103 protein-coding genes (2 of these 103 running past the window's edge) are annotated in these 115,343 nt (G+C 71.0%); 63 read left to right on the top strand and 40 right to left on the bottom strand.

All coding sequences use genetic code 11. The annotated features are described in order from the left end of the window. The 4 genes in view from secY to ACH35V_RS20680 are tightly spaced (at most 46 nt apart) and all read left to right on the top strand, a layout consistent with a single transcriptional unit that may run on beyond the window. Positions 1-903 carry the 3' portion of a preprotein translocase subunit SecY gene (gene secY, locus ACH35V_RS20695; protein WP_395974460.1) on the top strand. The gene continues 396 nt to the left of window position 1, outside the view, so the window shows 903 of its 1,299 coding nt (coding positions 397-1,299); its start codon lies beyond the left edge, outside the window; it ends in the stop codon at positions 901-903. Continuing rightward, on the top strand, positions 904-1,554 hold the full coding sequence (locus ACH35V_RS20690) for an adenylate kinase (protein ID WP_131963144.1): 651 nt from the start codon (positions 904-906) through the stop codon (positions 1,552-1,554). It begins immediately after the preceding gene. A 46-nt stretch (positions 1,555-1,600) separates the two neighbouring features. Then, the gene (map, locus tag ACH35V_RS20685; RefSeq protein ID WP_395974458.1) at positions 1,601-2,437 is read left to right on the top strand and encodes a type I methionyl aminopeptidase; all 837 of its coding nucleotides are present in this window, start codon (positions 1,601-1,603) and stop codon (positions 2,435-2,437) included. Between the two features lie 14 nt (positions 2,438-2,451). After that, on the top strand, positions 2,452-2,901 hold the full coding sequence (locus ACH35V_RS20680; protein ID WP_395974456.1) for a DUF1707 domain-containing protein: 450 nt from the start codon (positions 2,452-2,454) through the stop codon (positions 2,899-2,901). A gap of 33 nt (positions 2,902-2,934) precedes the next feature. Here the strand turns inward: ACH35V_RS20680 and ACH35V_RS20675 are convergent, their stop codons facing one another. Beyond that, a complete protein-coding gene (locus ACH35V_RS20675; RefSeq protein ID WP_395974455.1) occupies positions 2,935-3,750 on the bottom strand; it encodes a phosphodiesterase in 816 nt (271 codons plus the stop codon). 219 nt (positions 3,751-3,969) lie between these two features. Next, positions 3,970-4,527 (bottom strand): hypothetical protein, encoded by a 558-nt coding sequence (locus tag ACH35V_RS20670; RefSeq protein WP_395974453.1) that lies wholly within the window; start codon positions 4,525-4,527, stop codon positions 3,970-3,972. A gap of 266 nt (positions 4,528-4,793) precedes the next feature. On the opposite strand from ACH35V_RS20670, the gene infA reads away from it, so the two are divergent. From infA to truA, 8 genes are all read left to right on the top strand, one after another. After that, positions 4,794-5,015, top strand: a complete 222-nt coding sequence (infA, locus tag ACH35V_RS20665) for a translation initiation factor IF-1 (protein WP_018657567.1) — start codon at positions 4,794-4,796, stop codon at positions 5,013-5,015. A 66-nt stretch (positions 5,016-5,081) separates the two neighbouring features. Continuing rightward, entirely contained in the window at positions 5,082-5,195 is a 114-nt protein-coding gene (gene rpmJ, locus ACH35V_RS20660) for a 50S ribosomal protein L36 (RefSeq protein ID WP_131963138.1), read from the top strand. A gap of 199 nt (positions 5,196-5,394) precedes the next feature. Then, positions 5,395-5,775, top strand: a complete 381-nt coding sequence (rpsM, locus tag ACH35V_RS20655) for a 30S ribosomal protein S13 (RefSeq protein ID WP_395974451.1) — start codon at positions 5,395-5,397, stop codon at positions 5,773-5,775. Between the two features lie 48 nt (positions 5,776-5,823). Then, a complete protein-coding gene (gene rpsK, locus ACH35V_RS20650) occupies positions 5,824-6,225 on the top strand; it encodes a 30S ribosomal protein S11 (protein ID WP_021596710.1) in 402 nt (133 codons plus the stop codon). A 20-nt stretch (positions 6,226-6,245) separates the two neighbouring features. Next, a complete protein-coding gene (rpsD, locus tag ACH35V_RS20645) occupies positions 6,246-6,872 on the top strand; it encodes a 30S ribosomal protein S4 (protein ID WP_395974449.1) in 627 nt (208 codons plus the stop codon). 112 nt (positions 6,873-6,984) lie between these two features. Next, entirely contained in the window at positions 6,985-7,998 is a 1,014-nt protein-coding gene (locus tag ACH35V_RS20640; protein WP_131963133.1) for a DNA-directed RNA polymerase subunit alpha, read from the top strand. A gap of 95 nt (positions 7,999-8,093) precedes the next feature. After that, positions 8,094-8,633 carry a 50S ribosomal protein L17 gene (gene rplQ / locus ACH35V_RS20635; RefSeq protein WP_395974447.1) on the top strand — a complete coding sequence of 180 codons (540 nt, stop codon included), beginning with the start codon at positions 8,094-8,096 and terminating at the stop codon, positions 8,631-8,633. Between the two features lie 273 nt (positions 8,634-8,906). Then, entirely contained in the window at positions 8,907-9,836 is a 930-nt protein-coding gene (truA, locus tag ACH35V_RS20630) for a tRNA pseudouridine(38-40) synthase TruA (RefSeq protein ID WP_395974445.1), read from the top strand. Positions 9,837-9,858: 22 nt separating this feature from the next. On the opposite strand, the gene ACH35V_RS20625 is transcribed toward truA, so the two are convergent. The 3 genes from ACH35V_RS20625 to ACH35V_RS20615 form a co-directional block, all read right to left on the bottom strand. Continuing rightward, the gene (locus ACH35V_RS20625) at positions 9,859-11,580 is read right to left on the bottom strand and encodes a hypothetical protein (RefSeq protein ID WP_395974443.1); all 1,722 of its coding nucleotides are present in this window, start codon (positions 11,578-11,580) and stop codon (positions 9,859-9,861) included. A gap of 24 nt (positions 11,581-11,604) precedes the next feature. Then, positions 11,605-12,759, bottom strand: coding sequence for a hypothetical protein (locus tag ACH35V_RS20620; RefSeq protein ID WP_395974441.1), 1,155 nt, complete (start codon positions 12,757-12,759; stop codon positions 11,605-11,607). A 119-nt stretch (positions 12,760-12,878) separates the two neighbouring features. Then, on the bottom strand, positions 12,879-13,622 hold the full coding sequence (locus ACH35V_RS20615) for a CAP domain-containing protein (RefSeq protein WP_395974439.1): 744 nt from the start codon (positions 13,620-13,622) through the stop codon (positions 12,879-12,881). 797 nt (positions 13,623-14,419) lie between these two features. On the opposite strand from ACH35V_RS20615, the gene rplM reads away from it, so the two are divergent. The 3 genes from rplM (at position 14,420) to glmM (ending at position 17,014) form a co-directional block, all read left to right on the top strand. Then, positions 14,420-14,872: a 50S ribosomal protein L13 gene (gene rplM / locus ACH35V_RS20610; RefSeq protein WP_131963127.1), complete on the top strand. Its 453-nt coding sequence runs from the start codon at positions 14,420-14,422 to the stop codon at positions 14,870-14,872. Positions 14,873-14,972: 100 nt separating this feature from the next. Continuing rightward, entirely contained in the window at positions 14,973-15,476 is a 504-nt protein-coding gene (gene rpsI, locus ACH35V_RS20605; RefSeq protein WP_395974437.1) for a 30S ribosomal protein S9, read from the top strand. Positions 15,477-15,670: 194 nt separating this feature from the next. Continuing rightward, positions 15,671-17,014 carry a phosphoglucosamine mutase gene (gene glmM / locus ACH35V_RS20600; protein WP_395974435.1) on the top strand — a complete coding sequence of 448 codons (1,344 nt, stop codon included), beginning with the start codon at positions 15,671-15,673 and terminating at the stop codon, positions 17,012-17,014. Here the strand turns inward: glmM and ACH35V_RS20595 are convergent. Further along, positions 17,011-17,679, bottom strand: a complete 669-nt coding sequence (locus ACH35V_RS20595) for an HNH endonuclease family protein (protein ID WP_395974433.1) — start codon at positions 17,677-17,679, stop codon at positions 17,011-17,013. The two genes, glmM and ACH35V_RS20595, sit on opposite strands and share 4 nt — an antisense overlap. Positions 17,680-17,783: 104 nt before the next feature. On the opposite strand from ACH35V_RS20595, the gene ACH35V_RS20590 reads away from it, so the two are divergent. The 5 genes from ACH35V_RS20590 to ACH35V_RS20570 all read left to right on the top strand — a co-directional run bounded on the left by ACH35V_RS20590 (position 17,784) and on the right by ACH35V_RS20570 (position 22,285). Then, a complete protein-coding gene (locus ACH35V_RS20590; RefSeq protein ID WP_395974431.1) occupies positions 17,784-18,740 on the top strand; it encodes a DUF389 domain-containing protein in 957 nt (318 codons plus the stop codon). Between the two features lie 86 nt (positions 18,741-18,826). After that, positions 18,827-19,789, top strand: coding sequence for an ABC transporter ATP-binding protein (locus tag ACH35V_RS20585; RefSeq protein WP_395974429.1), 963 nt, complete (start codon positions 18,827-18,829; stop codon positions 19,787-19,789). Further along, a complete protein-coding gene (locus tag ACH35V_RS20580; RefSeq protein ID WP_395974427.1) occupies positions 19,786-20,664 on the top strand; it encodes an ABC transporter permease in 879 nt (292 codons plus the stop codon). The genes ACH35V_RS20585 and ACH35V_RS20580 overlap by 4 nt, the downstream gene beginning before the upstream one ends. Beyond that, the gene (locus ACH35V_RS20575) at positions 20,661-21,572 is read left to right on the top strand and encodes an ABC transporter ATP-binding protein (protein WP_395974425.1); all 912 of its coding nucleotides are present in this window, start codon (positions 20,661-20,663) and stop codon (positions 21,570-21,572) included. Before ACH35V_RS20580 ends, ACH35V_RS20575 begins: the two co-directional genes overlap by 4 nt. Further along, positions 21,569-22,285, top strand: a complete 717-nt coding sequence (locus ACH35V_RS20570) for an ABC transporter permease (protein ID WP_395974424.1) — start codon at positions 21,569-21,571, stop codon at positions 22,283-22,285. Before ACH35V_RS20575 ends, ACH35V_RS20570 begins: the two co-directional genes overlap by 4 nt. Before the next feature lie 17 nt (positions 22,286-22,302). Here ACH35V_RS20570 and ACH35V_RS20565 read toward each other — a convergent pair whose 3' ends face one another. Next, positions 22,303-22,557, bottom strand: coding sequence for a hypothetical protein (locus ACH35V_RS20565; protein WP_395974423.1), 255 nt, complete (start codon positions 22,555-22,557; stop codon positions 22,303-22,305). A gap of 151 nt (positions 22,558-22,708) precedes the next feature. Between ACH35V_RS20565 and ACH35V_RS20560 the strand changes: the two genes are divergently transcribed. Next, entirely contained in the window at positions 22,709-24,085 is a 1,377-nt protein-coding gene (locus tag ACH35V_RS20560; RefSeq protein WP_395974422.1) for an alkaline phosphatase PhoX, read from the top strand. 238 nt (positions 24,086-24,323) lie between these two features. On the opposite strand, the gene coaA is transcribed toward ACH35V_RS20560, so the two are convergent. Further along, complete coding sequence (coaA, locus tag ACH35V_RS20555; protein WP_395974421.1) at positions 24,324-25,265, bottom strand: type I pantothenate kinase; 942 nt, start codon at positions 25,263-25,265, stop codon at positions 24,324-24,326. A gap of 121 nt (positions 25,266-25,386) precedes the next feature. Between coaA and glmS the strand changes: the two genes are divergently transcribed. The 3 genes from glmS to ACH35V_RS20540 all read left to right on the top strand — a co-directional run bounded on the left by glmS (position 25,387) and on the right by ACH35V_RS20540 (position 29,440). Next, a complete protein-coding gene (glmS, locus tag ACH35V_RS20550; protein WP_395974420.1) occupies positions 25,387-27,273 on the top strand; it encodes a glutamine--fructose-6-phosphate transaminase (isomerizing) in 1,887 nt (628 codons plus the stop codon). Positions 27,274-27,372: 99 nt separating this feature from the next. Continuing rightward, entirely contained in the window at positions 27,373-28,410 is a 1,038-nt protein-coding gene (locus ACH35V_RS20545; protein ID WP_395974418.1) for an ABC transporter ATP-binding protein, read from the top strand. Between the two features lie 7 nt (positions 28,411-28,417). Beyond that, positions 28,418-29,440, top strand: coding sequence for an ABC transporter permease (locus tag ACH35V_RS20540; RefSeq protein WP_395974417.1), 1,023 nt, complete (start codon positions 28,418-28,420; stop codon positions 29,438-29,440). A gap of 115 nt (positions 29,441-29,555) precedes the next feature. Here ACH35V_RS20540 and ACH35V_RS20535 read toward each other — a convergent pair whose 3' ends face one another. The 3 genes from ACH35V_RS20535 to ACH35V_RS20525 all read right to left on the bottom strand — a co-directional run bounded on the left by ACH35V_RS20535 (position 29,556) and on the right by ACH35V_RS20525 (position 31,131). Beyond that, positions 29,556-29,762 carry a DUF397 domain-containing protein gene (locus ACH35V_RS20535; protein WP_395974415.1) on the bottom strand — a complete coding sequence of 69 codons (207 nt, stop codon included), beginning with the start codon at positions 29,760-29,762 and terminating at the stop codon, positions 29,556-29,558. 247 nt (positions 29,763-30,009) lie between these two features. Then, positions 30,010-30,231, bottom strand: coding sequence for a DUF397 domain-containing protein (locus ACH35V_RS20530; protein ID WP_395974413.1), 222 nt, complete (start codon positions 30,229-30,231; stop codon positions 30,010-30,012). Positions 30,232-30,270: 39 nt separating this feature from the next. Further along, on the bottom strand, positions 30,271-31,131 hold the full coding sequence (locus tag ACH35V_RS20525) for a helix-turn-helix domain-containing protein (protein WP_395974411.1): 861 nt from the start codon (positions 31,129-31,131) through the stop codon (positions 30,271-30,273). A gap of 241 nt (positions 31,132-31,372) precedes the next feature. Between ACH35V_RS20525 and ACH35V_RS20520 the strand changes: the two genes are divergently transcribed. From ACH35V_RS20520 to tsaD, 8 genes are all read left to right on the top strand, one after another. Further along, positions 31,373-32,863, top strand: coding sequence for an NAD(P)H-hydrate dehydratase (locus tag ACH35V_RS20520; RefSeq protein WP_395974409.1), 1,491 nt, complete (start codon positions 31,373-31,375; stop codon positions 32,861-32,863). 129 nt (positions 32,864-32,992) lie between these two features. Further along, entirely contained in the window at positions 32,993-34,117 is a 1,125-nt protein-coding gene (alr, locus tag ACH35V_RS20515; protein ID WP_395974407.1) for an alanine racemase, read from the top strand. A 9-nt stretch (positions 34,118-34,126) separates the two neighbouring features. After that, positions 34,127-35,200 (top strand): alpha/beta fold hydrolase, encoded by a 1,074-nt coding sequence (locus tag ACH35V_RS20510; protein WP_395974406.1) that lies wholly within the window; start codon positions 34,127-34,129, stop codon positions 35,198-35,200. A gap of 5 nt (positions 35,201-35,205) precedes the next feature. Then, the gene (tsaE, locus tag ACH35V_RS20505) at positions 35,206-35,667 is read left to right on the top strand and encodes a tRNA (adenosine(37)-N6)-threonylcarbamoyltransferase complex ATPase subunit type 1 TsaE (protein ID WP_395974749.1); all 462 of its coding nucleotides are present in this window, start codon (positions 35,206-35,208) and stop codon (positions 35,665-35,667) included. A gap of 127 nt (positions 35,668-35,794) precedes the next feature. Then, positions 35,795-36,754: a hypothetical protein gene (locus ACH35V_RS20500; RefSeq protein WP_395974405.1), complete on the top strand. Its 960-nt coding sequence runs from the start codon at positions 35,795-35,797 to the stop codon at positions 36,752-36,754. A 66-nt stretch (positions 36,755-36,820) separates the two neighbouring features. After that, positions 36,821-37,501 carry a tRNA (adenosine(37)-N6)-threonylcarbamoyltransferase complex dimerization subunit type 1 TsaB gene (gene tsaB / locus ACH35V_RS20495; RefSeq protein ID WP_395974404.1) on the top strand — a complete coding sequence of 227 codons (681 nt, stop codon included), beginning with the start codon at positions 36,821-36,823 and terminating at the stop codon, positions 37,499-37,501. Next, positions 37,498-38,007 (top strand): ribosomal protein S18-alanine N-acetyltransferase, encoded by a 510-nt coding sequence (gene rimI / locus ACH35V_RS20490; protein WP_395974403.1) that lies wholly within the window; start codon positions 37,498-37,500, stop codon positions 38,005-38,007. The genes tsaB and rimI overlap by 4 nt, the downstream gene beginning before the upstream one ends. Next, positions 38,004-39,038, top strand: coding sequence for a tRNA (adenosine(37)-N6)-threonylcarbamoyltransferase complex transferase subunit TsaD (tsaD, locus tag ACH35V_RS20485; RefSeq protein WP_395974402.1), 1,035 nt, complete (start codon positions 38,004-38,006; stop codon positions 39,036-39,038). Before rimI ends, tsaD begins: the two co-directional genes overlap by 4 nt. Positions 39,039-39,054: 16 nt before the next feature. Here tsaD and ACH35V_RS20480 read toward each other — a convergent pair whose 3' ends face one another. The 3 genes from ACH35V_RS20480 to ACH35V_RS20470 form a co-directional block, all read right to left on the bottom strand. After that, the gene (locus ACH35V_RS20480; RefSeq protein WP_395974401.1) at positions 39,055-39,993 is read right to left on the bottom strand and encodes a phosphotransferase family protein; all 939 of its coding nucleotides are present in this window, start codon (positions 39,991-39,993) and stop codon (positions 39,055-39,057) included. A gap of 237 nt (positions 39,994-40,230) precedes the next feature. Continuing rightward, positions 40,231-41,880 (bottom strand): hypothetical protein, encoded by a 1,650-nt coding sequence (locus ACH35V_RS20475; RefSeq protein ID WP_395974399.1) that lies wholly within the window; start codon positions 41,878-41,880, stop codon positions 40,231-40,233. Positions 41,881-42,579: 699 nt separating this feature from the next. Continuing rightward, positions 42,580-43,830 (bottom strand): SAM-dependent methyltransferase, encoded by a 1,251-nt coding sequence (locus tag ACH35V_RS20470; RefSeq protein ID WP_395974397.1) that lies wholly within the window; start codon positions 43,828-43,830, stop codon positions 42,580-42,582. Between the two features lie 318 nt (positions 43,831-44,148). Between ACH35V_RS20470 and groES the strand changes: the two genes are divergently transcribed. The 4 genes from groES to ACH35V_RS20450 all read left to right on the top strand — a co-directional run bounded on the left by groES (position 44,149) and on the right by ACH35V_RS20450 (position 48,104). Next, on the top strand, positions 44,149-44,460 hold the full coding sequence (gene groES / locus ACH35V_RS20465; RefSeq protein WP_205717442.1) for a co-chaperone GroES: 312 nt from the start codon (positions 44,149-44,151) through the stop codon (positions 44,458-44,460). An 85-nt stretch (positions 44,461-44,545) separates the two neighbouring features. Then, on the top strand, positions 44,546-46,171 hold the full coding sequence (gene groL / locus ACH35V_RS20460; RefSeq protein WP_395974395.1) for a chaperonin GroEL: 1,626 nt from the start codon (positions 44,546-44,548) through the stop codon (positions 46,169-46,171). A gap of 344 nt (positions 46,172-46,515) precedes the next feature. Next, positions 46,516-47,127, top strand: coding sequence for a sigma-70 family RNA polymerase sigma factor (locus tag ACH35V_RS20455; RefSeq protein WP_131971063.1), 612 nt, complete (start codon positions 46,516-46,518; stop codon positions 47,125-47,127). Further along, a complete protein-coding gene (locus tag ACH35V_RS20450; protein WP_395974393.1) occupies positions 47,124-48,104 on the top strand; it encodes a hypothetical protein in 981 nt (326 codons plus the stop codon). The genes ACH35V_RS20455 and ACH35V_RS20450 overlap by 4 nt, the downstream gene beginning before the upstream one ends. Before the next feature lie 23 nt (positions 48,105-48,127). Here the strand turns inward: ACH35V_RS20450 and ACH35V_RS20445 are convergent, their stop codons facing one another. After that, on the bottom strand, positions 48,128-48,517 hold the full coding sequence (locus tag ACH35V_RS20445; RefSeq protein WP_138649375.1) for a DUF5319 domain-containing protein: 390 nt from the start codon (positions 48,515-48,517) through the stop codon (positions 48,128-48,130). A 241-nt stretch (positions 48,518-48,758) separates the two neighbouring features. Between ACH35V_RS20445 and guaB the strand changes: the two genes are divergently transcribed. From guaB to ACH35V_RS20425, 4 genes are all read left to right on the top strand, one after another. Next, entirely contained in the window at positions 48,759-50,252 is a 1,494-nt protein-coding gene (gene guaB / locus ACH35V_RS20440) for an IMP dehydrogenase (RefSeq protein ID WP_395974748.1), read from the top strand. 660 nt (positions 50,253-50,912) lie between these two features. Next, a complete protein-coding gene (locus ACH35V_RS20435; protein WP_395974746.1) occupies positions 50,913-52,028 on the top strand; it encodes a GuaB3 family IMP dehydrogenase-related protein in 1,116 nt (371 codons plus the stop codon). A 546-nt stretch (positions 52,029-52,574) separates the two neighbouring features. Then, the gene (locus tag ACH35V_RS20430) at positions 52,575-54,308 is read left to right on the top strand and encodes a glycerol-3-phosphate dehydrogenase/oxidase (RefSeq protein WP_395974391.1); all 1,734 of its coding nucleotides are present in this window, start codon (positions 52,575-52,577) and stop codon (positions 54,306-54,308) included. 112 nt (positions 54,309-54,420) lie between these two features. Then, complete coding sequence (locus tag ACH35V_RS20425; RefSeq protein ID WP_395974389.1) at positions 54,421-54,987, top strand: dihydrofolate reductase family protein; 567 nt, start codon at positions 54,421-54,423, stop codon at positions 54,985-54,987. Positions 54,988-55,536: 549 nt separating this feature from the next. Here the strand turns inward: ACH35V_RS20425 and ACH35V_RS20420 are convergent. Next, positions 55,537-56,187, bottom strand: coding sequence for a TetR/AcrR family transcriptional regulator (locus ACH35V_RS20420; protein WP_395974388.1), 651 nt, complete (start codon positions 56,185-56,187; stop codon positions 55,537-55,539). Between the two features lie 256 nt (positions 56,188-56,443). On the opposite strand from ACH35V_RS20420, the gene ACH35V_RS20415 reads away from it, so the two are divergent. Both ACH35V_RS20415 and ACH35V_RS20410 read left to right on the top strand, forming a co-directional pair. Then, positions 56,444-58,024: a succinic semialdehyde dehydrogenase gene (locus ACH35V_RS20415; protein WP_395974386.1), complete on the top strand. Its 1,581-nt coding sequence runs from the start codon at positions 56,444-56,446 to the stop codon at positions 58,022-58,024. A 9-nt stretch (positions 58,025-58,033) separates the two neighbouring features. Next, the gene (locus ACH35V_RS20410) at positions 58,034-59,785 is read left to right on the top strand and encodes a GMC oxidoreductase (RefSeq protein ID WP_395974384.1); all 1,752 of its coding nucleotides are present in this window, start codon (positions 58,034-58,036) and stop codon (positions 59,783-59,785) included. A 243-nt stretch (positions 59,786-60,028) separates the two neighbouring features. On the opposite strand, the gene ACH35V_RS20405 is transcribed toward ACH35V_RS20410, so the two are convergent. After that, entirely contained in the window at positions 60,029-60,691 is a 663-nt protein-coding gene (locus tag ACH35V_RS20405; RefSeq protein WP_395974745.1) for a zinc metalloprotease, read from the bottom strand. Positions 60,692-61,125: 434 nt separating this feature from the next. Between ACH35V_RS20405 and ACH35V_RS20400 the strand changes: the two genes are divergently transcribed. Continuing rightward, positions 61,126-61,809 carry a DNA alkylation repair protein gene (locus ACH35V_RS20400; protein WP_395974382.1) on the top strand — a complete coding sequence of 228 codons (684 nt, stop codon included), beginning with the start codon at positions 61,126-61,128 and terminating at the stop codon, positions 61,807-61,809. Positions 61,810-61,919: 110 nt separating this feature from the next. Here the strand turns inward: ACH35V_RS20400 and ACH35V_RS20395 are convergent, their stop codons facing one another. Beyond that, positions 61,920-62,936 carry a zinc metalloprotease gene (locus ACH35V_RS20395; RefSeq protein ID WP_395974380.1) on the bottom strand — a complete coding sequence of 339 codons (1,017 nt, stop codon included), beginning with the start codon at positions 62,934-62,936 and terminating at the stop codon, positions 61,920-61,922. Between the two features lie 266 nt (positions 62,937-63,202). On the opposite strand from ACH35V_RS20395, the gene guaA reads away from it, so the two are divergent. Then, a complete protein-coding gene (gene guaA / locus ACH35V_RS20390) occupies positions 63,203-64,828 on the top strand; it encodes a glutamine-hydrolyzing GMP synthase (protein ID WP_395974379.1) in 1,626 nt (541 codons plus the stop codon). Between the two features lie 57 nt (positions 64,829-64,885). On the opposite strand, the gene ACH35V_RS20385 is transcribed toward guaA, so the two are convergent. Continuing rightward, positions 64,886-65,524: a TetR/AcrR family transcriptional regulator gene (locus ACH35V_RS20385; RefSeq protein WP_395974377.1), complete on the bottom strand. Its 639-nt coding sequence runs from the start codon at positions 65,522-65,524 to the stop codon at positions 64,886-64,888. A gap of 73 nt (positions 65,525-65,597) precedes the next feature. Here ACH35V_RS20385 and ACH35V_RS20380 point away from each other — a divergent pair, with 73 nt between their 5' ends. The 4 genes from ACH35V_RS20380 (at position 65,598) to ACH35V_RS20365 (ending at position 75,724) form a co-directional block, all read left to right on the top strand. Further along, on the top strand, positions 65,598-67,088 hold the full coding sequence (locus ACH35V_RS20380) for a carotenoid oxygenase family protein (protein ID WP_395974375.1): 1,491 nt from the start codon (positions 65,598-65,600) through the stop codon (positions 67,086-67,088). A 177-nt stretch (positions 67,089-67,265) separates the two neighbouring features. Next, on the top strand, positions 67,266-70,769 hold the full coding sequence (locus ACH35V_RS20375; protein ID WP_395974373.1) for a CDP-glycerol glycerophosphotransferase family protein: 3,504 nt from the start codon (positions 67,266-67,268) through the stop codon (positions 70,767-70,769). A gap of 33 nt (positions 70,770-70,802) precedes the next feature. Then, complete coding sequence (locus ACH35V_RS20370; protein WP_395974371.1) at positions 70,803-74,393, top strand: CDP-glycerol glycerophosphotransferase family protein; 3,591 nt, start codon at positions 70,803-70,805, stop codon at positions 74,391-74,393. A gap of 116 nt (positions 74,394-74,509) precedes the next feature. Further along, positions 74,510-75,724, top strand: coding sequence for a serpin family protein (locus ACH35V_RS20365; RefSeq protein ID WP_395974369.1), 1,215 nt, complete (start codon positions 74,510-74,512; stop codon positions 75,722-75,724). Positions 75,725-75,730: 6 nt separating this feature from the next. Here ACH35V_RS20365 and ACH35V_RS20360 read toward each other — a convergent pair whose 3' ends face one another. From ACH35V_RS20360 to ACH35V_RS20320, 9 genes are all read right to left on the bottom strand, one after another. Next, a complete protein-coding gene (locus tag ACH35V_RS20360) occupies positions 75,731-76,432 on the bottom strand; it encodes a class I SAM-dependent methyltransferase (RefSeq protein WP_395974367.1) in 702 nt (233 codons plus the stop codon). Positions 76,433-76,542: 110 nt separating this feature from the next. Next, on the bottom strand, positions 76,543-77,358 hold the full coding sequence (locus ACH35V_RS20355; RefSeq protein ID WP_395974365.1) for an SRPBCC family protein: 816 nt from the start codon (positions 77,356-77,358) through the stop codon (positions 76,543-76,545). A 114-nt stretch (positions 77,359-77,472) separates the two neighbouring features. Then, positions 77,473-78,327 (bottom strand): FAD binding domain-containing protein, encoded by an 855-nt coding sequence (locus ACH35V_RS20350; RefSeq protein WP_395974364.1) that lies wholly within the window; start codon positions 78,325-78,327, stop codon positions 77,473-77,475. Beyond that, entirely contained in the window at positions 78,324-80,759 is a 2,436-nt protein-coding gene (locus ACH35V_RS20345) for a xanthine dehydrogenase family protein molybdopterin-binding subunit (protein ID WP_395974362.1), read from the bottom strand. The genes ACH35V_RS20350 and ACH35V_RS20345 overlap by 4 nt, the downstream gene beginning before the upstream one ends. Continuing rightward, the gene (locus ACH35V_RS20340) at positions 80,756-81,247 is read right to left on the bottom strand and encodes a (2Fe-2S)-binding protein (protein WP_395974360.1); all 492 of its coding nucleotides are present in this window, start codon (positions 81,245-81,247) and stop codon (positions 80,756-80,758) included. Before ACH35V_RS20340 ends, ACH35V_RS20345 begins: the two co-directional genes overlap by 4 nt. Before the next feature lie 195 nt (positions 81,248-81,442). Further along, on the bottom strand, positions 81,443-82,150 hold the full coding sequence (locus ACH35V_RS20335) for a peptidoglycan-binding protein (protein ID WP_395974359.1): 708 nt from the start codon (positions 82,148-82,150) through the stop codon (positions 81,443-81,445). After that, positions 82,147-82,305: a hypothetical protein gene (locus tag ACH35V_RS20330; protein ID WP_395974357.1), complete on the bottom strand. Its 159-nt coding sequence runs from the start codon at positions 82,303-82,305 to the stop codon at positions 82,147-82,149. Before ACH35V_RS20330 ends, ACH35V_RS20335 begins: the two co-directional genes overlap by 4 nt. Before the next feature lie 337 nt (positions 82,306-82,642). Beyond that, on the bottom strand, positions 82,643-82,981 hold the full coding sequence (locus ACH35V_RS20325) for a hypothetical protein (RefSeq protein ID WP_395974356.1): 339 nt from the start codon (positions 82,979-82,981) through the stop codon (positions 82,643-82,645). Positions 82,982-83,007: 26 nt separating this feature from the next. Then, the gene (locus ACH35V_RS20320; protein ID WP_395974354.1) at positions 83,008-84,585 is read right to left on the bottom strand and encodes an alkaline phosphatase D family protein; all 1,578 of its coding nucleotides are present in this window, start codon (positions 84,583-84,585) and stop codon (positions 83,008-83,010) included. A gap of 266 nt (positions 84,586-84,851) precedes the next feature. Here ACH35V_RS20320 and ACH35V_RS20315 point away from each other — a divergent pair, with 266 nt between their 5' ends. Further along, on the top strand, positions 84,852-85,343 hold the full coding sequence (locus ACH35V_RS20315) for a cysteine dioxygenase (RefSeq protein ID WP_395974352.1): 492 nt from the start codon (positions 84,852-84,854) through the stop codon (positions 85,341-85,343). A gap of 30 nt (positions 85,344-85,373) precedes the next feature. Here the strand turns inward: ACH35V_RS20315 and ACH35V_RS20310 are convergent, their stop codons facing one another. From ACH35V_RS20310 to ACH35V_RS20300, 3 genes are all read right to left on the bottom strand, one after another. After that, positions 85,374-86,075: a TetR/AcrR family transcriptional regulator gene (locus ACH35V_RS20310; RefSeq protein ID WP_395974350.1), complete on the bottom strand. Its 702-nt coding sequence runs from the start codon at positions 86,073-86,075 to the stop codon at positions 85,374-85,376. A gap of 106 nt (positions 86,076-86,181) precedes the next feature. Then, positions 86,182-86,418 carry a hypothetical protein gene (locus tag ACH35V_RS20305; protein ID WP_395974348.1) on the bottom strand — a complete coding sequence of 79 codons (237 nt, stop codon included), beginning with the start codon at positions 86,416-86,418 and terminating at the stop codon, positions 86,182-86,184. After that, complete coding sequence (locus ACH35V_RS20300; protein WP_395974347.1) at positions 86,411-87,727, bottom strand: PspC domain-containing protein; 1,317 nt, start codon at positions 87,725-87,727, stop codon at positions 86,411-86,413. Before ACH35V_RS20300 ends, ACH35V_RS20305 begins: the two co-directional genes overlap by 8 nt. A gap of 236 nt (positions 87,728-87,963) precedes the next feature. Between ACH35V_RS20300 and ACH35V_RS20295 the strand changes: the two genes are divergently transcribed. From ACH35V_RS20295 to ACH35V_RS20285, 3 genes are all read left to right on the top strand, one after another. Further along, positions 87,964-89,154 (top strand): PspC domain-containing protein, encoded by a 1,191-nt coding sequence (locus ACH35V_RS20295; RefSeq protein ID WP_395974744.1) that lies wholly within the window; start codon positions 87,964-87,966, stop codon positions 89,152-89,154. A gap of 46 nt (positions 89,155-89,200) precedes the next feature. After that, on the top strand, positions 89,201-89,842 hold the full coding sequence (locus ACH35V_RS20290) for a LuxR C-terminal-related transcriptional regulator (RefSeq protein ID WP_395974345.1): 642 nt from the start codon (positions 89,201-89,203) through the stop codon (positions 89,840-89,842). Between the two features lie 332 nt (positions 89,843-90,174). After that, complete coding sequence (locus ACH35V_RS20285) at positions 90,175-90,876, top strand: DUF4190 domain-containing protein (protein WP_395974343.1); 702 nt, start codon at positions 90,175-90,177, stop codon at positions 90,874-90,876. Positions 90,877-90,964: 88 nt separating this feature from the next. Here ACH35V_RS20285 and ACH35V_RS20280 read toward each other — a convergent pair whose 3' ends face one another. The 4 genes from ACH35V_RS20280 to ACH35V_RS20265 form a co-directional block, all read right to left on the bottom strand. Next, a complete protein-coding gene (locus tag ACH35V_RS20280) occupies positions 90,965-91,882 on the bottom strand; it encodes a serine hydrolase (RefSeq protein WP_395974342.1) in 918 nt (305 codons plus the stop codon). An 88-nt stretch (positions 91,883-91,970) separates the two neighbouring features. Further along, positions 91,971-92,516 (bottom strand): SRPBCC family protein, encoded by a 546-nt coding sequence (locus ACH35V_RS20275; protein ID WP_395974340.1) that lies wholly within the window; start codon positions 92,514-92,516, stop codon positions 91,971-91,973. 105 nt (positions 92,517-92,621) lie between these two features. Then, positions 92,622-93,305, bottom strand: coding sequence for a PIG-L deacetylase family protein (locus tag ACH35V_RS20270; RefSeq protein ID WP_395974742.1), 684 nt, complete (start codon positions 93,303-93,305; stop codon positions 92,622-92,624). 108 nt (positions 93,306-93,413) lie between these two features. Continuing rightward, complete coding sequence (locus ACH35V_RS20265) at positions 93,414-94,418, bottom strand: nucleoside hydrolase (protein WP_395974338.1); 1,005 nt, start codon at positions 94,416-94,418, stop codon at positions 93,414-93,416. Positions 94,419-94,492: 74 nt separating this feature from the next. Between ACH35V_RS20265 and dhaK the strand changes: the two genes are divergently transcribed. From dhaK to dhaM, 3 genes are read left to right on the top strand one after another with little or no spacing between them, the layout of a single operon-like run. Next, the gene (gene dhaK / locus ACH35V_RS20260; RefSeq protein WP_395974337.1) at positions 94,493-95,488 is read left to right on the top strand and encodes a dihydroxyacetone kinase subunit DhaK; all 996 of its coding nucleotides are present in this window, start codon (positions 94,493-94,495) and stop codon (positions 95,486-95,488) included. Continuing rightward, entirely contained in the window at positions 95,485-96,126 is a 642-nt protein-coding gene (dhaL, locus tag ACH35V_RS20255; RefSeq protein WP_395974336.1) for a dihydroxyacetone kinase subunit DhaL, read from the top strand. Before dhaK ends, dhaL begins: the two co-directional genes overlap by 4 nt. Next, entirely contained in the window at positions 96,126-96,512 is a 387-nt protein-coding gene (gene dhaM / locus ACH35V_RS20250; RefSeq protein WP_395974335.1) for a dihydroxyacetone kinase phosphoryl donor subunit DhaM, read from the top strand. The genes dhaL and dhaM overlap by 1 nt, the downstream gene beginning before the upstream one ends. 9 nt (positions 96,513-96,521) lie before the next feature. Here the strand turns inward: dhaM and ACH35V_RS20245 are convergent, their stop codons facing one another. Next, complete coding sequence (locus ACH35V_RS20245) at positions 96,522-96,818, bottom strand: protealysin inhibitor emfourin (protein WP_395974333.1); 297 nt, start codon at positions 96,816-96,818, stop codon at positions 96,522-96,524. Positions 96,819-96,859: 41 nt separating this feature from the next. Beyond that, a complete protein-coding gene (locus tag ACH35V_RS20240) occupies positions 96,860-98,323 on the bottom strand; it encodes a hypothetical protein (RefSeq protein ID WP_395974331.1) in 1,464 nt (487 codons plus the stop codon). Between the two features lie 1,327 nt (positions 98,324-99,650). Between ACH35V_RS20240 and pcrA the strand changes: the two genes are divergently transcribed. Both pcrA and ACH35V_RS20230 read left to right on the top strand, forming a co-directional pair. Further along, complete coding sequence (gene pcrA / locus ACH35V_RS20235) at positions 99,651-101,906, top strand: DNA helicase PcrA (protein WP_395974329.1); 2,256 nt, start codon at positions 99,651-99,653, stop codon at positions 101,904-101,906. Between the two features lie 423 nt (positions 101,907-102,329). Further along, positions 102,330-103,568 (top strand): DUF222 domain-containing protein, encoded by a 1,239-nt coding sequence (locus ACH35V_RS20230; RefSeq protein ID WP_395974327.1) that lies wholly within the window; start codon positions 102,330-102,332, stop codon positions 103,566-103,568. Between the two features lie 1,070 nt (positions 103,569-104,638). Here ACH35V_RS20230 and ACH35V_RS20225 read toward each other — a convergent pair. Beyond that, positions 104,639-105,229 (bottom strand): TetR/AcrR family transcriptional regulator, encoded by a 591-nt coding sequence (locus ACH35V_RS20225; protein ID WP_395974325.1) that lies wholly within the window; start codon positions 105,227-105,229, stop codon positions 104,639-104,641. A 51-nt stretch (positions 105,230-105,280) separates the two neighbouring features. On the opposite strand from ACH35V_RS20225, the gene ACH35V_RS20220 reads away from it, so the two are divergent. After that, positions 105,281-105,844, top strand: a complete 564-nt coding sequence (locus ACH35V_RS20220) for a GNAT family N-acetyltransferase (RefSeq protein WP_395974324.1) — start codon at positions 105,281-105,283, stop codon at positions 105,842-105,844. Positions 105,845-107,091: 1,247 nt separating this feature from the next. Beyond that, positions 107,092-107,859, top strand: coding sequence for a sulfite exporter TauE/SafE family protein (locus tag ACH35V_RS20215; RefSeq protein WP_395974322.1), 768 nt, complete (start codon positions 107,092-107,094; stop codon positions 107,857-107,859). Positions 107,860-107,865: 6 nt separating this feature from the next. Here the strand turns inward: ACH35V_RS20215 and ACH35V_RS20210 are convergent, their stop codons facing one another. After that, positions 107,866-109,602 carry a glycoside hydrolase family 15 protein gene (locus ACH35V_RS20210; RefSeq protein ID WP_395974320.1) on the bottom strand — a complete coding sequence of 579 codons (1,737 nt, stop codon included), beginning with the start codon at positions 109,600-109,602 and terminating at the stop codon, positions 107,866-107,868. 330 nt (positions 109,603-109,932) lie between these two features. Here ACH35V_RS20210 and sucC point away from each other — a divergent pair, with 330 nt between their 5' ends. From sucC to ACH35V_RS20195, 3 genes are all read left to right on the top strand, one after another. Further along, positions 109,933-111,108: an ADP-forming succinate--CoA ligase subunit beta gene (sucC, locus tag ACH35V_RS20205; protein ID WP_395974318.1), complete on the top strand. Its 1,176-nt coding sequence runs from the start codon at positions 109,933-109,935 to the stop codon at positions 111,106-111,108. Positions 111,109-111,111: 3 nt separating this feature from the next. Continuing rightward, on the top strand, positions 111,112-111,999 hold the full coding sequence (gene sucD / locus ACH35V_RS20200; protein ID WP_395974316.1) for a succinate--CoA ligase subunit alpha: 888 nt from the start codon (positions 111,112-111,114) through the stop codon (positions 111,997-111,999). A gap of 162 nt (positions 112,000-112,161) precedes the next feature. Continuing rightward, positions 112,162-114,069 carry a DUF6350 family protein gene (locus ACH35V_RS20195; protein ID WP_395974314.1) on the top strand — a complete coding sequence of 636 codons (1,908 nt, stop codon included), beginning with the start codon at positions 112,162-112,164 and terminating at the stop codon, positions 114,067-114,069. Positions 114,070-114,075: 6 nt separating this feature from the next. Here the strand turns inward: ACH35V_RS20195 and ACH35V_RS20190 are convergent, their stop codons facing one another. Beyond that, positions 114,076-114,732 carry a hypothetical protein gene (locus ACH35V_RS20190; protein WP_395974312.1) on the bottom strand — a complete coding sequence of 219 codons (657 nt, stop codon included), beginning with the start codon at positions 114,730-114,732 and terminating at the stop codon, positions 114,076-114,078. Positions 114,733-114,882: 150 nt separating this feature from the next. Here ACH35V_RS20190 and purN point away from each other — a divergent pair, with 150 nt between their 5' ends. Further along, positions 114,883-115,343: the 5' portion of a phosphoribosylglycinamide formyltransferase gene (gene purN, locus ACH35V_RS20185; protein ID WP_395974310.1), read on the top strand. Its footprint extends 226 nt past the window's final position; only the first 461 of its 687 coding nucleotides appear in the window; its start codon is at positions 114,883-114,885; its stop codon lies beyond the right edge, outside the window.

The raw sequence follows: 115,343 nt of genomic DNA, 5'->3' as shown, positions 1-115,343 counted from the left end.
ATCGTCGCGATGGCGAGCACCGGGCAGCTGTTCCAGGGCATCTCCGGGAGCGGCGACATCCTGTACGAGACCGGCGTCTTCCCGATCATCACGATGGTGATCTGCATGGTCGCGGGCACGTCGGTCATCATGTGGCTGGGCGAGCTGATCACCGACCGCGGCGTCGGCAACGGCATGTCCCTGCTGATCTTCACGCAGGTCGTCGCGGTCTTCCCGGCCCAGTTCTGGAGCATCTACAAGGCCAAGAACGGCTTCGTCTTCGCGGTGGTGCTGCTCGTCGGCCTCGCGATCATGGCGGGCGTGGTGTTCGTGGAGCAGGCCCAGCGGCGCATCCCCGTCCAGTACGCCAAGCGCATGGTCGGCCGCCGCATGTACGGCGGGACGTCCACCTACATCCCGCTGAAGGTGAACCAGGCCGGCATCATCCCGATCATCTTCGCCTCGTCGCTGCTGTACCTGCCGGTCCTCGCGACCCAGCTGTGGCCCGACACGAAGTGGCTGCAGAAGGTCCAGCCCTACCTGCAGCAGGACAACCCCTGGCACATGGCGATCTTCTTCGTCTTCATCATCTTCTTCACCTACTTCTACGTGGCGATCACGTTCAACCCCACTGAAGTAGCCGACAACATGAAGAAGTATGGTGGATTCATCCCAGGTATCCGTCCTGGTCGGCCGACCGCCGAGTACCTCGACTTCGTGCTGACCCGGATCACCACACCCGGTGCGCTTTACCTGGGGCTCGTGTCACTGATCCCGATGGTGGCGTTCGCACTCCTGAACGCGACCTCGGAGTTCCCCTTCGGCGGTGCGAGCATCCTCATCATCGTCGGCGTCGGACTGGATACCGTGAAGCAGATCGAGAGTCAGCTCCAGCAACGCAACTACGAGGGCTTCCTTCGGTAGATGCGTATCGTCCTGGTGGGCCCCCCGGGTGCGGGCAAGGGGACGCAGGCCCAGTTCATCGCATCGCATCTGTCCATCCCGAAGATCTCGACAGGTGACATCTTCCGCGCCAACGTGAGCGGCGGCACCGAGCTCGGCCGGCAGGCCAAGCAGTACATGGACCGCGGCGACCTGGTGCCCGACGAGGTCACGATCGCGATGGTGCGCGACCGGCTCGCCGAGGACGACGCCCGCGACGGGTTCCTGCTGGACGGGTTCCCGCGCAACGTCCCGCAGGCGGAGACGCTGAAGAAGATCCTCGCCGAGTGGGACGCCAGGCTCGACATCGTGCTCGAGCTGGTCGTCGACGAGGACGAGGTCGTCCGGCGGCTTTCGGGCCGCCGGACCTGCGACCGGTGCGGGCGGATCTGGCACGTCGACTTCGACGACAAGCAGGACGACATCTGCGACGACTGCGGCGGCCACCTCTTCCAGCGCGACGACGACAAGGAACAGGTCGTCATGCACCGCCTGGAGGTCTACAAGCACGACACGGCCCCGCTCGTGCAGTTCTACGCCGACGAGAACATCCTCGTCGGCATCGACGCGACGGGCCCGGTCGAAGAGGTCACCAAACGCGCCCTGACAGCGCTGCGCCCTTTGGAGAAGTGACGGGCCCGCGGAAGCGGGCCCGGCCCGCCGGTGTTCAGGGGGAGAGATGTTCAAACGGCGCAGGCTTGAGATCCAGCTGAAGACCGCGGAGCAGATCGAGTTGATGCGCGCGGCCGGGCTCCTGGTCGGCCGCACGCTGGAGCTGCTCCGCGACGCCGTGAAGCCCGGGATCACCACCCTCGACCTGGACGCGCTCGCCGAGCGGCACATCCGCGACAACGGCGGCGTCCCGTCGTTCAAGGGCTACCACGGCTTCACCGGGACGATCTGCGCGTCCGTCAACGAGGAGATCGTGCACGGCATCCCGCGGGCCGGGAAGGTGCTCGCGGACGGCGACGTCGTCTCCATCGACTGCGGCGCGATCGTCGAGGGCTGGCACGGCGACGCGGCGATCACCGTCCCCGTCGGGGAGATCACCGCGGAGCGGCGGCGGCTCCTGGAGGTCACCGAGGCGTCCCTGTGGCACGGTCTCGCGGCCGGGCGGGCCGGGGCCAGGCTGACGGACATGTCGCACGCGATCGAGGCTCACATCCGCTCTCAGGGCGCCTACGGCATCGTCGAGGGCTACGGCGGGCACGGCATCGGCACCGAGATGCACATGGACCCGCTCATCCCGAACCACGGGCCGGCCGGGCACGGGCCCGTCCTGGAGCCAGGGATGTGCTTCGCGGTCGAGCCGATGGTGAACCTCGGCGCCAAGGACACCGTGGAGCTGGACGACGGCTGGACGGTCGTCACCGTCGACGGCCGCGCGTCGGCGCACTTCGAGCACACGTTCGCGGTCACGCCGGACGGCCCGCGCGTCCTGACGGCGCTGGACGAGGGCGAGGAATGGCTCGGCAGGCTCGGCGTCGTCCAGAATGAAACCGAGACCTCGTCCTGACGAGCGGAGGAACCATGGCGCCGAACCCGGACCTAAGGGCCTCGGACGCCGATCGCGACCGGGTGGCCGAGAGCCTGCGGGAGCACTGCGCCGAAGGCCGGATCACCATGGACGAGCTGCAGGAGCGGCTCGACGCGGTGTACGACGCGAAGACCCTCGGGGATCTCCAGGCGGTCACCTCCGACCTGCCGGAGGAGGACCTCTACCAGCTCCCCGTCCCGGCGGCGCAGCCGAAGAGCACCGCCTCGCCCGCCGTGCGCCGGTCGTCGAGTGACCTCGAACTCCAGCGGATACGCGCGATGTGGGGCGCGTGGGCGGTCGTCGGGGGGATCAACCTCGTCATCTGGCTGATCCTGACGGTGCAGGGGTCCGGGGCGGTCTACCCCTGGTGGATCTGGGTGGCGGGCCCGTGGGGCGCGCTCCTGCTCCTCCGCACCGTCCTCGGCCGCCACCGGGACGGCTGACCGCCCCTCACGACGGCCCGCGGCGGCGGGCGGTCACTCCACGTCCATGAGCGGCCGGTAGTTCCCGGTCGGGGCGAAATGCGTGGTCGCCGAGCCGTCCGTCCCGATGAGGTGGATGGCGAACCCGGCGGGCTCCCCGGTGACGGCCGCGCGGCCCTGCGACGTGAGGTCGAGGAACAGCTGCCGGTAGGTGCTCGGGCAGGTGGTGCTGACGGTCCCCGCCAGCGACCCGACCGACGCGCGGTGGACGTGCCCGGAGATCACCCGCACCACCTGCCGGTGCCTGGCGATCACCGACGCGAACCCGGCCGGGTCGACGAACCGCAGGTCGTCGATGAACCGCATCCCGATCGGGAACGGCGGATGGTGCGTGGCGATGACCGTCGGGGTGTCGGGCGCGGCGCCGAGCGTCCCGTCGAGCCACGCGAGCCGCTCCTCGCTCATGTGCCCGTGGGCGTGGCCGTCCACGGTGGTGTCGCAGCAGACGAGCCGCACGCCGGCCACGTTCACGGCGTACTGCACGGGCGCCTGCGGGACGGTCCCCGTGTCGGTCACCTCGTGGTGGTCGTCGAACACCTTCCGCATCTCGTCGCGGTCGTCGTGGTTGCCGCACATCGGGTAGACGGCCATCGGCAGCGGCGACAGCAGCGCGTGGAGCCGGGCGTACTCGGCGTGCCTGCCGCCGTCGGCCAGGTCGCCGGTGATGACGACGGCGTCCGGCCGGGCCGGCAGCGAGAGCAGGCTCGACACCGCCGCCCGCAGCGCGCGCACCGGTCCCGAGCCGTCGTCCACCTCGCCGTCCCGTCCGGCCGCCAGGTGGATATCGCTCAGCTGCGCGATGATCGCCATCGATCGTCTCCCCCTTGCCCAAGCACATCACGGACCTTCGGTTCAGGCGCCACCGGCACGGCACCGGGACGATCTTCGCCCCCGTCGGCCCGGACTGTCGACTCGGGGCGCCACCTGCCGCCCGTCCGGTTCCGGCGCCCGTCACGCAGAGGCATGCCGCCCCGACCCTGGGCAAGGGCATCGCGGGCATTCGTGCTCTCAGGGCCCGGAAACGGCGGCTTACGCGACGTGCGGGATCACCAGGGAGAGGGCGGAGGTGACCTCTTCGGCGGCGGGCGCCACGTCGGGGACGACGTCGCGGAGCGCGAGCCAGCCGTTGATCGCCTGGACGGTCGGCTTCGCCTCGACGAGCTGCGGGTCGTCCAGCCCGTAGTAGGCGGCCACCTTGGACCAGCGCCACAGCCGGTGCCCGGCCGTCGACATCTCCGAGGAGGGGAAGCCGGCCGCGCCGCGGGAGCCGGTGATCGCGTGCCGGACCGAGTCGAGGGACCGTCCGACCCGCTCGGCGATGTCGCGGATCGTCAGCAGCGGGTCGGCCTCGACCTGCATGGCGTGCACGCCGGGCGCGCTGCCCTCGACGTGCTCCACCACCTCCATGATCGCCGCGGCGAGGGTGGCGGCCGGCCAGGAGCAGGACGCGTTGCCCGGACGGTCGGCGTGCTGCGGCTCGCTGATGATCGACACCGTGACGGCGCCGTGGGTGCGGCCGAACAGCGGGTCCAGCTCGTCCTCGTAGAGGGGACGGCTCAGGATCAGCGCGAAGTCATAGCTCGGCATGCTGATCCTCCTCGAACGTATCTCTCCTGAAAGGTACAACGCGCACGCGATGTATGCTTGGGTCGGGAGGAGTCTCCGGACCCGTGTCATGCGCTGATTTCGCATTGGACGGCCGGTTGACGTAGACTCCTTAGTCGGTCCGTCGCCGACCGTCTGATTCCCCTTCCTGACGCCTTCCGCGTCGCGGTGTGGATTGTGGATTGCGGTCGATTCTCCTCCGGGAGCCGGGCCGAGTCCAATGAGCCGATCAGCGAAGCGCGGAGGACATGCCCAAGAAAGAAGGGGCCATCGAGATCGAGGGCACCGTCATCGAGTCCCTCCCGAACGCCATGTTCCGGGTCGAGCTCGACAACGGGCACAAGGTGCTCGCCCACATCAGCGGCAAGATGCGGATGCACTACATCCGGATCCTGCCGGACGACCGCGTCGTTGTGGAGTTGAGCCCCTACGACCTCACGCGCGGTCGGATCGTCTACCGCTACAAGTGAATCCCACTGGGGTTGCCTTCCCCGTGCGTGGCGGCGCGGGGGTGACCCTGATCTCTAGGAGACCCAGTGAAGGTCAAGCCGAGCGTCAAGAAGATCTGCAAGAACTGCCGGATCATCCGGCGGCACGGCCGGGTCATGGTCATCTGCTCTGACCCGCGCCACAAGCAGCGCCAGGGCTGACACAGGCCCGGCGCGGCACAACAGCTAGCGCATCGCAACCTTCACACGGGCAGCCGTACGACCGTCGAAAGATCGGTTCGTGCGGCACCGCCGTGTGAGGACCACCCCCGGATCGTCGGAGGCCGGGGCCGCCACCCGGGCAGGGTGTTCGCGGACGCGATGCGTCCATACCTCCGCGCAACGAAAGGGAACTGCCCACATGGCACGCCTCCTCGGCGTCGACCTCCCGCGCGAAAAGCGCCTGGAGGTCGCTCTCACCTACATCTTCGGCATCGGCCGGACGCGTGCGCTCGAAACCCTCGCGGGCACCGAGATCAGCGGCGACATGCGGGTGCACCAGCTCGGCGACGACGAGATGGTGAAACTCCGCGACTGGATCGAGACGAACTACAAGATCGAGGGCGATCTTCGCCGCGAGGTCCAGGCGGACATTCGCCGCAAGATCGAGATCGGGTGCTACCAGGGCATCCGGCACCGCCGCGGGCTCCCGGTGCACGGTCAGCGCACGCAGACCAACGCGCGCACCCGCAAGGGCAAGAAGAAGACCGTGGCCGGCAAGAAGAAGGCCGGCAAGAAGTAGTCCGGAGTCGGTCCTCCGGATCGATGACCTCAAGAGTAGAGAGAGCAGATGCCTCCTAAAAGCCGTGTCGGCGCGAAGAAGGTGCGCCGCAAGGAAAAGAAGAACGTCGCTCACGGGCACGCCCACATCAAGAGCACGTTCAACAACACGATCGTCTCGATCACCGACCCCAACGGCAACGTGATCTCCTGGGCCTCGTCCGGCCACGTCGGCTTCAAGGGCTCCCGCAAGTCCACGCCGTTCGCCGCGCAGCAGGCCGCCGAGGCCGCCGCCCGGCGCGCGATGGAGCACGGGATGCGCAAGGTCGACGTCTTCGTGAAGGGCCCGGGCTCGGGCCGCGAGACCGCCATCCGGTCGCTGCAGGCGACCGGCCTCGAGGTGGGCTCGATCCAGGACGTCACGCCCGTTCCGCACAACGGCTGCCGCCCGCCGAAGCGTCGCCGGGTCTGAGGCAGGGGAGATCTAGAACAATGGCTCGTTACACCGGTGCGGACTGCAAGCTCTGCCGCCGCGAGAAGATGAAGCTGTTCCTCAAGGGCAGCAAGTGCGAGGGCCCCAAGTGCCCGATCGAGATCCGTCCCTACCCGCCGGGTGAGCACGGACGCGGCCGGCCGAAGGAGACCGAGTACCTGCTGCAGCTTCGCGAGAAGCAGAAGGCGCGGCGCATCTACGGCGTGCTGGAGCGGCAGTTCCACAACTACTACGTCGAGGCGAACCGCCAGCAGGGCAAGACGGGCGAGAACATGCTCGCCCTCCTGGAGCGCCGCCTCGACAACGTGGTCTACCGCGCGGGCTTCGCCAAGTCCCGCGACATGGCCCGCCAGCTCATCCGCCACGGCCACATCAGGGTCAACGGCAGCAAGGTCAACATCCCGTCGGCGCTGGTGACCGAGGCCGACATCGTCGACGTCAAGCCGAAGTCGCTGGAGATGGTCCCGTTCCAGGTCGCCAAGGCCGAGGTCGGCGACCGTCCCGTCCCGGCGTGGCTCGGGGTGGACGGCGAGAAGATGCGCGTCCTCGTGCACTCGATGCCGGTCCGGCAGCAGATCGACGCTCCCATCCAGGAGCAGCTCATCGTCGAGTACTACTCGAAGTAGGAACTCGGCTCCGCCGGGGTTCCGCGGTCTTTTCCGTGGGATCCCGGCGAATCGGGGAACACTCACAGTCGCGGTAGTCAAATAGCGGGCACCGCGGAAAGAAGGCACCACCATGCTCATCGCTCAGCGTCCGACTCTCACCGAAGAGCAGGTCGACGAGTACCGGTCGCGGTTCACCATCGAGCCGCTGGAGCCGGGCTTCGGCTACACGATCGGCAACTCGCTGCGTCGCACCCTGCTCTCCTCGATCCCCGGTGCGGCCGTCACCAGCATCCGCATCGAGGGCGTCCTCCACGAGTTCTCCACCGTCCCGGGGGTGAAGGAGGACGTCACCGACATCATCCTGAACCTCAAGGAGCTCGTCGTCTCGTCCGAGCACGACGAGCCCGTGGTCATGTACCTGCGCAAGCAGGGCCCGGGCGAGGTCACCGCGGCCGACATCGCGCCGCCCGCGGGCGTCGAGGTGCACAACCCCGACCTGCACATCGCCACCCTGAACAACAAGGCCAAGCTGGAGATGGAGCTGACGGTCGAGCGCGGCCGCGGCTACGTCTCCGCCGCGCAGAACAAGCAGCCGGGCCAGGAGATCGGCCGGATCCCGATCGACTCCATCTACTCGCCCGTGCTGAAGGTCACCTACAAGGTCGAGGCGACCCGCGTCGAGCAGCGCACCGACTTCGACCGCCTCATCCTGGACGTGGAGACCAAGCAGGCGATGCTGCCGCGCGACGCGGTCGCGTCCGCCGGCAAGACCCTCGTCGAGCTGTTCGGGCTGGCCCGGGAGCTCAACGTCGAGGCCGAGGGCATCGACATGGGCCCGTCCCCGACGGACGCGGCGCTCGCCGCCGACCTGGCCCTGCCGATCGAGGAGCTGAACCTCACCGTCCGCTCCTACAACTGCCTGAAGCGCGAGGGCATCCACTCGGTGGGCGAGCTCGTCGCCCGCTCCGAGCAGGACCTGCTCGACATAAGGAACTTCGGCGCCAAGTCGATCGAAGAGGTCAAGCAGAAGCTCAACGACATGGGCCTGTCGCTGAAGGACTCCCCGCCCGGGTTCGACCCGAGCGCGGCGGCCGACAGCTACAGCGACGACGACCAGAGCTACGCCGAGACCGAGCAGTACTAGAAACCCGATCCCGGACGGCCGGGGGCGCGTCCCCCGGCCGTCCCGGGACCAGCTGACACCGGTACCTGACACGGCCGGTGCAGGAAGGAAGACCAATGCCCAAGCCCACCAAGGGCGCCCGCTTCGGCGGCAGCCCCGCCCACCAGCGCCTCATCCTGGCGAACCTGGCCACGGCGCTGTTCGAGCACGGCCGCATCACCACGACCGAGGCCAAGGCCCGCCGGGTGCGTCCGCTGGCCGAGAAGCTCATCACCAAGGCCAAGCGAGGCGACCTGCACAACCGCCGCCTGGTGGCCCGGACGATCCGCGACAAGGGCGTCGTGCACGAGCTCTTCACCGAGATCGCGCCGCGCTTCGAGAACCGGCCCGGCGGCTACACCCGGATCACGAAGATCGGCCCTCGCAAGGGCGACAACGCTCCGATGGCCGTGATCGAGCTGGTCCAGGAGCAGATGCCGTCCGTCACGACCTCCAAGGCCGCGTCCACGACCAAGGCCGCGCCCGCGAAGGCGAGCGAGGACGTCGACCTTCCCGCCGAGGACGAGGTGACCCTCAGCAAGGCCGAGGACACCGAGTCCGAGGAGGCGGAGGCCGGCGACACCGGGGCCGACGCCGAAGCGAAGAAGGACGAGTAGCGTCTAGCTAGCTACAGACCGTCGGTCTTGCACCCCCGTGCACGGGGATGATCTGACCCCTTGGCTAATCCATTAATGGTCTAGGCCGACATGATGGTTTGGGTCCGCCGTCCGGTACAGGACGGCGGGCCCTCTTCTTTGCCAGACTTGATCGCATGGTCATGGCAGGCGGGCGAGCATTCGCAGGGGAGCGTGTCAGGGGGGTTCCCGTAGGGCGGGGCGGCTCATCGGGAGAACGGACGGGGAGTGACAGAGAAGGACAGCTCAGCTGACATGACCGCTTTGGTACGACTCCGGCTCGATATCTCCTATGACGGGTCGGACTTCGCGGGCTGGGCGAGGCAGCCGAACCAGCGGACCGTCCAGGGCGTCATCGAGGACGCGCTGGCCCGCATGCTGCGCCTGGACCCGCCGCCCATGCTCACCGTCGCCGGCCGCACGGACGCCGGCGTCCACGCCCGGGGCCAGGTGGCGCACCTGGTGGTGCCCGTCGCCGCGTACTCGGCGATCAACGGGACGATGCCGCGGCGGCTCGCCGGGCTGCTGCCGCCCGACGTGCGGGTGTGGCGCGTGTCCATCGCCCCGGAGGGGTTCGACGCACGGTTCTCCGCCCTGTCCCGCCGTTACGTGTACCGGGTGTGCGACAACCCCGTCGGGGTGGAGCCGCTGCGCCGCCACGACGTGCTCTGGCATCCGCGTCCGCTGAACCTGGCCCGCATGAATGATGCCGCGCGGCGGTTGCTGGGCGAGCAGGACTTTGCCGCCTACTGCCGAAGGCGGGAGGGTGCGACGACCATCCGGGAGCTGCTGCGCTACGAGTGGGCCCGCGACGACCGCGACCCGCATCTGGCGCTCGCGACCGTGGAGGCGGACGCGTTCTGCCATTCGATGGTCCGCGCGCTGGTCGGGGCGCTGCTGATGGTCGGGGACGGGCGGCGCGAGGTGGAGTGGCCCGCCGAGGTGCTCGCGGCGCGCGTCCGTGACTCCGGTGTGAACGTGGCGCCCGCGCACGGGCTGTCGCTTGAGGAGATCCGTTACCCGGAGGACGACAGCATGGCCAAGCGCGCTCAGGAGACGCGCCGCGTCCGGACGCTCAACGCCGCCGCGGCCGCGGAAGCCGCAGCGGCGGAGGCGGCAGCGGCGGAGGCGGCAGCGGCGGCTGGAGAAGGCTCCGACGCCTCGTCCGAACGGGGAACGTCCTAGCGGAGGCGGACGCGGGCCTGGGTCAGCTTCCGGCGCGGGCCACGATCGGGCGGAGGTCGTAGTCCAGGAACTGCTGGGCGGCCTGCCTGATCGTCTGGTCGCCGGGCTCGGCCTTCTTGCCGTTCGCCCACTGGACGTAGGCGTAGGCGACGTACCGTCCGCGGACGGTCACGGCGGCGTATCCGCCCGCACGGTCCAGGCCGGGCGCGTTCTTGCCGCCCATGCCGCGGAACCACTCGTACTTGGCGGGGTTCCCGGCCTTGCTGATCGCGAGCGCGGCCGCGTTCGTCGGCATCACCGCGATGCCGGACGTGACGGCGAGCGAGCTCCCCCGGTCGATGTACGTCGCGCGGACGATCTTGCGGCACCGCTCGCGCTCCAGCGCCGCGAGCATCGCGCCCCTGGCCGCGTACGACGGCTCGCGGTTCAGGGACCAGCGCTCGCGGGTGTAGGTCCGCCCGCCGAGCTTGATGACCTCGGTGGGGAACACGTCGCGGAACGCCAGGTCCTTGGTGTCGCTCTTCTCGTTCGTGATGTCCACGGGCGTGGACGGGACGGCGGTGCCCGGCGGGGTGCCGGCCGGCGTGGACGTCGCGGCGGGAGACTCGACGGCCTGGCCGCCCTTGCCCTCGTCGCCGCTGGAGCCCGTCCCGCCGATGACGAACAGACCGGCGGTGACGGCGAGGACGGCCGCCGCGCCGCCGCCGATCAGCAGCGGCCTGCGCCTGCTTCCGCCGCCTCCGCCGCGATGTGAGGGGCGTCCGGGCGGCGGTGGGGTGTCGATCGGGGCGCCGCCCTCGGCGTGGTAGACCGGCGTGATCACCTGGGCCTGCTCGGCGGTCGCCGCGGCGTCCGGGGCGTTCCCGGTGTTCCCGGCGGCCTCGGTCTGCTGCGGGAACGGTCCGCTGCCGGTGGGCGGCTCGACGCCGGGCGGCAGGATCGCGTCCGGCACGAGAACCGGCGCCAGCGACGCGGACGACGCGTTCTCGGCCTGCTTGGCCTTCTCGAACGCGGGGTCCGCCTCGCGCGGCGCGAGCGGGTCCGTGCCGGTTTCCTGGGCGGGTTGCTGTTCTACGGGAGCGTTCACAACGGTCTCCTCCGGTGCGGCATCGTCCGCCGGACGCGCTGGCGCGTCCGCACGGACGGGCGCGTCCTCTGGACGGACGGGCGGGAAGCCGTCGGGATCGGTGTCGCCGCCGGCGGGCGGACGCTTCACGATCGGCGCGGCGGGCACGGCGCGGCGGGAGTCGACGCTGGGGACGCCGACTCCGGCGACGAGCGTCCCGGGCGGGACGTCGGTGATCTCAGATCCGGCCGGACGTTCCTCGGCGGGCACAGCGCCGAAGACGATCTCCTCGGACGCGGCCTCGGCCTCGGCCTCGCGCTCGGGCTCGTCCGCCGGTGTTTCCATTGCGGCTCGTCCGCCCGCTGTGGCGGGGACGTCTTCGGCGGGCGTGTCCTCGGCCTCGGCGGGCGGGGCCGTGTCGGCGGACTCGGCGGCCCACCAGGGGGCCTCCAGGCCGAACGCGGGCGGCCTGATGGAGCCGCGCGGCGCGTCCTCCGCGCTCGCGTCCTCCGCGATCGAGGCGTCGGAGGGGGCCGCTTCGGCGGAGGGCGCGTCGGCGGGGGGCGGCCCGGCGGCCGGGGGGACCGCGCCGCCGAAGCTGGGCGGCACCGAGTCGGCGGGGACGTCGGACGTCCCCGCCTGCTCGGCGGACTCCCGGGTGTCTCTAGGTCCAGACATAGGCAGAGAGGGTATTCAAACGGGTCACTTTTGGAGGGGTTTGCCTTCGGTTTCTCTGTAGTGCAGGGCGAGGGCCAGGTTGCTGCCCTTCACCATCTGCGTACCGAAGACACGGACGGCCGCATGGTACTTGCTCGCGATCTTCTTGCCGTCCGGCCGCTGCACCCATGTCATGACCAGGTAGTGGCCGCGCGCCTGGGAGGTGCCGAGCGCCTCGCCCTTGCCGTTGGTCTTGGAGACGCCCGTGCCGGGCAGCGCCAGCAGGAAGGCGTCCTTGGCGGCGGCGGCCTTGACGGCCTGCTCGGCCGCGGCCTGGTCCTCGAGGTTGAACACACCGACGGTGCCGATGAGGGAGCCGGTGGAGAGCGCGTACGTGGCCCGGAGCGCCTGCGTGCAGCCGCCCTTCTTGAGGACCTTGTCCAGCTTGACGCCGCCCGCGACCCCGGTGCAGTTCTTCGTCGACGCCGCGGCCGTCCGGACGTAGCGGTACTTGCCCGCCTTGAACTTCCCGTTGCCGAAGACCTCCTTGAGCGTCAGCGGCTTCGGGTCGGTCGTGCGGCTCTGCAGCTTCACCGGCGCCAGGACGGGCTGCGGCGGGCTCGGGGTGCCCTGCGGCTGCTTGGACTCGGCGGCCTTGGGCGACGCCGGTTCGGAGTCGTCCTTCAGCGCCGACGACAGCGCGACGCCGCCGCCGATGAGCAGGAGCCCGGCGACCGCCGCGCCGCCGATGACGAGCGGCAGGCCGCGGCGCCGCTCGGGCGGGGTCGGCCCGCCACGGGAGGGACCGCCGCCGGACGGCCCTGGCGGCATGCCCTCGTAGGCCCCGTAGGACTGGTCCGGCGGGAAGGAGGGGGGCGCGTTCCCGGCGGCGGGCTCGTCGGCCCACGCGGCGGTCTGATCCGCCGCCCCGCCGTACGGCTCGCCGCCGACCTGCTCGTTCCCGTACGGCTCGTTGCTGAAGGACTCGTTGCCGTAGGACTGGTTGCCGAAGGATTCGTTACCGAAAGGCTCGTTGCCGAACGGCATCGCACCTGGCCCCTCCTCGCGCGGTGCGAAGGGGGCTTCGTCGTTGTCGTGGCCGTACGGCGGCGCTTCGGCTCCGGGTCCGTACGGCGCGTGCGGCGGCTGATGATGAGGGGACCAGCCGCCGGGCTTGCCTTGATCGCCCGGATAACCCATGGCTTGGACCTTACCGTTCCTCGTTCAGGGCTCTGGACCTTCGCGACACCCACCATGACATGGGGGCGAACCGGACGCCGGTGATTTCGCGAAGGTCGGGAGCCGCGAGCACATCATGATCATTTCCAGCCGAAGTCCTGTGTCCACAGCGGTCCGCCGGATCCGGAGGCCTTGCCGACGCCGATGGCGCGCAGGTCGCAGTTCAGGATGTTGGCGCGGTGTCCCGGGCTGTCCATCCATCCCTTCATCACGGCCGCGGCGGTCGAGTAGCCCTTCGCGATGTTCTCCGCGCCGGGGCTGGGGTAGCCGGCGTCCTCCATCCGCTTCCACGGGCTGTCGCCGTTGCGCGACGTGTGGTCGAAGTAGCCGTTGGCCGCCATGTCGGCGGAGTGTCTGCGGGCCGCGGTGACGAGCCGCTGGTCGACGTGCAGCGGCCTGCAGCCCGCCTTGGCGCGCTCGGCGTTGGTGAGCGACACCACGGCCGCCTCCGTGCCGGACGACCCCGCCGAGCCTCCGGGCGAGCGGGCGCCCTCGCCCGGCGCCCTGCCGGTCTCGGACGGCGCGCCGGGCTCGGACGGCACGTCCGGCGCGCCGCCGGGCGCGCGCATCGTCTTCAGCGGCGGGGTCGGCACGGCCGCGTTCGGGGCGGGGGCGCCGCCCGTGGGCGCCTTGCCGCCGCCCGCGGTGCCCGTCCCGGGCCCGGACCCGGTCGACGGGTCGCTCTGCGGCCCTGGTTCGACGATGTCGGGGGTTCGCGCCTCGGGCCCGGCCGCGGTGGTCGGCTCCGAGCGCAGTTCCGGCAGCAGCAGCCGGTCGATCCCGACGCCGACGCCGATGGCGAGGGCGGACGCGGTGACGGCCACGATGATGCTGCGCCGCGTCCGCCCGCCTCCCTTGCCTTGAGGTCGGCGACCGCCGCCCTGGGGCGGGCGGCCTTGCGAGTGCCGGCCGCCGCTCTGCGGCTTCCGGCGGTCGTCATGCGGTGTGCGACGGCCGGACGGCGGCCCTGTGCGGGACGCGTCGCGCCGAGGGCCCCTGGCCACGAGTTCGTCACGGTAAGGGGGCGTGCGGTGGCGGGAGGCGTCAGGGGATGCGGCGCCGGGCTGCCCGATGTACCCGGGCTGGCGGCGTCCGGCGGGATCGCCTGGTCTGCGGGGAGTGGACAGCGGGGGCTCCCGGGTGCGGGCCGGCTCATGCCGGCGTGGACCGGTCGCCCGGCACAATATCCCGGTATTCACCCCCTGTTACCAAGATCGCCCAAAAAAGATCAATACAACTACTAGGCGTAACTCGTCCGCCGCTGACCGTTCCGTTCCGGGCCGATCGGACGGGGCCGCGCGACGGCCGCGGAACCGCCGCGAGGCCGCCGGGCGCGGGCCGTTTTGACCCTTGGGTGCGCGGCCGAGTATCCTGCCTGTTTGTTGTGTGCGTCGTGCCCGCCGACGGCGGGCTGGAGACGACGCGACGACGTGTTCGGTGTGCCCCAGGAGTGTTCGCGTCAGGCGACGCGGGCGCCGGTCCGGGCCCCGGCATCCCGGAGCGCCAGGTCGGACGATCCTCTGATCGGCGCGAGCAGGATTTCCGCTGACGGCGCTCGCCCGTGAGGGCGGGCGAGGATCGAAACCGCCTGTAAGTCGACGAGAAACGAAGGCCTACGACCGTGCGCACGTACACCCCTAAGCCCGCTGACGTCCAGCGTCAGTGGTACGTCATCGACGCGACCGATGTCGTGCTTGGCCGTCTCGCCAGTCAGGTCGCGCAGCTGCTCCGGGGTAAGCACAAGCCGATCTTCGCCCCGCATCTCGACACCGGTGACTTCGTCGTCATCGTGAACGCCGAGAAGGTGGCGCTGTCCGGCAACAAGCTGGAGCAGAAGCGCGCCTACCGGCACTCCGGCTACCCGGGCGGCCTCCGCTCGGTGACCTACGCCGACCTGCTGGCCAAGCACCCCGAGCGGGCCGTCGAGAAGGCGATCAAGGGCATGCTGCCCAAGAACTCCCTCGGCCGGAAGATGTTCGGCAAGGTGAAGGTCTACGCCGGGCCGGACCACCCGCACCAGGCGCAGAAGCCGGTCCCGTTCGAGATCACCCAGATCAGCCAGATCAAGAAGTGACGCCCGCGCACGCCGACGCGGCGTGCGCACCCCGAAATAGCGGCCGCCGGGGCACCCGTGAGACGGGCCAGCCGCCCTGGCTAGAACACCGAGGAGAACCGTGGACGAGACCACCGAGCCGGCCGTCGAGGCCGAGTCGTTCGAGGACGCGCCGTCCGAGTACACCACCGAGACCCCCGAGGCCGCGGGCGAGGGCCTGCTCGGCCAGCCCATCGCGACGGGCCCCGCGGCCGGCACCGGCCGCCGCAAGCAGGCCATCGCGCGGGTCCGCATCGTCCCCGGCAGCGGCCAGTGGAAGATCAACGGCCGCACCCTGGACCAGTACTTCCCGAACAAGGTCCACCAGCAGATCGTGAACGAGCCGTTCGTGCTGCTGGGCCTTGAGGGCCAGTTCGACGTGCTCGCGCGCGTGAACGGCGGCGGCACCACCGGGCAGGCCGGCGCGCTGCGCCTCGGCATCTCCCGCGCGCTGCAGTTCGGCAACATCGAGCACCGCCCGGCGCTGAAGAAGGCCGGCTTCCTCACCCGCGACGCGCGGGTGCCGGAGCGCAAGAAGGCCGGTCTCAAGAAGGCCCGCAAGGCCCCGCAGTACAGCAAGCGCTGATCGACGGAACGAGCCGTCGCACCCCGTGGCTTTCCCGCGCCCGGCCCGCATGGCCGGGCGCGACGGGTGCGGCGGCTCGCCCGCGTCCGCACCACTCCGTGCCCGGTGCCCACTAGATTTGACGCGCGGAGCGGGCCGGGCGCGACCCCCAGGCTCCCGTCCGCGCGGTCTTTCGTCATATCGGGAGTTGAACTGTGGCTCGTCTTTTCGGGACTGATGGCGTGCGAGGGCTCGCCAACCGCGACCTGACCGCCCCGCTCGTCATGGACCTGTCCGTCGCGGCGGCGCGGGTGCTGGGCGAGCAGGGCGCGTTCAAGGGGCACCGGCCGCTGGCGGTGGTCGGGCGCGATCCGCGGGCGTCCGGCGAGTTCCTGGAGGCGGCCGTGGTGGCGGGCCTCGCGAGTTCCGGGGTGGACGTGCTGCGCCTCGGCGTCCTGCCGACGCCCGCCGTCGCGCATCTGACGCACCAGCTGGACGCCGACCTCGGCGTGATGCTGTCGGCGTCGCACAACCCGGCCCCCGACAACGGGATCAAGTTCTTCGACCGCAGCGGCCACAAGCTCCCCGACGAGCTCGAGGACCGCATCGAGGCGCGGCTCGGCGAGGTGTGGGACCCGCCGACCGGCGCCGGAGTCGGGCGCGTCCGCGAGGCGCATGGCGCGGTCGAGCAGTACGTCGCGCACCTGCTGTCGACCGTCCCGGTGTCGCTGGACGGCCTGCGCGTCGTGATCGACTGCGCGAACGGCGCGTCCAGCGACGTGGCGCCCGAGGCGCTGCGCCGCGCGGGCGCCGAGGTGATCACGATCGGCACGGCCCCGGACGGGCTGAACATCAACTCGGGCTGCGGTTCCACGCATCTGGAGGCGCTGCAGCAGGCCGTCCGGGAGCACGGCGCGGACGCGGGCATCGCCAACGACGGCGACGCCGACCGGTGCCTCGCCGTGACCGCGTCCGGCGAGATCGTGGACGGCGACCAGATCATGGCGATCCTGGCGCTTGACCTGCGGGAGGCGGGCGCGCTGGCCGCCGACACCGTCGTCGCGACCGTGATGTCGAACCTCGGGTTCAAGCTCGCGATGCGCGAGGCCGGGATCACCGTGGTGGAGACGGCGGTCGGCGACCGGTACGTCCTGGAGGCGATGAAGGAGGGCGGGTTCGGCTTCGGCGGCGAGCAGTCCGGCCACGTGATCATGCTGGACCACGCGACGACCGGCGACGGCGTCCTGACGGGCCTGCACCTGCTCGCCGCGATGATCCGCCGCGGCCGTCCCCTGGACGAGCTGACGAAGGTGATGACGCGGCTGCCGCAGGTGCTCATCAACGTCAGGGACGTCGACAAGAACCAAGCGAAGACGTCACCCGAGCTGGCCGCGGCCGTGTCCGCCGCCGAGGCCGACCTCGGCGAGACGGGACGCGTCCTGATCCGGCCGAGCGGCACCGAGCCGATGGTCCGCGTGATGGTCGAGGCGGCGTCGGAGTCGCAGGCCCAGTCGGTCGCCGAGCATTTGGCGGGCGTCGTGAAGACCGCCCTGGCCTAGCACCTTCCGAGGAAGGTCTGGAGGGCGTCGTGGTCGGCGCGGGTTATGGGGAGTGAGTACTTCTTCGCGACGGCGATGTAGGTGACGCCGTAGGTGCACTGGAACGCCTTCTGGGGCTTCCACTCGCCGGGGCCGGAGTCGCTCTTCTGCTGGTTGGGCACGCCCCACACGGCCAGCAGGTTGCCGTGGTCGTTGGCGAACCGTTCGCGCCGGTCCTCGGTCCAGCGGGACGCGCCCATCCGCCAGGCGAGCGCGAGCGGGTAGACGTGGTCGATCTGCACCTCGGCGGCGTCCCGCTTGGCGAAGGCGATCTCCTTGCCGGTGTAGGGGTCGCGGAGGCGGCCGGACAGGACGACGCACCGGCCCCTCTTCTGGACCGCCGTCAGGTCGCGGGCGAGGACGTCGTTGCGCTGGTCGCAGCCGTTGCGGTCGACGTCCTTCCAGCGGGTGCCGAACCTGTCGCGCTCGTAGCCGCCGCCGTCGCGCTCGGACGCGATCCGCAGCCCGGACAGGTCCCGGCGGGCCCGCGCCTCGTCGCCGCCCGCGCCCTTCGGCGGCGGGGAGCCGGGCTCGGAGAGGCCGACGTCGGCGTCGCAGGCCGCCGTCGCCAGCGGGACGGCGAGCGCGATGCCTGCCAGCGCCGTCCGTCCGGCCGCCCGCGTCATGACCTCACCGTCCTGGTTTTACCTACTTTTACCCATATTGGACGATCAAAGCGTAGGGCCCGGTCCCGGTCACGTCCGCGCGCCGAGTAAGGCAGCATGTGCCTGTGCTTCATCTCAGAGCGATCGTCCCGTCCGACCGGACCGACGCGGTCTGCGAGGCGCTCGCGGACTGCCCCGGAGCCACCAACGTCGTCGTCCTCCCGGGCGCCGCCAGGTCCCCGCGCGGCGACCTGGTGACCAGCGACATCGCCCGCGAGTCCGCCAACGAGATCCTGGACGCGCTGCGCCGCCTCGACGTCGACCGGGACGGGTCCATCTCGCTCGACCAGGTCGACCTGACGCTCTCGGACAAGGCCGACGAGGCGATGGAGCGCGCCCCCGGCCACGGCGACGACGCCGTCATCTGGGAGGAGCTCGACCAGACGGTCAGCGAGGGGACGGCCCTGACCTGGTCGTTCGTCGCGTTCCTCGCGCTCGCCACCCAGCTGGCCGGGATCGCGGCGCTGATCGACTCGCCGATCCTGGTGGTCGGCGCGATGGTGCTCGGGCCGGAGTTCGGCGCCGTCGCGGCGATCTGCTACGGGCTCCTCCGGCTCCAGCCGCGGCGGATCGTGGACGCGGTCCGGGCGCTGACCGTCGGGTTCGCCGTCGCGATCGTCATCACCTACGTGTGCGCGCTGGTCAGCCGGTGGATCGGCGTGATCGAGCTGGACCGGCTGCCCGACCAGCGCCCGGCCACCGCGTTCATCTACAGCCCGGACCGCTGGTCGTTCATCGTCGCGCTGCTCGCCGGGGCCGCCGGGGTGCTGTCGCTCACCGCGGGCAAGTCGTCGGCGCTGGTCGGGGTGTTCATCTCCGTCACCACCGTGCCCGCCGCCGGGAACCTCGCGGTCGCGATGGCGCTGCGGCACGGCAGCGAGATCACCGGGTCGCTGCTGCAGCTCGCCGTCAACTTCGCGGGCATGATCATCGCGGGCACGCTGACGCTGCTCGTCCAGCGGGTGCTGTGGGCGGCCGTCCTGCGCGGGCAGGACAGAAGGGTCGCCCGCAGGCGAACTTAGGTCGATCCGGAATCTGGCCGAAAGGCTGAGGCACATCGCTCTTTAGGCTGACGTGACGCGCCGTGCCAGCCACTAGGTTCGTATTCATGCCGATCATCGCCACCCAGGGCCTGACGATGAGGTTCCCCCGGGTGACCGCCCTGGACGACCTGTCCGTGGCCGTCGAGCCGGGCGTCGTCGGGCTGGTCGGCGCCAACGGCGCCGGCAAGTCGACGCTCATCAAGATCCTGCTCGGGCTGATGCCCCCCTCGTCCGGCACCGCGACCGTGCTCGGCCTCGACATCGCCCGCGAGGGTCTGCGGATCCGCGAGAGCGTCGGGTTCATGCCCGAGTACGAGTGCCTCCCGCCGGACGTGTCCGCGACGGAGTTCGTCGTCCACATGGCCAGAATGTGCGGGCTGCCGCCGACCGCCGCCCGCGAACGCGCCGCCGACACGCTCCGGCACGTCGGCCTGTACGAGGAGCGCTACCGCCCCATCGGCGGCTACTCCACCGGGATGCGCCAGCGGGTGAAGCTCGCGCAGGCCCTCGTCCACGACCCGAAGCTGATCTTCCTGGACGAGCCCACCAACGGCCTCGACCCGGCCGGACGCGACGAGATGCTCGACCTCATCCGCCGGATCGGCGCCGAGTTCGGGATCAGCGTCCTCGTCACGTCCCACCTGCTCGGCGAGCTGGAGCGGGTCTGCGACCACGTGGTCATCATCGACGGCGGGAAGCTGCTGCGCTCCCAGGCCGTCGAGGCGTACACGACCGCGAGCGGCGTCCTCACCGTCGAGGTGGACGAGGGACGCGACCAGCTCGGGCAGCGCCTGCACGACCAGGGCGCCACCGTCCATCCGGAGGGCCGGTTCCTCGTCGTCGACATCGCGGGCGAGACGACCTACGACCTGGTCCGCGACGGCGTCGCCGACCTCGGGCTGCGGCTGATCCGGATGGAGCAGCGCCGCCACCACATCGAAGAGGTCTTCCAGACCGGGCCCGAGCCGCCGGGGCCGCCCGGCGTGCCGCCCGCCGCCGGGACCGTGCCGCAGGAGGTGTCCCGGTGAGCACGAGCACGATCCACGACATCGGGTACCGGCACTACGAGGGGCGCCGCAACGGCCGCTCCTACGTGCTGCGGTCCCTGTACGTCCACAACCTGCGCGCCGCGTTCGGCCTCGGCCGTCCCGTGCGGGCGAAGATCATGCCGTTCGTGCTGGGCGCGCTCATGCTGCTGCCCGCCGCCGGGTCGGTCGCGGCGTTCGCGTTCACCAACGAGGAGGACGCGCTGATCCCGTACTCCGAGTACGCGGATCTGATGCAGGTCATCGTGGCGATCTTCCTGGCCACGCAGGCGCCGGTGCTGGCCTCGCGGGAGGTGCGCTTCCACGTCATCCCGCTGTACTTCTCCCGCCCGGTCGGCCATCTCGACTTCGTCGTGGCCAAGGCCGGGGCGATGGTGACCGCGCTGTTCGCGCTGCTGGCGGTGCCCATCACCGTCCTGTACGTCGGCGGGCTGGTCACCAAGGCGCCCGACTCGGGGGAGCAGCTCCTCGAATACCTCGGCGGGCTCGTCGGCTGCGTCCTGTACGCGCTGGTCCTCGCCGCGATCGGGATGGTGGTCGCGGCCTTCACGCCGCGGCGCGGCTTCGGCGTCGCCGCCGTCATCGCCGCCTACATGATCCCCACCGCCGTCGCGGGCGCCGTCCAGGGCATCGCCGAGGCGGAGACGAACTTCACCCTCCAGGGCTGGATCGGGCTGCTGGCGCCGTTCAACCTGGTCGACATCGTCGAGGTCCGGCTGCTCGGCGCCGACTCCGCGTCGCCCGGCATCGCGCCCGGCATCACCGGCGGCGTGGTCGCGCTGGCGGTGTGCGCCGTCCTCGTCCTCGGCTCGATCGCGGTCCTTTACCGCCGGTTCCGGAAGGCGGGCCTGTCGTGACTGAGTTGGTTCTGGACAAGGTGTCGCGCTGGTACGGCAACGTCGTCGCCGTCAACGGCGTGTCGATGAAGGTCGGGCCGGGCGTCACCGGGCTGCTCGGGCCGAACGGCGCCGGCAAGTCGACGCTCATCCACATGATGGGCGGGTTCCTGCAGGCGTCGTCCGGGTCCGTCACGCTGGACGGGACGCCGCTCTGGCAGAACCCCGGCGTCTACCGCCATCTCGGCCTCGTCCCGGAGCGGGAGTCGGCGTACGACTTCCTCACCGGCGGGCAGTTCATCACCGCGATGGCGAAGCTGCACAAGCTGCCCGACCCGGCCGCCGCCGCGCGCCGCGCCATCGGCCTGGTCGAGATGGACTACGCCGCCGACCGGCAGATCGGCAACTACTCCAAGGGCATGAAGCAGCGCATCAAGATGGCGTCCGCGCTGGTGCACGACCCGCCCGTGCTGCTGCTGGACGAGCCGTTCAACGGCATGGACCCGCGGCAGCGGCTCCAGCTCATGGACCTCATCCGCCGGATGGCCGACGAGGGCCGCACGATCCTGTTCTCCTCGCACATCCTGGAGGAGGTCGAGCGGCTCGCCACCCACATCGAGGTGATCGTCGCGGGGCGGCACGCCGCGTCCGGCGACTTCCGCAAGATCCGGCGGCTGATGACCGACCGGCCGCACATCTTCCTCGTCCGCTCGTCCGACGACCGGCGGCTCGCCGCCGCGCTCATCGCGGACGGCTCGGCCCGCAGCGTCCAGCTCACCGAGAAGGGCCTGCAGATCGAGGCGGTCGACTTCCAGCGCTTCACCTGGCTGCTGCCGCAGGTCTCGCGGGACGCGGACGTGCGGCTGTGGGAGGTCTCCCCGTCGGACGAGTCCCTGGAAAGCGTCTTCTCCTACCTGGTGGCCCGATGAACTCCACGATCGCGATGATCACGTTCCGGTCGATGCTCGGCCGCAAGCGTGCGCTGCTCCTGCTCGGGCTGCCGCTGATCCTGCTCGTGCTGGCGGCGATCCTGCGGGCGACCGGCAACAACGACCTGGACGTGTCCGCGGGCGTCCTGCAGCAGTTCGGCCTCGCGACACTGCTGCCGCTGCTCGCGCTGATCGCCGGCACGGGTGTGATCGGGCCGGAGATCGACGACGGCCAGATCATGTACGTGCTGACGAAGCCGATCCCGCGCGAGGTGATCGTGCTGACCAAGCTGGCCGTCGCGATCGTCCTGGTGACGGTGTTCGCGGTCGTCCCGACGCTGCTCGCCGGGCTGGTGCTGATCGGCACGACCGCGGAGGTGACGCCCGCGTTCACCGTCGGCGTCCTGGTCGGCGGCGTCGCCTACAGCGCGGTGTTCGTCGCGCTCGGCGTCGCGAGCCGCAACGCCGCCACGATCGGCCTGCTGTACGCGCTGGTGTGGGAGTCGCTGCTCGGCAGCTTCGCGCCGGGCGCCAAGTCGGCGTCCATCCAGCAGTGGTCCCTGTCGGTCACGGACGCGCTCACCAGCGCCTCGCCGGTCGAGTCGTCCGTCAACCTGACCGTGGCGATCACGCTGCTGATCGTGGTCACGGCGGTGGCGGCGTTCCTGGCGGCGTTCCGCCTCCGCTCCCTCACGGTCGCCAGCGCCGACTGAGCGCGGAGGCCGGCCGGTCAGCGCGCCTCGTAGGGGCCCGTGACGACGGTGATCACGGGATGGCCGTCCAGTTCCCGGGGGACGCTCCGCTCCACCGGCTCGCTCGTGACGTGGACGCGGATCACGTCCGTTCCGTCCTCCCGGCGGGCGTGGTCGAGCGCCGCGACGCCGTCGATCGCGAGGATCCGCTCCCGGTGCCGCGATATCGCCTCCTCGACGGGGGAGGCGTCCCCGACGGGGGAGTCCGGGGCGGGCGGCGGGTCGAACGGCACCGCCGCCGCCTCGGGAGAGCCCTGCGGGCTCCGGAACCTGCGCGGTTCTCGATCCTTACGTCAGGCCGCGCCGCGGCCCGCGCCACGGCGCGTGACGCGACACGTGTTACAACGGGCTGGAGGGTTCGATCGTCCAGCAGGGAGTGTGCTCATGTCAGTCTCGCGCCGTCGGCTCCTGGCCGGGACGGGCGCGGTGGGGGCGGGGATCGCCTTCAGCGGCGCCGTCGAGCAGCTGTTCGCGGGGGACGCCGGCGCCGTGCCGGTCGGCGGCCGCGACGGGTACGGGCCGCTGGTGCCCGACCCGAAGGGCGTGCTGGACCTGCCGCGCGGCTTCCAGTACACGGTCCTGTCGCGGGAGGGGGAGCCGCTGCGGTCGGGGGAGGGGCCGGTGCCGAGCCATGCCGACGGCATGTCGGCGTTCCCCGGTTCTGGGGGCCGGGCCTGGCTCGTCCGGAACCATGAGAACCGGCCGGACGCCGAGCACCGCGTCCCGCCGGTCAAGGGCGTCACCTACGACCCCGCGGGCCTCGGCGGCTGCACGGCGCTGGAGGTCGACCGCGCCGGACGGGTGCACGCCGAACGCGTCGCCATCGCCGGGACGGCGGTGAACTGCGCGGGCGGCCCCACGCCCTGGAACACCTGGCTGACCTGCGAGGAGACCGAGGACAAGGCGGGCACCGGCGACTACGCCAAGGACCACGGGTTCATCTTCGAGGTCGACCCGCACCGGCCGGACCGGACCGTCCCGGAGCCGCTGGCCGCGATGGGACGGTTCCAGCACGAGGCGGTCGCCGTCGACCCGCGCGACGGCGCCGTGTACGAGACCGAGGACGCGTTCGAGAAGCCGTTCGGCCTGTTCTACCGGTTCCTCCCGAAGAAGCCGAAGGGCGGGGCCGGGAGCCTGCGGGCGGGCGGACGGCTTGAGGCGCTGCGCGTCCCCGACGTCCCCGACCTGTCCGTCGTGCAGAAGCCCGGCACGGTGTTCGACCGCGTCGAGTGGCTTCCGGTGCCCGACCCGCTCGCCAAGGAGACGCCCATCCGGTTCCAGGACTTCGGGCCCGGCGGCGTCACGCACGCGCAGAAGCTGGAGGGCTGCTACTGGGGCGGCGACCGCGTCTACTTCGTGTCGAGCTACGCCCGTAAGAAGGAGGGGTCGGGCGCCGACCATTTCGGGCAGGTGTGGTCGTACGAGCCGTCCCGTGGCCGGCTCACCCTGGTGATCGTGTTCGGCCCGGACACCGACGTGGAGGCGCCGGGCGAGTCGCCGGACAACATCTGCCTCGCCCCGCAGGGCGGCCTGATGGTCTGCGAGGACGGAGGCGGCGCGCAGCACGTCTACGGCGTGACCCGCCAGCGCAAGGTGTATCCGATGGCCCGCAACAGGCAGAACATCGGCACGGACGACAAGCCCGAATGGGGCGAGTTCGCAGGCGTCACGTTCTCCCGCGACCGTCAGACGACCATGTTCGTGAACGTCTACGACCCGGGCACGACCTTCGCGATCACCGGCCCCTGGGACCGCCGCTAGCGTCAGCCGTCAGCCGTCAGCCGTCAGCCGTCAGCCGTCAGCCGGCGCGGTCCCGGCCGAGCCTGCCCGCCGCCACCGACGACGCCAGGACCTCGCAGATCAGCCGGACGCCGAGCAGGCTCGTCACGTCCGACTGGTCCTTCAGGAACGTGTTGATCCCGGAGAAGTGCGGCAGCTCGCCGCGCTGGAAGGTGGACGCCAGTTCCTCGTCCTTGATCGAGTCCGCCGGGGGCTTCGGTCAGATGCGGCGCAGGCGGACGCGCTGGACGGCGTGCTCGCGGTCCTTGTGGAGGACGAGCGTGGCGCGGGCGCGGGTCGGGAGGATGTTGGAGACGAGGTTGATCTCGTTGACGTCCCGCCAGACGCGCTGGGCGAACGCGGCGGTCTCGTCCTCGTCCAGCTCGATCGCGTACTTGTGGAAGTAGGAGCGCGGGTCGGTGAACGCGGTGCGGCGCAGCGCGAACAGCCGGTCGACGTACCACTGCCGGATGTCCTCGACCCGGGCGTCGACGTAGATGGAGAAGTCGAAGAAGTCGGACACGCCGAGCGCGCCGGGCGGCGGGGCCTGCAGCACGTTCAGCCCCTCGACGATCAGGATGTCGGGCCGCCGGACGGTCTGCGCCGCGCCGGGCATGATGTCGTACTCCAAGTGCGAGTACACAGGGATCGACGCCTCGTCCGCGCCCGACTTGATCGACGAGACGAACCGGACGAGGGCGCGCCGGTCGTACGACTCGGGGAAGCCCTTGCGGTCCATGATCCCGCGCTCGGACAGGACGGCGTTCGGGTAGAGGAAGCTGTCGGTGGTGACCAGCTCGACGGTCGGGTGCTCGGGCCACCGGGCGAGCAGCGTGCGCAGCAGCCGGGACGTGGTGGACTTGCCGACCGCGACGCTGCCCGCGACGCCGATGATGAACGGGGTCGGCTGGACCTCGCCGCCGAGGAAGCCGCTGACGGTGTCGCGGAGCCGTCCGTCCGACAGGAAGAACAGGTTCAGTAACCGCGACAGCGGGAGGTACACCTCCTCGACCTCCGCGATGTCGATCGGGTCCTTGAGGCCGCGCAGCGCGTCCAGTTCGCCGGGCGTGAGGGGCAGCGGCGTGTTCTCGCGCAGGCCCCGCCAGGCGTCCCGGGAGAGTTGCACGTAGGGGCTCGGCACGCTGTCCCATCCGGTCGTCATGGCTGAACAGTAACCGGGCGGTCAGCCGGTCACGGCGTTTTCACCGGTCGTCCACGTTAGCGTCATCCGACTACGCCACTTGCGGTAGGCCCTGGTCGGGGCACCGAATAGAGTGGCCGCCATGTGCGGAATCGTGGGGTACGTAGGCGGCCGTCCGGCGCTCGACGTGGTCGTGGAGGGCCTGGCGCGGCTGGAGTACCGCGGCTACGACTCGGCCGGGGTGGCCGTGCTGGCCGACGGGAAGCTGGCGACGGCGAAGCGCGCGGGCAAGCTCGTGAACCTGCGGGGCGCGCTGGCCGAGGAGCCGCCGCCCGCCGGGACGCTCGGGATGGGGCACACGCGGTGGGCGACGCACGGCCCGCCGAACGACCGGAACGCGCACCCGCACGTCGACTGCACCGGCTCCGTCGCGGTGATCCACAACGGGATCATCGAGAACTTCGCCGAGCTGCGGGCGGAGCTGGAGGAGGCCGGGCACGGGCTGGCGTCCGACACCGACACCGAGGCGGTCGCGCACCTGCTGGAGGACGAGCTGAAGGCGGTCGGCGGCCTCAACGGCGCGGGCGGCGGGCTCAACGGCGCGGGCGGCGGGCTCGCGGAGGCGATGCGCCGCGTCTGCCGCCGGCTGGACGGCGCGTTCACGCTGGTCGCGGTGCACACCGGCGACCCTGACCTGGTGGTCGGCGCCCGCCGGAACTCGCCGCTGGTCGTCGGGGTCGGCGACGGCGAGAACTTCCTCGCCAGCGACGTCGCCGCGTTCATCGCGCACACCCGCGACGCGATCGAGCTGGGGCAGGACCAGGTCGTCGAGCTGCGCGCAGGCGGGGTGACGATCACCGACTTCGACGGGCGCCCCGCCGAGGTGCAGGAGTACCACGTCGACTGGGACGTGTCCGCCGCGGAAAAAGGCGGCTACGACTACTTCATGCTCAAGGAGATCGCCGAGCAGCCGCGGGCGGTCGCCGACACCCTGCTCGGCCGGATCGGCGCCGACGGCCGCCTCCGCCTGGACGAGATGCGCATCCCCGACCGCGAGCTCCGCGAGGTCGACAAGATCATCATCGTGGCCTGCGGGACGTCCTACCACGCCGGGCTGATCGCCAAGTACGCGATCGAGCACTGGGCGGGGCTGCCGTGCGAGGTGGAGCTGGCCAGCGAGTTCCGCTACCGCGACCCGATCCTGTCCCCGGCGACGCTGGTCATCGCGATCTCCCAGTCGGGCGAGACGATGGACGCGCTGATGGCCGTCCGGCACGCCCGCGAGCAGAAGGCGAAGCTCCTCGGGATCTGCAACGTCAACGGCTCGACGCTGCCGCGCGAGTGCGACGGCGTCCTGTACACGCACGCGGGGCCGGAGATCGCGGTCGCGTCCACGAAGGCTTTTCTGACGCAGCTCGTCGCCGTCTACCTCATCGCCCTCTACATCGCGCAGGTGCGCGGCACCAAGTGGGGGGACGAGGTGTTCGCGATGGTGCAGCTCCTGGAGCGGATGCCGGAGAAGGTCGCGAAGGTCCTGGAGACGATGGAGCCCGTCCGGGAACTGGCCCGGTCGCTGGCCGGCGAGCGGTGCGTGCTGTTCCTCGGCCGCCACGTCGGCTTCCCGGTCGCGCTGGAGGGCGCGCTCAAGCTCAAGGAACTCGCGTACATGCACGCGGAGGGCTTCGCGGCGGGCGAGCTGAAGCACGGCCCGATCGCGCTGATCGAGGAGGGCCTGCCGGTCGTGGTGATCGTGCCGCCGCGGGCGCGGGACGTCCTGCACGACAAGATCGTGTCGAACATCCAGGAGATCCGGGCCCGCGGTGCCCGGACGCTTGTGATCGCCGAGGAGGGCGACGAGTCGGTCGTCCCGTACGCGGACACGCTGATCGGCGTCCCGGCCGTCCCGACGCTGCTGCAGCCGCTGGTCACGACCGTCCCGCTGCAGGTCTTCGCGTGCGAGCTGGCCACGGCGAAGGGCCACGACGTCGACCAGCCGCGCAACCTCGCCAAGTCCGTCACGGTCGAGTAGGCGCGAACGGCGGGCGAACAGCGCGGATTGCCCGGAACCTTTCGGTGCCGGGTCGCGTCCCACGAAGATCGGGACCGGCCGGTGTCGGGAGGACGACGGGTGGCAGGACACGGCGACATCGGGAACGGCGACCTCGTAGACCGCCGATACCCCGACGAACACGACGACCACGATCACGACGGTCATGGCGAGTTCGGGATCGAGGCGCGCGGCGTGACGCGGAGCTTCGGCTCCGTGCAGGCCCTCGGCGGGCTCGACCTCACCGTCCCGTACGGGCAGGTCACGGCGCTGGTCGGGCCGAACGGCGCGGGCAAGACGACGCTGCTGCTCATCCTCGCGACGCTGCTGGCGCCCGACGCCGGCCTGGTGCGGATCGCGGGGCACGACGTGCGGCAGCGTCCGGCGAAGGCCCGCGACGCGCTCGGCTGGATGCCGGACACGTTCGGCGTGTACGACCAGCTCACCGTGGACGAGTACCTCGCGTTCTTCGCCGACGCCTACGGGCTGCCGAAGGAGGAGCGCCCGCGCCGGGTCCGGGCGCTGCTCAGCCTCGTCCACCTGGAGGACCGGCTCGGGCAGCCCGTCCACGCGCTGTCGCGCGGGCAGAAGCAGCGGCTCGGGCTGGCCCGCGCGCTGGTGCACCGCCCCCGCGTCCTCCTCCTGGACGAGCCCGCGTCCGGCCTCGACCCCCGCTCCCGGATCGAGCTGCGCGACCTGCTGCGGTCGCTGGCGGCGGACGGCGTCGCCGTGCTGGTGTCGAGCCACATCCTCAGCGAGCTGGAGGAGATCGCCGACCGGGTCGTCCTGGTCGACAACGGGCGGACGGCCGGCGACCACGCGATGGCGGACCTCACCGGCGTGGAGGCCCGCGTCCGGTGGCGGATCCGGTCGCTCGCCCCCGACCTGCTGGCCGAGACCCTCGCCCGCGTCCTCGACGGGCGCGTTCACGACGGGCAGGGGGGCCTCGAACCCGCCGCCGGCCTGCCGGGCGGCTCAGAGGTCGGCCCGCTCACCGAGGCCGAGGCCGCCGCGCTGCTGGCCGAGCTGGTCGCCGCGGACGTCCCCGTCACCGGCCTCGCGCCCGCCGGCAGCGCGCTCGAGTCGGCCTACCTCGCGATGACCGAGAACCGGAGGTGACGCGGCCATGACCGCACACGGCATCGGCCTGATGGCCCGGCAGGAGATCAGGACCCGCCTGCGGACGGGCCGCTGGAAGACGCTGCTGGCCGTCTGGTTCGTGATCGTGAACGGGCTCGGGCTGCTGCTGCGGCTGGCGCTGGAGGCCGACGACGCCGAGGATTTCGGCGACGCGGGCGTGCCGATGTTCGGCGGCGTCCTGCTCGGGGTGCTGGTGCTGACGCTGCTGGTCACCCCGGCGCTCGGCGGCCAGTCGATCAACGGCGACCGGGAGCGCGGGACGCTCGCCACCCTCCAGGTCACCCGGCTCACGCCCGGCGACATCGCGGTCGGCAAGCTCGCCGCCGCCTGGGGGACGGGCCTGCTGACGCTGCTGCTCACGCTGCCGTGCGTGCTCTGGCCGGTGGCCGAGGGCGCGGTCGGCATCGGACGCGCCGCGGTCGTCCTGCTGGTCATCGCGCTGCTGATCGGCGCGGTCTGCGCGGTGTCGCAGGCGTGGTCGGCGCTGCTCGCGCGGAGCGTCACCTCCGTCCTGATGTCGTACCTGACGGTGTTCGGGCTGCTGGCGGGCACGATGCTGCTGTACATGATCGGGGTCCCGCTGACGTCCGAGCAGGTGGACCACGGCGATCACGTGCACACCAAGGAGCACACCGAACGGGTCTGGTGGCTGCTCGCCCCGAACCCGGTCGTGGTGCTCGCGGACGCCGCGCCGCGGCTGCCCAAGCGGGAGGTCGTGATCGACGGCAGGGTGTACGAGCGGGCGCCGTCGTCCGACCCGCTCGGCGATCTCAGCCGCGAGGTACGCGACATCCGCGAGGGCGACGACGGCGACGATGTCGTTGCCTACAGTTCCGCCGGAACGCACACGTACGGCGGGCACAACAGATCCGACAAGGACGACGAGAAGTCTGTCTGGCAGTACGGACTCCTCTTTCACCTGGCCCTCGCCGGCGGTTCCGTCACCCTCACCGCGGCCCGTCTGAGAACCCCCCTTCACCGTGTGCCACGCGGCGTTCGCGTGGCGTGAGAATCGGGGACGCGGGGCGTGCGAATCGGGAATGCGCACGCCGTTGTGCGCAATTCTCCGACACTGAGAGAATCTCAGTAAAGTGAAATTTGCAGAGACCCTTTCGGGGGTGCTTTCAGGGACGGTCGAAACGGCCGTCCCGTACGCCCCGGACGAACTCCCGCCATTCAGCGGGGTCGAACGCGAGGCGAGTCTCGGCGTCCTCGGTGTCCCGTACGGATATCGCGCCCGCGTCGAGGCGTGCGACCTCGACACATGTGGTGGTGGCGCATCGGGAGCTCCTTCTCCATCGGGCGGGCGGTGTCCCATGGACCAAACTCATTCCGGCTCCTGCCTCGAAAGGTTGCATTGCCCGCGGCCGCGCTGCCGGTGCCAAGCACAAGGTAACAAGATCACAAAAAACTGCTGATCACACCCGGGTCAGGACGGTGCTCCTGTGGCCGGCGGGCTGAGGAAGGAGCAAAGTTTCCCGTGTGACGGCTACGAGCCGAGTCCCGTGCGGACCCGGCTCGTTCGCTGCGCTGCCCCGCCGCGCCCTCGTGAGGCGCCGGACGGGGCTCATTCACACGTCATCGGCCCAAATCGAATTCGCCCTTCTTGGCTCGTTCGACGAACACCCGCCACTCTCCCTGGGAGAACGACAGGACCGGGCTCTGCGTGCCGTACTTGGCGTCGCGCGCACCAATGAAATCGGACGAACCGACCATTGAGGCGACTTCGACGCATGTGTTGCTCGCCCCGCAGTGGGCGCTTCTCCTCCATTGTGGAGCAGGAGTGGCGAAACGGGACACTCGGTGCCTTTCACAAGGATTGAGCCGCTTTGCGGACCCTCACCATGCATCCCTGGCCTCGATGATTCGCCGCCGCGACTCGGCGGCGTCGAGAGCCTGGTCGGCCAGGCTTTTATAGGCAAGCCTGTACATATAAGTGACAGCCTCATCCGCAAAGTGGCTGATCGTGAGCGATTCGGTGTGCACGATATCAGGGAATACGATGTCGTGCACCGGTGAGAATTGCAGCAGGATAAAGGACTCGGCCAACACCGAGTGTGCCGTGTTCAAAGGCAGTATCCGCACCGTCACGTTCGGAAGCTCGGTCATCCGGAAGAGATGTTCGAGCTGCTCGCGCATGACCTTCTGGTCGCCGATCCGGCGCTGCAGAACCGCCTCGTCGAGAACCGCCGAGAGTTCCAGCGGATGCGCGCGGTTCAGCACCTCCCGGCGCCGCATTCGCACGTCCAGGCGGCGTTCCAGTTCCTGCGGGGGCAGGGTGGCCAGGTCGCTCCAGCCGCCGATCACATTCCGCGCGTAGCTCTCGGTCTGCAGGAGGCCGGGGAACACGGTGCTGCCCCATTCCCGCACGGCCGTGGCCTCGGACTCCAGCGCGATGAAGTCGGCCAGCGAGCTCGGCAGGTCGCGGTATTCCTCCCACCATCCGCGCCGTGCCGCGTCGTTCGCCAGCGCGATCAGGTCGTCGCGGCGCGAGCCCTCGATCTCGTACAGGTCGAGGAGCCGCAGCACATCGCCGATCTTCGCGCCGGTCCGCGCGTTCTCGATGCGCGAGACTTTCGCGGTGGACCAGGTCAGCCGGTCGGCGACGTCGTCCCCGGTGAGTCCCTGCCGCTCGCGGAGCCGGCGGAGTTCCGCGGCCAGCCGCCGCTGCCGGACGGAGGGACCTCGGGAAGTGCTCATTGCTCGGGCCTCTCCAGTCCCTGCGGACTGATCTGGGCGCATTCTGCCGCACCCGCGTGCGGCAATGCGAATACATCGGACCGGATGTGGAAGATTCTACGGCCGATCATTCTTGGCCGCACATGACACCGAAAGTTGCACCGCAAGGTACTAATGCCCTCGCCGCGAGGTTGTGGAAAGCGATCGCGTGGCACCCTGAGGGAATGATCGACGAGTGTGTGATCTACGTGGGGAGCCGCGGATGAGGTACGCGCACGAGGTCGGCAAGGTGCGGGCGGCGGAGGCGGCGCTGATGGCCCGGCTTCCGGACGGCGCCCTGATGCAGCGCGCCGCCGCCGGCCTGGCGTCGGTGTGCGCGCGCGTCCTGCCCGCCGTGTACGGGTCGCGTGTCGTCCTGCTCGTCGGCGGCGGCGACAACGGCGGCGACGCCCTCTACGCGGGCGCGCGGCTCGCCCGGCGCGGCGCCCGCGTCCGGGTCGTTCAGGCGGGTTCCAAGATCCATGAGCAGGGGCTGGCGTCCCTGCGCCTCGCGGGCGGCCGGCTCCTCCAGGACGGCGAGACCGCCGCCGCCATCGCCGGGGCCGACCTGATCATCGACGGGCTGACCGGCATCGGCGGGACGGGCGGCCTCCGCGAACCCCACGCCCGCCACGCCGCGCTCGCCTCCGGGTCCGCGGGCCTCGTCGTGGCCTGCGACGTCCCGAGCGGCGTCGACGCGAGCACCGGCCAGGTCGAAGGGGCCGCGGTCGAGGCCGACGTCACCGTCACCTTCGGGACGCACAAGCCGGGCCTCTTGATCGATCCGGGCGCGTCCTACTGCGGCGTGGTCGAACTGGTCGACATCGGGCTCGGCCCCGACCTGCCCGACCCGGACGTCGTCGCGCCCCGCCCGGCGGACGTCCGGCCGCCCGAGCCCGGCCCCGAGTCCGACAAGTACCGCCGCGGCGTCGTCGGCATCCTCGCGGGCGGCGACGCGTTCACCGGCGCGGCCGTGCTCAGCGCGGGCGGCGCGGTGCACGGCGGCGCCGGGATGGTCCGCTTCGCGTCCGTCGCCCGGCCTGTTGAGCTCGTCCGGCAGCGCTGGCCCGAGGCCGTCACCACGGTGATCGACCCGGGTCCGCACGAGCCGAAGGTCCTCGAACGCGTCGGGCGCGTCCAGGCGTGGGTCGTCGGCCCCGGGCTCGGCACCGGCGACGCCGCCGAGTCGCTGCTGGAGGCCGTCCTCACCACCGACCTGCCCGCGCTCGTGGACGCCGACGGCCTCACCGTCCTGTCCCGCCGCCGCGACCTCCTCGCCCGCGCCGCGCCGACCGTCCTCACGCCCCACGCGGGCGAGCTGGCCCGCCTCGTCGGCGGCGACCGCGACGCCGTCGAGGCCGCCCGGCTCGACCACGTCCGGCGGGCCGCCGCCGAGCTGTCCGCGACCGTCCTGCTCAAGGGGTCCACCACGCTGGTCGCCGAGCAGGACCGTCCCGTCCGCGTGAACCCGACCGGCACCCCGCGCCTCGCCACCGCCGGGACGGGCGACGTCCTGTCCGGCCTCATCGGCGCCCTGCTGGCCGGGGGCCTGCCCGCCATGGACGCGGCCGCCGCCGGCGCCTACCTCCACGGCCTGGCCGCGCGCCTGGCCGCCGCCCCGTCCCCGGGCGCCGAGGCCCCCATCACCGCCTATGACGTGATCCGCTCCCTCCCCGCCGCGTTCCGCGCCGTCCAGGGCGGTGGCCCGGCTTGAACCCGGGGTCGGGCAATGGCGTCTTATTGGACAGGGAGTGCCGTTGGAGCGCTCCCTGACGGGCCGGACTGGCCATGACCTGGGCCGTGATGCCCCGGGCATGGCATTGAGGGCGGCAGACTGATGGGCATGAACGTTCCAGCGGAGGCGCGCGTCGATCTCGGCGCGATCGCCGGCAATGTCGGTCTGCTGCGCGAGCGCGCGGGGGGCGCCGAGGTCATGGCCATGGTCAAGGCCGAGGCGTACGGGCACGGCCTGGCCGAGGCCGCCGGGGCCGCGCTCGCCGGCGGTGCCTCCTGGCTGGGGGTCGCGAAGCTGGGCGAGGCGCTGCGGCTGCGGGACGCGGGCCTCACCGTCCGGACGCTGGTGTGCGTCGGCGTGCCCGGCGAGCCCTACGAGGAGGCCGTCGCCAAGGACGTCGACCTGACCGTCGGCGCCGGGTGGCTGCTGGACGAGGTCGTCCAGGCGGCGGAGCGGGCCGGACGCGCGGCGCGCATCCACCTGAAGGCCGACACGGGCATGTCGCGCGGCGGGGTCCGCGGCCGCGACTGGGAGGAGCTCGTCGACGCGGCCCTGAAGGCGGAGGCGTCCGGACGGGTGCACGTGGTGGGCGTCATGTCCCACTTCGCCTGCGCGGACGAGCCGGGCCACCCGTCCATCGCCGCGCAGGTCGAGGCGTTCACCGAGATGGCGGCGTACGCGGAGAAGGCCGGGGCGCGGTTCGAGGTCCGGCACCTCGCGAACTCGGCGGGCGCGCTGACGGTGCCCGAGGCCAGGTTCGACCTGGTCCGTCCGGGTATCGCGATGTACGGGCTGACGCCCATACCGGCGCTCGGCACGTTCGGGCTGCGTACCGCGATGACGCTCGTGGCGGACGCGGCGCTGGTCAAGCGGGTCCCGGGGGGCAGCGGCGTGTCGTACGGCCACACCTACCGCACCGAGCGGGAGACCACCCTGGCCGTGGTCCCGGTCGGGTACGGGGACGGGATACCCCGGCACGGGTCGAACCTGCTGCAGGTCCTCGCGGGCGGGGCCCGGCGGACGATCGCCGGACGCGTCTGCATGGACCAGTTCGTCATCGACCTCGGCGACGACCCGCTCGCGGCGGGCGACGAGATCGTCCTGTTCGGGCCGGGCGACCGGGGCGAGCCGACGGCGCAGGAGTGGGCGGACGCGCTGGGCACGATCTCGTATGAGATCGTCACCCGCATCGGGTCCCGGGTACCGAGGGCGTACCCGGGAGGGGCGCTGTAGGAGGCGCGCGTGGGCAGCAGCAGGCGCAGGATCGGCATCGCCGGCACCGTCGCGGGTGTCGGCGCTGCGGGGGTGGGGGCGGCCGTCGGCCTGCGGCGGGTCGCGGTCGGCCGGGTGCGGCTGCGCCCCGACCCGGACGCCGACGAGCCGTTCGGCGAGCTGCGCGGCCGGGAGCTGACCGTCGAGGCGAGCGACGGCCTACCGCTGCACGTCGAGGTGGACGGCCCCGACGACGCCGACCTGACCGTCGTGTTCAGCCACGGCTACACCCTCAACCAGGACTCCTGGCACTACCAGCGCCGCGACCTGCAAGGATCCCTCCAAATGGTGTTCTGGGACCAGCGCAGCCACGGCCGTTCCGGACGCGGCGACCCGCTGAACGCCACGATCGAGCAGACGGGCGAGGATCTGTACGCGGTGCTGAGGGCGACCGTCCGGCGCAAGCAGCCCGTCATCCTCGCCGGGCATTCCATGGGCGGGATGTCGATCATGGCGCTGGCGGACCGGCATCCCCAGCTGTTCAAGCGGCAGGTCGTCGGGGTGGCGCTGGTCAACACGTCCTGCGGGGACATGGCGGAGCTGACGCTTGGGCTGCCGCTGGTGCTGGCGAAGGTCGTCCGGCCGCTGGCGCCGCGGACGCTGCGCGGCCTCGGCCGCCAGGCCGAGCTGGTGGAGCGGGCCCGCGGGCTGGGCGCCGACCTGGCGTTCGTCGTGACGCGGAAGATGGCGTTCGCGGACAAGCAGGTGAGCCCGGCCGTCGTCGGCTTCCTGGAGCAGATGATCAGGGCGACGCCGATCGACGTGATCGCGGAGTTCTATCCGGCGCTGATGGCGCACGACAAGATCGCCTGCCTGGACGTCCTCGGACGCGTCCCGACGCTCGTGCTGGCGGGCGGGCAGGACCGGCTGACCCCGGCCGGGCACTCCCGCCGCATCGCGGACGCGCTGCCGGACGCGGAGCTGGTAGAGGTGGAGGAGGCCGGGCACGTGCTGCCGCTGGAGTACCCGGGCGTGGTGACCGGCGGCCTGCGCCGGCTGATCGACCGCGTCCGGCCGGAGTACGAGGAGGAGCGCACCGCGTGAACGCGATCACGATCACGGTGCCCACGGCGGAGGACATGCGCGAGCTGGGCGTCCGCCTCGCGGGCCTGCTGCGTCCCGGCGACCTGCTCGTCATGACGGGCCACCTCGGGGCGGGCAAGACGACACTCACGCAGGGGATCGGCGAGGGCCTGAAGGTCCGCGGCCCGATCACCTCGCCGACGTTCGTCATCGCGCGGGTGCATCCGTCGCTGGCCGGCGGGCCGCCGCTGGTGCACGTGGACGCCTACCGGCTGGGCGGTTTCGCCGAGCTGGACGATCTCGATCTCGACGCCTCGGTCGAGGAATCGGTGACGGTCGTGGAATGGGGAGAAGGGCTCGCGGAGGGCCTTGCCGACGACCGGCTGGAATTGATCGTTTCGCGCGGGGACGGCCCCGGAGAGGAACGCGAAGTAAGGCTCATCGGGGTCGGTCGCCGCTGGTCAGAGCTGGAACTGGCGGCCGGCTGAGGTCCTTCGGGGGACCTTGATGCCTTTACTGTCCGGCTGGGCAACTTTACGGCAACATGTCGTATTCTTTCCCGGAACGAACCACACGTTCGCGACATATCGATTCTCGCAGCGGGAGTGGGATCCGGTGAGTGGGAGCCATCGCGGCGGCAGTGACCGCGGCACGGGAGAAGCGGGCGGGTACCCCCGCCGTCCGGCCCATGACCCGCGCCGTTCCCCGGCGGCGGGCGGCCGGACGTACCGCAGCGAGACCGGCCCGCACCAGACCGGCAGCGACTCATACGGCTCCGACAGCGGGGGGTACCGGACGGACAGCGGGGGATACCGGACGAGCAGCGGCTCGCATCGCTCCGGCAGCGGCGGCTACAACACGGGCAGCCACCGCGTCGTGCGCGAGCGCCGCCGCAACGGCAGGCGCTGGGCGGTCATCCTCGGCGCCCTCGGGGCCGGGATCGGCGTCTGCGTGCTCGCCGTGTTCGCCGTCCTGACGGGTGTCGGGGCGAGCGACGACCCCGGCGACGGGCAGGCCGTCGGCAGCGCCGCCACCGAGAGCGCCCCGATGCCCAAGGGCGAGCGCACCGCCGTCCCCGACTCCTGCACGATCGTCGGCCAGGCCCTCGTCGACAGGCTCGCGCCCAACGCCGCGCGTACCGAGGCCGACAACTACCAGGGCGACGACCAGCAGAACCAGTGCGTGTGGGGCGCCTACGCGGGCGACGCCAAGCGCCAGCTGACCGTCGAGCTCCGCGCGATCCCCGCCGCCGGAGCCCAGACGCCCACGGACGCCGCCCGCGCCAAGTTCACCTCGGAACGGACCGCCGACGAGTCCGGCAAGGGGCTCCTCGCGGGTCAGGAGCTCACCGACAAGGCCCGCCTCACCGATGTCGGTGACGACGGGTACGTCGTCTACAGCGTCGACGACGGGCAGGGCTCGGGCGAGGCGATCGGCAACGTCCGGCTGGGCAACGTCCTCATCACCATCCACTACTCCGGCTCGGACGACGGCGAACCCCTGTCGTCGCAGAGCGCCAGAAACGGTGCCGTCGACGTGGCGAAGGCCGTGATCCAGGGCCTCAACCGGTCCTGACCCACGGTCATCTGACCCGTCGCCTGACAGCCGTCGCGGCGGACGGGACCTGTAGGCTTACAACCCGTGCTGGTCTTGGCTTTCGACACCGCGACCGCCGCGATCACCGTGGCGCTTTACGAGTGGACACCAGGTGAGGGCGCCGTGCGGCGCGGCGCGGCCGACGCGGTCGACCGGCGCAGGCACACGGAACTGCTGACCCCGTCCATCGCGAGCGTCATGGCGGAGGCGGGCGCCGCCCCGGACGATCTCAGCGCCATCGCCGTAGGCGTCGGGCCGGGCCCCTACACGGGACTGCGCGTCGGGCTGGTCACCGCCCGCTCCATGGGCGAAGCGCTCAGCATCCCGGTGCACGGCATCTGCACGCTGGACGTCATCGCCTGGGCCACCGGACTGGACGAGCCGTTCGCCGTCGCCACGGACGCCCGCCGCAAAGAGCTCTACTGGGCGCGCTACCACTCGTTCCGCGCGCGCGCCACCGAGCCTGCCGTGGGCCCGCCCGCCGACGTCCTGGACGGTGCGCCGCACGGCCTCCCCGTCGTCGGCGAAGGAGCCGCCCTGTACCCGGAGATCTTCGGCGAGTCGGGGCACGAGCCGCTGCTGCCCGCCGCCGGCGCGCTCGCGGAACTGGCCGTCGCGCGCCTGGCCGGGCTGAAGGGCCCGGCCCTCCTGCCGCCCGAGCCGCTCTACCTCCGCCGTCCGGACGCGAAGGAACCGGGCCCGCGCAAGAAGGTGACGCGGGCGTGAGCCCGCACGAAACGGGGCGCGTCGTCCTGCGGGCGATGTCCGGCGCGGACGTCCCCACCGTCCACCTGCTGGAGCAGTCGCTGTTCCCCGAGGACGCGTGGAGCGAGGAGATGCTCACCGGCGAGCTCGCCGACCAGCCGCGGACGCGCCACTACGTCGTCGCGGAGGCGCCGGGCGGCGAGATCGTCGGCTACGCGGGCCTCGCCGCGGCCGGCGGCCAGGCCGACGTGCAGACGATCGGCGTCCGCGCCGACCAGCGCAAGTCGGGCGTCGGCGCCGCGCTGCTCGCCGAGCTGCTGGACGAGGCCGCCCGCCGGGGCAGCGAGGCGGTGTTCCTGGAGGTCCGCGCCGACAACGACGCGGCCCGCCGCCTGTACGAGCGGTTCGGCTTCGCGGAGGTCGGCATCCGCAAGCGCTACTACCAGCCCTCCGACGTGGACGCGATCGTCATGTGCCGCAAGCTCCGCGACCGTCCGCCGATGGGCTTCACCAGGGAGAACACGTGATTTCGGACGAGCCGCTGGTGCTCGGCATCGAGACGTCCTGCGACGAGACCGGCGTCGGGATCGTGCGCGGCCACACCCTCCTCGCGGACGCGATCGCCTCCAGCGTCGACGAGCACGCCCGGTTCGGCGGCGTGGTGCCCGAGGTCGCGTCCCGCGCCCACCTGGAGGCGATGGCGCCTACGGTCGAGCGGGCCCTCGCCGACGCGGGCGTGGCGTTCACCGACGTCGACGCGTTCGCCGTGACGGCCGGGCCGGGCCTGCCGGGCGCGCTGATGGTCGGCGTCGCCGCCGCGAAGGCGTACGCGCTGTCGCTCGGCAAGCCGCTGTACGGCGTCAACCACCTGGCCGCGCACGTGTGCGTCGACCAGCTCGAACACGGTCCGCTGCCGAAGCCGTGCGTGGCGCTGCTGGTGTCGGGCGGGCACTCGTCGCTGCTGCTGGTGCCGGACGTGACGGGCGACGTCCGCTCCCTCGGCGCCACGGTGGACGACGCGGCCGGGGAGGCGTTCGACAAGGTCGCCCGCGTCCTCGACCTGGGCTTTCCCGGCGGGCCGGTCATCGACCGGATTGCCCGCGACGGTGACCCGGCCGCGATCGCGTTCCCGCGCGGGAAGTACAAGGACGGCACCTACGACTTCTCGTTCTCCGGCCTGAAGACGGCCGTGGCGCGCTGGGTGGAGGCAAAGGAACGCGCGGGTGAGCCCGTCCCGGTCGCGGACGTGGCCGCGTCCTTCCAGGAAGCAGTCGTGGACGTCCTGACGCAGAAGGCGCTGAAGGTCTGCAAGGACAACGGCGTCCACGACCTGCTGATCGGCGGCGGCGTCGCGGCCAACTCGCGGCTGCGGGCGCTCGCGGCGGAGCGCTGCGAGCGGGCGGGGGTGCGGTTGCGCGTTCCGCGCCCGAAGCTCTGCACCGACAATGGCGCGATGGTCGCCGCGCTGGGTTCCGAACTCCTCGCCGCCGGGGCGTCCCCGTCAGCCCTTGAACTCCCGGCTGATTCGAGCCTCCCGATCGAATCCGTCCTGCTCTGAGGCTCTGGGCCTGGCGTCAGCAGTCGGCCAGGAGCTTGGAGAGGTAATCCTCGTAGAGGGGCACTTGGGCCTCGTCGATGACCCGCGTGTCGTCTTCGGGGAGGAGGTCGAGGAGGCTGCGGACGTCCCAGTAGGGGTCGTGCGGGTAGCCGCCGGAGACCTGGTCGAACGCGGAGAGGAAGCGGTCGGCGATGCCGGGCCCGTACCGGAGGGCTAGGCCGCGGCGCATGTGGGCGATGTCGACGGCGATCGGCCCGGACGAGGCGTCCGACCAGTCGACCACGCCGGTGAGCTTGCCGTAGGACCAGAGCGTGTTGTCGGCGTGGTAGTCGCGGTGGATGAACCGGACGGGCGCCTCCGGCGCCGGCCGGGACGCGATCTCGTAGGCGCGCTCCCACAGGGCGGGGCGGTGCGAGTGCTTGGGCGGGCAGCGCTCGTCCAGCCGGTTGTGCGGGACGTACGGCGGCATCGTGGACGCGCCGTTCAGCGTGTGCACCGACAGCAGCGCGGCCGCCAGCTGGATCAGGTACTCGGGCAGGTCGTCGGGGGACGGGCGCGGCGGGTGGCCGGTGAGGCGGGTGATGAGCAGCGCGGGGACGTCGCAGTAGGCGCCTGCGGGGTCGGCGGCGACGAGCGCCGGGGTGGGGATCTCGGACGCGGCGAGCAGCGCGAGCGCGGCGATCTCGCGTTCGGGGGAGAACTCGGTGCCGTGGGGGCGGCGTGCGGTGACCGGTTCGCTGGACGTCCAGCGGCGCAGGACGAGCCGGTGCGCGCTGCCGGAGCGGCTCTCCACGAGGAGGGCGTGGTTGGCGTGCGCGCTGCCGCCCGCGAGCGGCCGCACCATGCGGACCTCGGCGCCCTTGCCCAGACATTCCTCGACCCAGCGCAGGGTTGCGTGGCCGGGTGGAGCGCCGGTCGGCAGGACGGGAGCCGGTGTGCGAGTCACCTGATCCATGAAAACGGATTCCGAAGGGTATTGGGAGTGATTTTGCGAAGACGGAACGTAACAAGATGCACGTCATCGCGGTGCTATGGCGGAGCACCTCCGGTCTTTGCGGCGGTTTGCCGGACAAACGTCGCGGATTCCGGTGGGTATCCGAATACCCCCGGGAGTGGATCGCTTGGGCCCCAGCAGCAGACCGGGTGGGGCCTGAAGCGGCCCCACCCGTCCTAATAGCGATGTCGGGCGCCGCTAGTCCTTTGACTCGCGGCGGGGACGGAGCAGTGCCTCGGCGAGGGCGAGCATCGTCTCCTCCAGGGTGGACAGCCGCTTCAGCACGTCCTCGTGCACGGCGTTGACCTGCTTGGAGACGTCGTCGTGGACGCCGTCGACCTTCCGGCCGACCTCGTTCTCGACGTGCGCGACCCGCTTGGCGAACTCGGCCTGCGCGGTGTCGGCGCGGCGGAGGGCCTCGTCCTGCATGCCCTCCACGCGCCGCGCGAGCTCCTCGTGGACGCCCCCGACGTGCCGCGTGACGTCCTCCTGCATGTTGCCGACCTGCTTGGCGACGTCCTCGTGGATGGTGCCGACCTGCCGCGTGACGTCGGCGTGGATGTCGCCGATCCGCTTGCCGAAGTCGTCGTGGACGCCGCTGACCTGCCGCGACACCTCGGTGTGGACGGACTCGACCTGCTTGGTGACGTCGGCGTGCACCGACTCGACCCGGCGGGACACGATGTCGACCTGCGTGGTGAACTCCTCCAGCGCCCCGTCGACCCGCTTGGCGACCTCCTCGTGGATGCCCTCGATGCGCTTGCGGACGTCGTCGTGCACGTCCTCGAACCGGCGGGAGAACTCGTCCATGCGCTTGGCGACGTCGCTGTAGGCCGTCTCGGCGATCTGCGACATGGTCGCCCTGACCTCGTCGCGGTCCGGCCGGGCGCGCAGCTCCTCGACCAGCGGGTCGACGGCCTCGGCGAGGTGCTTCTCCAGCGCGTCGAAGCGGTCGGCGTGGTCGGCCGGGGCGCGCTGCACGAGCTCGGCCAGCAGCCGGTGCACCTCGGCGATCTCCAGCGTGGCGGGGAGCCGGGCGATCCGCTCGCCGACGCCGTCGATGCGGCCGTCGATGCCCTCCAGCCTGCCGTCCAGGCCCTCCAGCTTGCCGGACAGCCCTTCGAGGCGGCCGTCGACGCCGTCCAGCCGCCCGTCGAGGCCGTCGAGCCGGCCGCCGACGCCCTCGACCCGGCCGTTGACCGCCTCCAGGCCCTGCTCCATCCGCTCGGCCATCTCGCCGAGCGCCTGGTCGACCCGCGCCGTGACGCCGTTGATCGAATGCTCGAGCCGCTCGGACCGGTGCCCCAGCTCCGCCAGCGACTTGTCGAGCCGGTTGAACCGGACGGACGCGGCCTCCATGCTGCCCTGGAGCTTGTCGAGCCGCTTGGTCATCTCGTCCATGCGCTGCGACGCCTGCTGCGTGGCGTCGGTGATCTGCTGCGCGGAGTCGAGGACGGACTGGATGCGGGCCAGGCCCTCGTCGACGTTCTCGGCGACGACGCCGACGTCGGCCCACAGCGCGGGCAGCTCGGCGACCGGTTTGACCCGCTCGCCGAACGCCTCGAGGTGCTCGGCCAGCCCCTCGATCCACTCCGGGGGCTTGCCCGCCATCTCGTCCATCTGCCCGCGGACGGTGTCGAGCTGCCCGGTAAGCCCGGTCAGCTCCCGCTCGCGGACCTCGCGGAGCAGCCACTCCATACCTTCGAGCCGCTGGCGAATCTCGTCCAGGACCTGACCCTGTGAGCGCTGTTCATAGACGTGGTCCTGCGCCGCACGGGCGAGCAACTCCCGCATCCGATCCGAGACCGGTTGACCCCCCGTCTGCAGGAAGTTGTGATTCGTTTCCACCCGATGCTCCTTCGTGTGCCGGCGCGACGAAATGACGCACGGCAATGAATCTCTGGAGAGGCCACTGTAGTGCGTGCGGGGGGCGCCTATAACGGGGAGCAGAGAACATTGTGAGTTCTGTGTAATGTGCCTGTTACCCGGCTGGGGCGAATAGCGAGAGTTCTCCGGCGGCAAGGCATTTACCCGCTTTGCGGCTATCGTGCCGATTGTGGTGATGAGCGCCGTGGACGGGCGCTGGAGCGGCGGTCTCAGGCCGGTGTTCTGTCCGTACATCTCGTCCGACATCGGCAGTTGGCGGACCGCCGCCGCTCACGGCCGGAGCGACACGTGTCCGTGGAATGTCATGCCGTCCGGCGGGGTCCGGGCCATTTATGAGGCGTATTCGGAAGCGCGGAAGTCCCGGCCGCCGAACCTGACTTGGTGTTTTTCGGTCTCCCCATCCCGGCGCGCCGATTTGCGCTCGGCGTTACCGCCTTGCCGGGCGCCCGCAATCTCTGGTGAACCGATGCCGGAAAGCGAAGATGATTTGCCCGGACGTGGCGCGTCGCCCGGTCTCGCTTGGCGCGGCCGGGCGGCGGGAAGATCTTTGGACTCGATCCCCGCCCCCCGCCGTTCCGGGCGGGTCCCGGGTTCGCGCGGCGTCCCCCGGGTCGCGCGGCGTCCGGGTCGGGCGGGTCCCGGGGGCGCGGGTCGCGCGGGTCAGGAACGGGGGACGGGACGGGTGAGGAGGGCGACCGGATCCCGCCCCACGCGGGTCACCACCAGCGTCAGCTCCCCGGCCTTGCCCCGCGACGTGCGGCGGCCGCCGAAGCCCAGGTCGCGGCGCAGCCGGTCGACGTCGACCGCCGAACCGCGCTTCTTCACGGTGAGCACGCCGATGTCGCGCCGCCGCAGCTCCGCGCGCAGGCGCTTGACGGAGAACGGCAGCACGTCGTCGATCTCGTACGCGGACGCGAACGGCGTCGGACGCAGCTCGTCGGACGTGACGTACGCGATCTGCGGGTCGGCGAGCCCGCCGCCGACCAGCGCCGCGACCTCACCGACCAGATGGGCGCGGATCACGGCGCCGTCAGGCTCGTACAGATAGCGGCCCCATGCGCGGACGTCCGGGACGTCCAGGCCCTGCGGCGTCAGCGTCCACGCACGCGTTTCGGCATCGGAGTGGGTGTCGGACGGAAGCAGAGTGGCTCGCCGACTAACGTCCCCAGCGAGTTCGCCAAGCCACAAGGCCGCTTCCTTAACGTCCCCGCCCACGGAGACCCACTCTGCTTCCGCACCGTCCGGGACGGCCTCGTGCGGAATGCCCGGCGCGACCTTCACGCACGCGCCCGGTGCCCGACTGGCCTTGTCCAGGACGACGTCCAACGGCGGCTCATACGAGCGAGGATCAAAGATGCGGCCTCGTGCCGTGCGACGTCCAGGATCGGCAAAGACGGCATCGAACCCGCCAGGGTCCTCCCCGCCAGGGTCCTCCTCAGCCGCATCACCCACGCGCACAGAGACGAGACCGTCCAGCCCCAGGGAAACCACGTTCGCCCGCGCCACGTCAGCCGTCAGCGGGTCGATTTCCACACCTTCCCCAACGAGACCCACGTGCGCCCGTGCGATGAGGTCGGCGCCTATCCCGCAACCCAGCTCCAGCACACGCGCGCCAGGCAGACGGTCAGCGAACCGTCGCGCGCGATGCGACGCCACACTCGCGCGGGTCGACTGTTCGAGCCCCGCCTGGGTGAAGTACATGCGGCCTGCGTCGTCGCCGAACTTCGCCCGCGCCCGCTCGCGCAACCGCACCTGCGTGAGCGCGGCGGCGACGAGCGCGGGATCGTGCCGTTCGCGGAGCCTGGACGCCGTCGCGAGCAGACCGTCCTCGCTCACGTCCAGCCTCGCCGCCTCGTCCAGCAGCGCCTGACCGGACGGGCCGAGCAGAGCTTGGAACGACGCGCTGTCCATAGAAGGACGTTAGCGATGTCCAAGCAGCGAAGACGGCGGCTCCTGCCCGGGACCCTGTTCGCGCTGCTGGCGGCGCATGAAGTTAGCCTGCGGTGAACGCGGGCAGACGGCTCCGGGGCGTCTCCGTGTCCGTGTTGACTGCTTACCGGGCACGGAATAGTCTCCATGACTGGCACTCTCCGAGGGAGAGTGCCAACAACAGCGACGAAGGTCGGTCTGGCACCCGCGACGACAGGCCGGTCCAGGGTCGCCTCTTCTGTCACATGTGCTGGCCGGCCCACCTGTGGCCGGCCGAGGACCAATCGAAGGGGAGGTCAGATCGTGACGACCGCCACCAAGGTTGTTCTCAAGCCGCTTGAGGACCGTATCGTCGTCCAGCCGCTTGAGGCCGAGACCACCACCGCGTCGGGCCTGGTGATTCCGGACACCGCCAAGGAGAAGCCCCAGGAGGGCACCGTCCTTGCCGTTGGCCCGGGCCGCGTCGACGACAAGGGCGAGCGCGTCCCCGTCGACGTCAAGGTCGGCGAGGTCGTGCTCTACAGCAAGTACGGCGGCACCGAGGTCAAGTACAACAACGAGGACTACCTCGTCCTCTCGGCCCGCGACGTGCTCGCGGTCATCGAGAAGTAATCACCGAGAACGTGATGCACCCGCCCCGGTCGGCGCCGCCTTCGGCGGGCCGGTCGGGGCGGATCGCGTAAAGAGGAGTATCCGCATGGCGAAGATCCTGGAGTTCGAGGAGGACGCTCGCCGGGCTCTTGAGCGCGGCGTCAACGCTCTCGCGGACGCCGTCAAGGTGACGATCGGCCCGCGCGGCCGCAACGTCGTCATCGACAAGAAGTTCGGCGCGCCGACGATCACCAACGACGGCGTCACCATCGCCCGCGAGGTGGAGCTGGAGGACCCCTACGAGAACCTCGGGGCCCAGCTCGCCAAGGAAGTGGCGACCAAGACCAACGACATCGCGGGCGACGGCACCACCACGGCGACCGTCCTCGCGCAGGCGATGGTCCGCGAGGGCACCCGCAACGTGGCGGCCGGCGCGTCGCCGCTCTCGCTCAAGCGCGGCATCGACGCGGCCGCCCAGTACGTGTCCGACCAGCTCCTCAAGTCGGCCCGCGAGGTCGAGGAGAAGAGCGAGATCGCGCACGTCGCGACCATCTCCGCGCAGGACCCGCAGATCGGCGAGCTGATCGCGGAGGCGTTCGAGAAGGTCGGCAAGGACGGCGTCATCACCGTCGAGGAGGCCCACACCATGGGCCTCGAGCTGGAGTTCACCGAGGGCCTCCAGTTCGACAAGGGCTACCTGTCGCCGCACATGGTGACCGACCCCGAGCGCATGGAGGCCGTCCTGGAGGACGCCTACGTGCTCATCGTGGACGGCAAGATCTCCAACGTGCAGGAGTTCCTGCCGCTGGCCGAGAAGGTCGCCCAGACGAAGAAGCCGCTGCTCGTGGTGGCCGAGGACGTCGAGGGCGAGGCGCTGGCCCTGCTCGTCGCCAACAAGATCCGCGGGACGTTCCTGTCCGTCGGGGTGAAGGCGCCGGGCTTCGGCGACCGCCGCAAGGCGATGCTGGGCGACATGGCCACCCTCACCGGCGGCCAGGTCGTCAGCGAGGCCATCGGGCTCAAGCTCGACTCCATCGGCCTGGAGGACCTCGGCCGCGCCCGCCGCATCACCGTCACCAAGGACGCCACCACCATCGTCGACGGTGAGGGCTCCGCGGACGACATCACCGCCCGGATCAACCAGATCAAGGTCGAGATCGAGAACTCCGACTCCGACTGGGACCGGGAGAAGCTGCAGGAGCGCCTCGCCAAGCTGGCCGGGGGCGTCTGCGTGCTGCGCGTCGGCGCCGCCACCGAGGTGGAGCTGAAGGAGAAGAAGCACCGCCTGGAGGACGCCATCTCGGCGACCCGCGCGGCGATCGAGGAGGGCATCGTCGCCGGCGGCGGCGCCGCCCTGGTGCACGTGGCCAAGGAGGGCTTCGACACCCTCGGCCTGTCCGGCGACGAGGCGACCGGCGCCGAGGCCGTCCGCCGCGCGCTGGACGAGCCGCTGCGCTGGATCTCCGAGAACGCCGGCCAGGAGGGCTACGTCGTCGTCTCCAAGGTGCGCGCGCTGCAGCCGGGCCACGGCTACAACGCCGCCACCAACGAGTACGGCGACCTGGTCGCGCAGGGCGTCATCGACCCGGTGAAGGTGACGCGCAGCGCCGTCACCAACGCCGGCTCGATCGCGGGCATGCTGCTCACGACCGAGGCGCTCGTGGTCGACAAGCCGGAGGAGGCCGAGGAGGCCGCCGGCGGTCACGGCCACGGCCACGGGCACGGCCACTGAGCCGGCCCTTCGCCGGACGGATCGTCCGGAGACCAACGGCAGACCCCCGTCCGTCCGGACGGGGGTCTCGCCTTTTGGTGCTCGACATCCTGTCCATTAGTCATTGAGCTGTTTCCACCTGTTTGCCCGACTGTGGGTGGGTAGAAATCGAGAACAGTCCGCTGTTGACCGGCTACTCCACGTAGTAATCCCAGGACTGCTCCAGCACTGTGACCATTCCGTTGTAGAGGACGGTGGAGACACGCCCGGCCGTGCTGGGCATCATGCTTGACGTGACCGAGGGATGCTACGCCGGGACCATGACCGCGAGCGCCGCCGAACCCTCGGGAGGGCTCGCCCCTCCGATGCCCCACGACACCGGCCGTGGGATAAGGGTTCTGCGCGCGGCGAAAGCGGCCGACGGTGACCTCAGAGAGCTGACCAGCCTCGCCGTCCAGGGCGACCCGGGGGCCATCGAGGTCCTCATCGCCGAGGTTCGCCCCATGATCGTCCGGTACTGCCGGGCCCGTCTCGGACGGGTCTCCGGGCAGTACCACATCGCGGACGACGTCGCCCAGGAGGTCTGCATCGCCGTCCTGTCGGCCCTGCCCCGCTACCGGGACATGGGCCGCCCCTTCGCGTCCTTCGTCTTCGGCATCGCCTCGCACAAGATCGCCGACGCGCTGCGCAGCGCCGTCCGCGCGGCCGTGCCGACCGAGGACCTGCCGGACGGCCCGGACGACCGTCCGGGGCCCGAGGAGACGGTGGTGCGCTACATCGAGGCGCAGCGCGCCCGCGACCTGCTCACCCGCCTTCCCGACCACCAGCGCGAGCTGGTGCTGCTGCGGGTGGTGGCGGGCCTGTCCGCCGAGGAGACCGGCAATGTACTGGGCATGTCCGCGGGGGCTGTACGGGTCGCGCAGCACCGGGCTCTGGCCCGGCTTCGGGCGATGGCCAGAGAGGAGTCGATCGCTTGACGGAGCGCGGCCCCTTCACTGGCATGCGGGGCGCCCCGGGTCCGGCCGAGCCTTCGAACTCCGGCGGTTCCCCCGCGCCGGCGAGCCTGCCGCAGGCGGTCGCCGGGACGCCGGCGGACCTCAGTGCGGTACGCCGCACGGACGCGATCATCGACTCCCTGGCGGCCCGGCGCGCTGCCGGCTCCGCCGCCCGCGCCCCGGCCCCCGAGGCTGCACCCCCAACGCCTGACCCCGAAGCCGGCGGCTCGACGCCCGAGACCGCCGCGCCCGAGCCCAAGGCCGTCCCTCCGGCCGGCGCCGAAGCGGCCCGCCCGCGCCAGGCCGACGACCCCGACCCGGCCGTACGCCTGCTGCGCGCGCTGATCACCGACGTGGACGACCAGGCCCCCGGATCCGGTGCCGGCTCCGAACCGGCCCCGCCCGCCCCGTCCGGTCCCGGCTCGGGTTCGCGCCGCCGCGGCCCCCGCACCATCGTGGCCCTCGGCGTGGCCGGTGCCGTCCTCGCCAGCACCGGCGTCGCCGCCGCGGGCGGCGGCGTGACGGACCGCACCGCCGCGTCCCCGCCGCCGAGCTCCGCCGGCGTGACCGACGACCCGGACAAGCCCGCCGACACCGACGCCGGATGGCACGAGGACCGGCCGCGGTCACCCGTCCGTCCCGTCCCGGCGCCTCCCGCGCAGCGGAAACCCGGCGACCAGCGGAACTACGAGCCGATCAAGACGCGTCCACGGCACCTGTTCCCGCCCCAGCGGCACCCCCGCCGCCCGGACCGCCCGGACGCCCCGTCCACGACGGTCTACGCCACACCGCCCGGCGGCCCCGAAGCCCAGCCCCAAACCGGCGACCGCCCCCAGTCAGACGAAGGCACCCGCCGCCACCTGAACGACCTCCGCGACCGCTCGCAAAAACGCGCGAACCAGTATCAATACCCGTACCGCCCCAACAACAACGAGCGCCGCCCCCCACCCCCGAGATAAACACTCGAACGCGACGGCGGACTTCAGTTCTCGTCGCGGCCCTCTTCGCTGTCGATGACGCCGTCGACGTAGCCGCGGGCGTACTCCCAGCTCACGTAGTCGACGGGATCGGGGGCCAGGGCGGGTTCGTGGACGCGGGGAAGGCCCTCGTCGAGCAGGTGGCGCAGGTTGCCGTGCAGGAGTTCCCAGTCGATGTAGTGGAGCTTGCCGCAGTCGCCGCAGTCGACGGTGAGCCCGCGCACGCCGAGCGGTTCCAGCAGGGCCCGAAAGACCTCCAGGTCGGCGAGGTCGGCCAGCACGTCCTCCCGCTCCGTCACACTGAGCGGAGCGGTGTCGTCGCCCGGGTCTCCGAGCGCCGCCGCCGGGTCCTCCGGGTCGCCGGCGAACGGGTCGAGCGGAGCATCGTCGTGCACACACCCACGCTACTGCTACGCGCCCGACGCGGTGCACCCCCCTGTCTTCTCTGTGCGTGAACAATCACGGGGCGTGCGCGCGAGCGGGAATGTACAGGGCCGTCGGGCTTGTTGCGTGATGTCATCAAGGCCACGTGGCCGCCGTCGGCAAAGCCCGTCCGGCCGCGGGTTCACGCCCTACCATGGGTACAGGGTCGCCGTGACCTGGCCCGATACCGCCACCACTTACGGGAAGGTAGTCATGAACCCCGCCGAGCCCGACAAGTTCCTTCCGCAGGGCCTGACCTTCGACGACGTGCTCCTGCTGCCGGGCTACTCCGACCTGCAGCCCGGCGAGGCGGACACCACGACCCGGCTGACCCGCAGGATCTCGCTGCGCATCCCGCTGGTGTCGGCGGCGATGGACACGGTGACCGAGGCCCGCACGGCGGTCGCGATGGCGCGGCAGGGCGGCATCGGCGTCCTGCACCGGAACATGTCGATCGAGGAGCAGGCGGAGCAGGCCGACCGGGTCAAGCGCTCCGAGGCCGGAATGATCACCAACCCGGTGACGTGCCTGCTGGACGCGACGCTCGCCGACGTCGAGGAACTCTGCGCCCGCTATCGGATCTCGGGCGTGCCGGTCACCGACGTAAGGGGTGTCCTGGTCGGCATCGTGACGAACCGGGACATGCGTTTCGAGTCCGACCCGTCCCGTCCGGTGCGCGAGGTCATGACGCCGATGCCGCTGATCACGGCGCCGGTGGACGTGACGCGCGACGAGGCGTTCCGGCTGCTGGCGGGCAACAAGGTGGAGAAGCTCCCGCTCGTGGACGCCGACGGCCGCCTCAAGGGCCTGATCACCACCAAGGACTTCACCAAGAGCGAGCAGTACCCCGACTCCACCAAGGACGCCGACGGACGGCTCCTCGTCGCCGCGGCCGTCGGCGTCGGCGAGGACGCGATCCGCCGCGCGCAGGCCCTCATCGACGCCGGCACCGACGTGATCATCGTGGACACGGCGCACGGCCACTCCAAGGGCGTCGCCGACACGATCGCCACGATCAAGTCGAACGCGGGAGTCGAGGTCGTCGGCGGCAACATCGCCACCTACGCGGGCGCGAAGGTCCTGGTGGACGCGGGCGCGGACGCGGTCAAGGTCGGCGTCGGACCGGGCTCGATCTGCACCACCCGCATCGTCGCGGGCGTCGGCGTCCCGCAGCTCACCGCGATCTCCGAGGCGGCCCGCGCCGCCCGCGAGGCCGGTGTCCCTGTCATCGGCGACGGCGGCCTCCAGTACTCCGGCGACATCGCGAAGGCGATCGTCGCGGGCGCCGACACGGTCATGCTCGGCTCCCTCCTCGCGGGCGTCGAGGAGTCTCCCGGCGAGCTGATCTTCGTCCACGGCAAGCAGTACAAGTCGTACCGCGGCATGGGTTCGCTCGGCGCCATGCGCAACCGGGAGCGCGGCGGCTCCTTCTCCAAGGACCGCTACGCGCAGGCCGACGTCAGCGCCGAGGAGAAGCTGATCCCCGAGGGCGTCGAAGGCCAGGTCCCCTACCGCGGCCCGCTCGCCAACGTCGCGCACCAACTCGTCGGCGGCCTCCACCAGTCGATGTGGTACGCCGGCACCCGCACGATCCCCGAACTGCAGGAACGCGGCCAACTCATGCGCATCAGCCCCGCCGGCCTCCGCGAAAGCCACCCCCACGACATCCAAATGACCGTAGAGGCCCCCAACTACCAGGGCCGCTAACCCCACGACACCCACCACACCCGCCGCGCCGCCACGCCCGCCGCCCGCTGGCCCACTACGCCCGGCTGTCGTTTTACCGCGTCTGCCGCGCCGCTGTGCCTGCCGCGCCCGCTGCGCCGCCATGCCTGCTGCTTCGCCGCCCCCCAGCCGGCCGCGCGCGCCACGTTTGTTGCGTGCGTCGCGCCTGCTGCGCCGCTGCCCCCAGGCGCGCTACTTGCCACGCCCGCGTCCCGGCTGCGATTGCCGCGCCGCGGCGCCCACCACGCCTGACGCTCCAGCGCGCTTGCTGCGGCGCCACGTCTGCCGTGCTTGGTGCGCTCGCCTCGCGGGTGCGCGCGTTACGTTTGTTGCGCGTGTCGCGCCTGGTTGCTCGGCCTGTCGCTCTGCTGCGCCCGCCATGCTTGCCGTGCTTGTCGCCGCTGCTTGTGTCTGTTGCGCTTGCCGGGGCGGGGTGCGCCTGCGCGGGCGCGTTCTGCTGTGCCAGTTGCGTCCTGCTGTGCTACCGGGTGTGCTGCGGGTGCTGTCCGAGGTGGACGCTGACGTAAGCTCATCCGGGGCTTGTTCCCGCGGTCGGCGGGAACGCCGAGCACCGGGGACACCGAGCAGGACGAGGACCGGCCACGGCGCCGGGTGAGGAAGAGGGGCGCAGTGGCTGCTGAGGTGGAGATCGGCCGGGGCAAGAGCGGCCGCCGGGCGTACGCCTTCGACGACATCGGCATCGTGCCGTCCCGCCGGACGCGCGATCCCGAGGAGGTCAGCGTCGCCTGGCAGATCGACGCCTACCGGTTCGAGATGCCGCTGGTCGTCGCGCCGATGGACAGCGTCGTCAGCCCCGCCATCGCGATCGCGGTCGGGAGGTTCGGCGGTCTCGCCGTCCTCGACCTCGAGGGCCTGTGGACGCGCTACGAGAACCCCGAGCCGCTGCTCGCCGAGATCGCCTCGCTGGACGACGTGCGCGCCACCCAGCGGCTCCAGGAGATCTACTCCGAGCCGATCAAGGAGGAGCTGATCGGCCGCCGGATCCAGGAGATCCGCGAGGCCGGCGTGACCGTGGCGGCGCGCCTGTCGCCGCAGCGCACCGCGCAGTTCCACAAGACCGTGATCGACGCGGGCGTCGACCTGTTCGTCATCCGCGGGACGACCGTGTCCGCCGAGCACGTGTCGGGACGCGCCGAGCCGCTGAACCTCAAGCAGTTCATCTACGACCTGGACGTCCCCGTCATCGTCGGCGGCTGCTCCACGTACACGGCGGCGCTGCACCTGATGCGGACGGGCGCGGCCGGGGTCCTCGTCGGGTTCGGCGGCGGCTCCGGGCACACCACGCGGACCGTCCTCGGCGTCGCCGTCCCCATGGCCACGGCCGTCGCGGACGTCGCCGCCGCCCGCCGCGACTACATGGACGAGTCCGGCGGACGCTACGTCCACGTGATCGCCGACGGCGGGATGGTCAACAGCGGCGACATCGCCAAGGCGTTCGCGTGCGGCTCCGACGCCGTGATGGTCGGCTCGCCGTTCGCCCGGGCCACCGAGGCGCCGGGACGCGGCTACCACTGGGGCAGCGAGGCCCACCACGGCGACGTCCCGCGCGGCACCCGCCTCGAACTCGGGACGATCGGGACGATGGAGCAGATCCTGCACGGCCCTTCCCACGTCGCGGACGGCTCGATGAACCTGATCGGAGCCCTGCGCCGCGCGATGGCGACGTCCGGATACACGGAGCTGAAGGAGTTCCAGCGCGTCCAGGTCGTGGTCGCGCCGCGCCGCTCCAACGACTGAGCCCGTCCCCGCGCGCCCTCAGAATCGGCCCCTCTCGCCGAGCGGCGCCCCCGCCGGCAGCCCTTTGCGGCGCAGGGCCTGCGCGGTGGTGCGGTGGTCCTAGGCGGAAGCGTCCCTCGGGAGCAGCGGTCCTCACGAACGGCGGTCTCCTCGGATGGCGGTCCCCTACGAACGGCGGTCCCTACGAACGGCGTCGCTTGGGAGCGGTGTCTCACGGGCGGTGGTCCTCGGGGAGCAGTGCCCCTCGGCAGCGGCGTCCCATGGGTGCGCGTCCCCTGGGATTGGAAACGGCGGCCCTCGGGGAGCGGCGGCCCTCGGGAACGGCGGCCCTGGGGGAGCGGCGGCCCTGGGGGAGCGGCGTCGCTTGGGGACGGGGGTCCTTGGGGACGGGGGTCCTCGGGAGTGGGGGCGTTCGGGGAGTGGTGGGGGCCTGGGAGTGATCGGTTGAGACCGAGGCCACGTGGAATCGGTCGTTCGCGGGGTGGACGCGTCCCTACTCTGGGGTAGGAAACGCTCGGAAACCGAACGGCTGTGGGGGGAATCGCGATGACGGGATCACCTGTGACGGGCCTGGGGAGCTCCAGGCTGGGTCCGGCCGAACGGGCGGCGGCGCTCGATCGCATGGCGCGCGAGGAGTTCGACGTGGTCGTCGTGGGCGGCGGCATCGTCGGGGCGGGCGCGGCGCTCGACGCGGCCACCCGCGGGCTGTCCGTCGCGGTGGTCGAGGCGCGGGATTTCGCGTCTGGGACGTCCTCCCGCTCGTCCAAGCTGATCCACGGCGGGCTCCGGTACCTGGAGCAGTACAACTTCGACCTCGTCCGGGAAGCCCTCACCGAACGCGGGCTCCTCCTCCAGCAGATCGCGCCGCACCTGGTGAGGCCCGTCCCGTTCCTCCTGCCCACGACCCACCGCGTGTGGGAACGCGCGTACTTCGGCGCCGGCGTGGCGCTGTACGACGCGCTCGCGTTCCAGATGGGCAGCACTCGTGGCGTCCCGCACCACAAGCACCTGACCCGGCGCGGTGCGCTGCGGCTGGCCCCGTCCCTGCGCAAGGACTCGTTCGTCGGCGCGATCCAGCTCTGGGACGCCCAGGTGGACGACGCCCGCTTCGTGATGATGGCGCTCCGCACCGCCGCCGAGTACGGCGCGCAGATCGCGTCCCGCACCCAGTGCCTCGGGTTCCTGCGCGAGGGCGAGCGCGTCACGGGCCTGCGCATCCGCGACCTTGAGGGCAACACGACCAGCGAGGTCCGCGCCAAGCAGGTCGTGAACGCCACCGGCGTCTGGACGGACGACATCCAGGAACTCGTCGGCGGCCGCGGACAGATCCATGTCAAAGCCTCAAAGGGCATCCACCTTGTCGTCCCGAAGGACCGCATCCACTCCGCGACCGGCATCCTCCTCCGCACCGAGAAGTCGGTCCTTTTCGTGATCCCGTGGGGGCGGCACTGGATCATCGGCACCACCGACACCGCCTGGGATCTCGACAAGGCCCACCCCGCCGCGTCCAAGGCCGACATCGACTACGTCCTCGACCATGTCAACACCGTCCTAAACACGCCCCTCACCCATGACGACGTCGAAGGCGTCTACGCGGGCCTGCGGCCCCTCCTCACCGGCGAGACCGAGGAGACGTCCAAGCTGTCCCGCGAGCACGTCGTCGCGCACCCCGTGCCGGGGCTGGTCCTCGTCGCGGGCGGCAAGTACACCACCTACCGCGTCATGGCCAAGGACGCGATCGACGCCGTCGCGCACGGCCTCGACGGGAAGATCCCCGAGTCCTGCACCGACCGCGTCCCGCTCGTCGGCGGGGACGGCTTCCAGGCCATGTGGAACGCCCGCCACCGGCTCGCGTCCCGCTCCGGCCTCCACGTCGCGCGCATCGAGCACCTCCTGCACCGCCACGGGACGCTCCTGGACGACCTCCTCGAACTGATCTCCGAGAAGCCCGACCTCGCCAAGCCCCTCGCCGGCGCCGAGGACTACCTCCGCGCCGAGATCGTCTACGCCGCCAGCCATGAGGGCGCCCGCCACCTCAACGACGTCCTCGCCCGCCGCACCCGCATCTCCATCGAGACCTGGGACCGCGGCGTCGGCGTCGCCCAGGAGGCCGCCGACCTCCTCGCCCCCGTCCTCGGCTGGTCCAAGAAGCAACGCGACCGCGAGATCGAGTACTACCGCAAGCGCGTGGAGGCCGAACGCGCCTCCCAGACGCAGGAAGACGACCAGGAAGCCGACGCCCACCGCCGAGGCGCCCCCGACATCGTCCCCACCGCCTAGCCCGGCGACCACAGAAACTCCACCGGGCGTTGGACGGGGCGGCGCGGCACCGATGAATCTCTCCCTTCTCTGGTCTCTGTCACCCTGACGGACCATCGACGAGGAGGACGATGTGCGACGCGTAGTGCTCTACATGATGACCAGCGTGGACGGATTCATCGCCGGGCCGGACGGCGACCTCGACTGGATGATCTCGCCGGACGAGGAGCGGCAGGCCGAGGCGCTGGAGCAACTCGACGCGATCGACACCGCGCTGATCGGCCGCGGCGTGTACGAGGAGATGGTCCGGTACTGGCCGACCGCGTCCGGCGAGTATGCGGACCGTGTCAACGCCATGCCCAAACTCGTCTTCTCTCGCCGGTCATCAGAGCAGCTGAGCTGGAACAACGCCCGCATCGTCCCTGTCGCCGGCGACGCGGATCTGGCCGATCAGGTGATTCGCCTTAAGACCCAGCCCGGCAAGGACATGGTGCTGTTCGGCGGCGCACGCCTGGCGCAGTCCTTCGTGCGCCTCGCCTTGGTGGACGAATACCGGCTCTGCGTCCAGCCCGTCGCCCTCGGCTCGGGCCGCCCCCTGTTCGGCGACCTAAAATCCAGAACGCCCCTGACCTTGATCGCGACGCACCCTTTCCCGTCCGGCGCAGCACTGACCACCTACCGACCGGCCCAATCCAACTGACCCCCCGGGCCCACGGACCCCCGCCGTCCGTCCAACGACTTTCGCCCGGGCCTCGGTGCTGCCGACACTCACTCACTCCGTCCCCATCGCGACATCCCGGCACCCCCACGACCGACCGCCTGTGGTGTGCGACCAGGCTGTGGTGTGCGACCGGGCTGTGGTGCGACCGGGCTGTGGTGTTTGGGTGGGCTGTGGTGCCGGGTGGGGTGTGGTGTTCGGGTGGGCTGTGGTGCCGGGTGGGGTGTGGTGTTCGGGTGGGCTGTGGTGCCGGGCGGGGCGTGGTGTTCGGGTGGGCTGTGGTGCCGGGTGGGGTGTGGTGTTCGGGCTGTGGTGTTCGGGCGGGGCGTTGTGGGGTGCCATGGCCGGTTGTGTCGGCGCGTGGTGGCTTGGTGTGGGGTTGGCGACCGGGGCGAGTGTTTGAGGGTGTCTGGTTGTTGGGCGGTGCTTGTGCGGGGGTGGGTGGGCGTGTGCGGGTGGATGGGCGTGTGCGTGCTAGTTCGGCGGACTTGGGGTGGGTGTTGCGTTGGTGATGGGGGTGCCGTTGGAGGGTCAGGGGTGGGGGCGGCCTTGCATTAGGGCCTTGCCGGTTTTGTAGAGGTCGGTGGGGACTCGGGCGGGGTCGAGGAGGTGTTGGAAGGCGAGGCCGAAGTCGAGGGCCATGGTGAGGGTGGCGCGTTCGTCGGGGGCTATGGCGTCGGTGGGGTCCAGTTGGCTGGCCAGGCGGGCGCGGCGTTCGGCGTACCAGTCGGCGATGCGCCAGCCGGCGGCGTAGTCGCGCATGCCGTAGAGCCAGAATTCGACGAGGAGGAGGGCGAGCTGGCGGGGGCGTTCGTCGGGGGTGTGGCGGGCGGATGAGCGGCCGGCGGGGTCGGTGTCCTCTTCGGCGGCGCGGAGTTCCTCGCAGACGTCGGTGTGGGCGGGGTCGCTGGTGAAGCGCTCCATCAGGGCGAGCAGCAGGTCGGTCTTGCCGGCGAAGTTGGAGTAGACGGCGCCCTTGGTGAGGCCGGCGGCGGCGGCGACGTCGTCGAGCGACGCGCCGTGGATGCCGCGTTCGGCCCACAGGCGTTCGGCGGCGGTGAGCAGCGCGGTGCGGGTCTCGTCGCGGCGGTCCCGGCGTTGCCGGACGCCGTCGGACGGCCGCTGGGGGCGGGGCACCGGCGTGTCGCCCTCGGGTCGATGGCCGCCGTGGGTGTCCCTCATGCGTTGTCCCTCCGTGAGCGGGGGGCGCGCGTCCGAGGCGGCGGGCCGCGCGCCGGGAATCTCCTCCTGTTCTTCGGAATACACCGGTCGGACACGGTCAGTCCCCGAGTTGCGCAACTCAGACTGGCTTGGAACGGTCCGTTCGATGCCGTGTCGGCGGCGGGTGACAAGGAACCGGGAGCTGTGCGGCAAACCGCCCACGTCGTGCGTTACTTGCGGGTAGCCAAGAGCGGGCGAGGCGTCCTACGCTGCGTGCATGGCTTCTCCGACGGTCCGTGCCGAAGGCGCGGCAGAGCGCACGCTGCCCAAGAACCTGATCGATCGGCTGGCATCCCACATCGCCTCGGACGGCGCCGACACCGCGACGATCCCGTGCCCGTTCACCGGCGAGGCCCTCGCGACCGTTCCGCTCTCCAGCGCCGACGACGTCCGCAAGGCGTACGAGCGGGCCCGGGAGGCGCAGGCGGCGTGGGCGCGGTTGCCGGTGAGCGAGAGGGTCAAGCCGTTCCTCAGGCTCGCGGACGTGCTCGTCGACCGGCGCGCGGAGATCCTGGACGTCATCCAGTTGGAGACCGGCAAGGCGCGGCGTCATGCGATGGAGGAGTTCCTCGACGTGACGCTGTGCTCGCTGTACTACGCGCGGCGGGCCGCGCGGCTGCTGAAGCCGCGCCGCAGGCAGGGCATGGTGCCCGGGCTGACCCGCGTGCAGGAGTTGCGGCACCCGAAGGGCGTCGTGGCGCTGATCGCGCCGTGGAACTACCCGTTCGCGCTGGGGGCGAGTGACATCGCGCCGGCGCTGATGGCGGGGAACGCGGTGATCCACAAGCCGGACACCCAGACGTGCCTGTCGAGCCTGTGGGTCCTCGATCTGCTGATCGAGCTTGGGCTGCCCCGTGGCGTGTGGCAGGTCGTCGTGGGCGAGCCGTCCGAGATCGGTGATCCCCTGGTGGAGAACGCCGACTACGTCTCGTTCACCGGGTCGACGCGGGGCGGCAAGGCCATCGCGGAGAAGGTCGCACCGCGGCTGGTCGCGTACTCGCTGGAGCTCGGCGGCAAGAACCCGATGATCGTGATGCCGGACGCCGACGTCGAGCGCACCGCGCGAGGCGCCGTCCGCGCGTGCTTCACCAACGCCGGGCAGCTGTGCATCTCGATCGAGCGGATGTACGTGCACGAGGACGTCTACGACCGGTTCGTTCCCCGGTTCGTCGAGCTGGTCAAGGGCATGAGGCTCGGGACCGGTCTCGACTTCAAGGCCGAGATGGGGTCGCTCACTTACGAGCGGCAGCTGGAAGCGGTGACGAGGCACGTTGACCAGGCCGTTGAGGAGGGGGCCACCGTTCTCGCCGGCGGGAAGGCGCGTCCGGACATCGGGCCGCTGTTCTACGAGCCGACGGTGCTCGCGGACGTCAACGGCGACATGGACCTGTGCGCGAACGAGACGTTCGGACCCGTCGTCGCGCTCTACAAGTACCGGGACGAGGACGAGGTCGTCGCCCGCGCCAACGACACGCCGTACGGGCTGAACGCCTCGGTGTGGACCAGGAACCCGGCGCGGGGCCGGCGTCTCGCCGCCCGTATCCAGGCCGGGACGGTCAACATCAACGACGGGTACGGCGCGGCCTACGCCTCGTACGACTCGCCGATGGGCGGGATGAAGCAGTCGGGTGTGGGACGCCGCCACGGGTCGGAGGGCCTGCTGAAGTTCACCGAGGTGCAGACGGTCGCGAGCCAGCACCTCATGGACCTCGAACCTCCGGGCGGGATCGGCTACGACCGGTTCGCCGACGTCATGGCGACCGGGATCAAGCTCATGAAGAAGCTTCGGATCAAGTAGGGATCGCCCGTGAAGCATGACTTCGACGTGCTCGTCATCGGGTCCGGGTTCGGCGGGAGCGTGTCGGCGCTGCGGCTGACGGAGAAGGGCTACCGGGTCGGCGTGATCGAGGCGGGCCGCCGTTTCGACACGAACCCGTCCGGGGCGCCGGGGTCGCGGTATCCGGAGCTGCCCAAGACGAACTGGCGCATCGGCCGCTACCTGTGGGCGCCGGCGCTCGGGCTCACCGGCATCCAGCGGATGCATCTGATCCGGGGCGCGAAGTCGAGCCGGGTGATGGTGCTGGCGGGCGCGGGCGTCGGGGGCGGGTCGCTGAACTACGCCAACACCCTGTACGTCCCGCCGGAGCCGTTCTTCAAGGACCGGCAGTGGGCGCACATCACCGACTGGCAGGACGAATTGGCGCCCTTCTACGAGCAGGCCAAGCGCATGCTCGGTGTCGTCCAGAACACGACGACGACCGAGGCCGACAAGGTCATGAAGAAGGTCGCCGAGCGGATGGGCAAGGGCGACACCTACGTCCAGACCCCGGTCGGCGTCTACTTCGGGCGCGGCGCCGGGATCGAGAGCGCCGACCCGTACTTCGGCGGGACGGGCCCGCGCCGCCGCGGCTGCCTGGAGTGCGGCGAGTGCATGGTGGGCTGCCGCCACGGCGCGAAGAACATGCTGACGGAGAACTACCTGTACCTGGCGGAGAAGGCCGGGGCGCGGGTGATGCCGCTCAGCCGTGTGACCGGCGTCCGGCCGCTCGCCGGTGGTGGCTACGAGGTCGAGATCGTGCGGACCGGCTCGTTCGGACGCAACCGGAAGACGTTCACTACCGGGCAGGTCGTTTTCGCCGCCGGTACGTATGGGACGCAGAAGCTTCTGCACAAGCTCAAGGCGACCGGCAGCCTCACGCGCCTGTCCGACCGGCTCGGCACGCTGACCCGCACCAACTCGGAGGCGATCCTCGGCGGCGGCCGCGCCAACGGCAGGCCGGGGCCCGACTTCTCCCAGGGCGTCGCGATCACCTCGTCCTTCCACCCGGCACCGGACACGCACATCGAGCCCGTCCGGTACGGGCGGGGCTCCAACCTGCTCGCCGCCCTCCAGACGCTTCTCGTCGACGGCGACCGGCCCGGCGAGAAGCACACGCCCCGGCTGCTGAAGTTCGTCCGCGAGGCGGCGCGCCGCCCCCGCCACCTGATCCAGCTGCTGGACGTGCGGCACTGGTCCGAGCGGACCGTCATCGCCCTGGTCATGCAGACCCGCGACAACTCGATCACGCTGCGCCCCGAGCGGGGCCCGTTCGGCTGGGACGTACGCGCGTCCGCGGGCCATGGCGAGGCCAACCCGACGTGGATCCCGGAGGGGCACGAGGCGACCCGGCTGATCGCCGAGGAGATCGGCGGCATGCCCGGCGGCACGTGGGGCGACCTGTTCGACGTCCCGATGACGGCGCACTTCCTCGGCGGATGCGTGATCGGCGACTCGCCCGAGTCGGGCGTCATCGACCCCTACCACCGCGTCTACGGGCATCCGGGCCTGCACGTCGTGGACGGCTCCGCCGTCTCCGCCAACCTGGGCGTCAACCCGTCCCTCACCATCACGGCCCAGGCCGAACGCGCCATGTCGTTCTGGCCGAACCGCTCCGAGGACGACGCGCGCCCAGCCCTTGGCGACGCCTACCAGCGCCTCAAGCCCGTCGCACCGAAGAACCCCGTCGTCCCGGCCGACGCGCCCGGCGCCCTCCGGCTCCCGATCGTCGACATCACCTGACACGACCGCCCCCGAATCCCGTAGCGAACCTCGTGCCTGAATTCTCGGGCCGGCTCGGGGCGGGCGGAAGTAGAACGCCATTCTGTGGAAAACTCCGGCGGCCCCATCCTTGCCGGGCGCCGCCGGCACTCGTGCGCGCAGAAGCCCGGCGCCGGAGCGGCTCCTGCGCGCCCGGGGGGAGGCGTGCGTCGGGAGGGCTCCGGCGCCGGACTGGGGATGGCTAGGCGCGGTGGACGGTGACGGCTATGTCCGGTAGGCCGTCCACTGTTCCTGCATGCGCTTGTTCTGGCCGGACGTGAACTCCGTCATGCAGGCGTCGTAGCTGTAGTCCATGAAGTTGTGGATCGGGTCGACGCCGGCTGAGGTGCAGGTGTCGCGGCCGGTCGGGCAGCCGGACGCGGGGCTCTGCTCCGCGGGGGTGTCGGCGACCTGGTCGCCCTGGCCAGAGCAGCCGCCCTGGAACGTGTGGTACAGCCCCATCCAGTGACCCACTTCGTGGGTGCCTGTGTCGCCCTCGTTGTAGTTGCCGAGCGAACCGCCGGGCAGGCTCTGGTAGTGGACGACGACACCGTCCATCGCGGGCTGGGACTTGTAGCTGCTCGGGAACGTGGCCCAGCCCAGAAGGCTGTTGCCGAGGTCGGCCGTGTAGAAGTGGAGGTCCTGCGCGTTGCCCGTGCGCAGGGCGGTCTTCATCTGGCGCTCGTTGCCCTCGGGGTCGGAGAACCAGGCCGCGTTCTGCGTCCGCTTGATCTCGGCGAGCGTGAACGTGACGTCGCTCGCCTTGTAGGCGGCGTTGAGGATGTCGAGCTGCTTGTTCAGCGTCGCGTCCGGGATGTTGCCCGCGCTGCCGTACACGACCTGGAAGTGCACGCGGACGGTGAGGGCGGCCTTGGGCTTCTTTCGCATCTTGCTGATGCGGTCGTGGAAGTCCTTTTCCATCGCCGCCACTTGGGCGTTGTTGGGCTGGTTCCGTTCGGTGACATGGGAACCGGCTCGGACACGGGCCTCCGCGGGTTGGTCGGCGCAGTGGGAGGACGGCCCGGCAGGGGGCGTGGGGGCGGCCAGGGCGGCGGTGGGCGTGGACGCGCTGAAGGCGGCGAGCACACCGAAGACAGTGGCGATTCCGGCGCGTTTCATGGAACTCCTCGGGGGGCGGCGCGAGCTGGAGGCGCGCGCGGGGAGCGGAGTTACTGCTGGAACAAGAGTGGATGCGAACAACCCTCTCGTCTTTGGCAAACCTGGACGAATCAGGACGTGTAACGCTGAATACGGCGCTCTAGCGCGCGGCGTAGCGTGTCCGAATGGATGTCGAGGGCGAGGCGTCGCGGATCCTGGCGGAGTTGCGGACGCAGGCCGACCCGGTGCGCGCCGAGAATGAGAAGCGCTACCTGAAGAGCGATTTCGCGCACATCGGCGTGCCCGTGCCGGCGGTGCGCAAGGTGGCGGTGTCGGCGGTTAAGACCAAGCCCACGCGGGACGATTTGGTCGCTCTTGCCAGGGCCCTCTGGGACGTGGCCGATGACGGCCGTCCCGTGCATGAGGCGCGCATGGCGGCGATAGAGATCCTTATGAAGCGGGTCTCGTTGCTGGAACCGCGCGACCTCGGGATGGCAGAACGGCTCGTTCGCGATTCGGCGAGCTGGGTGTACGTGGACCAGATCGCGGAAAAGGTCGTCGGCGGAATGGTCCTCCGGTACCCGGACCTGGCCACGGCACTGGACGCCTGGGTCAGCGATCCCTACATGTGGATACGGCGTACGGCCGTCCTGGCTCTGCTCGCAGGCGTCCGGAAGGGGAACCCGGATCTGGTAAGGCTCGACCGGTTCGGGGACGCCCTGATCGGTGAACGCGAGTTCTTCATCCGCAAAGCACTCGGGTGGGTCTTGCGTGAGCTGTCGAAGAAGGATCCGGAATGGGTGGTGGCGTGGGTCGAACCACGCGTCGCCGTCATGTCGGGAGTCACGCTACGGGAGGCCGTCCGCCGGCTACCGGCCGAGGACGCCGCCCGCATCCTCGGCCGCTAGCGCAGGCCGCCCGGCAGCGCAGGCCGCCCGCTAGCGCAGCCGTCCGGTAGTGCAGGCCGCCCGCTAGCGCAGCCGTCCGGTAGTACAGGGCGCCCGCCACGTTGGGGGTGCTAGGCGCGGTATGCCTTCCACACCTTGTGGATTCGGGCGCCCTGCCCAGCGGTGAAGGACGTCATGCACGTGTCGTAGCTGTAGTCCATGTAGTTGTGCACCGGGTCGGCCCCAGGGGAGAGGCACGTGTCCTTGCCGGACGGGCAGCCGTTCGTGGGATCGCGCTCGGCCGGGGTGTCCGCGACCCGGTCGCCCTGGGCTCCGCAGCCGTCCTGGAACGTGTGGTAGAGCCCGAGCCAGTGGCCGACCTCGTGCGTGGCGCTGAAGCCCTTGTTGAAGTTGTCGATCGGGCCGCCCGGCATGCTGCCGTGGTGAATGGTCACGCCGTCCATCTTCGGCTCGGACTTGTACTTCCACGGGAACGTCGACCAGCCGAGCAGGTCCCCGCCTATGTGGGCGCTGTAGAGATTCAGCGTCGACTTACCGCCCTTGCGCAGCTTCGGCTTGTACGTCCCCTCGTGCCGTTCGGGATCGTTGTACCAGTCGGCGTTGTCCGTACGGCTCACGGCACGGAGCTTGAAGGAGACACGGGTGTTCGCGCCTCCGTTCCGTCCGCCGTAGGAATCGTTCAAGGTGTTGATCTGGCGCTTGACCGCCTCCATGGAGACGTTGCCCTGAGAGCCGTCGTGCAGTACATGGAAGTAGACGGGAATGCTGATCGGTTCAGCGGCGCGCAGGCCGCCGCCGGTCGACTGACCGCCCGTGCCGTCCGCCGGGCCGAGGTCCAGGCCGAGACCGTCCAATATCCGGTTGAGTTGCTGTTCGACGGCGGCGGCCTGTCCGGGCGTCAGGTCGTTGTGTTCCCGGCCGTGCCCTCCCGGCCGCAACCGTGCGCCGGCGTCCGCGCCAGCGTCCACGCAGTCGTCCCGGTGTGCATGGCCCTGATGTGCAGAGCCCAGACGGGCAGCGCCCGCGACCGTGCCTGCGGCACCCGTACCTACGGCGGTCGGTGGCGGACCGGACGGCAGGGCCGGGACGGCGGCGGCGATCAAGGCGGTGATGGCGAGCAGCTTCACGGCACTCCTAGGGCCTAGGGAGGACGCTTGCGGACGGGAACCATGCGAATACAGGGCGTCATCAACAGGTATCAGAGCGAAGTCCTGCCGTGAGTGTGATGAAGGTAAATGGATGCCGACCGTTATCGGCGGATCGCACCATGTGATCGCACCGTGTGATCCCTCCATGTGTCCGCGCCGGGGGCGCGCAGGGGCGCGCGCATCGGCGCTGGCAGCGGGCCCGTAGACTGGAGGGGTCGTTCCGGCCCGTGCGAAAGGCGTTCTTGGTGGCCGCAGACCAATCCTTTGACACCGTTCTCGTCGTCGACTTCGGCGCGCAGTACGCCCAGCTCATCGCGCGGCGCGTCCGCGAGTGCCATGTGTTCAGCGAGATCGTGCCGTCCACCATGCCGGCCGCGGAGATGCTCGCGCGGCGCCCGAAGGCGATCATCCTGTCGGGCGGCCCGGCGTCGGTGTACGAGAAGGGCGCACCGGCCGCGCCGGACGGCCTTTTCGAGCTGTCGCAGCGGCAGGGCGTCCCCATGTTCGGGATCTGCTACGGCCACCAGGTGATGGCGCAGGCGCTCGGCGGGACGGTGGAGAACTCCGACGTCGCCGAGTTCGGCGGTACGACGGTCACCGTCACGTCCCCCGGCATGCTGTTCGCGGGGCTGCCGCACGAGCAGCCGGTGTGGATGTCGCACCGCGACTGCGTCAGCCGCGCCCCGTCCGGCTTCACCGTAACGGCCGGCACGGACGTGACGCCGGTCGCGGGCATGGAGGACCTCGAACGCGGCCTCTTCGGCGTCCAGTTCCACCCGGAGGTGCTGCACACCGCGCACGGCATGGAGCTGCTGCGGCGGTTCCTCTACGAGGGCGCCGGCTGCCGTCCGAACTGGACGATGGTGAACATCGCGGACGAGTCGATCGAGGCGGTGCGGGAGCAGGTCGGACATAAGCGGGCGATCTGCGCACTGTCCGGCGGCGTCGACTCGGCGGTCGCCGCCGCGCTCGTCCAGCGCGCCATCGGCGACCAGCTGACCTGCGTGTTCGTCGACCACGGCCTGCTGCGCAAGGGCGAGCCCGAACAGGTCGAGAAGGACTTCGTCGCCGCCACCGGCGTGAACCTGCACGTCGTGGACGCCCAGGACCGCTTCCTCGCCGCCCTCGACGGCGTCGCCGACCCCGAGGACAAGCGCAAGATCATCGGACGCGAGTTCATCCGCGTCTTCGAGGAGGCGGCCAGGGAGATCGTCAGAGGCGGTTCCGGGGGGGCTGGGGGGTCGTCCCCCCAGAAAGGCGCGGAAGACGCCCCCGAACCGGTCGAATTCCTCATCCAGGGGACTCTTTACCCGGACGTCGTCGAATCGGGCGGCGGCACCGGCGCGGCCAACATCAAGTCGCACCACAACGTCGGCGGCCTCCCCGAAGACCTGCAGTTCAAGCTGGTCGAGCCGCTGCGGACCCTGTTCAAGGACGAGGTCCGCGCGCTCGGCGAGCAGCTCGGCCTGCCGACCGAGATCGTCTGGCGCCAGCCGTTCCCCGGCCCCGGCCTCGGCATCCGCATCGTCGGCGCCGTCACCCGCGACCGCCTCGACATCCTCCGCGACGCCGACGCCATCGCCCGCGAGGAGCTCACCAACGCGGGGCTCGACCGCGACGTCTGGCAGTTCCCCGTCGTCCTGCTGGCGGACGTCCGTTCCGTCGGCGTCCAGGGGGACAGCCGCACTTACGGCCACCCGATCGTGCTGCGTCCCGTGACGAGCGAGGACGCGATGACGGCCGACTGGGCGAAGCTCCCTTACGAGCTGCTGCAGCGGATCTCGACCCGCATCACCAACGAGGTCCGCGAGATCAACCGCGTCACGGTCGACATCACGTCCAAGCCCCCGGGCACCATCGAGTGGGAATGACTCTCTAGATCCCGCCCTGGCGGGAAGTGGACGTCAGGCCCTGTGCCTCCCGCACGGTCAGTGCGGGAGGTTCGCGGCGGCGTGGGTGGCCAGGGCTTCGGTGGCGTCGGCGAACATGTGGGCCAGGGTGGACGCGGTGGTCTGGAGTTCGCCGTCCAGCCAGGCGATGAGGTTCTCGGACCAGCCCGCCACCAGCATGGTGGCGGTGAAGTGCATCTGCGCGTCGGCGTCGGACGGGATGTCGTAGAAGGTCCGGGCGTACTCGATGACGAGGCGGGTGTAGTGGCGGCGTGCCTCGCGCTGGCGGGCGCGCAGGACGGGGCTGGCGGACGCTTCGATCAGAACGGCGCGGGCCTTGCGCGGGTCGGCTCGGTACACGTCCAGGACGGCCGTCGCGGCGGAGCGGACGGCGGCGTGCAGGGAGGCGCCGGGGCCGGCGGCGGAGACTCCCCGGGCGGCGGCGTCCGCGGTCTCGGCGATGATGCGGTCGTGGACGTCGGTGAGCAGGGCGTCCAGGTCGGTGAAGCTTTCGTAGAAGTAGCGCGGGTTGAGCCCGGCGCGCGCGCAGACCGCGCGTAGGGACGTGCCGCGGAGACCTTGGGCCGCCAGGAGGTCCAGGGCGGCGTCGAGGAGCGCGGCACGGCGGTCGGCGCGGCGGCGGTCGGCGGTGACGCCGGCGTAGGGACGGGAAGTCACCCCCCAATCTTGACACGGGTGTTGCCAGAATTTACGTTCTGGATACGGGTGTGGCCAGATGCGGGAGGCGTCCATGTCGCGGAACATCCCTCCGTCCCCGATCGCGGGTTCGTCCCGGATCACCGCTCCGGACATGGGGTGGATCTTCGCGCCGCTGGTGCACGAGCACGAGTACGTCATCGACCAGATCGACGGCGAGCTACCGTCCGGGCTCATCGGGACGCTCTACCGCATCGGGCCCGGCAAATGGGAGGTCGGACGCACGCTGCTGCACCACCTGTTCGACGGCGACGGGATGGTCTCGCAATTCACCTTCGACGGACGGTCCGCGCGGTTCCGGAACCGGTACGTACGGACGTCCCAATTCAGGGACGGCATGGTCTCGGGCCGGCCGCGCCATCCCGGTGTCGGGACGGCGCTTCCGGGCGGGTTCTGGGCCAACTTCGCGCGAGGGGGCGGCCCCGCGAACGTCGCCAACACCGGCGTCGCGCTGCACGCCGACCGGCTCCTGGCCCTGTGGGAGGGCGGCCCGCCGCATCGCCTCGACCCGGACACGCTGGAAACTCTCGGCGTGCACGACTTCGGCGGACGGCTGCGCGGCATGCTCAAGGCGTTCTCCGCCCATCCGAAATGGGACCCGGCGACGGGCGAGATGTTCAATTTCGGCCAGGACTTCACTCCGCTGCCGTCCCTGAATTGCTGGAAGGTGGATCGGCGCGGACGGCTGCGGCGGCTCGCCAAGGTCCGGATGATGAACATGCCGTGGAACCATGACGTGGCGCTCACCAGGGAGCACATGGTGTTCGTCCTCGACCCGTACATGTTCGACCTGCGGACGATGCTCAGCGGCGCGCCCGTTCTCGACGCGATTCGGCATCGTCCGGAGAAAGGGACGCGGTTCGTGCTCGTTCCGCGCAATGGGGGACCGGCGCGCATCGTGGAGCATGACGCGCTCGTCCACGTCCACGTCGCGAACGCCTTCGAGGACGGTGCCGACACCGTTGTCGACTTGGTGCTGTTCGACGATTTCAGCGCGCTCAGGCGTGACCTTTCGGAATTTCGCACGCGTTTCACAGATCTGCCGTCTAGCCGGCTCATGCGGTACCGGATCACCGCGGGCGGACGTGTTATCGAAACGCCGCTGTCCGAGCTGGCCGGGGAGTTTCCGCAGTACGACTGGCGGCGCTCCACCCGTCCGCATCGCTACACCTACCTGGCCGGACGGACGGGCCCGAGCGGCGCGTACGACAGCGTCCTGAAGGTCGACAACGACACCGGCAATACGCAGGTGCAGGAGTTGGGCTCGCACACTTATGTGGGTGAACCCATTTTCGTCCCGCGTACTCCCGATGCGGCCGAGGACGACGGGTGGCTGTTGTCCGTGGTTTATCTCGCCGCCGAGCATCGTTCGCAGCTGACCGTCCTGGACGCCCGCGACCTCGCTCCGATCGCGGCGCTGCACCTGCCGCATCACCTTCCGTTCGGTTTCCACGGCACTTTCACGCGCCGTGTCGCCGACCCCGCCGCCCCGATCCCGCACCCCGGCCGCCTCCCGATCCGCTGAGCGACCCGTCCGCCGTGGCGTCTGCGGCTCGGCGGCGCGCCGGGGTGTTAGGTCATCTGGCGGTAAATGGCGGCCATGCGAGGTCAAGTCTGGGTCAGGGGATGGCCTGGCAATCGCGATGCGCGTTCATGCGGCGACAGAACGTCACCATGCTCGGTGGGGCGAGGAGGAGGCCCCATGTCCCCGAAGCTCAGCGTCGTCGTGCCGTTCCACAACACCGAGGAGTTCATCCAGGAATGCCTGGAGTCGCTGGCCGGGCAGACGCTGCGCGACCTTGAAGTGATCATGGTGGACGATGGGTCCGTCGACAACGGCGCCGTCATCGCGAAGGAGATGTGCGCCAGGGACTCGCGGTTCCGGCTGGTGACGCGCGACAACGAGGGGCCGGGGCCCGCGCGCAACGCGGGGGTGCGGCAGGCGAAGGGCGAGTTTCTGGCGTTCGCCGACGCCGACGACGTCGTCGAGCGGGAGGCGTACGCGCGGCTGGTCGGGTCGCTGGAGCGGTCCGGGTCCGACATGGCGTCCGGGAACGTGCACCGGATGGACGGCGACCGGGACTGGCAGTCGCACCTGCACGACGGGGTGTTCGCGGAGTCGTGTTCGAGGACGCATGTGTCGTCCAAGCCGGGGCTCATGCGCGACCGGACGCCGTGGAACAAGGTGTACCGGCGTGAGTTCTGGGACAAGGCCGGCCTGGAATTCCCCAAGGGCTACTACGAGGATCCGCCTGTCACGGCGCGCGCGCATGCGCTGGCGCGTTCCGTGGACGTTCTGAGTGAGACGGTCTACTTCTGGCGTAAGCGGCCGGGGTCCATCACAGAGGAACGCTACGACTGGGACAACATCACCCAGCGATTGGCGTCCGCGCGTGTACTGCGCGACGGGATGGCCGAGTACGCGCCGCGTCTTCTGAACGCCTACGACGAGCAGGCCCTGGTCGCGATCGAGCTTCGCGTCCTGTTCGAGGCGCTGCCCAGGACGCAGGACGGGCAACAGGCTGAACTCGTCGCCATCGGCGCTGACCTCGCGGAGGGAATCAGCCCGCGCGTTCTGAAACGGCTTCCCGCGATGACGCGCCTGCAACTGCATCTGCTGTGCCGCCGGATGCTGCCTGAGTTGCTGGAAGTGCTGCGTTACGTCCAGCTGAAGAAGGCGGCGGACGCGCCGAGGGTGCGGCGCGGCCTGCGGCACCGGTGGTACGCGGAGTTCCCGTTCTTCGAGGACGAGGAGCGGGGCGTCCCGCTGCACGTGTACGACGTGACCGACGAGCTCAGGCCGGCGGCGTGGATCGACCGGACCGAATGGGTGGACGGGCGCCTGCGCATCGAGGGGCACGCCTATATCCGGCATCTGGACTCGTCCACCGAGGACGGCTCCCGCATCAGGGTGTGGCTGCTGGCGGCGAACAAGCGGGGCCTGATGCGCGTCCCGGTCAGGCGGGTGCGGCGGCCGGACGTGACCGCGCGGTCGCGGCAGTCGGCGGTGTCCTACGACTGGTCCGGGTTCGTCGCGGACATCGACCCGTCGTCGCTGCGGATGTTCGGGCGCTGGCGGGACGTCGACTGGATCCCGTGCGTCGAGATCGTCAACCGGGGGCTGCGGCGGCGGACGACGTTCTCGAACCCGCGGCAGACCGGCCCGCAGTGGCCGGCCGACCGGGAATGCGCCCCCGGCGTCCGCGTGCAGGGCGTCGCGGGCAGGCGCCGGTTCGTGCTGCAGGTGCGGCGCACGGCCGCGGCCGTCGTCGGCTGCCACCTGGACGGCGGGCGGCTGGAAGGCGGCCTCGAAGCCAGTCTGGAGGGCGGGGAGCTGTGGCTGGACGGCTGGAGCCGCGCCCCTCTCGGCGACAAGCCGAGGATCGTCGCCGTGCCGAAGGGCGGACACGCCAAAGTCACCGGCCCCGTCGAACCGCTCGACAACGGCCGTTCCGGCGAAGGCGACCACGGTTTCCGTGCCAAGCTGCCCGTCGCGGGGCTGGTCAGGCATCCCGGCGACTGGGAGGTCACCCTGCTGGGCGGCGTCAAGCCGTACCTGGAAGAGAAATCGGCCGGTACCGCGTTCCCGGTCCCTGGCGGAGAGGTCGAACTCGCCAGGACGCGACGTAGCACGATGCGAATCGTCGTCCGCGAACGGGTTCTGGCCGTGGACGTGGTGTCCTGGTCGGACGACGGTGCCCTGCGCCTGGAAGGGACGTGCACCAACCAGGTCGAACGGCCAGATGCGCTGATTCTCCGGCGGCGACGCTCGTCCGAGGAGCACACGGTCACGTTGCGCTGGGAAGGCGACCGTTTCATCGCCAAATTCTGCCCCGCGCGTATGCAGGTCCTGGGGTTTGCCCGTCCGCTCGTCTCCGGCCGTTGGGATGCCTTCGCGGACGTCGGCGGACGGGAACAGCCGGTCGTCGTCAGACGGCACACCCTTCGCGACCTGCCGGAGCCGTTCGAGGCGGGTCTGCACAGGATCACGTTGCGCACACAGAAGACCGACCAGTTGCAGCTCCAGGTCGAGGTCGCCCTGGACGACGACGAGCGCGGCGCCTACGCGCAGAGCCGGATACGGTCCGGGCACTACCGGCGCCACCTGAATCTGCCCGTCCGCGAACTGGCCTTGTTCGATGCCTACAAAGGACGCCAGTACTCGTGCAACCCACGCGGTATCTACGACGAGCTTCGACGGCGCGAAACCGACCTGGAGTTCGTGTGGGTCACCGAGAACGGCCAGTTCGGTAAGCCGGCGGGTGCACGGACCGTCCTGACCGGCACGCGGGAGTACTACGAGGCGCTCGCCCGCGCGCGCTACGTCATCGGTAACTGGTCCCAGCAGGAATGGTTCACCAAGCGCGACGACCAGACGTATGTGCAGTGCTGGCATGGGACGCCGTTGAAGAAGCTCGGATACGACGTCAAGCAGATGCCGTACAAGCGCACCGAGGGCGTCGACTGGATGGAGTACGACGTTCCCCAGTGGGATCTGCTCATCGCCCAGAACGAGTTCTCCGTTCCGCTGTTCCGGCAGGCTTTCGGCTATGAGGGCGACGTCCTCGTCAGCGGCTATCCGCGCAACGACGTCCTGAACAGCCCGCAGCGGGAGGAGATCGCGTCGGCGGTGCGCAGGCGGCTCGGCATCCCGGACGGGAAGAAGGTCGTCCTGTACGCGCCGACCTGGCGGGACGACTTCCACCTCGCGATCGGCAAGCGGGCGTTCCGCCTGGAGTTCGACATCGAACGGTTCAGGCAGGCATTGGGCCGCGACCATGTCCTGCTACTGCGCACCCACTACCTCGTCACCGACCGGCCCAAGTTGCGGCCCGGTGACTGCGTCATCGACGCGTCCGTGTACCCCGACATCTCCGAGCTGTACCTCATCAGCGACGTGCTCGTCACGGACTACTCGTCGTCCATGTTCGATTTCGCCGTCACGGGCCGGCCGATGGTGTTCTTCACCTACGACCTGGAGCGCTACCGCGACCACGTACGCGGTTTCTACTTCGACTTCGACGCGGAGGCCCCCGGACCGCTGCTGAGCACCTCGCAGGAGGTCGTGGACGCCTTGCGCGAGCCGGCGGCGCTCGACGCCGGGTACCGCAGTTCGCGTGCTGCGTTCGCGGCCCGGTACTGCCCGCACGACGACGGCCACGCCGCCTCCCGCGTGCTCGACCGGGTCCTCCAGCGTCCGGTATAGCCCGCCCATTGAAAACCCATCACGGAGCTGCTCGTGTCACCTCGGATCAGTGTCGTCGTCCCTTTCCGCAACGACGGAGCCCATAACGACGGAGCCCATCTCGCGGAATGCCTGGAGTCGCTCGCCGGGCAGACGTTGCACGACCTTGAGGTGCTCCTACTGGACGAAGGGTCGGGGGACGGCGGCGCGACCGCCATCGCTAAGGGTTTCGCAGACCGGGACGACCGATTCACACTTCTACAGCCGTCAGGCAGCGGATCGGCAATAGACGGCGGATCGGCCATAGCCGCTGCTGTCGAGGACGCCAAGGCTCCGTACCTCGCCTTCGTCGACGGCGACGATGTGCTGCCGCCGTACGCGTACGAACTCATGGTCGGCACCCTGGAGTCGACCGGGTCCGACCTCGTCGGCGGAAACGTGGTGCGTCTGGACGGCACTCAGGTGCACGAGTCCCCGATACACACCGAGCCCTACGCCGAGACGATAAGGACGACGCACGTCACCCATCACGCCGCCCTTCTCCAGGACAGGACGGTGTTCAACAAGGTGTACCGGCGCGCATTCTGGGACGCGCACGGTTTCAAGCTCCCCTCGACACGGGACGCGTTCACCGCCCTGCGAGCCCAGCTCCTGGCCAAGGCCGTGGACGTGCTCGACACGACCGTGTACTTCTGGCGGGTCCGTCCGGTGACGGCGACAAGGCTCCGTCATGACCCGGTGGCCGTCACCGAACAGATGGCCGTACTGGCGAACGTCCGGAAACTCGTGGACGAGCACGCGCCGGACCTTCTGGCCGTCCACGACAGGTACGCCCTAGACCTGGACGTCCGTGCGCTGATCCTCGCCCTGCCCGGGGCCACCTGGCAGGAGCGCGAGCGTCTGGTCGAGCTGGGCGCCGGGTTCGTCACCTCCGCCGAACGTTCCGCCGCCGACGGCCTGCCGTCGATCAGGCGGCTGGAAACGCACCTGCTCGGCGAGCGGATGCTGCCCGAACTCCTGGAGGTGGTCAGCCAGGAAGGGAACGGCCTGCGGGACGTTCCGATCGTGCAGCGGGGCCGCCGGAAGCAGCGCTGGTACGCCCGCTACCCCTTCTACGGCGATGTGGAACGCGCCATACCCGATGACCTGTACGACGTCACCGACGAGCTCCGCCTGCACGCGGACGTGGACCGTGTCGAGTGGGACGCCGACACGCTCATCGTCGAAGGCCACGCCCACTTCGACATCTTCGACGTGTCGTCGGAGACGGACTCCCGCCTCCGCGTCTGGATGCGCGACGTCAGGACCGGCAAGGAGATCCGGCTCCAGGTGGAGCGGATCCGCTGCCCGGAGGCCACCGTCCAGGGCGACCGCACGGTCGTCTCCTACGACTGGTCCGGTTTCTCCGTGCGAGTGGAGCCCGATTACCTCCTGGACGGCGACGAATGGCGTACCGCCACCTACGAATTGTTCGTCGAAGTGTCCACGGCGGGACGCAAGGCAGTCCAGCGGCTGACGGCGGTGGCCCCGGCAGTGCGGTGGACGGCCGCGCGGCACGTGGACGAACACGTGGCCGTCCAACCGGCCGCGGGTGACGACGATGTGTTCGTCGTCCACGTCAAGCGGTCCAAAGCCGTCCTCACGGGGCTCCGCCGTGACGGGGACATGCTCGAACTGACGGGATGGACGCGGCGGGCCCTCGGCGCAGAGGCGGCCTTGGTCGCCGCACGGCGGCACGGCGGTGCGGAGGTCCGAGGTGAGGTGACGCTGCGCCCGTCGTCCGTGCTGCGCATGGCGGCGGGCACCGGTTTCGACTTCAAGGCGAAGCTGCCCATGCAGCGCCTGATCTCTGTCCCAGCCGGCGACGCCCCCGGACACGGTCTCGACACCGGACACGCCTCCGCGCACCTGCTGGACGCCATCGACTGGGACATCCGGCTGACCGGCGAGGGCGGCCCTATGCGGCTCACCGTCGCGAGCAACGTCGACCCCGTCCGGTACGTCCTCCCGACCGATGCCAAGCGCGCGCGGGAGTTCGCGTTGACGCGCACCGCGTTCGGGAATCTGCGCGGTGTCGAGCGGACCGTCCGGCCCGTCGTGACAGAGGCCGAATGGGACGAGAACGGGCTCCTCACCCTGACCGGCGAATTCGCAGACCCGGACGACCGCCCGGATCACCTCGTCCTGCGACGCCGCCGTTCGGGCGACGAGCACCGCATTCCCGTCACGTGGAAGCAGTACCGGTTCACCGCCGCTTTCACTCCCGCGACGATGGCCATGTTCGGGACGGACCTCCCCTTGAGCAGCGGAACCTGGGACCTGCTGGCGCGCACGCGTTCCGGCGAGGTGGCCGTCGTCGCCGAACGTGAGGCGATCCCGAGCCTGCCCAGCTGGCAGAACCAGGGAACGCACGAATTCGAGGTCGGCGTTTACCAGATCGACGCCATTCAGCTTCGCAGCCGTCCGGCCCTGGACGACGACGAACGCAGCGGACACGCCCAAGTGCTCCTCCAGCAGCGCGACTACCCCGTCTACCTGCGCAGCCCACTGGCGGACGTCGTCGTGTTCGACAGCCACGGCAGCACGCAGTACAGCTGCAACCCGCGAGCCATCTACGAGGAACTGGCCCGCCGAAAGTCAAATCTGGAATGCGTGTGGGTTTCCCTGGACGGCCAGTTCGCGGTCGACGGAAAGGCCAGGATCGTCCAGGCGGGAAGCCGTGAGCACTACCGCGTTCTTGCGCGCGCCCGCTACATCGTCACGAACCACGGATTGCCGCCCTGGTACGTCAAGCGCGAGGGCCAGACCTACGTCCAGACATGGCACGGTACGCCGCTGAAGCGGCTGGCCCACGACCTCCGGGACATGCCGTACCAGCGCGTCGAACGGCTCGACTGGATGGAGGGGGAAGTGGCGCGGTGGGATCTGCTGCTGTCCCCGAGCCCGCTCGCCACACAGGTCATGCGCCGCGCGTTCAGGTACGACGGGGACGTCCTGGAGGCCGGATACCCGCGCAACGACATCCTCAGCGCACCCGAGTGGGAGAGCATCGGGAGCCGCATACGCAAGCGCTTGGGAATTCCGGACGGAAAGAAGGCCGTCCTCTACGCGCCCACATGGCGGGACGACCGGCACCACGCCCCCGGCTGGCTCGGTTTCTCCCTGGAACTCGACGTGGAAACCATGCGCCAGGCCCTCGGTGACGACCACGTCCTCTTGCTACGGCCACACCACCTCGTCACCGACCGGAACCGTCCCGCGATGGACGATTCCCTCATCGACGTGTCCCGCTACCCGGACATCGCCGAGCTGTACATGGCCGCCGACGTGCTCGTCACCGACTACTCGTCCGCCATGGTCGACTACGCGATCCTGGGCAGGCCGATCGTTCTCTACGCCTACGACCTGGCCCGCTACCGCGATCATCTGCGCGGCTTCACCTTCGACCTGGAAGCGGAGGCGCCCGGCCCGATCGCGACGACGTCCGCGCAGGTCGCCGAGGCGGTTGCGAAGGCGTCCGACTCCGAAGAGCGCCACGCGGACGCCTACGACCGCTTCTTCGTGAAGTACTGCCCGCACGACGACGGCCAGGCGGCGGCCAGAGCCGTCGACCGCATCTTCGGCGAGGTCGTCGACGACGACTGACCCGGTCGCCGCCGTCGTGGCCCGGTCGCCGGCGCCGCGGCCTGCGGCATGGGACAAACCACCGCTTTCTCACTAAGATCAACACCTCGCCCGCCGATGGCAGAGGGAGAGAGCGCATGAGCGGTGAACTCGTCCCCGCGTCCAACGCACTGACCGCGCGGTGGGCCACGGAAGCGTGCGACGGCTCGACCACGGTCCTGTCCGGCGCCGGGGTGTGGCCGCTGCTGGCGTTCCTGGCCGCCGCGTCGCGCGAGCCGGGCCGGGCGGAACTCCAGCGGGCCATCGGCGTCGACGCCGCGGGCGCCGACCGGCACGCGCGCGTCGCGCTGGGCATGCTCGCCAGCGCGACGGCGGCGACGGGCGCGTTCGGCGTGTGGGCGCGCGCGGAGCTTCCCGTGGAGCCGTGGTGGCACAAGGTCGTCCCCGCCGAGGCGCGCGGCGAGCTGACCGGCGACCCCTCCGACGACCAGGCCGGACTGGACGAGTGGGTCCGGCGGAACACGAGCGGCCGGCTGACGCGGATGCCGGTCCAGGTGCGGCCGGAGACGGCGCTCGTGCTCGCCACCGCGCTGACCGTCGACACGCGCTGGAAGGAGCTGTTCCAGGACGTCCCGCTCAAGCCCGCGGACGGCCCGTGGGCGGGGCGCGCCAAGGAGGCGGCGGGCCTGACGCACACCAGCCCCGACGTCAACCGGCTCACCCTCGCGGAGGAGACCCCGGCGGGCCCGGTCACGCTGCTGACCGTCCACGGCGAGGACGACGTCGACGTGATCCTCTGCATGGGGGAGCCCGGCCGTCACCCCGGCGGCGTGCTCGCCGCGGCGATGGCGGCCACCGACGGGCAGCACCGGCTTCGCCGCGGTGAGACGCTGCTCAAGCGGACCCTCGCCGAAAAGGCGCCCGGCCTTCGGGTGGACACGGCCCTCGCGTTCGAGCCCCATACGACCCTCACCGCGACCACCGCGCGCTTCGACATCACCGCCGAGCACGACCTGCTGGCCCGCGCCGGGGTGTTCGGGCTGTCGGCCGTCTCCGCCGCGGACGGCCGCGGCCACCTGCCCGGCATCAGCCGGACGCCCCTGGCGGTCGGCCAGGCGGCCCAGGACGCCACCGCCACGTTCAGCGCCGAGGGGTTCAGGGCGGCGGCGGTCACGGCGATGAGCGCGGTGCCCTCGGCCGCCCCGATGGCGGAGGCGAAGGTCCTGAACGTCACGTTCGACCGGCCGTTCGGGTTCCTCGCCTGGCACCGGCCGACCGGGCTCGTCCTGCTCGCGGGCTGGGTCGCCGAACCCGAAGACTGGACGCCCCCGGCCCCGGCGACGGGTCCCTGACTGGGATCAGCCGGGACGGCGCGCCCGCACGAACAGCTTGGTCCCCGGCCGCCCGCACACCGGCAGGCGCCGTTCGAGGACGGCCGTCACGCGCAGCGCCTCGTTGACGATCGGGTGCAGCGGGGCCAGATCCTCGCGGCGTGCCGTCCGGTGCCTGAGCCTGCGCAGGAACGGACGCAGCAGCACGCCCCTGCTCCACACCCGCTCCAGCACCAGCCCCGCACCCTCGATCAGCTCCACGAGCGCGCGGCGCGTGTAGCGGCGGACCCGGCCGAGCGCCACGTCCTGCGCCGACCACAGCGCCATGTCGGACGGGACGGACACCAGCGCCGTCCCGCCGGGCCGCAGCACCCGGGTGATCTCCGCCGCCGCGCGCGCGTCGTCCTCGATGTGCTCCAGGACGTCCAGGGCCAGCGCCAGGTCGTACCGGCACGGCGGGAGCGGCAGGTAGCGCGCGTCGCCCTCGTACGCGTCCACGCCGTGCGCGCGGGCCAGCGCCACGGCGGACGGGTTCAGGTCGATCGCGGTGGCGTCCCAGCCGTGCTCGGCCAGCACCCGCGAGGCCGTGCCCGCCGCCGCGCCGATGTCGACGGCCGCCCCCGGCACGCTGAACCGCAGCAACTCCGCGGACAGGATCTCGCGGCGCTCCCGGTACCACCAGTTGTCGTTCTCGATCAGCGCGATCCGCCGGAGCTCGATGGTGTCCACGGGACAAGCCGACGGCATGGACGGTGGCACGTTCCACCGACGTCGCCGTACCACGGCGCATCGTTGACCCGCGCTTGACCCCGCGCCGGACGTCAGCGCTTCTTACGGCCTCAGCGCTTCTTGCGGCGGCGGCGACGCAGCATGAAGCGGACGACCAGCAGCAGCGCGACCAGCCCGCCGATCGCGGGCGCGGCCCGCTTGGCGACGGACGGGCCCGCGACCTCCAGCAGGTCGATCGCGTCGTCCTCCCGCGCCACCCGCAGCGGCCGCTCCGGGCGCGCCGGACGCCGCGGCGCCTCCGCGGGACGCTCCGGCGCGACGTCCGGCAAGGGCGTGACGACCTCGGTGGCCGCCGGCCCCGGCTTGTCGTCGGGCTCGGGCGCGGGTTCAGGCTTCGTCCCGGACGGTGCCCCGGCCTCAACCCCGGCCTCAACCCCGGCCTCAACCCCGGCCTCTGCTCCTGCTTCCGGCGCGGCCTCGCCGGACGTCTCCAGTTCGGCCGCCAGCGCCTTGGCGAACCGGTCGATGATCTTGGAGCCGACCTCGGACAGGATGTTGCGGCCGAACTGCGCGGGCCGTCCCGTCACGTTCAGCTTCGTGTGGACGGTCACGCGCGTCGTGCCGTCCTCCTCATGCAGCTTCGCCTGGACGGTCGCCGACGCCGTCCCCGAGCCGCGGGCCTCCTTGGCGGACGCCTCCAGCGTCACCGTGCGGGACGACTCGTCGGCGGAGACGATCCGGGCGGAGCCGCGGTAGGTGACGGTCATCGCGCCGACCTTCACCTTCATCCGCCCCTTGTACTCGTCGCCCTCGACGGAGTCGAGCGTGGCGCCCGGCATGCAGGTCGCGACGCGCTCCACGTCCAGCAGCACCGACCAGGCCTGATCCACCGGTACGGGGACGGTGAAATCGTGGTCGAGTTCCATGATCGTTGTCCTTATCGTCCGGAGAACTACCCGTGACCCTACGGCGGTCGACTGTTCGGTCGCCAGTCGGGTGCCGGGTACCCGGAACCGGGTACCCGGCGACACGACGAACAATCAAACGGCTGCCGCGGCCAGGGCCCGCGAGGTCAGCACGGCCGCCAGATGCGTCCGGTATTCGGACGACCCGTGCAGGTCACCGGGCGGCTCGGTGCCCTCCGCCGCGTGCTCGGCCGCCGCCCTGAACGAGTCCTCCGACGCCGGACGCCCCCTGACGGCGTTCTCCACCCCGCCGGCCCGCACCGGCGCGGGGCCCATGTTGGTCAGCGCGACACGCGCCTCCGCGACGGCGCCGCCGTCGCGGCGCACCGCGCACGCGACGCCGACGATGGCCCACGCCTGCGCCGTCCGATGGAACTTCTCGTAGTGCACGCCCCAGCCGGGACCCAGCTTCGGCACCCGCACGCCGACGAGCAGTTCGTCCGGCTCCATCGCCGACGTCATCCAGTCGACGAAGAACTCCGCCGCCGGGATCTCCCGCTCGCCCCGCACGGACCGGACGAGGAACACCGCGTCCAGCGCCAGCGCGACGGCGGGGAGGTCGCCCGCCGGGTCGGCGTGCGCGAGCGACCCGCCGAACGTGCCGCGGTGCCGGACGGCCGGGTCGGCGACCGTCTCCGCCGCGTGCGCGATCAGCGGGGCGTGCTCGCGCACCAGCGGGTCGCGGATGACCTGGTGATGCGTGGCCATCGCGCCGATGACCAGCGAGTCGCCCTCGTCGCGGATCTCGCGGAGCGCGCCGATCCGGCCGACGTCGACGAGCGCGTCCGGGATGGCGAGCCGGAGCCGCAGCAGCGGCATCAGGCTCTGCCCGCCGGCGAGGACCTTCGCGTCCTCGCCCGCGTCGGACAGCACCCGGACGGCGTCGTCCACCGAGGCGGGCCGTGCGTAGTCGAAAGCCGCCGGAATCACCGTGCACCTCCTGCCGAGTCCGAGCCGGATGCGGAGCCTAGGCCGCCGCCCGCGCCGGGCTCGGCCGTGTCCGGTTTCGCCTCCGCGCGCAATGCCCGCCAGACGCGTTCCGGCGTGCACGGCATCGGGACGTCGTTCACGCCGTAGGGGCGCAGCGCGTCCACGATCGCGTTGACGACCGCCGGGGTGGACGCGATCGTGCCCGCCTCGCCGACGCCCTTCACGCCCATCGGGTTGGACGTCGCGGGCGTCTCCGTCCGGTCGGTCGTGAACGTCGGCAGGTCGGCGGCCGACGGGACGAGGTAGTCGGCCATCGTGGTCGTGGTCAGGTTGCCGTCCGCGTCGTAGACGGCCTCCTCGTACAGGGCCTGCGCGATGCCCTGCGCTAGCCCGCCGTGCACCTGGCCCTCCACGATGAGCGGATTGACGACCTTTCCTACGTCGTCCACAGCGACGTACTTGCGGAGCTTCACCATCCCGGTTTCGGTGTCGACCTCTGCGGCGCACAGGTGCGTGCCGTGCGGGAAGGAGAAGTTCTCCGGGTCGAACGTGGCGTCGGAGTCCAGCGACGGCTCGATGCCGTCCGGGAGGTCGTGCGCGGCGAACGTGGCCGTCGCGATCTCCTGCAGCGTCCTGCCCTCCTCCTGGACGCCCCGGACGCTGAACCGCCCGCCGCTGAACTCCAGGTCCTGCTCGGCGGCCTCCAGCAGGTGCGCGGCGACCTTCCGGGCCTTCTCGACCACCTTGTCGCAGGCGGAGAACAGCGCGACCCCTCCGACGGCCAGCGAACGCGACCCGTACGTGTCCATTCCCTTGGGCGAGATGGCCGTGTCGCCGTGCAGCACCTTCACGTCCTCGAATGGGACGCCGAGCCTGTCGGCGGCGATCTGCGCCCAGGCCGTCTCGTGGCCCTGCCCATGCGGCGACGAACCGGTGATCACCTCGACCTTGCCGGACGCCAGTACGCGCACAGACGCGTGCTCCCAGCCGCCCGCGCCGTAACTCAACGAACCCAGCACGCGAGACGGCGCGAGCCCGCACATCTCCGTGAACGTCGAAACGCCGATGCCCAGCTGCACCGGATCCCGCCGTTCACGCCGGTCGGCCTGCTCCGCGCGCAGCTTGTCGTACTCGAACAGCTCCAGCGCCTTGTCCGTCGCCGCCTCGTAGTTACCGGAGTCGTAGGTGAGTCCCGCGATCGTCTCGTACGGGAACTCCTCGTGCGCGATCCAGTTGCGGCGCCGTATCTCGATGGGGTCGACACCAAGTTCGGCGGCGAGTTCGTCCATCATGCGCTCGATGGCGTACGTGGCCTCTGGACGGCCCGCTCCCCGGTACGCGTCCGTCGGAGTCTTCGTCGTGAAGACGCCCGTGCAGGTGAACGAGTACGCGTCCATCTTGTAGATGCCGTTGAACATGAACGCGCCCAGAATCGGGATGCCCGGAGTGACGAGCATCAGGTACGCGCCCATGTCGGCCAGGATGTCGGCCTTGAAACCGCGGATCCGTCCGTCGCGCTCTGCGGCGAGCGTCAGCCGCTGTATCTGGTCGCGCCCGTGGTGGACGGTCATGTTGCCTTCGCTGCGCGACTCCGTCCATTTCACCGGACGGCCTAGCCTGCGGGCCATCAGCAGTGCGAGAACCTCCTCGCCGTACACCTGCAGCTTGGAGCCGAACCCGCCGCCGACGTCCGGTGCCACGACCCGGATGTGATGCTCGGCGATCCCGGTGACGGTGGCCAGCATCAGCCGCAGGATGTGCGGGATCTGCGTCGCCGAATACAGCGTGAAGTCGTCCCCGTCCGGGACGCACAGCACCGACCGCGGCTCCATCGCCGACGGGATGAGCCGCTGCTGCACGTACTCGCGTTCGATGACGACAGGGGCGTCCCTCATCGCGGCGTCGAGATCCCCGTTCTCGAACACCCACGTGTAGGACTTGTTCGTCCCCAGGTCCTCATGGACGAGGTCGGACCCCTCCGCAAGGGCCGCGTCCATGTTCAGGACCGCGGGCAGCGGCGCGTAGTCGACGTCGATCTCGTCCAGGGCGTCGAAGGCCGCGTGCTTGTCCCGCGCCACCACACACGCCACCGGCTCACCCGCATACCGCACCTCGCTCACCGCCATAGGCGGATGGTCCGGATGGTTCATGTCGTCGGTCACGACCCACGCGCACGGCAGCGAACCCTGCTCGTCGGCGAAATCCGCCCCGCTCAACGCGGCGACCACTCCGGGACGCCCCTTCGCCTGCGAGGTGTCGACACGGACGATCCGCGCGTGCGCGTACGGGCTGCGCAGGAACGCCACGTGCAGCGTCCCCTGCGGGGTCATGTTGTCCGTCCACTGCGTCCGGCCCCTGATGAGCCGGGCGTCCTCCGACCGCTTCCGCGGGGAGCCGATCTCCGCCCTGGCGCCGCCTTCCTGGATCGTCACGGCGTCACCTCCTGGCCCGCGGGTTCCCGCATCTCCTTCGCGGCGCGCCGGACGGCCTTGACGATGTTCTGGTAGCCGGTGCACCGGCACAGGTTGCCCTCGAGGCCCTCCCGGACCTCCGTCTCCGACGGGTCGGCGTTCTCCCGCAGCAGATCGAGCGACGCCATGATCATGCCGGGGGTGCAGTAGCCGCACTGGAGCGCGTGCTCCTCATGGAAGGCCCGCTGCATCGGATGCGCGGTCCCGTCGATGCCGAGGCCCTCGACGGTCGTCACGTCGGCGCCGTCCGCCTGGACGGCGAGGACGGAGCAGCTCTTCACGCTCATGCCGTCCATCAGGACGGTGCAGGCTCCGCAGTTGCTGGTGTCGCAGCCGACCGGGGTCCCGACCTTCCCCAGCCGTTCGCGCAGATAGTGGACGAGCAAGAGGCGCGGCTCGACGTCGTCTTCGTACGTCGCACCGTCGACCTCGACACGGATACGTGGCATGCGTTCCTCCCAGGGACGCTCGCGGGGTGGACTCGGAGCGAGACGTCCCTGGGCGGTGCGCGTGGATCCGGCCAGGTCATCGGGGCCACCTCCGGAAGGCGACCCTACGAACCTATGCCGGGGTCGAATCCCGTACTAGTCCCCGGCCCTGCCTATTTACCGATCTGTGGCCGACGCATGGCGGCCGGTGAATGTTCAGTGCACGCGGAGCAGGACCGGCCAGGTCTTCGGCCCGACGACGCCGTCGACGTCGACGCCGCCCCACCGCTGGACCGCCTTCACGGCCGCCTCGGTCGCGTCGTCGAACCGGCCCGTCATGGTGATCTCCGGGTGGCTGCGCGCCATCAGCAGCCCCTGCAGGCTCTGCACGTGCTCACCCGAGTCGCCCTTGTTCAGCTCCGGGAGTTTCTTCACGATGTCCTCCGTCCAGTTGCCCCCGCCGTACGCGGGTCGTCCGTAACCGGCGATGACGCTGGAGCTTCTTACGCGGCGCTTGCACGCGTCACCGGTGTTGGCCTCGATGGTCTGCAGGCGTCCGCCGCCGAGGACCTTCTCGACGACGCCGACGTGGTCGATCGCTCCGATGGCGTTGGTGGCGCCCCAGTCGAAGAACACGATGTCGCCGGGCTTGGCCTGGTTGACGCTCGCGGTCGTCCCGCTGTGCCAGCGTCCGGCCTTCTGGAAGTCCTGCGCGTGCCAGACCGTGTAGGCGCGGTCGCCGCCGGGCAGCACGGCGGACGTGTTCCCGCTGTGCCGCGCCCAGTAGGTGACGGCCATGTCGCACCACGACGCGCGCAGGAACTCGTCCCCGTGCCGCTTCGCGTACTCCTTGGTGATCTTGTTCGGGCGGCCCGACATCCCGATCGACCGGCGCGCCTCGGCGATCATCTTCGCGGCGCTCATCCGGCGTCCTCGGCTTCCCCGGCGTCCTCGGCTTCCGCGGCGTCCTCGCCGCGGAAGTACCCGTCGTCGGGCTCGCCGTACAGCTCGCCGAGGACCTGCTCCTCGTCCGCTTCGGTGGGCTGGTGGACGCCCGGATTGACGTCCACTGCGTCCATAAGCCCTGCTTCTGCGCTATCTGTTCTGTTCTGGGGGGTCACGTGCTCCTCCTGGAGCGTTGTCTCCGCCGTCCCGTTCCGTAGGGGACTCCCTACCGACCGTAATGGGCAGAGCCCATACTCCTCTGGGTTTCGCCCCAAAACGCACCCAAGCGCGGCATCTGCCTCCCCAACAGGTAAGACATCCGGAAACCCGGCGGCTTCCCCGGCCCTTGGAGCGTGCGAAACCCGGGCGTTCGGGGGTAGAGGCGCTCTATGTTCTTTTTCTCGTCCCGGCTGGGATGTCTCGGGTCGCTGGCCGTGACCCTCGTCCTCACCTGGGTCGCGTACCTGATCCTCAGCCGCTGAGGGTGGCGCGCTCCTGCCGGCAGGTGTCGCGGATCTCCTCGGTGGCCTTGGCGAACCGGAACGTCTCCTCGTCGGACATCCGGTCCTTGCCGCCCGAGGCGATGACGGTGTCCACCTGCTCGGCGAGGTCGTCGTCCTTCAGGTCCGGGCGGACCTTGCGGAGCGCGTCGAGGACCTGCTCGGCGGACGGGTCCCGCGTCTTCGCGAGCGCGGACGAGATCTTCGCGCAGTCGGCCTTGCGGTCCGCGGCGCCGTCCGAGCAGGCCGTCAGGACGAGGCCGCCCGCCAGGGCGAGGCAGAGGGCCGTCGAGGCGTGGACGCGTTTCACGCCGACGATGGTCCCACGGACGGCTCTCAGCGGCGGGGCGTCAGGGCCTGGCTGTAGAGGGCTTTGCCGTCCAGGTCCCGCAGATGGACGGTCAGCGTCTCGGTGCGCGCGTCGATTTCCACATCGCCGAAGAACTGGTAGCCGTCGGCGGGCGAGGTGTTGGCCTGCGGCGCCGGCTGGGCGAACTTGAGCTGCGCGCCGAACGTCCCTTCGAGCTTGTTGGGGCCGAAGGCGCCGGCGTTGAGCGGGCCGGAGACGAATTCCCAGAAGGGATCGAAGTCGCTGAACCCGGCCTTGGACGGGTCGTAGAAATGGGCCGCCGTGTAATGGACGTCGGCCGTCAGCCACACCATGTTCCGGACGCGGTGCCGCCGCGCATAGGAGAGCAGATCGGCGATTTCCCGTTCGCGGCCCAGCGGCGCGCCGCCGTCGCCCTGCGCGACCCCCTCCTGGGCTGCGGAGCCGTCGGGGACGATCAGCCCGATCGGCAGGTCGGCCGCCATGACCTTCCAGGTCGCTTTCGAGCGGCGGAGCTCGCGCTTCAGCCAGGCCGACTGCTCCGCGCCGAGAAGGGCGTTCTGCTGGGTCGGAGAGTCGTTGGCGTCGTTCCGCGACTTGTAGGTGCGCATGTCGAGGACGAAGACGTCCAACAGCGGCCCGTAGGAGATCTTGCGGTAAATGCGGCCGGTGCGGGACGACCTCATCGGCGTGTACTCGAAAGCGGCGCGGCGGGCACGGGCGGCCAGGACGTCCACGCGCTTCTCGGTGTACTGGGGAAGGTCGAGGATCTCGCCCGGATACCAGTTGTTCACGGTCTCGTGGTCGTCCCACTGGTAGATCATCGGGACGTGGGCGTTGAAGGCCCGGAGGTTGGCGTCCAGCAGGTTGTAGCGGAACTGGCCGCGATATTCGGGAAGCGTCTGCGCGACGGCCGACTTCTCCGGCGTCACGAGGTTGCGCCAGGTCCGGCCGTCCGGCAGCTTCACGGTCTCGGCGAGCGGGCCGTCGGAGTAGACGAGGTCGCCGCTGCACAGGAAGAAGTCGGGATCGACGGCGCCCATCGCCGTGAAGATCCGGAACCCGCCGAGGTCGGGGTTGATGCCCCAGCCCTGGCCCGCGAGGTCGCCCGACCAGACGAAACGGACGTCCCGGCCGCGGTCGTGCGGCGCGGTGCGGAAACGGCCCGTCACCGCCTCGGACGTCACGCCCCGGTCGAGGTCGGCCAGCCGGACGCGGTAGTGCAGCTCCGCGCCGTCCGGGAGGCCGCTCAGGAGCGTCTTGCCGGTGAGGTCCGTGTCGGGCGTCAGGACGGGGCCGTGCACCGTCCGGGCATCGCGGAAGTCGGGGCGGCGGCTCACCTCCACCAGCATCCGCGCGGGACGGTCGGAGCGCGCCCACACCACGCCTTCGCGGGCCGTCACGTCGCCGCTCTGCACGCCGTGGGTGAGCCGCGGGCGGCCGCCGCGCAGCAGCGCCGCCGTCGCGCGCGTCCCCGTCGCCGTCCCCGCCGTCCCCGCCGCCTGCGCCGATCCGCCGCTGAGCAGGGCGAGCGTCGCCCCGCCGGTCGCGGCGAGGCCACCGCGCAGCACGCTTCGACGGTCCATGAACGCTCCGTTCGTTTCGTCCCGGGTCGAGTCCCGTGTCCCGGACGCATGATCCGCTCATCGGACGGATACCCGATGGACACTCGGTGATCGGCTTGACAAGCTTTGGTTACCGAGTGTCTCCTTAGACGCATGTCCGCGCGCACCCTCTCTGACAGCCCCGTGGCCCTCGGCCGCGTGGCCAGCGCGCTGTGTCCTTCGTGTTGTCGCTGAAGCCCGTTTCGCTTGCTCTTTCCAGCTGACACACGAATACGAAGGACCTTTCCGTGGACCTCTCGGTGGCTCCCGACATCACGATGCGCGGCCAGGACGACCCGCACGACCGCGCGCGCACCGTCCGCCCGCCGACGGTCGGGCAGCTCGCCGCCCGCATCAGCGACCTCGCCGGGCGTCCGGCGGAGTGGTGGCGGCTCGTCGGATTCGACGCCTCCGGCCCCGTGCACGTCGAGCTGGCCGACCAGGTGTGGCTCACCACCTGGCCGCCCGGCCACGGCGGGACCGTGCACGGGCAGGTCAGCACGCTGATCGCGGGCGAGCTGGCGGAGGTGACGATCGCGGAGTGCGGGGTCACCGAGCGGCCGCTGAGGGCCAACCGGGTCAGGGTCCACGGCGGCCCGCACGCCCTGACGAACCCGGGGCCCGCGTTCGCGGTCAGCCTCCACGCCGGCGCGCCGACCCCGTCAGCCGCAGGCAGTGAGCAGTCCGTCAGGCCGCCCGTCCAGGCGACGGCGGCTCCGTCAGGACGTTCAGCAGGCTGATCAGGCTGGGCGGACTGGTCGGGCCCGGTGTCAGCGTTCGTCGGTCAGGTAGGGGGACGCGGCTTCGCGGCCGATCAGCGGCATCAGCGCGAAGTAGGTCAGGGACGGCAGCAGCGACGGCAGCTCGTCCGCCTCGCCCGTCTCCATCTGGACGTGGATCGCGCTGTAGATGCCGCCGACGATCGCGTCCGCCACCGCGACCGGGATCGGCGCGGGCAGCGGCCCGGAGAAGAAGGCGCGGAAGCGGTTGAGGGTGTCGATGCGCGCCTGCCTGACCTGCGGGCCCGCCGCGTTCGACTCGACCAGCGACGCCCGCGCGAACCGCGGTTCCTGGGCGAGCGCGGTGAGCATGGTGCGCAGCGCCGCGTGGATCCCGTCCGGCCAGGACGGCGCCGCCTCGTACGCCTCCGTCATGCGGCCGAGGAGGATGTCCATGCCGCGCCGGTAGGCGGCGAGGAAGCACTCGTCCAGGTCGGTGAAGTGGGCGTAGAACGTCTTCTTCGTGACGCCGGCGCCCTCGGTGACCCGGCTGATCGTGGTGTGGGCGAAGCCGTGCTCGGACACCACGTGGACGAACGCGTCGATCAGCCGCTCGCGCTGGATGCCCGCGACGGTCTCGGGGGAGAGCCCGTGCCGTCCCGGCTTGATGGCGCGGCCCGGGTCCAGCGCGGACCGGGAGCCGGGCAGCACATCGGTGTCGCTCGCCTCCGGTGCGCCGGTCTGACCTGACATCCGACCTCGTTCCGATCACCTGCCGTCGGGGCCAGGTTACTTCCCGTTTCCGGCGGGCGTCGGCGCGAGCCCCCCGGGAGTGGCGACGGCGCCGGATCCGGCGGTGTCAGCGCAGGTCGCGGCGGCGTGATCGCGTCAGCACGCGGACCGTCCCGACCAGGCCGAGGCCGATCAGCACCACGGGCAGCAGCGTCGTCGCGGGCAGGACGTTCTCGTCGGCCAGGCCGTCCGCGAGGAACAGGCCCGCGAGGGCCAGGAAGAACAGGCCGGTGACGGGCCCGGCCGGGTCGAACCGGCGCCGCTTGGACGGCTTGCGCATGTCGGCCCCTCTGATGTCAGCCACGGTTCACGCTCACGTCGCCGACCTTCCCGCGTATCCGGAGGACGATCACCGGCGGATTGCCCGGCTCGCCGTCCGGCTCCAGCGTCCGGACGACCCTGGCCCGCGGCCCGCTGGTCGTCCGGTTGTCGACGCGCAGGTCACCGAGCGCGATCTTCGCGTCCACCTGGACGCGGGCCGTCCGCGGCACGCGGACCGCCAGCCCGCCGAGCGCGACCTCGGCGTCGATCGTGACGCGCTGCCCGGCGGCCAGGCGCAGCGAGGTGAGGTCGAGGTCGCCTTGGCCGACGCCGATCTTGTAGACCTGGTTGGTCTGCGCGGCGTCCGTGGGACGCCATTCGACCTCGCCGTACTCGGCGTTGCGCGGCGCCTCGCCCGCGACCGTGGTGGTCAGCATGGCCAGCGTCAGCACGGTGCCGGCGGCCGCGAGGCCCCGCGTCCGGAACCAGCCGCCGACGACGAGCCCGATCCCGATGACCGCGAGCGCGGGCGCCATGACGATCAGTGAGGAGTCCGGGTACGAGTAGCCCTGGGCTACCGGGATCATCGCGGCCCCGGCGGCCATGGCGGCCAGCAGCGTGATCGCGGTGGCGGGGGAGCGGCGGGAGTCCTTGGCGCGCTTGTCGGGCCGGTCGTCCCGGCGGTCGTCCAGGTGGTCGCGGTCGTCGCGGTCGTCCGGGAGGAGGGTGCCGGTCTGCGCCGCCGAGTACGCGGCCAGGTCGATCATGCCTTCGGGCAGTCTGCCGGTTCCCTGCGCGGCGGACGGCGCGTCCTTGGACAGGGACACGACGCCGACCACGACGGTCTCCGATCGCGTCCACTGCGCGGAGGGCTCCGGCGGATGCCCCGCCAGCCGTTCCGGGACGGACCGTGCCACCGACACCAGGTCCACCCCCCGCGAATGCGCGACGAGCAGCGCCAGCCCGAACACGACCAGCAACGCGATCGTGTCGGTCACCTCGGCGCCGAACAGGCTGAACACGACCCCGGCGGCCAGCAGCGCGCCGAGGATCGACAGCACGGCCGCGGCGTCGAACCACCGCTTGAACAGCGACTCCGCGAACGCCGACGCGCCCGGGCTCGCGGGCATCAGCAGCGCGGCCGCGACGTAGAGGAAGATCCCTTGTCCGTGCGCGAGGACCAGGATCGCGAACCCCACGCGGAAGACGACCGGGTCGATGCCGGTGTAGCGGCCCAGCCCGGTGCACACGCCGGCCAGCACGCGCCGCCCGCCGTCCCGCGCCAGCCGCTGATATCCCTGGACGTTCTGCCGTCCGCCCTCGTGACGGCCGCTTTCCTGCTCGCTGCCCATGGCCACCATCCTGGCGCGCGGCGTCCCGCGGACGGTATCGGGGACGTCCCTGAACCGACCCTGAGACAAAGCCGGGGTGCGCCCCTGATGCGGTTCGCGGCCGGGCGTGTGACGATCGTTGACGTGGGAGAACCTTGGGAAGGGCGGCGGTGAGCGAGGAGTCGGCGGGGCAGCCCGGCGCGACGTCCGCGCCGCCTGCCTCTGGTGCCACGGCCGCGACCACGGTCGCGGTGCCGGTGACGCCGGACGCCTCGGGACGGCTGCAGCGCGTCGCGGACGGCAGGCTCATCGCCGGGGTCTGCCGCGGCCTGGCCGTGCACCTCGGCATCGAGGTGCTGATCGTCCGCGCCGCGTTCGTGCTGCTGACGGTGGCGAGCGGGCTCGGCATCGCCGCCTACGTCGCGTTCTGGATCCTGGTCCCCGCGGCCGAGACGCCCGAGACGTCCGAGACCTCCGGCACGGCCGGGACGGCGGCGACCCGGCGGCGCGGCCGCGACTGGGGGCAGCTGCTCGCGTACGCGGCGGTCGCGATGGGCCTGGCCGCGCTTCCGTGGGGCGCGGCCGGGGTCGTCCAGTGGGCGCTGTGGCCGTTCGTCGTCGGCGGCGTCGGCGCGGCGATCCTCTGGCAGCAGGCCGACCGCGACCAGCGGCAGCGGTGGACGCTCCCGCTCCGGCAGCGCTGGCTTCGCAGCGTCCTCGGCCTCCTGCTGGTCGTCGGCGGCATCGGCGGGTTCGTCGCGCAGAAGGTCGAGGCCGCGCAGGCCCGCTCCGTCGTCATCGCCATGCTGATCATCCTCACCGGGGTCGCGGTGATCGTGACGCCGTGGGTGGTGCGGCTGTTCCAGGACCTGGACGCCGAGCGGCACGAGCGCATCCGCTCCCAGGAGCGCGCCGAGCTGGCCGCGCACATCCACGACTCGGTGCTGCACACGCTGACCCTCATCCAGCGGAACGCGCACGACACGCGGGAGGTGCAGCGCCTCGCCCGGTCCCAGGAGCGGACGCTGCGGACCTGGCTCTACCAGCCGCGCGCCGACCCCGACCAGACGTTCGCCGCCGCGATCAGGGCGGTCGCGGGGGAGGTGGAGGACGACCACGGCGTGCCGATCGAGATCGTCTGCGTCGGGGACACGGCGCTGGACGAGCGGCTCGGCGCCACGCTGCAGGCCGCGCGGGAGGCGATGGTGAACGCCGCGAAGTACGCCGAGGCGTCGTCCGTGTCGGTGTACGCGGAGGTCGAGGGCGACAAGGTCGCCATCTTCGTCCGGGACCGCGGCAAGGGATTCGACCTGGACCAGGTTCCGGACGACCGGATGGGCGTCCGAGGGTCCATCATCGGACGTATGGAGCGCAACGGCGGCAAGGCCACCGTCCGCACCGCGCCGGGCGAGGGCACCGAAGTGCGCTTGGAGATCAAGAAGTCGTGAGCGGAGCGGACCGCGGGGCGGGGACCGTTCCTCAAGGGAGCTGGGCGTGAGCGAGGCGTTGAAGAAGGTCGTGCTGGTCGACGACCACCAGATGTTCCGTACCGGCGTCAAGGCGGAGCTCGGCGGCGGCGTCGAGATCGTCGGGGAGGCCGGCGACGTGGACGAGGCCGTCTCGGTGATCCGGGCGGCGCGGCCGGACGTCGTGCTGCTGGACGTGCACCTGCCCGGCGGCGGCGGGATCGAGGTGCTGCGCCGGCTGCACGGCTCCGTCTCGTCCAAGTTCCTGGCGCTGTCGGTGTCGGACGCGGCGGAGGACGTGATCGGCGTCGTCCGGGGCGGCGCCCGCGGCTACGTCACCAAGACGATCTCCGGGCCGGAGCTGACCGACGCGATCGGACGGGTCGCGGACGGCGACGCCGTGTTCTCGCCGCGCCTCGCGGGGTTCGTCCTGGACGCGTTCGCCGCCACGGACGTGCCCGCCGTCGATCCCGAGCTCGACCAGATCACCCAGCGGGAGCGGGACGTCCTGCGGCTGATCGCCCGCGGCTACGCCTACAAGGAGATCGCCAAGGAGCTGTTCATCTCGGTCAAGACGGTCGAGACGCACGTGAGCAGCGTCCTGCGGAAGCTGCAGCTGTCCAACCGGCACGAGCTGTCGCGCTGGGCCGCCGCCCGCCGCCTCGTCTGACCCGCCACCCGCCACCCGCCACCCGCCGCTGGCCGCCCGTCGCTCGGCTGGTCATGGGGCAAACGACAATGCATGCCCGGTCGGTGACATGGCGTAAACAATTTCGGGGCAGGTGTAAGCAAATTGTCATAATCGTTTTGGGTGCATCATGATCGTCCTCCCCGCCGGGTGTGGGACAGTCCCTCTTCATGAGCTATCCCCCCGGACCCGGACATTCCGGTCCCGCTCCACAAGATCCTTACCAACCCCCGCCCGCGCCGGGCAGCCCGGGCAGCCCGGGCGGCCCCGGCGGCTACCCGCCCCCGCCGCCCGGCACGCCCGGGATGCCTGGCATGTCCGGCCCGGCCGGCCCGGCCGGTTTCGAGCCCCCGTCCTACGAAGGCAAGACCAACGGCGTGGCCATCGCCGCCTTCGTCACCGGCCTGCTCGGCTGCCTCGGCGTCCTCGGCCTCATCCTCGGGATCGTCGCCCTCAAGCAGATCGGGGAGCGCGGCGGCAAGGGCCGCGGCCTCGCGATCGCCGGGATCATCCTGTCGTGCCTGTGGATCGTCGGCGGCATCGCCGGCTTCGCGCTGCGCGGCTCCGGCAACGGCTCGTCCGCGTCCGACGACCCCGGCGGCAGCCGTCCCACGACGGCCGTGACCAAGCCGCAGAAGGTGGACGCGCTGAAGATGAGGCTCGGCGACTGCATCAACGACGACTCGGGCGCCACCACCACCGCCACCGCCGAGCCGGTCGAGGTCGAGACCGTCAAGGTCGTCCCGTGCAACGGGCCCCACGACGGCGAGGTGATGGCCATCTTCAAGCTGCCCGGCGCCATGCTGCCGTCCGAGAACAAGCTGCGCCAGCTCGCCGGGGACGGCTGCGAGAAGCGCATCACCAGCAAGATCAGCCGCGACCCCGCGGCCGACTCGCTCGCCACCTCCTACTACTACCCCACGCTCGAATCGTGGACGTCGGGCGACCGCAACGTCACCTGCGTCGCGGTGTCGGCCACCGAGGGCAAGAAGCTCACCCGGCCGATCCGCGGCTGACGGTCGGGCGCCTTCGCCGGGCGGCCGGCCCGCCGCCTGGCCCGGACCCTCCGATGTCCCAGGTCCGACATCTCTGAGTCCGACATCTCTAAGGACGTGCGTCGCGCATCGCGTCGACCACCATGTCCGAGACGTGCTCGACGGTGGCGACGCCCGCCTCCATCGTCGGGCTGTCGCCGCTGCACACCGCCACGAGGAAGTCGTGATCGCGTCCGGTGATGCGGCCGATGCTGTTCACCGCCCAGCCGTTCCCCTGATCGTGGACCGGCGTCCACCCGTTCTTCAGCGCCACCCGCTCGCCCGGACGCGCCGCCGCGCTGATCCCCCACGCCTGCTCGTCCACGACGGTCCCCATCAGGCCGAGGATGAACCGGCGGCCGGACGCGTCGATCGGGCTCTGCTCCGACGCCAGGACCGTGAGCAGCCGGACCTGGTCGGACGGGCTCGTCCAGGACGACCCCCACGACGTCGGGAACGGCTTCGTGCCCGTCATTCCGAAACGCTTGTTGGCCTTCCGGACGCCCGCGCCGTGTCCGGCGTCGGAGTACAGGGCGTCCGCCGCCGTGTTGTCGCTCTCCCGGATCATCTGGCTCGCCAGGTCGCGCTCGCCGTCCGACAGCCCCGCGGACGGGCCCCGGCCGGCGCGCTGCTGCCGCTGCAGCAGAAGGCTCGCCAGGATGTCGACCTTCATGACGCTGGCGCTGACGAAGTCGCCCTTCTCGTTCTCCCCGAAGGACAGGCCCGTGCGCAGATCGGTGGCCATCACCCCCGCCTTGCCCGGACGCGTCCCGAGATAGGTCCGGACGGCCCGCCGCAGCCCCGTCCGATCGAACGGACGGGCTCTGGCCACGGCTGCTCCCCGTCCGGCCGCCGTGCTGCCGGCCGACTCCGTGGCGCCCGCGACGACGCCCTTGCGCTGCGGCCCGTCCGAGACGAGCAGGTGAGCGGTGAAGCCCGCCCCCGTGGCGCCCGCCGCGACGGCGAGCGCGATGATGTGACGTCGCATCGATCCCCCCGAATTCGTGCGACCCGCCCCGAGCCACGCGGGGCCTCTCCACTGCTGCCGCGGTCAGCCGGTTACGCGGTCAGCCGGTTTACAGGGCGCCTGGCAGGCGGGCCGGGCAGCCGGGTTCGCAGTGCTCGGAATGCCGCGCCACCCGGCGGGCGTACGAGCCGAACCGGCGGCGCAGCACGGCCCTGGTGAGCGGGCCGGTGCCCGGGAACCCGTGGAACGCGCCGCGCCAGCGGATCAGAGTGCCCGCGTGGTGCGGCTCCAGCGTGACGTCGGCCCGGAAGCGGCGCGTCGGAGGCCCGGCGAGGACGATGCAGGCGGCGAGCGCCGTATAGCTAGCCAGCGCCGTGTAGCCGTAGTGCCGCGGCGGATCCCAGGCCACGACCTCCTCACGCCGCGTCGGGACGTACCGGACGGCCCCGATCCCGTTCGGATGCTCCGCGCCCGCGGACTCCCGCCTCGCGCGCGTCCAGAACCCGCCCCATTCGGCCCACGCCTCCGCCACGCACAGATGCTTGAAGATCACCTCTGGCGCGGCACGGGACGTGGCGGTGGCCTCGACCTCCTGAGCCCCGCTGACTTCTTGAGCCCGGTTGCCCTCCTGCGCCCCATTGACCCCATGCGGCATGTCAACCCCCCGAGTTCCGTCACATCGGGGCACATGCCCGATCTGGGGCCCATTACGGCCTGTGAGGGAACGTATTTGGAAAGTGATGACCCGGGGATCGCGGGTTCAGGCGGTGTCGATGACCTGGAACGTCTCGGCCAGCCTGCCCTCGGGGAACCCCGCCGCCGCGGCGTTGGCCGACAGCCAGCCGCGCAGCATCTCCGTCAGCCCGTCGCCCATGTGCCCGGTCTGGCTGGCATGCGCCCGCAGCGCGTTCACCTTCCGGTCGAACTGCTCGGTGACGTCGACGTGGTGGTTCACGGCGGGCCCGCCGCTGAACCACACCTCGCGCGCCGTCCAGGCGCCGAGGCCCTCGTCGGCGAGCAGCTCGGGGAACGCGTACGGGTTGCGCGCGTCCGGGTAGACGGCGTCGAGCGCGGCCGAGCCGACCGCCCGGTGGTCCGGGTGGCTCGGATAGATCCGCTCGTAGTTGCGCTCCGGGCTCGGCATCAGCACCCGGTCCGGCCGCACCTGCCTGATCGCGCGGGCGATGTCGCGGCGCAGGTCCAGCGTGGCCTCCACCCGGCCGTCCGGGTAGCCGAGCCACCGGACGTCGCTCACCCCGACGCACTTGGCCGCCGCGCGCTGCTCCTCGCGGCGCAGCGCGGCCATCTCGGCACGCGTGATCGCGTCGTCGAACCCGCCGGCGTCGCCGTCGGTGACCATGAGGTAGACCACCTCGATGCCCCGGTCGGTCCAGCCCGCGACCGTTCCGGCGGCGCCGAAGTCGACGTCGTCGGGGTGCGCCATCACGACAAGGATCCGCTGCAGCTCGCCGTCGTCCAGAACATTGGTCACGGTTTCAACAATAAAGACCCTGAACGGTTACTGGTACACCCGCAGATCAGGAGAGATCCCTCACGCCGGGAAGGACTGGAGCGACGCGAGCAGCCGCTCCTGGAACGCCGGCACGTCGCAGCCGGTCGCGACCTTGACCGGACGGCGGGTGTCCTCGGCGGGCAGCGACCGCGCGTCCCACACGGTCGTGCCGCGCGTCAGCTCGCCCCGCAGCTCCACCCGGACCGGACGGTGCGCGTACTCGCCGAGATCCGGGTCGACCGCCAGCATCGCGGCGAGCGCGTCGTGGATGACCGCGCCGCGGCGGCGGAGCGTCGGCGTGTAGGCGTCGATGTAGAACTCCAGGACGCGGGCCGCGAACCGGGCGACCGGGGTGTCGTGCGCGGCCAGCCGGTCCAGCCAGCCGTCGTGGACGGCGGACGGGTGCGTGGCGTCCAGCGGCACCAGCACCACCGGCCAGTCCGCCGCGAACACCAGGTCGGCGGCCTCCGGATCGTGCCAGACGTTCGCCTCGGCGTGCGTGGTGATGTTGCCGGGATGATCGAACGCGCCGCCCATGACGACGACCTCCCGGACCAGTGACGGCAGCTCCGCGTCCAGCAGCAGCGCCGCGCCGAGGTTCGTCAGCGGGCCGGTCGCGAGGAGCGTCAGCTCGCCGGGCATCGCGCGGGCCAGCCGGACGATCTGCGCGGCGGCCGCCTCCGCGACGGGCCGTCCCGCCGGTTCGGGCAGGTGCGTGTTGCCGAGGCCGTCCGTGCCGTGCCAGTCGACCGCGTAGTGGACGTCCTGCGCCATAGGCCGATCCGCCCCCACCGCAACCGGCACACCCTGCTCGTCGAGCCCGCCCGGCCCGCCCGGGCCGTCTTCGCCTGCCTTGATTCCGGCGGCCTCCAGGACGCGCAGCGTGTTCAGCGCGCCCGTCAGCGGATGGACGTTGCCGTGGACGGTCCCGACGCCCACCAGCCTCGCCTCGCCCGCATGGACGAGCGAGGCCAGGTACAGCAGCGTCATCGCGTCGTCGATGCCGGTGTCGCAGTCGTAAAGGAACGCGGGTGCCTTCGTCACGGATGCAACCTATAACGGGCGATGATCGGTGATTGGGCCTGGGACGTCCGCCCGCACCGGGGTAGAGCTGAGACATGCGCAAACTCATCAACGCCCCGGCGGACGTGGTCTCCGACGCGCTGCGCGGCCTGGCCGCCGCGCATCCCTCGCTGAAGGTCGACCCGGACGGCGGGACGGTCGTGCGGGCGGACGCGCCGCGCGCCGGGAAGGTCGCCCTGGTGTCGGGCGGCGGGTCCGGGCACGAGCCGCTGCACGCCGGTTTCGTCGGCTACGGGATGCTCGACGCGGCCTGCTGCGGCGCGGTCTTCACGTCCCCGGTGCCGGACCAGATCATCGCGGCGACGATGGCGGTGAACGGCGGCGCCGGCGTCGTCCATCTGGTGAAGAACTACACCGGCGACGTCATGAACTTCCAGTTGGCCGCCGAACTGGCCGAGGACGAGGACATCGAGGTCACGTCCGTCATCGTGGACGACGACGTCGCCGTCGAGGACAGCACGTTCACCGCCGGGCGGCGCGGCACCGGCGCCACGCTCTTCGCCGAGAAGATCGCGGGTGCGCTCGCCGAGGAGGGCGCGGACCTGTCCGCCGTGGCCGCGGTGGCGCGCGAGGTGAACGAGCGCAGCCGGTCGTTCGGCGTGGCGCTGTCGTCCTGCACCGTTCCGGCCGCCGGGACGCCCACGTTCGAGCTGGGCGAGGACGAGATGGAGCTCGGCATCGGCATCCACGGCGAGCCGGGCCGCGAACGCGTCAAGATCGGCACCGCGGCGGAGATCGTGGACGCCGCGCTGAGCGTGATCGACGCCGACATGCCGCTGTCGGGGTCCGAGGTGCTGGTGCTGGTCAACGGGATGGGCGGGACCCCGCTCATCGAGCAGTACGTCGCCTACGCGGCCGCCGCCGAATGGCTGGAGGGGCACGGCGCGACCGTCGCCCGCCGCCTGGTCGGGCCGTTCGTGACGAGCCTGGAGATGGCCGGGTGCATGATCAGCGTCTGCCGCCTCACGCCCGAGCTGACCCGCCTCTGGGACGCTCCCGTCGAGACGCCCGGCCTGCGGTGGGGCCGATGAACGCGGAAGGACGCGCGAGCGCGGAGGATCTCGCGTCCTGGATCCGGCACGCCGCCGACCTGGTCTCCGCCGACGTCGACCGGCTCACCCGGCTGGACGCGGCCATCGGCGACGGCGACCACGGCCACAACCTCGACCGCGGCTTCCGCGCCGCCGTCGACGCCCTCCCCGCCGACGCCCCGCCGGGGAAGGTGCTGGTGGCCGCGGGCCTGGCCATCCTGTCCAAGACCGGCGGCGCGTCCGGCCCCCTCTACGGGACGGCCCTGCGCCGCGCGGGCAAGGCCCTCGGCGACGCCGCCGACGTGGACGCCGCCGCGCTCGGCGCCGCGCTCCGGTCCGCGCTGGACGCCGTCCAGGACCTCGGGAAGGCGGCGGAGGGCGACAAGACGATGGTCGACGCGCTCGCCCCCGCCGTCGCGGCCTACGAGGCGGCCCTGGCGGACGGCTCCGGCCTCGCCGCCTGCGTGCGCGCCGCCGCCGACGCCGCGTCCGGGGGCGCCGAGGCGACCGTCCCGCTGCAGGCCCGCAAAGGACGGGCCAGCTACCTGGGGCCGCGCAGCGTCGGGCACATGGACCCAGGCGCGTCGTCCACCGCCCTCATCCTGCGCGCCCTGGCCGACGTCACGGGGGAGGGGTGATGGTCGGGATCGTGATCATCTCCCACAGCCGGACGCTCGCGGAGGGCGTCGCCGAGGTCGCCCGCGCGATGGGCGTCGGCAAGGCCGTCGTGGAACCCGCCGGCGGCGACTCGGAAGGACGGCTCGGCACGAGCATCGACCTGGTCGAGAGCGCCGTCGCCGCGGCGGACGGCGGCGACGGCGTGCTCCTGCTCGCCGACCTCGGCAGCTCCGTCCTCACCGCCAGGATGCTCATCGAGGACGCCGCCGGCGAGGACGTGCAGCTGGCGGACGCGCCGCTGGTCGAGGGCGCGGTCGCCGCCGCCTCGATGGCCGCGACCGGCGCGGACCTGGCCGCCGTCCGTGCCGCCGCCGAATCCGCCTACGACCACCGCAAGACCGACTGACCTGGGCTCTTACTCGGCCGCCCCGCGGAGGAGGGCTTCGAGGACGGACGATTCACCCGCTGTCGGGTCCTCCCGCACCTTGTACACGCGGGTCTCCCCGCCGCCCCGCTCGTCCTGGACGGTGATTCGGTAGACGAACAGGTCGGCGCCGATATCGCCGCCCTCGTCGCCGCGGGCCTCCGCGGCGGCGAGCGCGTCCAGCGCCTCCCGGACGCGCCCGGCCCGCCCGGCGGGGAGGTCGGCGATGTCGTACAGCGCGACGAGCGTCTCCAGGCCGGCGAACCCGCCGGTTCTCTCGATCTTCACGCGCATTCCGCGCCGCACCTCCCCGCCGTTCCCTGCGCGATCTACTTGCTGAAGGCCCGGCGCAACTCGTCGAGGTCGTGCCGGAGGATGTCATCGTCCTCCAGCGACCCGCGCTTGGCCAGCTTCTCGGCGTCGACGACCTGGTACTCGGGCATCTGCATCGTCCCGCAGCAGCGGGACCTGTCCTGCTCGGCCCGCAGGCTCGCCGAGTGCTCGTCGAGCGCCTCGACCTCCGTGACGTCCTGCCCGTCCCCGGTGTAGTCGGCGTCGGTCATCCTCATCTGCCCGCTCATCAGGTCGGTCAGCGGCGTCGCCGCCGTCGTGATCTCCCGGACGGCGAACCGGTTGCGGATGAACGTCCGGTAGATCGCGGGGTCGCCGCGGCCCGACGAGATCTGCAGCATCTTGTTCGCCACGTCCACGTACCGCGCGCCGGTCGCCGGGGACGCCACGATCGCGTCGAACACCAGCCGGCACAGCGCGGACGCCGTCTCGATCAGCACCAGCGACGCGTCCTTGGTGCGCCGCTGCCGCGCCATCTCGAACGTGTAGACGTCCGCCAGCACGTCGTAGATCGCGCCGGTGAACACCTGGGAGATCGCGTGCACCTCGTTGCCGACCTGGCTCAGCTTGAGGTCGTTGTCGGCGTTGCGCAGCCCGGACGGCATCCCGAGCGCCCGCCCGAACTCCTCGGCGACGTCCGCCAGGAACGACTTGTCATGCAGGTTCGCCTTGGTGAGCGCGACGAGCGCCTCCGCCTGGTCCGGCTGCGCCAGCGCCAGGAAGATCGCCGTGATGTCGCCGAACGACTCGTGCAGCCCGCCCGTCTGCGGCGGTCCGTCCGCCGACAGCCAGCCCGGCTTGAGCCCGTCGAGCAGGGCATGGCCCGTCTCGTGCGCGACGATGTCGAACGACCGGCAGGTGTGGACGACGTTCGTCTCGGGCTGCCCCTCCGGCGTGAAGAACAGGAACTTCAGCGCCTTCGCCGTCCGGCTGTAGAACGCGTTCGCGCCCACCCCGGCGCGCGGGAACACCGAGATGCGGTCCGTGTTGCCGCCGACGTTCCACGCGAACGGGATCGGGTTGCCGCCGTTGTGCCGCTCGAACATGGCGATCGCCTGCCGGACGACGGCGAACGTGTGCGCGCAGTCGAACTGCGGGCTGCCCGCCGCGAACACGAAGTCGCCGTTGACGTTGCGCGCCACCGGGGTGACGCCCTGCATCTCCGTCCGCACGCGCGCGTCCGTCGGCCCGTTCAGCACCACGGTCGGGACGAACGCCAGCCGGGCGCCCAGCTCGGCGACCGACGGATCCTGCTTGTAGATCAGGAACCGGTGACCGGTCCGCGCCGGCGCCGGGACGGGCACCGGACTCGGGACGGCCTGCGGAGCCGCCTCTCGCACGGCGGCGGCCCGGGAAACCGATCCCAGCCGCTGCGCGGGAACCTCGATCTGCGTCGCCGCGGTGTTCCGGTGCTCCTGGAAGTCTTGCTGGTGGATCGTCATCGAAGCCACCTCCCTTTACGGTGCGCGAGTCCTGATGACCCAGCGCTCCCAGGGCTGGACACGCCAACCTGAGCCCTGCTTCGTGCATGGCGTTCGCCATACCCCGCTATCCGCGGTGCTCTGGTGTACGGCGCGCGCTGTACGGCTCTGGGGGTACGGGCCGGCCGGTCCGGCTACCGGATCCGGCGGGTCGTGTCCGCCCCGTCCCGCCGAACGCTCCGCCGGTCAGGAGATCGAGTCAACCCACTGACTCCAATGGGCCTGCCGTCTGTCCACATGCTGCCGCGGCGCGTCCACATGTTGCCAACGCCCGTGACAACCCACGAGTCGTCCAGACGCGCTCCTGACCTGGAAACCCCGCGACCCAAACACCGCAAGGCCCCGGAGAGGGCGAGAGAGACGCCAGCCCCCCGCGGAAACGCCGCGGCGACACGGCGGCCACGAGCAACACAACGGCGAACACACGGAGAGACCGCGGAGAGACGCTGCCCGGGACGGAGAGGCCACGGGGAAGGCAGCGGCCGCGCGATGAGGCCGCGAAGAGGGCGCGGGGAGGTGCTGCCCGGAGGCGGAGGGCCTGCGGGGAAGGCGGCGGCTGCGCGGACAGGCTGCGGAGAGGCGCTGCTCGGGAAGGCGAGGCCGCGGGGAAGTCGGCGGCCGCGCGAAGAGGCTGGCGGGAAGGGCGCGAGGAGGTGCTGCCCGGGGCGGAGGGCCTGCGGGGAAGGCGGCGGCGGCTGCGCGGACAGGCCGCGGAGAGGCGCTGCCCGGGACGGAGAGGCCACGGGAAGGCGGCGGCCGCGCGAAGAGGGCGCGGGGAGGTGCTGACCGGAGGCGGAGAGACTGCGGGAAAGGTGGCAGCGAAGGTGCGGAGACCGTGGGAAGGGCGTCGGGGAGTGCTGTCGGGAGGCGGAGAAGCGGTGGGAAGCGGCGCTGGGAGAGAGGTCGTGGGGAGGCGCTGGTGGGGGCGCGGAGAAGCGGTGAGGAGGGCGCAGGGGTGCTGCCCGGAGGCGGGGAGGCGGGGAGGCGGGGAGGCGGTGGGGAGGGCGCGGGGAGTGCTGTTGTGGGCGGGGAGGCGGTGAGGAGGGCGTAGGGAGTGCTGTCCGGAGGCGGAAAGGCGATGGGGAGGCGGCGTCCGGGGGGAGAGGGCCTGGGGAAGTGCTGGTGGGGGGCGTGGGGACGCGGTGCCGGAGGTGGGGAGAGGGTGTGGGGAGGGCGCGCTGGCGGGGGTGCGGAGAGGGGGCCGGGAGGTGTTGGCGGGGGTGCGGGGAGGGCGTCGGGGGTGTGGAGTCGCCGAAAACGTCGGTCCAGCGCCGTAGACTCGCACGTGATGTCGAAGACCGAAGCCAACCCCTTGCTCGACGGACTCAACCCGCAGCAGCGCGAGGCCGTGCTGCACTCCGGTGGGCCGCTGCTGATCGTCGCAGGCGCCGGGTCGGGTAAGACGCGGGTCCTGACCCACCGCATCGCGCACCTGCTCGGCGAGCGGGACGTGCACCCCGGCCAGATCCTCGCGATCACCTTCACCAACAAGGCCGCGGCCGAGATGAAGGAGCGGGTGGACGCCCTGGTCGGGCCGCGTTCGCGCGCCATGTGGGTGATGACGTTCCACTCGGCCTGCGTGCGGATCCTGCGCCGCGAGGCCAAACGGCTCGGTTTCCCGACGAGCTTCTCGATCTACGACCAGGCCGACGCGAACCGCCTCATGGCGCTCGTCTGCCGCGAGCTCGACCTCGACCCGAAGCGGTACCCGCCGAAGGCGTTCAGCGCGCAGGTCTCGAACCTGAAGAACGAGCTGATCGACTACGAGACGTTCAAGGCGCGGGCGTCCACGCACATGGAGCAGACGCTCGGCGAGGCGTACGAGATGTACCAGGCGCGGCTCCAGCAGGCCGGCGCCATGGACTTCGACGACCTGATCATGATGACGGTCAACCTGCTGCAGGTCTTCCCCGAGGCCGCCGAGCACTACCGGCGCAGGTTCCGGCACGTCCTCGTGGACGAGTACCAGGACACGAACCACGCGCAGTACGAACTCGTCCGGGAACTGACGGCCCCGGTGGAGGGGCTCGGCGCGGCCGAACTGTGCGTCGTCGGGGACGCCGACCAGTCGATCTACGCCTTCCGCGGCGCGAGCATCCGCAACATCCTGGAGTTCGAGCGCGACTACCCGGACGCCACGACGATCCTGCTGGAACAGAACTACCGCTCCACGCAGACGATCCTGTCGGCCGCCAACGCCGTCATCGAGCGCAACGCCGACCGCAAGCCGAAGAAACTCTGGTCCGACCAGGGCGAAGGCCACAAGATCACCGGCTATGTGGCCGACAACGAGCACGACGAGGCCGCGTTCGTCGCCCGCGAGGTCGACCGGCTCAGCGACGAGGGCGAGGCACGTCCCAGCGACGTCGCCGTCTTCTACCGCACCAACGCGCAGTCCCGTGTTTTCGAAGAGGTCTTCATCCGCGTCGGCCTGCCGTACAAGGTCGTCGGCGGCGTCCGCTTCTACGAGCGCAAAGAGATCCGCGACGCGCTCGCCTACCTGCGCTGCCTCGCCAACCCCGAAGACGCGGTCTCCCTGCGCCGCATCCTGAACGTCCCGAAACGCGGCATCGGCGACCGCGCCGAGGCGTGCGTCGAGGCGTACGCGTCGCGCGAGCGGATCTCGTTCTGGCAGGCGCTGCGGGTGCCCGAGGACGTGCCCGGAATGGCGACCCGCTCGATCAACGCCGTCCGCGACTTCGTGGCTCTGCTGGACGAGCTGCGCGCCGCCGCCGAGTCGCTCACTCCCGCCGACCTGGTCGCCGAGATCCTGAAGGCGAGCGGATATCTCGCCGAACTGCAGGCGTCCAAGGACCCGCAGGACGAGACCCGCGTCGAGAACCTCCACGAACTCGAGGCCGTCGCGCGCGAGTTCGAGGAGCGGCTGGACGGCGAGCCCGCCGAGGGACGCCTCCCCGAATTCCTGGAACAGGTGGCCCTGGTCGCCGACGCCGACTCAATTCCCGGCGGCGCCAAGGGCGGCCCGGTGCCGCCCGGCGAGCAGCCGCAAGAGACCGAGGGCGGCGTCGTCACGCTGATGACGCTGCACACCGCCAAGGGCCTGGAGTTCCCTGTCGTCTTCTTGACGGGTATGGAGGACGGCGTTTTCCCGCACCTGCGGGCCATGAGCAATCCCAAGGAACTGGAAGAGGAACGCCGGCTCGCCTATGTCGGCATTACTCGCGCGCGGCAGCGGCTGTACCTTTCGCGTGCCGCGATGCGCAGCGCGTGGGGAGCGCCGCAGGTCAACCCGCCGTCGCGGTTCCTGGGGGAAGTGCCGAAAACGCTCGTGGACTGGGAACGCGAGGCGTCGTCGACGTCCGGGTCGGCCATGGCACAGATGGCGTCCCGGCCGGGTGTTAGGTCGCCTGGGAACCGTCCTGTTCCGTCGCTCACGCCGGGCGACAAGGTCACCCACGACGCCTTCGGCCTGGGGACGGTCGTATCCGTTTACGACGGCGGCCAGAAGGCCAGCATCGACTTCGGCGGCGAATACGGCGTCCGGACGCTAGTCCTCCGCTACGCCACCATAGAAAAGCTTTAGCCTCTGTCTGTTGGGTTGTTTGGTGGCGCATTCCGATGAGTCGGTCTTCAAGCGGACGCTTTGTGTTAGTTTCCTGCTCGGAGTCTGGGTTTGTTCTATGTTTCTAGGTTTTATGTTCGAGGTTCTTATGTTCTAGGGTTCGGGTGGGGTGGCGCTGTGTACGGGGCCACCCCTCCAAAGTCAAGGGCGCTTCGCGTCGCTACGCGATGGGACTCCGTCCCACCCTTGACTTCGGAGCCTCTGCGGCCCCTGGTGCAGCTTTCGTCGGGCAGGCTCCGCCTGCCCCCCGCCCGACGCGCCACCCCACTCGTCCATTCCCTGAATTCGAAGATCCAACAAAAGAGGGGCAGGCTATCCAACCGGTGATAAAAGTCCAACCCCATTCGCGGGCGAATAGAGGTAGTCCCCTGATATTCTTGGAATATGAGTTCGATTGAAGTTGATCTCGGAGCGGCGTCCGCCATGGAATTGGTGAACGCCATCGCCGCGATCACTCACGAACTCGCCGGACGCGCCGCACCCGATTCACCCGCCGCGTGTATGGAGCTTGCCGAAACTCTCGCAGCGGCTTCCGATCAGCAGGAAAGCGCACTCGCGGCACTCATCGGCCGGGTGGACGCCTCCGGTGAAATGCGCCGCTGGGGACTGCCGTCCACCCAAGCGTGGCTGCGGTCGCGCATGGGGATGCGCGAGTCCCGTGCCAAGGAGCGGATCACCCTGGCCCGGCAGCGGCACCGGCTGCCCCGCGTCGCCGAACTCCTGGCCACCGGCGAACTGACCTACGGCTACGCGACCACCGTCGCCGACGCGGTCGCCCGCCTGGACGACACCGACTGCGCCAAGGCCGAATCGCTGCTACTGGACATGGTCCACCAGGGCTTCTCCGCCGGGAAAGTCGCCACCTTCGGCCGCCGCATCCGCGACGTCATCGCCGAACGCGACGACACCGAAACCCCCGACCAGGACACCCAACGTGGCTACCAGAGCTCGTGGATCACCTCCACCCGCTCCCTGGACGGCGGCCGCTACATCAAAGGCTGGCTCAACGCCGAAGACACCGCCATCTGGGACGGCACCCTCGCCCCACTGGCCAAACCCGCCGGACCCGACGACCACCGCGACCTGCCCGAACGCACCGCCGCCGCCCTCACCAGCGTGCTGGCGGGCGGGCACCGCGCCACCAAAGTCACCGTCATCTGCGACCTGGACACCCTCACCGGCGGCACCACCCCCGCCCGCCTCACCGACGGCACCCCCATCCCCGCCGCCCACGCCCGCCGCATCGCCCTGAGCGCCGGAGTCTCACCGCTCATCCTCGGACGCGGACACATCCCCCTCTACCTCGGCCACCGCACCCGGTTCGCCACCCCCGGCCAACGCCAAGTCCTCGAAACCCTCTACCCCACCTGCGCGATACGGGGATGCGAGGTACCCGGCACCCTCTGCGAGATCGACCACGTCACCGGCTGGGCCCTCGGATCCCCCACCGACATCGACCAACTCGCCCTGTGCTGCGGATGGCACAACCGCTTCAAACACACCAACACCGAACAGATACACATCATCCGCGACACCACCGGACGACACATCTACCGCGTCCTCCCGCCACCGGACGCCAACGCCCCACCCACCCAACCCACCGAACTCGCCCAAGCCGCCTAGCCCCTCGCCCACTCTCAAGCGACGGCTGGGCTGGCGGGTAGCGTCCGCTCGCACGTGATCGTTCCGAGGAGGCAAGACCCATTAGCGCTGTAGCAGGCTGGGCTCCCGATTGGACGGCGGTCTCATCTGAGATAGGTGCCTGTGGGAGCCCTCCAAGGCTTCCTGAAGGCAGACAGCTATGCACGTCACCTCGGGACACCCTCAAACGAGATCTCGGAACGTCTCTCACCCACCGATGCATCAGCCCCAAGCCTCATGGCTCGCGCCCAACGCTACGTTGCGGAAAACGGGCTTCATGGTGGCGGCAATCGACGCACCGGGGCACAGCCACCGTCCTAGAACCGAGCAAGATGAGCAGCTCGTCACAGCCATCCGCGCGAGCGAAAGGCGGCCGGAGAGGAGATCGGCCCTCCAGATCAACCGCCAAACCACCGCGCTGGCAGCTCAGATCGTCCCGAATAACAGGCCGTTGGGGCATGTCACTGAGCAGCGCAATCGTCTCGTCACTCGCTGCCGCCGCCGAACCGACGATCACTGCCGCCGCCTTCCGCCTCGCCGGACACGAACCCTGGCGCAAGCAGCTAAGCGGGTAACCTCCCAATCGAATCGCTGCTCCGGTGGGACGACGAGCCGTGCGACGCAGCTCAGCTTCCGCCCCCTTCAACGCCTTCACCTTTCCCGAGAAGACACTGCATGCCAGCCCAGGCTGCCAAACTGAAGACCTATTCCTCGGGCGGTACAGCTCACAACTCCTCTTCAACCGCCATTTCACGCCACACCCAATCAACTGGTCGAGTGTGTGGCGCAGATCTGCGTGACTTGGACGACGGTGGGGTGGCGCGTCGGGCGGGGGCAGGCGGAGCCTGCCCGACGAAAGCTGCACCAGGGGCCGCACAGGCTCCAAAGTCAAGGGTGGACGAAGTCCATCGCGAAGCGACGCGAAGCGCCCTTGACTTTGGAGGGGCGGCCCCGTACGCAGCGCCACCCCACCGCCGATTTAGGACACTAGAACCAGAGCGAGGAGAACCGTCCAAGGCACAACGGCTGATGACCGAAGCACCGGACACCAATCAACGGCCCGAAAGCGAAGTTAGAAAGGCATCCAAGATCTCAGTCTGGCGAACCGGCGGGAACCGCTCCGGATCGAAGAGAGCCTGGACGACCATCCCATGAGTGAATGCGGCGACAGTGGCCACGACACCATCGACATCCGACGAGGCGGGCAGCTCACCCCGGTCCACGGCAACAGCCACGTGGGAACGAAGACGCACTCGCCAATGCTGATAGCGGTCCTTCTCGCGACCGGCCAATTCGGGATCGGCCAGCGCGCCGTCCCATGAGCTGACCCAGATGCGGTTCATGTCCGCCGAACCAGAGGTGAGGGGGAGGACGTCCAGAAGCGCCGAACGCAAGGCGGCAAGCCCCTCAGCCTGGACTTCACGCACACGCCGGCTCGCGGTGCGTTCGTCCGCGACGTCGAGGGCGTAGGTGACGAGGGCCTTCTTGTTCGGGAAGTAGTGGGTGAGCAGGCCCGTCGAAGCGCCCATCTCCGCCGCGACGGCGCGCAGCGTCAGACCGCCGAAGCCGCGGTCGGCGAGGACACGCCATACGGCCTCGGAGACGTCGCGGCGGCGGGCGTCGTGGTCACCTCGGGCCGGCATTCCCGTATCGTACATAACAAACGTTCGGTACGTACCCCTCGGGAGGCCCCCATGTTCGCTCGCACGCTCGCTGACAACGCGGAGCTCCGTCCACTCGAGCCGTGGCAGGCCGTCGAGTTCGCCGAGCACGCTGAAAGGGTCCGCGGTGACATCGACCGCTACATCCCGTGGGCCCGCCAGGTCGTGGACGAGGCGACCGCCCGCGAGTTCCTCCAGGCGTATGCGCTCAAACAAGCCAGGGACCAGGGCCGCATTTACGGAATCTGGCTGGACGGCGTCCTCCAGGGCGGCACGGTGTTCCGCACGTTCGACGCCGCGATGGGCGTCTGCGAGGCCGGCGTGTGGCTCGCCGCGGAAGCTCGAGGACGCGGCCTGATCACCACCGCCGTCCGACACATGATCGATTGGGCGTTCGCGACGCGCGGTATGCACCGGGTCGAGTGGCTGTGCGATCCGCGGAACACCGCCAGCGCGGCCGTGGCAGAACGGCTGGGGATGACATGCGAGGGCGTCCTGCGCCAGGGGTTCGTCCTGGACGGCGACCGACGCGACGTTCAGGTCTGGTCGATCCTCGCCGACGACCACCGTTCGAACAACCAACAGCCAACCGCGTGACCGCAGACCAAGCGACCAGCGACCAGTCAGCCGGACGCCCAGCCAGGAGCCCCCAATACCGCGCCCCGGTGGTGCCGGGCGATCGCGGAAACGGCGAGTCGAATGATCGCAGGCCCGCTGAGCGGCCGAGCAGCCCGAGCGAGCGTTCGAAACACCAGATGACCGGTGACTGGAGAGGTGGTCACGGGCCGAGGGCGGAACGGTCGGCCGGGTGATCACAAGGCCGGTGAAGCGCGGCAACGGAACGGATGATCGCTGCGGCTGAGCACGACCAGGCATACAGGCTGGTCTGTGGTGGTCAGCCAAGCCATCGCGGGACCGGATACCCGTCAGCCACCCGTACGAGTGCGGAGCGGACGAGCCGCGCTGATCACCGTAATCGCAGGGCGGAGGAGTTGTGCCTGGTCACAAGGCCAGGCGCGGACGGCTGGCCAGGCGATCGCAGGCTACTGAAGCGCGCCAACTGCCAGTTGATCGCGTAGGCAGACAAGCCGGTTGGGGCAGACGAGCACGCAGGACGCCTTGTAGCTGGCCAGCCGATCGCGAGGCGCAAGCGCCGCCGGTCAGGTGATCGCAGGACTGGATACCGGCGGCGAACCCAGGTAAGCCTGGCCGAGGAGGCGCGGCCATACGCTAGGGAGTGGCGGTCTGTTGGACGCTATGGGCGGATGCCTGGCGGGCTGACCGGTTTGGTCGCGCGGGCAAAAGCGTTGATGCCCTGCGGTCCGTGCGTGCGTGTGAGGCGGTCGGCTCAAACTGCGGTCGGTTGGACGCTAGGGGCGGAAGCTTGGCGGCTGACCGGTTTGGTCGTGGAACGGGAAGCGTTGACGCCCCTGCGGTCCGCACGTGTGTGCGGGGGCGGTCGGCTGAGGACCGCGGCCGGTTGGACGCTATGACGGGTCCCTGGCGGGCTGGGCGGTTTGGTCGTAGGACGAAAGCGCTGACCGGTCGGCGGTCTGGACGTGCGTGCGGGGCGGTCGGCTGAGAGTCGCGGCCCAGGATCCTGGCGCCCGGCCGGGTGAGTCGGGCGAGCGGTAGTGGCAGGGGTGAGGGAGCGGTGGTTTTGGTGGGCGCGAGGGTGGGGAGCAGCGGTCAGGCGGGGGATTGCGGGTTCGGAGGTTTGTGGGTGGGCGGTCGATTGTGGGGCGGGAGGGCTGCCGGTCGGGTCGGGTGATCTCGGTGGTGGCTGGGGGCGTGGGGTAAGTTGTTATTTTGTTTTTTACTCCTTACCTCCCGGGAGACCCCCATTGCAGGTTGAGCATGTGCTCCTGCTGTTGGCCGCTGCCGTTGCGGCTGGGTGGGTTGATGCGGTGGTGGGGGGTGGCGGGTTGATTCAGTTGCCCGCGTTGCTGCTGGTCAACTCCGGTCAGCCGGTGGCTACCGCGCTGGCCACCAACAAGCTTGGTTCGATCATGGGGGTCTCGTCGGCCGCGGTCACCTATGCGCGCAGGGCCAAGCCGGATCGGCCCGTTGCGATGGCGGCCGCGGGGATCGCGGTGTGCTGTGCGGCGGGTGGTGCGCTCTGCGCTGCGGCGATCTCGTCGGACGTGCTCAAGCCGGTCATCATGGTCGTTCTGCTGGTCGTCGCCGCGGTCGTGGTGTTGAAGCCGGACCTAGGGCGGGTGTCCGAGCCGGTGTTGCGGACGCGGCGCCGGGTCGCGGCCGCGGTCCTGGTCCCGGGCGTTGCGATCGCCTTCTATGACGGGCTTGTCGGGCCCGGTACGGGGACGTTTCTGGTGGTCGCGTTCACCGTGCTGCTCGGCATGGACTTCGTCAACGCGTCCGCGACCGCGAAGATCATCAATGCCGGCACCAACCTGGGGGCGCTGGTCGTCTTCGCGGTTCAGGGGCATGTGCTGTGGACGATCGGCATCGCCATGGGCGTCTGCAACATCATGGGCGCCCAGATCGGGGCCCGCATGGCGATCAACCGCGGGGCGGGGTTCGTCCGCGCCGTGCTGCTGTGCGTCGTGACGGCGCTGGTCGTCAAGCTCGGCTTCGATCAGGTCGGCTGATCCGGGTCATCCGCTGGGCGGGATGGGCAGGGGGTTCTCCAGCGCCGAGAGGCTGAGGAGGACCAGGGACGCCGTCCAGCCGAGCGGGGCCGGGCCCGCCTGCTTGCCGGTCGGGCCGACCTTCTCCGGCAGGACGCCCAGGGTCGTGCGGTGCGCGGCGAGCCAGTCGAGGCGGCCGATCGCCTCGGTGGTCCGGCCGGAGGTGGCGGCATTGAGGCCGAACAGAGCCGTCTCGGGCGTCCAGGCGACGTCGGGGCTGCCGGACCAGCGTTCACCCGGCAGCACGCCGCCGTTCGGCAGCGCCTGCTTGCGCTGCGCGTCGGCGATCGCGGCGGTCACGCCCTCGTCGGTCTGCGCGAACGGCGGGGCCAGGAACGTCACCGACGTGTCCATCAGGCCGCCGCGGATGGGCGAGCGCGGGTAGCCGTAGGGCGCGAACTGCCGGGCCACGGCGTCCGATACGCGCTGCGCCGCGCGCCGCCAGTCGGCCGCCTTGCCGTTCTCGCCGCGGGCACGGGCGAGGTCCGCCGCGGACCGCAGGCCCGCCAGCACCGGCGCGACGACGCCGAGGGTGGGCCGCCGGGGGTCCTCCTCGCGGCGGTGGTCGCGTTCCCAGTAGTCGGACGAGGCGGGCGGCAGGCCCTCGGCGTCCAGCGACCAGGCCAGGTGGTCCGCGCCGCGCCGCACCATGGGCCACAGGTCGGGCAGATCGTCGGGCGACTGCGCCTGGACGCGGTAGAACCACGTCGCCCACAGCACCCAGCCGACCGAGTCGAGCTGCGGCGCCCGGCCATCGGTGACGGCCGTCCCGTCGGGGTTGTAGCGGGCGGCCCACATGCCGTTGTCGTGCTGGGCGCGGGCGAGGAAGCGCAGGATGCGGCGGGCCTCGGACGGGTGCCCGGTCGCGGTGAACGCGGCGGCGGCGAACGCGGAGTCGCGCGGCCAGCAGTACCGCCACTTCGTGTACCAGGACGCGAGGGACGCGCCGTTCGGGCGGGTGAGGAGCCGCAGGTCGAGCAGGGCGCGGGCGGCCATGTCGCGGTAGTCCCCGTGCTGCCCGACGGCGGGGCCCGTCGCGGCGGCCGGGGCCGCCCCGCCCGTCGGGACGGTGCCCTGCGCCAGCCACGAGCTGTCGGACCGGATCGCCCGGTCGACCCGCGGGTCGGACGCCTCCACCGTGATCGGCGCCTCGCCGCCGGACGGGATGAGCCGGGCGCGCCCGTCCGCGAGCCGGACGACCGAGCTGTTCGGCAGGTAGGACGCCCCGGCGGCCTCGTCCGGCGACAGCGGGACACCCGCGAACGGCCACCCGCCCCCGCCGATCAGCCCGGGGCTCGCCCAGCCGGACCCGGCGGGCTCGGGCACGTTGGCGCCGCCGGTCGCGATGATCGCGGCCACGACGAGCAGCGCGGTCACGCGGCGGAACGTCCGGGCCGAACCGCGTTTCGACGGCCGTCCGCGTCCCGTCGTCGTCGATCGCCTGCGCGGCGCCGGATCCGCCGGTGCCGGATCCACCGGCGTAGCGCCCACCGGCGTAGCGCCCACCGGCGTAGCGCCCGCCGGTGTAGCGCCCGTCGGCGTGGGGCTCAAAGGCTCCGGGCCTGCGGGTTCCGAGGGCAGGACGGTCTCGGCTGAGACGATTCCGGTCGGGACGGTCTCGTCGGCGCGGAGGGCGCCCGCCGGGAGCGGGCCGATCAGGACGGACGCCGCGGCGGTCGTGTCCCGTTCCTCCGCCATCGCCATGCGTCCGCCCCCTTTGCCGCGCCGGCCGCCGGCCGTCAGACCCGCCGGCCGCCGGCTCTCGGCCGCCAGCCGTTCACCGAAGCGAAATAAGTACATCAAACTACGTCAATTGGTTCATCCTCCTCACGTGCCACTCGTGCCCACCCCCTAGGGCGGACATACCCCCGTTTAAGTAACACTCGCTGGTATAGGGACCCGGCGGCCTCACCACGGAGGCGGGTTGACTAGGCTGCATCGACGGAGCGGACCGCAGAGTGCCGGCCGCACGGACTCCCGTGTAACCCCCACTCGTGTGGTCGATCGACTGTCGATCCGTTAAAAGGACGCCCTGTGGACCTGTTCGAACATCAGGCGAAGGACCTCTTCGCCGAGTACGGGGTACCGGTGCCGACCGGCAAGGTCGCCCATACACCCCAGGAAGCCCGGGCCATCGCGGCGGAGCTGTTCGCCGCGGGAAGCTCGAAGGTCGTGGTCAAGGCCCAGGTGAAGACCGGGGGCCGCGGCAAGGCCGGCGGCGTGAAGCTGGCCGACTCGGCGGACGAGGCGCAAGAGCTCGCCGGCCGGATCCTCGGCATGGACATCAAGGGCCACACGGTCCACAAGGTCCTGATCGAGGAGGGAAGCGCGATCGCGCAGGAGTACTACTTCTCCTTCCTGCTCGACCGCGCCAACCGCACCTTCCTGTCCATCTGCTCGGTCGAGGGCGGCGTGGAGATCGAGGACGTGCCGCACGACCGGCTGGGGCTGGTCCCGATCTCGCCGCTGCACGGCGTCGACCGGGCGAAGGCCCGCGAGATCGCCGAGAAGGGCCGCCTCCCGCAGGAGGCCCTGGACGGCGCCGCCGAGCTCATCGAGCGCCTCTGGGCCGTGTTCACCGACGAGGACGCCTCGCTCGTCGAGGTGAACCCGCTGATCCTCACCGCCGACGGCCGGGTGGTCGCGCTCGACGGCAAGGTCACGCTGGACGACAACGCGGCCTTCCGCCAGGAGCACGAGAAGCTCGAGGACAAGGGCGCGGCCGACCCGCTGGAGGCGGCGGCCAAGGCCAAGGACCTCAACTATGTGAAGCTGGACGGCAGCGTCGGCATCATCGGCAACGGAGCGGGCCTGGTGATGTCCACGCTGGACGTGGTCGCCTACGCGGGCGAGGAGTTCGGGGGCCAGAAGCCCGCGAACTTCCTCGACATCGGCGGCGGCGCGTCCGCGGAGGTCATGGCGAACGGGCTGGAGATCGTCCTGTCGGACGACGCCGTGAAGTCCGTGTTCGTGAACGTCTTCGGCGGCATCACGGCCTGCGACGCCGTCGCCACCGGCATCGTATCGGCGTACAAGCTGCTGGCCGACCGCGGCGAGACCGTGAACCGGCCGCTCGTCGTCCGGCTGGACGGCAACAACGCCGACCTCGGACGGACGATCCTCACCGACGCGGCGCTCCCCGGCGTCCAGCAGGTCGACACCATGGACGACGCGGCCAGGCGCGCCGCCGAACTCGCGGCAGGTGCATGAGCGATGGCCATCTGGCTCACCGAGAACAGCAAGATCATCATTCAGGGCATCACGGGCTCCGAGGGCACCAAGCACGGCCGCCGGATGCTCGCGTCCGGCGCGCAGGTCGTCGGCGGCGTGAACGCCCGGAAGGCCGGGCAGACCGTCGAGTTCGACGGCACGACCCTCCCCGTCTTCGGGACGGTCAAGGAGGCGATGGCCCAGACGGGCGCGGACGTCTCCGTCGTGTTCGTCCCGCCGAAGTTCACCAAGGACGCCGTCGTCGAGGCCGTGGACGCCCAGATCGGCCTCTGCGTCGTGATCACCGAGGGCATTCCCGTCCACGACACCGCCTACTTCTGGGCGTACGCCGAGGACAAGGGCAACAACACGCGGATCATCGGGCCGAACTGCCCCGGCATCGCGTCCCCCGGCAAGTCGAACGCGGGCATCATCCCGGCCGACATCACCACGCCCGGCCGGATCGGGCTCGTGTCCAAGTCGGGCACGCTGACGTACCAGATGATGTACGAGCTGCGCGACGTCGGCTTCTCCACCTGCGTCGGCATCGGCGGCGACCCCGTCATCGGGACCACCCACATCGATGCGCTCAAGGCGTTCCAGGACGACCCGGACACCGACGCCATCGTCATGATCGGCGAGATCGGGGGCGACGCGGAGGAGCGCGCCGCCGCCTACATCGAGCAGCACGTGACCAAGCCGGTCGTCGGCTACGTGGCCGGGTTCACCGCGCCCGAGGGCAAGACGATGGGCCACGCCGGCGCCATCGTGTCCGGTTCCGCCGGCACCGCGCAGGCGAAGAAGGACGCGCTGGAGAAGGTCGGCGTCCGCGTCGGCAAGACGCCGAGCGAGGCGGCCGTCCTCATGCGGGACATCATGAAGAACCTCTGACGGTCTTCCGCGACGCCCGAAAGACGCCCGAGCCGCGTGCGGCCGGGCGTCTTTCGCGTCGGCCATGTGCCGCCATGTGCCGGACCGCGATGCGGGACGACAAAGGCGACACGCCGGGCGAGGGGGCGTCCGGGAGGCGGGCGTGGTGCCAGCATGGTCCGCGTGAGCGATGCGAGCCCTGGACAGCGCGCGGCGTCCGGCACAGCGGGACCGGGACGGACCGCGCCGCGTCCACCCCGGGACGCGCAGCCCCAACCCCAGGCCCAGCCCGAACCCGAACTCCAGCCGCAGCCGGTGGTGGCCAGGCCGCTGTACGTGACTGGGCTCATCACGGCGCTGTGGTGCATCGGGATCGGGCTCACCGTGCTCACCACCGTCACGCTGATCGGGTGGATCGCGGCGCCCAAGACGGCGTTCGGCGACGGCATGACCGGGGTGTTCCGGACGGCCGTGAACTTCTGGCTCGTCTCCCATCACGCGGGCTTCTCCTACGGGCAGGGACGGGTCGGCCTGCTGCCGCTCGGCGTGCTCGTCCTGCCCGGGGCGCTGCTGTACCGGGGCGGCGGGTGGATGATCCGGGCGGCGGGGCTTGGGCTGCCGGCCCGGCCCCGGACAGCGGTGATGCGCGTCGCGGTCGCGCTGGCCGCGCCCTACGCCGGGCTGGCCGTGCTGCTCGCGCTGGCGGTGTCGTCCCCGGAGGTCCGCCCGTCGGCGTGGCAGGCGCTCGTCGGGTGCTTCCTCGTCGCGGTCGCCGCGGGCGGGCTCGGTGCCGCGCGGGCCGTCGTCGCGGCGCAGGTGGCGGCGGAGGCGAAGGGGCGGCGGGTCAGGTCCGGGCTCGGCGCCCTGCTGCGGCTGCTCCCGGACCGGCCGCGCTCGCTCGTGATCGGCGTGGCGGGCTCGCTGGCCGTGCTGCTCGCGTCCGGGGCGCTGCTGGTGGGCGCGTCGCTCGCCGTGCACATGTCGGACGCCGACCACCTGTACGACCTGCTGGCCCCGGGCGTCGTCGGCGGCGTCCTGCTGTTCCTGGTCGAGCTGGCGTTCCTGCCGAACGCGGTGATCTGGGGGATGGCGTACGCGGTCGGCCCCGGCTTCTCCGTCGGCGCCGGGACGAGCGTGTCCCCGACCGGCGTGTTCATCGATCTCGTCCCGGCGTTCCCGCCGCTCGCGGCGCTGCCCCAGCCGGGCCCGGCGCCCGCGCTGTCACTGATCGCGCTCGCCGCGCCGTTCCTCGCGGGCGCGGTCGGCGGCGTCCTGACGATCCGGTCGATGCCCACCCGGGTGTCGGAGGGCGCGCCGCTGTGGGGGTTCCTGTCCGGCGCGCTGACGGGCGCGATGGCGGCGCTGCTGAGCGCGCTGTCCGGCGGGCCGCTCGGCGACGGGCGGATGGCGACCGTGGGGCCGTCCGCGTGGCAGGTCGGGCTGCTGGCGGCCCTTGAGGTCGGCATCTCGGCGGCGATCGCGGCATGGGTGGCGAACTGGATGGTGCTGCGCCGTCCCGCCCGCGCGACCGCCGACACGAGGGCGTCGAAGGCGTCGAAGGCTTCGAAGGCGTCGAAGTCCAGGTCGAAGCCCGAGAAGAAGGCCGGGAGGAAGCCTGCGAAGGAGTCCGCGCGGAGGCGTGCGCGGGAGGTCGCGACGCCGATGCCGCTCTCCGCGCCCATTCCCGGCGACTACGAGACGACGATTCCCGCCCCGCGCGCCACGGCCGCCGCGCCCAGAGCGCCCCACGCGCCGGATCCGCTGCAGTTCGAGGAGGCGGAGCCCGTCCTCGCACCGCGCCGCCGCGTCCGCCGGACGCTGGATCCGCTGCCCGAACTGATCGAAGAACGTCCGGAACCGGAACGGGAACCGGAGCCCGAACGGCGGCCAGAGCCGCGACCTGAACCCGAAGCGCGCCCCACACCGGGCCCTGCGCGGGACGGGACGGTCGTCGTTGAAGGTCACATCATCGACGAGCCGGGGCCCGAGCCGTCCGCCCCCATGCCGCCTCCGCCCGAGGACCCCGAGCGCATCGAGAACCGGGGCGGGGCCATCTACGTCCTGCGCGAGGAGCCCGACCAGGGCGACTGAGGCGCCCTAGAGCAGGTCGCCGTACTTGTCCATGCTCCCGGCGGGCAGGCCGAGCTTGTCCTCGATCCTGGGGTAGTACTCGGACCGGCAGGACTGCTTGTCGGCGGTGGTGTTGGACCCGCTGAGGCAGTTCTGGTAGCCGCTCAGCTCCGTCCACAGGAACGCCGTGACCGCCACCGACAGCATCGAGAACGCCAGCCCGACCGAGCCGAGGACGATGCCCGGCACGGCGCCCGGCGCGGCCCCGCGGGCGCGGCGCGCGCTCCGGCGGGCCCGGATGCCCACGACGAGCGCGGCGACGCCGAGGACGAGGCCGAGCGGGTAGAAGAAGAACGCGGTCAGCAGCGCGATGGCGCCGAGCCACAGGGCCCGCCAGCCGGTCCGCTGCGGCTGCCCCGCCCCCGCCGGGCCCGCCGGCGGCATCGGCTCCGTCTGCGGCGCCTGCCCCGCCTGCAGATGATCCGCCTGCGGCGCCTGGTCGGCTTGGGGCGACTGGCCTGTCTGGGACGACCGGTCGGCCTGGGGCGGCTGGTCTGCCTGCGGCGGGTGGTCTGCCTGGGGCGGGTGGTCTGTGGGCGGTGTCGGTCCCGCGGGCGGCTCTCCCGCCGGCCGCCCGCCGGGGCGGTCTTCGGGCTGGGCCGGAGGGCCCGGCTGCTCGCTCACGTCCTGTTCCTCCTGGGCGGTGATGGGGATCCCCCTGATCGCTGATCCGTGTTCTGGGAGCGCCGAGCGGGCCCGATAGGCTGCAGGTCGGCCCGGCCGGCGAAGCCTCGCCGATCCCCGTCGTCCACCAGCATCGTCCACCAGGGAGTCATGGTGTCCGCCCGGCTCGTCGTCCTCGTCTCCGGCGCGGGGACCAACCTACAAGCGCTGCTCGACGCGTGCGCGGATCCAGCCTACGGGGCGAAAGTGGTGGCCGTGGGCGCGGACCGTCCCGATATCGGCGGAACCGCCCGCGCCGAACGCTCCGGTGTGCCCGCTTTTACCGTATGCGTCCCAGATTTTCCGTCTCGGGACGACTGGGACGCGGCGCTGACCGACGCCGTGGCGCGGCACGAGCCGGACCTCGTGGTGTCCGCCGGGTTCATGAAGATCCTCGGGCCGCGCTTCCTGGCGCGGTTCGGCGGCCGGACGGTCAACACCCATCCCGCGCTGCTGCCGTCCTTCCCCGGCGCCCACGCCGTACGGGACGCCCTGGCGTACGGGGTGAAGGTGACGGGCTGTACGGTTCACTTCGTCGACGAAGGAGTGGACACCGGGCCCGTCATCGCCCA

Origin of the sequence: Actinomadura sp. 1N219, assembly GCF_044326405.1 — a bacterium.
GTDB lineage: Bacteria > Actinomycetota > Actinomycetes > Streptosporangiales > Streptosporangiaceae > Spirillospora.
This window is presented reverse-complemented; position numbering and strand designations above follow the sequence as displayed.

Coding starts and splice junctions, on each gene's coding strand:
- ACH35V_RS20525 (WP_395974411.1), bottom strand. CDS start 31,131: ATGAGCACTTCCCGAGGTCCCTCCGTCCGGCAGCGGCGGCTGGCCGCG.
- alr (WP_395974407.1), top strand. CDS start 32,993: ATGAACGTTCCAGCGGAGGCGCGCGTCGATCTCGGCGCGATCGCCGGC.
- ACH35V_RS20280 (WP_395974342.1), bottom strand. CDS start 91,882: ATGCGACGTCACATCATCGCGCTCGCCGTCGCGGCGGGCGCCACGGGG.
- ACH35V_RS20480 (WP_395974401.1), bottom strand. CDS start 39,993: ATGGATCAGGTGACTCGCACACCGGCTCCCGTCCTGCCGACCGGCGCT.
- dhaL (WP_395974336.1), top strand. CDS start 95,485: ATGAACGCGGAAGGACGCGCGAGCGCGGAGGATCTCGCGTCCTGGATC.
- dhaM (WP_395974335.1), top strand. CDS start 96,126: ATGGTCGGGATCGTGATCATCTCCCACAGCCGGACGCTCGCGGAGGGC.
- ACH35V_RS20375 (WP_395974373.1), top strand. CDS start 67,266: ATGTCCCCGAAGCTCAGCGTCGTCGTGCCGTTCCACAACACCGAGGAG.
- ACH35V_RS20355 (WP_395974365.1), bottom strand. CDS start 77,358: ATGGAACTCGACCACGATTTCACCGTCCCCGTACCGGTGGATCAGGCC.
- ACH35V_RS20270 (WP_395974742.1), bottom strand. CDS start 93,305: ATGGCGCACCCCGACGACGTCGACTTCGGCGCCGCCGGAACGGTCGCG.
- ACH35V_RS20455 (WP_131971063.1), top strand. CDS start 46,516: ATGCCCCACGACACCGGCCGTGGGATAAGGGTTCTGCGCGCGGCGAAA.
- truA (WP_395974445.1), top strand. CDS start 8,907: ATGACCGCTTTGGTACGACTCCGGCTCGATATCTCCTATGACGGGTCG.
- rplQ (WP_395974447.1), top strand. CDS start 8,094: ATGCCCAAGCCCACCAAGGGCGCCCGCTTCGGCGGCAGCCCCGCCCAC.
- ACH35V_RS20625 (WP_395974443.1), bottom strand. CDS start 11,580: ATGTCTGGACCTAGAGACACCCGGGAGTCCGCCGAGCAGGCGGGGACG.
- ACH35V_RS20520 (WP_395974409.1), top strand. CDS start 31,373: ATGAGGTACGCGCACGAGGTCGGCAAGGTGCGGGCGGCGGAGGCGGCG.
- pcrA (WP_395974329.1), top strand. CDS start 99,651: ATGTCGAAGACCGAAGCCAACCCCTTGCTCGACGGACTCAACCCGCAG.
- ACH35V_RS20210 (WP_395974320.1), bottom strand. CDS start 109,602: ATGGCGATGGCGGAGGAACGGGACACGACCGCCGCGGCGTCCGTCCTG.
- ACH35V_RS20340 (WP_395974360.1), bottom strand. CDS start 81,247: ATGCCACGTATCCGTGTCGAGGTCGACGGTGCGACGTACGAAGACGAC.
- glmS (WP_395974420.1), top strand. CDS start 25,387: ATGTGCGGAATCGTGGGGTACGTAGGCGGCCGTCCGGCGCTCGACGTG.
- ACH35V_RS20330 (WP_395974357.1), bottom strand. CDS start 82,305: ATGGACGCAGTGGACGTCAATCCGGGCGTCCACCAGCCCACCGAAGCG.
- ACH35V_RS20220 (WP_395974324.1), top strand. CDS start 105,281: ATGTTCGCTCGCACGCTCGCTGACAACGCGGAGCTCCGTCCACTCGAG.
- ACH35V_RS20380 (WP_395974375.1), top strand. CDS start 65,598: ATGTCGCGGAACATCCCTCCGTCCCCGATCGCGGGTTCGTCCCGGATC.
- ACH35V_RS20640 (WP_131963133.1), top strand. CDS start 6,985: ATGCTCATCGCTCAGCGTCCGACTCTCACCGAAGAGCAGGTCGACGAG.
- ACH35V_RS20275 (WP_395974340.1), bottom strand. CDS start 92,516: ATGCCGCATGGGGTCAATGGGGCGCAGGAGGGCAACCGGGCTCAAGAA.
- ACH35V_RS20405 (WP_395974745.1), bottom strand. CDS start 60,691: ATGCGAAAGAAGCCCAAGGCCGCCCTCACCGTCCGCGTGCACTTCCAG.
- dhaK (WP_395974337.1), top strand. CDS start 94,493: ATGCGCAAACTCATCAACGCCCCGGCGGACGTGGTCTCCGACGCGCTG.
- rpsK (WP_021596710.1), top strand. CDS start 5,824: ATGCCTCCTAAAAGCCGTGTCGGCGCGAAGAAGGTGCGCCGCAAGGAA.
- ACH35V_RS20535 (WP_395974415.1), bottom strand. CDS start 29,762: ATGAGTTTGGTCCATGGGACACCGCCCGCCCGATGGAGAAGGAGCTCC.
- ACH35V_RS20470 (WP_395974397.1), bottom strand. CDS start 43,830: ATGGACAGCGCGTCGTTCCAAGCTCTGCTCGGCCCGTCCGGTCAGGCG.
- sucD (WP_395974316.1), top strand. CDS start 111,112: ATGGCCATCTGGCTCACCGAGAACAGCAAGATCATCATTCAGGGCATC.
- coaA (WP_395974421.1), bottom strand. CDS start 25,265: ATGACGACCGGATGGGACAGCGTGCCGAGCCCCTACGTGCAACTCTCC.
- ACH35V_RS20420 (WP_395974388.1), bottom strand. CDS start 56,187: ATGAGGGACACCCACGGCGGCCATCGACCCGAGGGCGACACGCCGGTG.
- ACH35V_RS20430 (WP_395974391.1), top strand. CDS start 52,575: ATGACGGGATCACCTGTGACGGGCCTGGGGAGCTCCAGGCTGGGTCCG.
- rpsM (WP_395974451.1), top strand. CDS start 5,395: ATGGCACGCCTCCTCGGCGTCGACCTCCCGCGCGAAAAGCGCCTGGAG.
- ACH35V_RS20560 (WP_395974422.1), top strand. CDS start 22,709: ATGTCAGTCTCGCGCCGTCGGCTCCTGGCCGGGACGGGCGCGGTGGGG.
- ACH35V_RS20300 (WP_395974347.1), bottom strand. CDS start 87,727: ATGGGCAGCGAGCAGGAAAGCGGCCGTCACGAGGGCGGACGGCAGAAC.
- ACH35V_RS20335 (WP_395974359.1), bottom strand. CDS start 82,150: ATGAGCGCCGCGAAGATGATCGCCGAGGCGCGCCGGTCGATCGGGATG.
- ACH35V_RS20310 (WP_395974350.1), bottom strand. CDS start 86,075: ATGTCAGGTCAGACCGGCGCACCGGAGGCGAGCGACACCGATGTGCTG.
- ACH35V_RS20680 (WP_395974456.1), top strand. CDS start 2,452: ATGGCGCCGAACCCGGACCTAAGGGCCTCGGACGCCGATCGCGACCGG.
- rpsD (WP_395974449.1), top strand. CDS start 6,246: ATGGCTCGTTACACCGGTGCGGACTGCAAGCTCTGCCGCCGCGAGAAG.
- ACH35V_RS20595 (WP_395974433.1), bottom strand. CDS start 17,679: ATGACGCGGGCGGCCGGACGGACGGCGCTGGCAGGCATCGCGCTCGCC.
- map (WP_395974458.1), top strand. CDS start 1,601: ATGTTCAAACGGCGCAGGCTTGAGATCCAGCTGAAGACCGCGGAGCAG.
- groL (WP_395974395.1), top strand. CDS start 44,546: ATGGCGAAGATCCTGGAGTTCGAGGAGGACGCTCGCCGGGCTCTTGAG.
- ACH35V_RS20230 (WP_395974327.1), top strand. CDS start 102,330: ATGAGTTCGATTGAAGTTGATCTCGGAGCGGCGTCCGCCATGGAATTG.
- ACH35V_RS20225 (WP_395974325.1), bottom strand. CDS start 105,229: ATGCCGGCCCGAGGTGACCACGACGCCCGCCGCCGCGACGTCTCCGAG.
- ACH35V_RS20670 (WP_395974453.1), bottom strand. CDS start 4,527: ATGCCGAGCTATGACTTCGCGCTGATCCTGAGCCGTCCCCTCTACGAG.
- infA (WP_018657567.1), top strand. CDS start 4,794: ATGCCCAAGAAAGAAGGGGCCATCGAGATCGAGGGCACCGTCATCGAG.
- ACH35V_RS20620 (WP_395974441.1), bottom strand. CDS start 12,759: ATGGGTTATCCGGGCGATCAAGGCAAGCCCGGCGGCTGGTCCCCTCAT.
- ACH35V_RS20675 (WP_395974455.1), bottom strand. CDS start 3,750: ATGGCGATCATCGCGCAGCTGAGCGATATCCACCTGGCGGCCGGACGG.
- ACH35V_RS20365 (WP_395974369.1), top strand. CDS start 74,510: ATGAGCGGTGAACTCGTCCCCGCGTCCAACGCACTGACCGCGCGGTGG.
- ACH35V_RS20285 (WP_395974343.1), top strand. CDS start 90,175: ATGTCCGGCCCGGCCGGCCCGGCCGGTTTCGAGCCCCCGTCCTACGAA.
- ACH35V_RS20320 (WP_395974354.1), bottom strand. CDS start 84,585: ATGGACCGTCGAAGCGTGCTGCGCGGTGGCCTCGCCGCGACCGGCGGG.
- ACH35V_RS20540 (WP_395974417.1), top strand. CDS start 28,418: ATGACCGCACACGGCATCGGCCTGATGGCCCGGCAGGAGATCAGGACC.
- ACH35V_RS20690 (WP_131963144.1), top strand. CDS start 904: ATGCGTATCGTCCTGGTGGGCCCCCCGGGTGCGGGCAAGGGGACGCAG.
- ACH35V_RS20570 (WP_395974424.1), top strand. CDS start 21,569: ATGAACTCCACGATCGCGATGATCACGTTCCGGTCGATGCTCGGCCGC.
- ACH35V_RS20415 (WP_395974386.1), top strand. CDS start 56,444: ATGGCTTCTCCGACGGTCCGTGCCGAAGGCGCGGCAGAGCGCACGCTG.
- guaB (WP_395974748.1), top strand. CDS start 48,759: ATGAACCCCGCCGAGCCCGACAAGTTCCTTCCGCAGGGCCTGACCTTC.
- ACH35V_RS20585 (WP_395974429.1), top strand. CDS start 18,827: ATGCCGATCATCGCCACCCAGGGCCTGACGATGAGGTTCCCCCGGGTG.
- ACH35V_RS20240 (WP_395974331.1), bottom strand. CDS start 98,323: ATGACGATCCACCAGCAAGACTTCCAGGAGCACCGGAACACCGCGGCG.